This is a genomic window from Terrabacter carboxydivorans (assembly GCF_039532035.1).
Classification (GTDB): domain Bacteria; phylum Actinomycetota; class Actinomycetes; order Actinomycetales; family Dermatophilaceae; genus Terrabacter; species Terrabacter carboxydivorans.
Map to the genome: position 1 here is coordinate 129,675 of NZ_BAAARE010000007.1, position 110,594 is coordinate 240,268.

At 72.7% G+C, this 110,594-nt stretch carries 94 protein-coding genes; 47 read left to right on the plus strand and 47 right to left on the minus strand.

The annotated features are described in order from the left end of the window. Positions 1–74 precede the first annotated feature (74 nt). Positions 75–422 (plus strand): DUF4385 family protein, encoded by a 348-nt coding sequence (locus ABD297_RS09275; protein WP_344254719.1) that lies wholly within the window; start codon positions 75–77, stop codon positions 420–422. 4 nt (positions 423–426) lie between these two features. Here the strand turns inward: ABD297_RS09275 and ABD297_RS09280 are convergent, their stop codons facing one another. Beyond that, complete coding sequence (locus tag ABD297_RS09280; RefSeq protein WP_344254606.1) at positions 427–1,659, minus strand: PucR family transcriptional regulator; 1,233 nt, start codon at positions 1,657–1,659, stop codon at positions 427–429. 86 nt (positions 1,660–1,745) lie between these two features. On the opposite strand from ABD297_RS09280, the gene ABD297_RS09285 reads away from it, so the two are divergent. From ABD297_RS09285 to ABD297_RS09300, 4 genes are all read left to right on the plus strand, one after another. Then, entirely contained in the window at positions 1,746–2,894 is a 1,149-nt protein-coding gene (locus ABD297_RS09285; protein WP_344254607.1) for a ferredoxin reductase, read from the plus strand. Positions 2,895–2,959: 65 nt separating this feature from the next. Continuing rightward, positions 2,960–4,123 carry a fatty acid desaturase family protein gene (locus ABD297_RS09290; protein WP_344254609.1) on the plus strand — a complete coding sequence of 388 codons (1,164 nt, stop codon included), beginning with the start codon at positions 2,960–2,962 and terminating at the stop codon, positions 4,121–4,123. A 313-nt stretch (positions 4,124–4,436) separates the two neighbouring features. Then, positions 4,437–5,303 carry a phosphatase PAP2 family protein gene (locus tag ABD297_RS09295; RefSeq protein WP_344254610.1) on the plus strand — a complete coding sequence of 289 codons (867 nt, stop codon included), beginning with the start codon at positions 4,437–4,439 and terminating at the stop codon, positions 5,301–5,303. A 10-nt stretch (positions 5,304–5,313) separates the two neighbouring features. Beyond that, on the plus strand, positions 5,314–6,999 hold the full coding sequence (locus ABD297_RS09300) for an NAD(P)/FAD-dependent oxidoreductase (RefSeq protein WP_344254611.1): 1,686 nt from the start codon (positions 5,314–5,316) through the stop codon (positions 6,997–6,999). Positions 7,000–7,209: 210 nt separating this feature from the next. Here ABD297_RS09300 and ABD297_RS09305 read toward each other — a convergent pair whose 3' ends face one another. The 5 genes from ABD297_RS09305 to ABD297_RS09325 all read right to left on the minus strand — a co-directional run bounded on the left by ABD297_RS09305 (position 7,210) and on the right by ABD297_RS09325 (position 10,323). Continuing rightward, complete coding sequence (locus ABD297_RS09305) at positions 7,210–7,497, minus strand: hypothetical protein (RefSeq protein ID WP_344254613.1); 288 nt, start codon at positions 7,495–7,497, stop codon at positions 7,210–7,212. A 133-nt stretch (positions 7,498–7,630) separates the two neighbouring features. After that, positions 7,631–8,254: an FMN-binding negative transcriptional regulator gene (locus tag ABD297_RS09310; RefSeq protein ID WP_344254614.1), complete on the minus strand. Its 624-nt coding sequence runs from the start codon at positions 8,252–8,254 to the stop codon at positions 7,631–7,633. Between the two features lie 269 nt (positions 8,255–8,523). Beyond that, the gene (locus ABD297_RS09315) at positions 8,524–8,793 is read right to left on the minus strand and encodes a hypothetical protein (protein WP_344254615.1); all 270 of its coding nucleotides are present in this window, start codon (positions 8,791–8,793) and stop codon (positions 8,524–8,526) included. Further along, entirely contained in the window at positions 8,790–9,659 is an 870-nt protein-coding gene (locus tag ABD297_RS09320) for a DUF4097 family beta strand repeat-containing protein (protein ID WP_344254617.1), read from the minus strand. Before ABD297_RS09320 ends, ABD297_RS09315 begins: the two co-directional genes overlap by 4 nt. 103 nt (positions 9,660–9,762) lie before the next feature. Beyond that, positions 9,763–10,323, minus strand: a complete 561-nt coding sequence (locus ABD297_RS09325) for a toxin-antitoxin system HicB family antitoxin (RefSeq protein WP_344254618.1) — start codon at positions 10,321–10,323, stop codon at positions 9,763–9,765. A 105-nt stretch (positions 10,324–10,428) separates the two neighbouring features. Here ABD297_RS09325 and ABD297_RS09330 point away from each other — a divergent pair, with 105 nt between their 5' ends. Beyond that, the gene (locus tag ABD297_RS09330) at positions 10,429–11,745 is read left to right on the plus strand and encodes an MBL fold metallo-hydrolase (protein ID WP_344254619.1); all 1,317 of its coding nucleotides are present in this window, start codon (positions 10,429–10,431) and stop codon (positions 11,743–11,745) included. 131 nt (positions 11,746–11,876) lie between these two features. Next, on the plus strand, positions 11,877–12,974 hold the full coding sequence (locus ABD297_RS09335; RefSeq protein ID WP_344254620.1) for an MBL fold metallo-hydrolase: 1,098 nt from the start codon (positions 11,877–11,879) through the stop codon (positions 12,972–12,974). Between the two features lie 27 nt (positions 12,975–13,001). Here ABD297_RS09335 and ABD297_RS09340 read toward each other — a convergent pair whose 3' ends face one another. From ABD297_RS09340 to ABD297_RS09355, 4 genes are all read right to left on the minus strand, one after another. Further along, positions 13,002–13,562: a GtrA family protein gene (locus ABD297_RS09340; protein WP_344254621.1), complete on the minus strand. Its 561-nt coding sequence runs from the start codon at positions 13,560–13,562 to the stop codon at positions 13,002–13,004. Between the two features lie 14 nt (positions 13,563–13,576). After that, positions 13,577–15,637, minus strand: a complete 2,061-nt coding sequence (locus tag ABD297_RS09345; protein WP_344254623.1) for a glycosyltransferase family 39 protein — start codon at positions 15,635–15,637, stop codon at positions 13,577–13,579. Positions 15,638–16,019: 382 nt separating this feature from the next. After that, on the minus strand, positions 16,020–17,786 hold the full coding sequence (locus tag ABD297_RS09350; protein WP_344254624.1) for a sensor histidine kinase: 1,767 nt from the start codon (positions 17,784–17,786) through the stop codon (positions 16,020–16,022). Then, positions 17,764–18,501 carry a response regulator transcription factor gene (locus tag ABD297_RS09355; protein ID WP_344254625.1) on the minus strand — a complete coding sequence of 246 codons (738 nt, stop codon included), beginning with the start codon at positions 18,499–18,501 and terminating at the stop codon, positions 17,764–17,766. Before ABD297_RS09355 ends, ABD297_RS09350 begins: the two co-directional genes overlap by 23 nt. 149 nt (positions 18,502–18,650) lie before the next feature. Here ABD297_RS09355 and ABD297_RS09360 point away from each other — a divergent pair, with 149 nt between their 5' ends. Together ABD297_RS09360 and ABD297_RS09365 are read left to right on the plus strand one after the other, a co-directional pair. After that, positions 18,651–19,349, plus strand: coding sequence for a hypothetical protein (locus ABD297_RS09360; RefSeq protein WP_344254626.1), 699 nt, complete (start codon positions 18,651–18,653; stop codon positions 19,347–19,349). A gap of 45 nt (positions 19,350–19,394) precedes the next feature. Beyond that, the gene (locus ABD297_RS09365; protein WP_344254628.1) at positions 19,395–19,694 is read left to right on the plus strand and encodes a hypothetical protein; all 300 of its coding nucleotides are present in this window, start codon (positions 19,395–19,397) and stop codon (positions 19,692–19,694) included. Between the two features lie 18 nt (positions 19,695–19,712). On the opposite strand, the gene ABD297_RS09370 is transcribed toward ABD297_RS09365, so the two are convergent. Further along, on the minus strand, positions 19,713–23,066 hold the full coding sequence (locus ABD297_RS09370; protein ID WP_344254629.1) for a response regulator: 3,354 nt from the start codon (positions 23,064–23,066) through the stop codon (positions 19,713–19,715). A gap of 204 nt (positions 23,067–23,270) precedes the next feature. Here ABD297_RS09370 and ABD297_RS09375 point away from each other — a divergent pair, with 204 nt between their 5' ends. From ABD297_RS09375 to ABD297_RS09385, 3 genes are all read left to right on the plus strand, one after another. Next, complete coding sequence (locus tag ABD297_RS09375) at positions 23,271–24,020, plus strand: VIT1/CCC1 transporter family protein (protein WP_344254630.1); 750 nt, start codon at positions 23,271–23,273, stop codon at positions 24,018–24,020. Between the two features lie 78 nt (positions 24,021–24,098). Further along, complete coding sequence (locus tag ABD297_RS09380) at positions 24,099–24,620, plus strand: pyridoxamine 5'-phosphate oxidase family protein (RefSeq protein WP_344254632.1); 522 nt, start codon at positions 24,099–24,101, stop codon at positions 24,618–24,620. A 237-nt stretch (positions 24,621–24,857) separates the two neighbouring features. Next, on the plus strand, positions 24,858–27,101 hold the full coding sequence (locus tag ABD297_RS09385) for a DEAD/DEAH box helicase (RefSeq protein WP_344254633.1): 2,244 nt from the start codon (positions 24,858–24,860) through the stop codon (positions 27,099–27,101). Between the two features lie 94 nt (positions 27,102–27,195). Here ABD297_RS09385 and ABD297_RS09390 read toward each other — a convergent pair whose 3' ends face one another. The 5 genes from ABD297_RS09390 to acsA form a co-directional block, all read right to left on the minus strand. Continuing rightward, positions 27,196–27,513, minus strand: coding sequence for an acyl carrier protein (locus ABD297_RS09390; RefSeq protein ID WP_344254634.1), 318 nt, complete (start codon positions 27,511–27,513; stop codon positions 27,196–27,198). 5 nt (positions 27,514–27,518) lie between these two features. Further along, entirely contained in the window at positions 27,519–28,868 is a 1,350-nt protein-coding gene (locus ABD297_RS09395) for a dihydrolipoamide acetyltransferase family protein (protein WP_344254635.1), read from the minus strand. Next, on the minus strand, positions 28,861–29,841 hold the full coding sequence (locus ABD297_RS09400) for an alpha-ketoacid dehydrogenase subunit beta (protein ID WP_425581154.1): 981 nt from the start codon (positions 29,839–29,841) through the stop codon (positions 28,861–28,863). Before ABD297_RS09400 ends, ABD297_RS09395 begins: the two co-directional genes overlap by 8 nt. A 104-nt stretch (positions 29,842–29,945) precedes the next feature. Beyond that, a complete protein-coding gene (pdhA, locus tag ABD297_RS09405; RefSeq protein ID WP_344254638.1) occupies positions 29,946–30,959 on the minus strand; it encodes a pyruvate dehydrogenase (acetyl-transferring) E1 component subunit alpha in 1,014 nt (337 codons plus the stop codon). After that, complete coding sequence (acsA, locus tag ABD297_RS09410) at positions 30,956–32,791, minus strand: acetate--CoA ligase (RefSeq protein ID WP_344254639.1); 1,836 nt, start codon at positions 32,789–32,791, stop codon at positions 30,956–30,958. The genes pdhA and acsA overlap by 4 nt, the downstream gene beginning before the upstream one ends. Before the next feature lie 126 nt (positions 32,792–32,917). Here acsA and ABD297_RS09415 point away from each other — a divergent pair, with 126 nt between their 5' ends. Beyond that, complete coding sequence (locus ABD297_RS09415) at positions 32,918–33,385, plus strand: Hsp20/alpha crystallin family protein (protein ID WP_344254641.1); 468 nt, start codon at positions 32,918–32,920, stop codon at positions 33,383–33,385. Between the two features lie 26 nt (positions 33,386–33,411). Beyond that, entirely contained in the window at positions 33,412–34,452 is a 1,041-nt protein-coding gene (locus ABD297_RS09420; protein WP_344254720.1) for a zinc-dependent alcohol dehydrogenase family protein, read from the plus strand. 24 nt (positions 34,453–34,476) lie between these two features. On the opposite strand, the gene ABD297_RS09425 is transcribed toward ABD297_RS09420, so the two are convergent. Together ABD297_RS09425 and ABD297_RS09430 are read right to left on the minus strand one after the other, a co-directional pair. Next, complete coding sequence (locus ABD297_RS09425) at positions 34,477–34,977, minus strand: GNAT family N-acetyltransferase (protein WP_344254642.1); 501 nt, start codon at positions 34,975–34,977, stop codon at positions 34,477–34,479. Positions 34,978–34,987: 10 nt separating this feature from the next. Then, entirely contained in the window at positions 34,988–37,030 is a 2,043-nt protein-coding gene (locus ABD297_RS09430; protein WP_344254643.1) for an NAD(+) synthase, read from the minus strand. A 126-nt stretch (positions 37,031–37,156) separates the two neighbouring features. Here ABD297_RS09430 and ABD297_RS09435 point away from each other — a divergent pair, with 126 nt between their 5' ends. Further along, entirely contained in the window at positions 37,157–37,585 is a 429-nt protein-coding gene (locus tag ABD297_RS09435; protein WP_344254644.1) for a pyridoxamine 5'-phosphate oxidase family protein, read from the plus strand. Between the two features lie 124 nt (positions 37,586–37,709). On the opposite strand, the gene ABD297_RS09440 is transcribed toward ABD297_RS09435, so the two are convergent. Both ABD297_RS09440 and ABD297_RS09445 read right to left on the minus strand, forming a co-directional pair. After that, positions 37,710–38,903: a glycine C-acetyltransferase gene (locus ABD297_RS09440; RefSeq protein WP_344254645.1), complete on the minus strand. Its 1,194-nt coding sequence runs from the start codon at positions 38,901–38,903 to the stop codon at positions 37,710–37,712. 93 nt (positions 38,904–38,996) lie between these two features. After that, a complete protein-coding gene (locus tag ABD297_RS09445) occupies positions 38,997–39,896 on the minus strand; it encodes an alpha/beta fold hydrolase (RefSeq protein WP_344254646.1) in 900 nt (299 codons plus the stop codon). Between the two features lie 61 nt (positions 39,897–39,957). Between ABD297_RS09445 and ABD297_RS09450 the strand changes: the two genes are divergently transcribed. The 3 genes from ABD297_RS09450 (at position 39,958) to ABD297_RS09460 (ending at position 44,650) form a co-directional block, all read left to right on the plus strand. Beyond that, a complete protein-coding gene (locus tag ABD297_RS09450) occupies positions 39,958–40,386 on the plus strand; it encodes a TIGR03668 family PPOX class F420-dependent oxidoreductase (RefSeq protein ID WP_344254647.1) in 429 nt (142 codons plus the stop codon). Between the two features lie 91 nt (positions 40,387–40,477). Then, on the plus strand, positions 40,478–41,305 hold the full coding sequence (locus ABD297_RS09455) for a caspase family protein (RefSeq protein WP_344254649.1): 828 nt from the start codon (positions 40,478–40,480) through the stop codon (positions 41,303–41,305). A gap of 3 nt (positions 41,306–41,308) precedes the next feature. Further along, positions 41,309–44,650 (plus strand): CHAT domain-containing protein, encoded by a 3,342-nt coding sequence (locus ABD297_RS09460; protein WP_344254650.1) that lies wholly within the window; start codon positions 41,309–41,311, stop codon positions 44,648–44,650. Here the strand turns inward: ABD297_RS09460 and ABD297_RS09465 are convergent. Next, positions 44,640–45,215 carry a dihydrofolate reductase family protein gene (locus ABD297_RS09465; RefSeq protein WP_344254651.1) on the minus strand — a complete coding sequence of 192 codons (576 nt, stop codon included), beginning with the start codon at positions 45,213–45,215 and terminating at the stop codon, positions 44,640–44,642. The genes ABD297_RS09460 and ABD297_RS09465 overlap by 11 nt on opposite strands. A gap of 144 nt (positions 45,216–45,359) precedes the next feature. On the opposite strand from ABD297_RS09465, the gene ABD297_RS09470 reads away from it, so the two are divergent. Next, entirely contained in the window at positions 45,360–45,740 is a 381-nt protein-coding gene (locus ABD297_RS09470) for a hypothetical protein (protein ID WP_344254652.1), read from the plus strand. Between the two features lie 80 nt (positions 45,741–45,820). On the opposite strand, the gene ABD297_RS09475 is transcribed toward ABD297_RS09470, so the two are convergent. Both ABD297_RS09475 and tdh read right to left on the minus strand, forming a co-directional pair. Next, positions 45,821–46,486, minus strand: coding sequence for an alpha/beta fold hydrolase (locus ABD297_RS09475; protein WP_344254653.1), 666 nt, complete (start codon positions 46,484–46,486; stop codon positions 45,821–45,823). Between the two features lie 11 nt (positions 46,487–46,497). Beyond that, complete coding sequence (gene tdh, locus ABD297_RS09480) at positions 46,498–47,535, minus strand: L-threonine 3-dehydrogenase (protein ID WP_344254655.1); 1,038 nt, start codon at positions 47,533–47,535, stop codon at positions 46,498–46,500. Between the two features lie 32 nt (positions 47,536–47,567). Here tdh and ABD297_RS09485 point away from each other — a divergent pair, with 32 nt between their 5' ends. The 3 genes from ABD297_RS09485 to ABD297_RS09495 all read left to right on the plus strand — a co-directional run bounded on the left by ABD297_RS09485 (position 47,568) and on the right by ABD297_RS09495 (position 50,942). After that, positions 47,568–48,152: a Fur family transcriptional regulator gene (locus ABD297_RS09485; RefSeq protein WP_344254656.1), complete on the plus strand. Its 585-nt coding sequence runs from the start codon at positions 47,568–47,570 to the stop codon at positions 48,150–48,152. Positions 48,153–48,246: 94 nt separating this feature from the next. Further along, entirely contained in the window at positions 48,247–49,236 is a 990-nt protein-coding gene (locus tag ABD297_RS09490; protein ID WP_344254657.1) for an ABC transporter ATP-binding protein, read from the plus strand. Continuing rightward, positions 49,233–50,942, plus strand: coding sequence for an ABC transporter permease (locus ABD297_RS09495; RefSeq protein ID WP_344254658.1), 1,710 nt, complete (start codon positions 49,233–49,235; stop codon positions 50,940–50,942). The genes ABD297_RS09490 and ABD297_RS09495 overlap by 4 nt, the downstream gene beginning before the upstream one ends. Here the strand turns inward: ABD297_RS09495 and ABD297_RS09500 are convergent. The 4 genes from ABD297_RS09500 to ABD297_RS09515 are packed head-to-tail and all read right to left on the minus strand — an operon-like array spanning position 50,915 to position 56,290. After that, complete coding sequence (locus ABD297_RS09500) at positions 50,915–53,107, minus strand: alpha-galactosidase (protein WP_344254659.1); 2,193 nt, start codon at positions 53,105–53,107, stop codon at positions 50,915–50,917. The two genes, ABD297_RS09495 and ABD297_RS09500, sit on opposite strands and share 28 nt — an antisense overlap. 1 nt (position 53,108) lies before the next feature. Beyond that, positions 53,109–54,026: a carbohydrate ABC transporter permease gene (locus ABD297_RS09505; protein ID WP_344254660.1), complete on the minus strand. Its 918-nt coding sequence runs from the start codon at positions 54,024–54,026 to the stop codon at positions 53,109–53,111. A gap of 1 nt (position 54,027) precedes the next feature. Further along, the gene (locus tag ABD297_RS09510; RefSeq protein ID WP_344254661.1) at positions 54,028–54,921 is read right to left on the minus strand and encodes a carbohydrate ABC transporter permease; all 894 of its coding nucleotides are present in this window, start codon (positions 54,919–54,921) and stop codon (positions 54,028–54,030) included. A 16-nt stretch (positions 54,922–54,937) separates the two neighbouring features. Then, positions 54,938–56,290: an ABC transporter substrate-binding protein gene (locus tag ABD297_RS09515; RefSeq protein ID WP_344254662.1), complete on the minus strand. Its 1,353-nt coding sequence runs from the start codon at positions 56,288–56,290 to the stop codon at positions 54,938–54,940. A gap of 385 nt (positions 56,291–56,675) precedes the next feature. Here ABD297_RS09515 and ABD297_RS09520 point away from each other — a divergent pair, with 385 nt between their 5' ends. From ABD297_RS09520 to ABD297_RS09550, 7 genes are all read left to right on the plus strand, one after another. Next, complete coding sequence (locus ABD297_RS09520) at positions 56,676–58,673, plus strand: beta-galactosidase (RefSeq protein WP_344254663.1); 1,998 nt, start codon at positions 56,676–56,678, stop codon at positions 58,671–58,673. Positions 58,674–58,675: 2 nt separating this feature from the next. Continuing rightward, the gene (locus tag ABD297_RS09525) at positions 58,676–59,452 is read left to right on the plus strand and encodes a DeoR/GlpR family DNA-binding transcription regulator (protein ID WP_344254665.1); all 777 of its coding nucleotides are present in this window, start codon (positions 58,676–58,678) and stop codon (positions 59,450–59,452) included. Then, positions 59,452–60,579: a galactose-1-phosphate uridylyltransferase gene (gene galT, locus ABD297_RS09530; RefSeq protein ID WP_344254666.1), complete on the plus strand. Its 1,128-nt coding sequence runs from the start codon at positions 59,452–59,454 to the stop codon at positions 60,577–60,579. The genes ABD297_RS09525 and galT overlap by 1 nt, the downstream gene beginning before the upstream one ends. After that, positions 60,576–61,760: a galactokinase gene (galK, locus tag ABD297_RS09535; protein ID WP_344254667.1), complete on the plus strand. Its 1,185-nt coding sequence runs from the start codon at positions 60,576–60,578 to the stop codon at positions 61,758–61,760. The genes galT and galK overlap by 4 nt, the downstream gene beginning before the upstream one ends. Before the next feature lie 395 nt (positions 61,761–62,155). After that, positions 62,156–63,625, plus strand: coding sequence for an MFS transporter (locus ABD297_RS09540; protein ID WP_344254668.1), 1,470 nt, complete (start codon positions 62,156–62,158; stop codon positions 63,623–63,625). Further along, positions 63,622–65,082: a pyridoxal phosphate-dependent decarboxylase family protein gene (locus tag ABD297_RS09545; RefSeq protein ID WP_344254669.1), complete on the plus strand. Its 1,461-nt coding sequence runs from the start codon at positions 63,622–63,624 to the stop codon at positions 65,080–65,082. The genes ABD297_RS09540 and ABD297_RS09545 overlap by 4 nt, the downstream gene beginning before the upstream one ends. A gap of 184 nt (positions 65,083–65,266) precedes the next feature. Further along, positions 65,267–65,815: a hypothetical protein gene (locus tag ABD297_RS09550; RefSeq protein ID WP_344254670.1), complete on the plus strand. Its 549-nt coding sequence runs from the start codon at positions 65,267–65,269 to the stop codon at positions 65,813–65,815. A gap of 77 nt (positions 65,816–65,892) precedes the next feature. On the opposite strand, the gene ABD297_RS09555 is transcribed toward ABD297_RS09550, so the two are convergent. The 3 genes from ABD297_RS09555 to ABD297_RS09565 form a co-directional block, all read right to left on the minus strand. Further along, positions 65,893–66,513: a superoxide dismutase gene (locus tag ABD297_RS09555; protein WP_141822755.1), complete on the minus strand. Its 621-nt coding sequence runs from the start codon at positions 66,511–66,513 to the stop codon at positions 65,893–65,895. Between the two features lie 154 nt (positions 66,514–66,667). Next, the gene (locus tag ABD297_RS09560; protein WP_344254671.1) at positions 66,668–67,144 is read right to left on the minus strand and encodes a heme-degrading domain-containing protein; all 477 of its coding nucleotides are present in this window, start codon (positions 67,142–67,144) and stop codon (positions 66,668–66,670) included. Positions 67,145–67,186: 42 nt separating this feature from the next. After that, on the minus strand, positions 67,187–70,657 hold the full coding sequence (locus ABD297_RS09565; RefSeq protein WP_344254672.1) for a DEAD/DEAH box helicase: 3,471 nt from the start codon (positions 70,655–70,657) through the stop codon (positions 67,187–67,189). A gap of 90 nt (positions 70,658–70,747) precedes the next feature. Between ABD297_RS09565 and ABD297_RS09570 the strand changes: the two genes are divergently transcribed. The 4 genes from ABD297_RS09570 to ABD297_RS09585 all read left to right on the plus strand — a co-directional run bounded on the left by ABD297_RS09570 (position 70,748) and on the right by ABD297_RS09585 (position 73,584). Further along, positions 70,748–71,221, plus strand: a complete 474-nt coding sequence (locus ABD297_RS09570; protein ID WP_344254673.1) for an acyl-CoA thioesterase — start codon at positions 70,748–70,750, stop codon at positions 71,219–71,221. Continuing rightward, positions 71,218–71,721 (plus strand): TY-Chap domain-containing protein, encoded by a 504-nt coding sequence (locus ABD297_RS09575; protein WP_344254675.1) that lies wholly within the window; start codon positions 71,218–71,220, stop codon positions 71,719–71,721. Before ABD297_RS09570 ends, ABD297_RS09575 begins: the two co-directional genes overlap by 4 nt. Before the next feature lie 117 nt (positions 71,722–71,838). After that, positions 71,839–72,249: a hypothetical protein gene (locus ABD297_RS09580; protein ID WP_344254676.1), complete on the plus strand. Its 411-nt coding sequence runs from the start codon at positions 71,839–71,841 to the stop codon at positions 72,247–72,249. Between the two features lie 6 nt (positions 72,250–72,255). Next, a complete protein-coding gene (locus ABD297_RS09585) occupies positions 72,256–73,584 on the plus strand; it encodes a cation:proton antiporter (protein WP_344254678.1) in 1,329 nt (442 codons plus the stop codon). Positions 73,585–73,596: 12 nt separating this feature from the next. Here the strand turns inward: ABD297_RS09585 and ABD297_RS09590 are convergent, their stop codons facing one another. Beyond that, a complete protein-coding gene (locus ABD297_RS09590) occupies positions 73,597–77,118 on the minus strand; it encodes an ATP-binding cassette domain-containing protein (RefSeq protein ID WP_425581153.1) in 3,522 nt (1,173 codons plus the stop codon). Positions 77,119–77,241: 123 nt separating this feature from the next. Here ABD297_RS09590 and ABD297_RS09595 point away from each other — a divergent pair, with 123 nt between their 5' ends. Beyond that, positions 77,242–77,775, plus strand: coding sequence for a GNAT family N-acetyltransferase (locus ABD297_RS09595; protein WP_344254679.1), 534 nt, complete (start codon positions 77,242–77,244; stop codon positions 77,773–77,775). Between the two features lie 33 nt (positions 77,776–77,808). Here ABD297_RS09595 and ABD297_RS09600 read toward each other — a convergent pair whose 3' ends face one another. From ABD297_RS09600 to ABD297_RS09610, 3 genes are read right to left on the minus strand one after another with little or no spacing between them, the layout of a single operon-like run. Continuing rightward, positions 77,809–78,639, minus strand: a complete 831-nt coding sequence (locus tag ABD297_RS09600) for an SDR family NAD(P)-dependent oxidoreductase (RefSeq protein ID WP_344254680.1) — start codon at positions 78,637–78,639, stop codon at positions 77,809–77,811. Between the two features lie 10 nt (positions 78,640–78,649). Then, positions 78,650–79,621, minus strand: coding sequence for an NADPH:quinone oxidoreductase family protein (locus tag ABD297_RS09605; protein ID WP_344254681.1), 972 nt, complete (start codon positions 79,619–79,621; stop codon positions 78,650–78,652). Positions 79,622–79,635: 14 nt separating this feature from the next. Then, the gene (locus ABD297_RS09610) at positions 79,636–81,921 is read right to left on the minus strand and encodes an exo-beta-d-1,3/1,6-glucosidase (RefSeq protein WP_344254682.1); all 2,286 of its coding nucleotides are present in this window, start codon (positions 81,919–81,921) and stop codon (positions 79,636–79,638) included. A gap of 31 nt (positions 81,922–81,952) precedes the next feature. Between ABD297_RS09610 and ABD297_RS09615 the strand changes: the two genes are divergently transcribed. After that, positions 81,953–83,218, plus strand: coding sequence for a DUF4921 family protein (locus ABD297_RS09615; protein ID WP_344254683.1), 1,266 nt, complete (start codon positions 81,953–81,955; stop codon positions 83,216–83,218). Positions 83,219–83,249: 31 nt separating this feature from the next. On the opposite strand, the gene ABD297_RS09620 is transcribed toward ABD297_RS09615, so the two are convergent. The 3 genes from ABD297_RS09620 to ABD297_RS09630 all read right to left on the minus strand — a co-directional run bounded on the left by ABD297_RS09620 (position 83,250) and on the right by ABD297_RS09630 (position 85,709). Further along, the gene (locus ABD297_RS09620) at positions 83,250–83,591 is read right to left on the minus strand and encodes a DUF3072 domain-containing protein (protein WP_344254685.1); all 342 of its coding nucleotides are present in this window, start codon (positions 83,589–83,591) and stop codon (positions 83,250–83,252) included. A gap of 52 nt (positions 83,592–83,643) precedes the next feature. Beyond that, positions 83,644–84,147 (minus strand): sigma factor, encoded by a 504-nt coding sequence (locus tag ABD297_RS09625; RefSeq protein ID WP_344254686.1) that lies wholly within the window; start codon positions 84,145–84,147, stop codon positions 83,644–83,646. A 116-nt stretch (positions 84,148–84,263) separates the two neighbouring features. Further along, positions 84,264–85,709 carry a flavin-containing monooxygenase gene (locus ABD297_RS09630; protein WP_344254688.1) on the minus strand — a complete coding sequence of 482 codons (1,446 nt, stop codon included), beginning with the start codon at positions 85,707–85,709 and terminating at the stop codon, positions 84,264–84,266. Between the two features lie 88 nt (positions 85,710–85,797). Here ABD297_RS09630 and ABD297_RS09635 point away from each other — a divergent pair, with 88 nt between their 5' ends. Then, positions 85,798–87,819, plus strand: coding sequence for an oxidoreductase (locus ABD297_RS09635; RefSeq protein WP_344254690.1), 2,022 nt, complete (start codon positions 85,798–85,800; stop codon positions 87,817–87,819). Here ABD297_RS09635 and ABD297_RS09640 read toward each other — a convergent pair. From ABD297_RS09640 to ABD297_RS09650, 3 genes are read right to left on the minus strand one after another with little or no spacing between them, the layout of a single operon-like run. Then, positions 87,816–89,096 (minus strand): glycosyltransferase, encoded by a 1,281-nt coding sequence (locus ABD297_RS09640; protein ID WP_344254691.1) that lies wholly within the window; start codon positions 89,094–89,096, stop codon positions 87,816–87,818. The two genes, ABD297_RS09635 and ABD297_RS09640, sit on opposite strands and share 4 nt — an antisense overlap. Before the next feature lies 1 nt (position 89,097). After that, positions 89,098–90,132 (minus strand): LLM class flavin-dependent oxidoreductase, encoded by a 1,035-nt coding sequence (locus ABD297_RS09645; RefSeq protein ID WP_344254692.1) that lies wholly within the window; start codon positions 90,130–90,132, stop codon positions 89,098–89,100. After that, positions 90,129–90,671: a 2'-5' RNA ligase family protein gene (locus ABD297_RS09650; protein ID WP_344254693.1), complete on the minus strand. Its 543-nt coding sequence runs from the start codon at positions 90,669–90,671 to the stop codon at positions 90,129–90,131. Before ABD297_RS09650 ends, ABD297_RS09645 begins: the two co-directional genes overlap by 4 nt. Positions 90,672–90,973: 302 nt before the next feature. Here ABD297_RS09650 and ABD297_RS09655 point away from each other — a divergent pair, with 302 nt between their 5' ends. From ABD297_RS09655 to ABD297_RS09670, 4 genes are all read left to right on the plus strand, one after another. Further along, complete coding sequence (locus ABD297_RS09655) at positions 90,974–92,833, plus strand: ABC transporter ATP-binding protein (RefSeq protein ID WP_344254694.1); 1,860 nt, start codon at positions 90,974–90,976, stop codon at positions 92,831–92,833. Positions 92,834–92,961: 128 nt separating this feature from the next. Next, positions 92,962–93,480 (plus strand): PH domain-containing protein, encoded by a 519-nt coding sequence (locus tag ABD297_RS09660; protein ID WP_344254695.1) that lies wholly within the window; start codon positions 92,962–92,964, stop codon positions 93,478–93,480. After that, the gene (locus ABD297_RS09665) at positions 93,477–94,958 is read left to right on the plus strand and encodes a PH domain-containing protein (RefSeq protein WP_344254696.1); all 1,482 of its coding nucleotides are present in this window, start codon (positions 93,477–93,479) and stop codon (positions 94,956–94,958) included. The genes ABD297_RS09660 and ABD297_RS09665 overlap by 4 nt, the downstream gene beginning before the upstream one ends. Positions 94,959–95,077: 119 nt before the next feature. Then, complete coding sequence (locus ABD297_RS09670; protein WP_344254697.1) at positions 95,078–95,521, plus strand: hypothetical protein; 444 nt, start codon at positions 95,078–95,080, stop codon at positions 95,519–95,521. A gap of 31 nt (positions 95,522–95,552) precedes the next feature. On the opposite strand, the gene ABD297_RS09675 is transcribed toward ABD297_RS09670, so the two are convergent. Next, positions 95,553–96,134: a hypothetical protein gene (locus tag ABD297_RS09675; protein WP_344254698.1), complete on the minus strand. Its 582-nt coding sequence runs from the start codon at positions 96,132–96,134 to the stop codon at positions 95,553–95,555. 293 nt (positions 96,135–96,427) lie between these two features. Between ABD297_RS09675 and ABD297_RS09680 the strand changes: the two genes are divergently transcribed. After that, the gene (locus ABD297_RS09680) at positions 96,428–97,210 is read left to right on the plus strand and encodes a hypothetical protein (protein WP_344254699.1); all 783 of its coding nucleotides are present in this window, start codon (positions 96,428–96,430) and stop codon (positions 97,208–97,210) included. Positions 97,211–97,291: 81 nt separating this feature from the next. Here the strand turns inward: ABD297_RS09680 and ABD297_RS09685 are convergent, their stop codons facing one another. Further along, positions 97,292–99,115 (minus strand): BCCT family transporter, encoded by a 1,824-nt coding sequence (locus tag ABD297_RS09685; protein ID WP_344254700.1) that lies wholly within the window; start codon positions 99,113–99,115, stop codon positions 97,292–97,294. 268 nt (positions 99,116–99,383) lie between these two features. After that, entirely contained in the window at positions 99,384–100,787 is a 1,404-nt protein-coding gene (locus ABD297_RS09690) for a cation:dicarboxylate symporter family transporter (RefSeq protein WP_344254701.1), read from the minus strand. Positions 100,788–100,930: 143 nt separating this feature from the next. On the opposite strand from ABD297_RS09690, the gene ABD297_RS09695 reads away from it, so the two are divergent. Then, on the plus strand, positions 100,931–102,550 hold the full coding sequence (locus ABD297_RS09695) for a sensor histidine kinase (protein WP_344254703.1): 1,620 nt from the start codon (positions 100,931–100,933) through the stop codon (positions 102,548–102,550). Further along, positions 102,543–103,241, plus strand: a complete 699-nt coding sequence (locus ABD297_RS09700) for a response regulator (RefSeq protein ID WP_344254704.1) — start codon at positions 102,543–102,545, stop codon at positions 103,239–103,241. Before ABD297_RS09695 ends, ABD297_RS09700 begins: the two co-directional genes overlap by 8 nt. Before the next feature lie 4 nt (positions 103,242–103,245). On the opposite strand, the gene ABD297_RS09705 is transcribed toward ABD297_RS09700, so the two are convergent. Next, positions 103,246–103,842, minus strand: coding sequence for a TIGR03086 family metal-binding protein (locus ABD297_RS09705; protein ID WP_344254705.1), 597 nt, complete (start codon positions 103,840–103,842; stop codon positions 103,246–103,248). 51 nt (positions 103,843–103,893) lie between these two features. Between ABD297_RS09705 and ABD297_RS09710 the strand changes: the two genes are divergently transcribed. After that, positions 103,894–104,736 (plus strand): helix-turn-helix domain-containing protein, encoded by an 843-nt coding sequence (locus ABD297_RS09710; RefSeq protein WP_344254707.1) that lies wholly within the window; start codon positions 103,894–103,896, stop codon positions 104,734–104,736. Between the two features lie 184 nt (positions 104,737–104,920). Further along, the gene (locus ABD297_RS09715; RefSeq protein ID WP_344254708.1) at positions 104,921–106,036 is read left to right on the plus strand and encodes an alpha/beta hydrolase; all 1,116 of its coding nucleotides are present in this window, start codon (positions 104,921–104,923) and stop codon (positions 106,034–106,036) included. A 15-nt stretch (positions 106,037–106,051) separates the two neighbouring features. On the opposite strand, the gene ABD297_RS09720 is transcribed toward ABD297_RS09715, so the two are convergent. Genes ABD297_RS09720 through ABD297_RS09730 form a run of 3 tightly spaced genes read right to left on the minus strand, consistent with a single transcriptional unit; the run spans position 106,052 to position 108,871 of the window. Next, a complete protein-coding gene (locus ABD297_RS09720; protein WP_344254709.1) occupies positions 106,052–107,515 on the minus strand; it encodes a carboxyl transferase domain-containing protein in 1,464 nt (487 codons plus the stop codon). Then, the gene (locus ABD297_RS09725) at positions 107,515–108,738 is read right to left on the minus strand and encodes a CaiB/BaiF CoA transferase family protein (RefSeq protein ID WP_344254710.1); all 1,224 of its coding nucleotides are present in this window, start codon (positions 108,736–108,738) and stop codon (positions 107,515–107,517) included. The genes ABD297_RS09720 and ABD297_RS09725 overlap by 1 nt, the downstream gene beginning before the upstream one ends. Before the next feature lie 4 nt (positions 108,739–108,742). Then, positions 108,743–108,871, minus strand: a complete 129-nt coding sequence (locus tag ABD297_RS09730; RefSeq protein ID WP_344254711.1) for a hypothetical protein — start codon at positions 108,869–108,871, stop codon at positions 108,743–108,745. Positions 108,872–108,960: 89 nt separating this feature from the next. Between ABD297_RS09730 and ABD297_RS09735 the strand changes: the two genes are divergently transcribed. Together ABD297_RS09735 and ABD297_RS09740 are read left to right on the plus strand one after the other, a co-directional pair. Next, positions 108,961–109,659 (plus strand): FadR/GntR family transcriptional regulator, encoded by a 699-nt coding sequence (locus ABD297_RS09735; RefSeq protein ID WP_344254712.1) that lies wholly within the window; start codon positions 108,961–108,963, stop codon positions 109,657–109,659. Next, positions 109,656–110,429 carry a sulfite exporter TauE/SafE family protein gene (locus tag ABD297_RS09740; RefSeq protein WP_344254713.1) on the plus strand — a complete coding sequence of 258 codons (774 nt, stop codon included), beginning with the start codon at positions 109,656–109,658 and terminating at the stop codon, positions 110,427–110,429. Before ABD297_RS09735 ends, ABD297_RS09740 begins: the two co-directional genes overlap by 4 nt. Positions 110,430–110,594 lie beyond the last annotated feature (165 nt).

Here is a 110,594-nt window from a genome sequence, read left to right on the forward strand (position 1 = left end):
CGCCAACTCAGCCCGGGCCGGGATCGGCGGGCCCAGGAACGTCAGACCGCCACGCCAACTCAGCCCGGGCCGGGATCGGCGGGCCCAGGAACGTCAGACCGCCACGCCAACTCAGCCCGGGCCGGGATCGGCGTGCCCAGGAACGTCAGACCGCCACGCCAACTCAGCCCGGGCGGGCTTGGCGGAAGTACACGCGCTCGCGCCGCTACGCCAACCGCGCGGGCGGCCGGAAGTACGACGGCCCGGTCCCGGAGGACCAGCGTGGGCACAGCGGGTCGCACGGGCGGCGCGAGCTGCCCCGCGGCCCGGAGGACCCCGACAAGGCCGAGTCCGCGCGGATCTTCAAGGAGGCGTGGGACGCGGTCGAGCAGGTCGCGGCCTACACCGACTGGCGGTCCGAGCACCGGTCCGCGCACGGCTGACCCGCTACCCCGGCGGGGACGTGGCCGACAGGGCGATCACGAGCTCGCGGACCACGGCCGGGTCGGCGAGCCGGTCGCCGTAGAGCTCGCGCACCTGGCCCATCCGGTAGCGCACCGTCTGGGCGTGCACGTGCAGCTCGGCGGCGACCGCGTCGCGTCGACCCTGGTGCAGCAGCCACGCCAGGAGGGTCTCGGCGAGCCGGTCCTGCGTGGCCGGCGGCAGGTCGGCGAGGGGCGCGAGCACCCGGTCGCGGAGGTCGGCGAGCGCCTCGGCGTCGGCCGTGAGCACGAGGTCGGCCAGGTGTCGCTCCGAGTCCACCGGCGCGCCGGTGCGAGACGGGCGAGCGAGGGTCGCGGTGCGAGCGGCGCGGTCGTAGGACGAGCGGGCCAGGGCCCATGGCCGGGCCGGCCCCACGACGGCGTGCCGGCCGGTGAGCACGCGCAGCAGGTGCACCCGTCCGGGACCGTCGGCGTCGGGGACGAGCAGGAGCGTCAGCGGGTGGTCGGGGTCCGCGTCGGCGATCCCCTCGAGGTCCTCGCCGACCATCAGCGTGTCGGCGCCCAGCGACGCCAGCGCGCGACGCGCCTCGGCCGCGGGCAGCAGCACGGCGGTGAGCGAGGCCGGCGGCGACCACTCGGCCCGCGCCGCGGCCGCCGTCAGCACGTCGGTGCCCGCGCCGGCGAGCAGCTGCTGGCCCAGCCGCTCGCGGTAGCGCTCGCGCACCCGCCCGCTCGTCGTCAGCTCGTCGGTGTGCCCGGCCACGCTGGCCGCCGAGAGCTCGTCGATGTAGGCGAAGAGCAGCTCGGCGAACTTCGCCATCGTCGTCGCGGGCAGGCCGGCGTCGGCCGCGGCCCGGGCCAGCTCGCGCCACGACACCCGGGCACCGACGCGGTAGGCCGCGAGCAGGCTGTCCATGGACCGGCCCCCTCGCGCCTCGCCGCGACCCAGGGCGTAGGCACCCTCGCGGGTCGGGCCGAGCGGCGTGCTCGGGTCGACGTCGCGGCCCCCGCCCGCGAGCTTGAGGAAGCCGGCGATGGCCATCTGGACGGCGCGCTGGATCGTGGCGCCCGCCGTGCCGCCGAGGGCACCGCGGTACTCGGGGACCTCGTCGACGACGGCGGCCACCGTCGTCGTGGCGATGGCGGCCAGCCGCTCACGCAGGGCGCGCAGCACCGCGTCGTCGAGCTGCAGGTCGGCGGCGCCGAGCGCCGTGGCGCTCGCAGTGTCCTTGGCCATCGACTGTTCCCTCCGAACAAGAGTTCCCCCGCACTTCACGCCGTGCGGTCAGGATCTTACCCTTGACCCTCAGTCATGCTGGAGACATGAGCCTGACCGGACTCTCGAAGATCTCGAGCCCCTCGCCCCGAGCACCCCGCCCCACCCTGCGCGGACGCCTGCTCCAGCTCGCCGAGCGCGCGACCTCCCCGCTGCTGCCCGCCGACTACCTCGACCTCTTCGACCCGCTGCGGCCCGGCGCCGACCTGCGCGGGCGCATCGTCGAGGTCCACCCCGAGACCGCCGACGCGGCCACCCTCGTCATCCGCCCCGGCGCCGACTGGGCCGGGCACGTGCCCGGGCAGTACGTCCGCATCGGCGTCGACGTCGACGGCGTGCGCCAGTGGCGGGCCTACTCCCTGACCCACGGCCCGCGCGCCGACGGCAACATCTCGATCACCGTCAAGGCCGTGCCCGACGGGCTCGTCAGCACCCACCTCGTGCGCGAGTCGCGGCCGGGCACCCTCGTGCACCTCGAGCAGGCCCAGGGCGAGTTCGTGCTGCCGACCGACGGGGGCAAGTTCCTCTTCGTCACCGCGGGGTCCGGCGTCACGCCCGTCATCGGGATGCTGCGCAACCTCTTCCCCGTCGCGGACTCGGGCGTCGTGCGCCTGCCCCGCGCGGCGGCATACGACATCGTGGTCGTGCACGTCGCGCCCAGCGAGCCTCACTCGATCTTCATCGACAACCTCCGCGCGCTCGACGGCGCGGGACTCATCCGGCTCGTCGCGCGCTACGACGACGAGCACGGGGTGCTCGACGTCGCCGACCTCGAGACGCTCGTGCCCGACCTGCACGACCGGCAGACCCTCGCCTGCGGTCCCGGCGGGCTGCTCGACGCCCTCCAGACCCACCACGACGCCCGCGGGCTCTCGCTGCTCACCGAGCAGTTCCGCGCCAGCACGCTCGTCGTCGGCGAGGGCGGCACCGTGGACTTCACCGGCTCGGGCACCACCGTCGAGGCCGACGGCGCGACCCCCATCCTCGACGCCGCCGAGGCAGCCGGCGTGCTCATGCCGTCCGGGTGCCGCATGGGCATCTGCTTCGGCTGTGTCCTGCCCCTGCGCGAGGGCGCCGTCCGCGACCTGCGCACCGGCGAGGTGACCACCGCGACGCCCGGCGAGACCGAGGGCCGGGGCGTCCCCGTCCAGACCTGCATCTCCGCCGCCGCCGGCGCCTGCGTCATCGACCACTGAGCGCCCGGCCGCACCACCCCCACCCGACCCACAGACCCACCCGACCCCGGACCAGAGGAGTCACCATGACCGTCCTGCAGAAGAAGGCCCACAACCCCATCGGGCACCTCAGCCCCGAGGACATCGAGCAGATCGGCGTCGAGCTCGACGCGATCCGCCAGTCCGTCATCGACACCCGCGGCGCCGACGACGCGGCCTACATCCGCAAGGTCATCGCGACCCAGCGCAAGCTCGAGCTCGGCTCTCGCGCAGTGCTGCTCGTCTCCATGTTCCCGCCGGCCTGGGTCGTCGGGACGGCCGGCCTCGCCGTCGCCAAGATCATCGAGAACATGGAGATCGGCCACAACGTCATGCACGGCCAGTGGGACTGGATGCGTGACCCGAAGATCCACTCGACGACGTGGGAGTGGGACAACGCCAGCCCGTCGGAGCAGTGGAAGCACTCGCACAACGAGCTGCACCACACGTACACGAACGTCATCGGCAAGGACAACGACCTCGGCTACGGCATCATGCGCGTCGACGAGGACCAGCGCTGGGTGCCGCTCTACGCCGCGCAGCCGCTGTGGAACTTCGTCAACGCCTGCTTCTTCGAGTACGGCATCGCCGCCTACGACCTCGAGCTCGGCAAGAACCTCGCCACCAAGGAGCGCCGCCAGGACCCCGACTTCCGCGCGCGGGCCAAGGTGACGCTGAAGAAGATCCGCAACCAGATGACGAAGGACTACGTCATCCACCCGCTGCTGTCGGGCCCGTCCTTCCTCAGCACGCTCGGCGCCAATGCCACGGCCAACCTCATCCGCAACCTCTGGACCCACTCGGTCATCATGTGCGGCCACTTCCCCGAGGGCGTCGAGACCTTCGAGCGCCGCTCGATCGTCGGCGAGACGCGCGGCGAGTGGTACCTCCGCCAGATGCTCGGCTCGGCCAACATCAGCGGCAGCAAGGCCATGCATTTCATGACCGGCAACCTCAGCTTCCAGATCGAGCACCACCTCTTCCCCGACCTGCCGAGCAACCGCTACCAGCAGATCGCGCCGCAGGTGCAGGACCTCTTCCGCCGCTACGGCCTGACCTACACGACGGGCTCGCTGCCCCGCCAGGTCGCCTCGGCCTGGAAGAAGGTCTTCCGCCTGTCGCTGCCCAACGGTGCGCTCCGTCGCGGTCGGGGTGCCACGGTCACCGACCTTCCGGCCGGCGCGCCGGCTCGCGAGCACGCCGCGGCCTGAGGCTCGTCACCCTCCCCGGAAAGTTCCTCGCTCGACGCGGCAGAAACCGTGTCATGAAACGAGCGCCCGTTCGTCTACAGGTTGAAAGGGACGCCCTCGGGCGTCCTGGCAACAGCCCGGGTGTTCGTGGAGGGGCGCCCAGGGTTGGCCCGTCGGGGACGGGCAGCACCGAACAGAGCCCCCGCTCGCCCACCTGAGCGGGGGCTCTGTGCTGCCCCCTCGGCCGCCCGATCGCGTATGCCGTGTGGCGGCGGCCCGAGCGTGTTCGCCGGGTCGCGCCGTCGCTGCGGGTCACTGCGGGTAAGGATGGGTCATGCCAGACTCCACGCGCTCGCGCACACCGGACGACACGATCGGCGCCCGGGACCTCACGACCTGGCACACCCGGTTCGGACGGTGGCTCGTCGGGCTTTTCGCCGGCGTGGCCCGCGCCTTCCGGCCGGCCGCGCGCCGGGTCGTCTCGTGGTCGTCGGCGCACCTGGCCTTCGTCGTCTTCGCCGTGGTGGCCCTCGTCGTCATGGCCGCCCTCGTCGAGGGAGTCGAGACCGTCTACGAGGGGGTCGTCGGGCGCGACGGGCTGACCGTCGTCGACCAGCCCGTCCTCGACGCCGCGATCACGCTGCGCTCCCCCGGCCTCGACGCGGCGGTGACGGCGTTCACCGACGTCGGCGGACCGGTCGGCATGCCCATCCTCGCGCTCGTGGCGGTCGCGCTCATCACGTGGCGCCGGCGACGCTGGACGCCCATCGTCCTGACCCTCATCGCCGCCGCTGGGTCGCTCGCGATGACGATCGTCGGCAAGGGTTTCGTCGACCGGGCGAGGCCGCCGGCCTCCTTGGCCGTGCCGCCGCTCGAGGTGTCCGCGTCGTTCCCCAGCGGCCACACGCTCAACGCGACGGTGCTCACCACCGTCATCGTCTACCTCGTCCTCATCGAGACCACCGCCGCCTGGCAGCGCACCCTGGCGATCACGGTCGGTGCGGTCTTCGTCCTCGCCATGGGCCTGTCCCGCGTCTTCCTCGGCCACCACTGGCTCACCGACGTCCTCGCCGGCTGGCTCATCGGGCTCGCCTGGGCGCTGGCCGTCATCACCGCGCACCGCCTGTGGCTCACCCTGCGCGAACGACCGGCGGTCGCGGACTCGCCTGACGGCATACCCCAGGAGGGCGCAGCCTCCTAGGATCGATCGGGTGAAGCCGGCGATCATCCTCGTGTCCGAGACCCGCTCCGACGAGCTGCTCGACGAGTTCGGGCGCTACGCCCGCGACTACGACCTGCCGACGGCGACGTCGGCCCGCGAGGCCAAGCAGGAGGCGAAGCGCGTCGTCGCCGAGGGCGGCCAGGTCGCGATGTTCGTCACCGAGTCGCGCCTGCCCGACGCGGAGGTCTTCGAGGCCTTCCACTGGTGGCGCGCGACGGTGCCCACGGCCCGTCGGGTCATCGCCGCTCACGTGTCGACGTTCCGCGAGGACGCCGAGAGCCTGCGGGGCGGCATGGCCAAGGGGAAGTACGACGCCTACCTCCTCGCGCCGCGCGGTGCTCGCGACGAGGAGTTCCACACGGCCATCTGCGAGCTGCTGTCCGACTGGGGCTCGACCGTCGCCGAGCCCGAGGTCGTCGCCGTCGCGATCGTCTCGCCCGTCGAGGACGCGCTGACGCTGAGCATCCGCGACTACCTCGACCGAATGGGCCTGCCCAACCGCGTCTACCCACCCGACAGCGACAAGGGCCGGCACGTCCTCGAGCTCCTCGCTGCCGAGGGCGCCGAGCCGGAGTTCCCGGTCTTCATGGACCTCAACCAGCGCGTCGGCAGCGCACGGAGCGTGCGCGACGTCGCCTCGGCCATCTACGGACGACCGGCGGACGTCGACATCGACCGGGTCGTGGACGTCGCCATCGTTGGCGCCGGCCCCGCAGGTCTCGCGGCCGCGGTCTACGCCTCGTCCGAGGGCCTCAGCACCGTCGTGCTCGAGGCGGAAGCCGTTGGCGGGCAAGCGGGCACGTCGTCGATGATCCGCAACTACCTCGGCTTCCCGAGGGGCATCAGTGGTATGCGCCTGGCCCAGCGGGCGCGCAACCAGGCGATCCGCTTCGGCACCCAGTTCTTCTCCGGCTGGCCGGTCACCTCCCTCGAGCCGGGCGCGGTGGACGCCGAGGGCAACCGGGAGCCGCACCGGCTGTGCACCGACGGCGGTGACCTGCTCGCCCGTGCCGTCGTCGTGTCGGCCGGCGTCAAGTACCGCCGCCTCGACGCACCCGGGATCGAGAAGCTCGTCGGGCTCGGCGTGCACTACGGCAGCGCCATGACGGCAGCCCGCGAGATGGAGGGCTACGACGTCATCGTCGTCGGCGGCGGCAACTCCGCGGGACAGGCCGCGATCCACCTCGCCCGCTTCGCCCGGTCCGTGACCATCCTCGTGCGGCGCGAGACCCTCGCCGAGACGATGTCGGACTACCTCGTCGGCGAGATCGGCTACAACCCCCGGATCACGGTGCAGGGCTGCTCGGAGGTCGTCGAGGGCGGCGCCGGCGACGACGCCCGGCTCGGCTGGGTCACCGTGCGCAACACGTCGGACGGCACGCAGGAGCGGCGCGAGTGCCGGGGGCTCTTCCTGCTCATCGGTGCGGCGCCGCACTGCGACTGGCTGCCCGACGAGGTCGTCCGCGACGCGCGCGGCTTCGTCCTGACCGGGCGGGACGTCCCGCTCGAGCTCTGGCGCGGGGGGCTGCCGCCCGAGAGCCTCGAGACGACGGTGCCGGGCGTCTTCGCGGCCGGCGACATCCGCGCCGGGTCGATGAAGCGGGTGGCTGCGGCGAGCGGCGAGGGTGCGTCGGTCGTGCCGCTGGTGCACGCCTGGCTCGACCCGTCCCGCTGACGCCACCCGCGTCCGTCACTGCCGACCGTGGCGGGTCACGGCGGTTGCCCCTGGCCTGACGTGGCCTCTCGACCGCGCCGTCAGGGCCGAACGTGGCCTCTCGACGGTCCAGAGGTGGCCGGACGTGGCCTCTCGACCGTGCCCAGGGGACCGGACGTGGCCTCTCGACGGTGCCGCCAGGGCCGGACATGGCCTCTCGACGGTGCCTGGTCAGAGGCGGATGAGCTGTCCGTCGCGGAACGAGTAGCGGTAGGCCGACGTCGTGGCGGCCGGCAGGTTGGCCGGGTGGGCGGCGTGGTTGCGGTGGGGGTGCGGGGCCGGGTCGGGGGCAGTGCGCACCGGCGTCAGGCCGCCGGCGACACCGGCCGCGTGGGCCTGGCCGGCACCGAGTGCGGCCGTGCCGACGAAGGCGACGGCAACAGCGGCACCGGCGGCGCCGAGGCCACGACGCAACGTGGAGCGGAGGGTCGAGGGTCCGGGGCGAGGTGTCGTGTCCATGGCTCCACCGTCGGGTCCGCAACTGTGGGGCATCTGTGCCCAAGGGATGCATCAGGCATGGGTCGCGGGTGGGTCTGGCGCGGGACAGGCACGGGTGGGGCCCTGCGGCAGATGCCTTGCAGGGCGGTGCTGCTCAGCCGCGAAGGGCTTGCTCCATCTCGTCAGCGACGACCTGGGCCATGGGGCCACCCTCGGCACGGAGTCCGGTGATCGCGCCCTCCCGGTCGGCGCCGGACCGGTTCTGGCTCAGCTTGGCCTTGCCCTCGACCGACTCGACGACGACCTCGATGCCGACGATCGCGCGGAGCCGTCCGCGCACGTACTTCGCCGGTGCATCGCTGACGGCCCAGGGCCTCTCTCGTCCGGACTCGTGCCGCTCGGTGAGCTGCGTGACGACGTCGAGCACCCAGTCGGGGTCGTCGTGGACCGTCACGGCACCGCGCAGCTGCACCTCGCTGTAGTTCCACGTCGGCACGACACGTCCGTGCTCGGCCTTGCTCGCGTACCACCCCGGCGAGACGTAGGCGTCGGCACCACCGACGACGACGAGCGCCGGTGACGCGGGCGCGATCCGCGTCCAGTGGTCGTTGGCGCGCGCGAGGTGCCCGACCACCCGGTCACCGTCGACGAGGACCGGCAGCAGCGTCGAGTCGGGGCGGCCGTACGGCCCGACGGTGACGAGGTGGGCAGCCGAGTGAGCGGTGAGGAAGGCCGCGACGTCGGGGTCGTCCATGACGTTGGCCTTGGGCACGTACATGGTCCGATCGTTCCACGCGGCTCGCCCCCGATCGAGCTCCTGGTCAGTGCTGTGTCCGCTTGTCACCGGTGCACCACGGACGAGGCGCCCGGCCCGCGACACGGAGCCACACCGCATACGAACCCCCCACCGCCCCGGATCCCGGTCAGTGCCGCGTCCCGTCGTCACCGGTGAACCACGGACGAGGCGCCCAACCCGCGACACGGAGCCGCATCGTGCACGAAGCCCGCCGACGGGTGTCGACGGGCTCCGTGGGGAGGGGGTGGCGGTCAGGTGTGTCGGTGCGGGGCCCGGCGGGGTGCCGCGGTCCACGGCCGGGGGCTGCCCGCGTGCGGCGCCGTCACGGGGTGGTGCGGCGGGACGACTGCCGGCTCGGCGGCGGGGTCGAGCCGCTCGGCGAGGCTGCGGAGCAGGATGGCCGCGCGGACGTGACGACGGACGCGACTCGCGTGGCGGTGGACGGGCTGCGCGTGGTGCGCCGCGGCGATGCGCTCGACGATGCGCTCGCGGGCCACCGCCTCCTGGAGTGACAGGCTCATGCGAGGCTCACCTGCGCCCGCTTGACGCGGATGTCGCCGCTGCCGGAGTGGACGGTGAGCCGCGCCTGGGCCTCGGAGTCGCCGGGGCCGGAGGTGCCCTCGAGGTCGATGTCGACGTCGCCCGTGACGGTGTTGAGGTCGAGGTAGGCCGCGACGCCGTGGGCGACCGCGATGGTGACGTCGCCGGTGCCGGTGCGGGCCCGCACGTCGCCGCCGTGGACCGCGCCGAGGTCGACGTCGCCCGTCCCGGTGGTCAGCTCGAGGTCGCCGGTCGAGGCACCGATCTGCAGGTCGCCCGAACCGGTCTTGGCCTTGACGGCCGCGTCCGAGCGGCGCAGCGAGATGTCGCCGCTGCCCGAGACGAGGTCGAGGCGTCCGCCGCCGGTGCCGACGGTGATGTCGCCGGACCCCGTCTTGGCGTCGAGGTCGCCGCTCGCGGCCTGGAGGGTGATGTCGCCGGACCCGGACTTGAGCCGGGCCGAGGCCAGCTCGTGGAAGACGAGGTCTCCCGCTCCGGTGCTGGCGCGCACCTCTCCGAGCAGCCCGGCGGCGGTGACGTCGCCGGCGCCGGTCTTGGCGTCGACCGAGCTGCCCGCGGGCAGCTCGACGTCGACGTCGACCGAGCCCTTGCTGCCGAGGGAGAAGAAGCTGTCACGCAGCTTCGGCGCGATGACGGAGACGTCGTTGCCGTGCGCCTCGACCGTGAACTTCTCGGCCATCTCGGCGCCGGACTTGCCGTGCGGGTGGAGGCGGACGGTCGTGGCCGTGCCGGTGCCGACCGTGAGGATCAGGTCGCCGACGAGGAGCTCGGCCTTGAGGTTGATGGGACCCGTCGTGTCGAAGCGGGTCTCGAGGGTGGTGCCCATGGGAAGTCCCCTTTTGCTCGTGGTGCGCTGGGTGGTGGTCGTATGCCGTGTGGCGTGCGTCGTGCAGGTGGTGGGCCATGTGGTGGACCAGGTGCCGGGTGGGTCAGCGGACCCAGCCCTGGACCCGCTTGTTGGAGGAGCGGTTGCGGCCGGGGGCGCCGGGACCGAACTGCGGTCCGGGAGGCATCGGCGGGAAGGGGGGCATCGGGCCCGGACCCGACGAGGTGGCGGCGCGGACCGCGTTGACGATCCACGTGTTGAGCGACTGGCCGCGGCCGGTGGCGAGCTCCTCGGCGCGGACCTTGAGGGCCTCGGGCAGGCGCAGGGTGATCCGGGAGGTCTCGGCACCCTCGTCGTCGGGTGACACCACGGTGGTGTCATCGGTGGTGATGGCCTGGGTGTCGTCGACGAGGGCGGAGGGGCCGCCCCCGACGACGACGAAGACGGGCTCGCGGCCCTGGAGGCGGACCTCGACGGAGGTGCCCTCGAGCTCGTTGGTGATCTCGGCCGCAGCGTGCGAGAGGGCGTCCATCAGGGCGAGACGGGCGGAGGAGTCGAGGGCGAAGCCGATCCGCTCGGCGGCCTGCTCGGTCTCCGGACCCATCGCCCTGGCCGCCTGGGCGAGATCCCGACGCAGTGCGTCGACGTACTCGGTGATGTCCATGCGCATCACTATGACACCATCATGGTGTCACGTCAACACCATGATGACGCAGACTCCGGTGCGGGTACGTTCAGCGCACCCCTCTCCCCTCGTGAAAGGTCCCCGATGCGCAGCCTCGGAACCTCCGACCGCCCCTCCGTGCGGGCCCTCTCGACCGCCATCGAGAAGGTCTCCTCGCGCACCCGCGCGCGCCAGTTCGTGCGGGTGATGAACCGGATGGGCGCCTCGCCCGCGGCGATCCTGCCCTTCGTGCAGGACTCGCCGAACTTCACGAACCGCCGCTTCGAGGGAGAGGAGCCGTCGCTGCGGCCGCGCGTGCGCGCCCAGACGAGCGCCCTCATCGCCGCGATCCGCGTCAGCGGTCGCGGACAGCCCGTCGGCACGGTGCCCGTCGTCACCGCCGAGCCCCCGCAGCAGCCTGGCGAGCTCGCGGTGACCTGGTACGGCCACGCGACGAGCGTCCTCGAGATCGACGGCGCCCGCTTCCTCATCGACCCGGTCTTCAGCGAGCGGGTCTCCCCCATCCGGCACTCCGGACCGAAGCGGATGCACCCGGTGCCCGGGTCCATCGCCGACATCCCGAGCATCGACGCCGTGCTCCTCAGCCACGACCACTACGACCACCTCGACCAGCCGTCGATCGTCCGCCTCGAGGAGACCCACCGGCCGCACTACGTCGTGCCGCTCGGCGTCAACGCTCACCTGCTCGCCTGGGGCGTCCCGGAGTCGCGCATCACCGCGCTCGACTGGCGCGGCGAGACGGAGGTCGCAGGCATCCGCCTGACCTGCACCGAGGCGAGGCACAACTCCGGTCGCGGGCTCGTCGACAGCCAGACCCTGTGGGCCGGCTGGGCCCTGCACGGCCCCCGCCACTCGGCCTACTTCGCCGGCGACTCGGGCACGTCCAAGCGGTTCGCCGCCATCGGTGCCGACCTCGGTCCCTTCGACGTGACCCTCATGCCGGTCGGTGCCTACGACTCGTTCTGGCCCGACATCCACATGGACCCCGAGCAGGCCCTGGCCGCGCACCGTGACGTCAACCGCATCGGCGACGAGGCGCACGCGCTCACCGAGGACGAGGCCGGCATCGCCGACGACTTCATCGAGGGTGACCAGCGCATCGACACCCCCGGCGGCACGCACGAGGAGGGCGAGCGCACCGAGACCACCCGCACGGTCAAGACCGCCGCCCGGCAGTCCCTGCTCGTGCCCATCCACTGGGCGACCTTCAACCTCTCGATGCACTGGTGGGCCGAGCCGGTCCGCCGCATCCGCCGGGCCGCCGTCGAGGCGCGCGTCCCCGTCGCCTTCCCGCAGGTCGGCCAGCGAGTCGACCTCACGACCGGAGACGCGACCGCCGTCGCCGCAGCGCACGCCGAGCCGTGGTGGGAGCAGTGCGCCGCCCCCGAGGACCGCGACTGACGAGCCCGTCCCGCGCCACACGGCATACGACCCCGGGAACTCGGGCGGCCGCCCCGTCGCTGGACGAGAATGACGGCAGCCCGCGCCCGCGTGGCCGCCGAGCCGTGAGGCACGACAGGCAGGAGAAGCCCGTGCAGCTCCCGATCCTCCGCCGGATGGGTGCATCGACCGCGTCCCAGCGACAGCGCGTCGCCGCGTCACCGCACTACCGCGACGGCGAGTTCCGCTCCCACGAGCCCACCCATGTGGTCGCGACGTCCGAGGCCGAGGGCCCGGGCAGCATGCTGGCCACGATGGTGCGCGAGTTCGGTCGCGGCCGACCCAAGGGCGACGTGCCCCTCGTGACGCCCCGGCATCCGCACGAGCCGTCCGACCTCGCCGTCACGTGGTACGGCCACGCGACGAGCGTCGTCGAGCTGGACGGGCGGCGCTTCCTGCTCGACCCGGTCTTCGGCAAGCGCGCCTCGCCGTCCGTCGTCGCCGGACCGAAGCGGCTGCACCCCGTGCCCGGTCGCATCGCCGAGATCCCGCACCTCGACGCCGTCGTCATCAGCCACGACCACTACGACCACCTCGACGAGCCCTCGATCCGCCAGCTCGAGCGCACCCATCAGCCGCACTACGTCGTGCCCATCGGGGTCGACGCGCACCTGCGGTCGTGGGGTGTGCCGACCGGTCGCATCACGAGCCTCGACTGGCGCGAGGAGACCGAGATCGCCGGCATCCGCCTCACCTGCACCGAGGCCCGCCACTTCTCGGGCCGCGGCTTCGTGCGCAACCAGACGCTGTGGGCGGCCTGGTCGCTGCACGGCCCGCGCCACTCGGTCTTCTTCGGCGGCGACTCGGGGCCGACCCACCGCTACGCCGACATCGGCGCCGACCTCGGCCCGTTCGACCTGACGATCATCCCGATCGGCGCCTACAGCGTGCACTGGCCCGACATCCACCTCAACCCCGAGGAGGCCATCGACGCCCACCTCGAGGTCAACAAGGGTGAGACCGACTCGGTGCTGCTGCCCATCCACTGGGCCACCTTCAACCTCGCCACGCACTGGTGGAGCGAGCCCATCCGTTGGGCCCGGCGGGCCGCCGCCGACCGTGGTGTGCGCATGGTCGCGCCCCGTGTCGGCACGCGGATCCAGCTGAGCGACAGCGACATCGACGAGGTGGTCGCCGCCCACCAGGATCCGTGGTGGGAGGCCTGCTCCGCGCCCGACGACCGCGACTGAGTCGTCGGGCGTCCCGACGGACCGCCGTCAACCCTCGCGCTGCTGCCCCTCGAGCACACCCTCGACCACGTATGCCGGGTCGTGGCGGTCCGTGGGTGCGTCCGCCGGGGCGGTGGTGCCGACGGGAGCCGCCGCGACGTCTGTCGGGGTGCGGAAGATCCACCGCTGCATGGCCACGAAGCGGGCCGCCGTCGACAGCACGTTGGCCACCGCCACGACGACCGTCTGGGTGACCGTGCCCGCGTCGGGCGCGACCGCACCGAGCACCGCGAGCGCGACGGTCGTGGCGGCATACGTGATCGCGAAGATGACGAGGGCCTGGCCGTGGTGCGAGACGAGCCGGCGGCGGCCCGAGATCCCGAAGGTCCACGCGCGGTTCAGGGCGGTGTTGAAGAGCGTCGCGAGCACCAGCGCCACCCCGTTGGCGACCTGCGAGGGGGCACCGCCCCGCACCAGGGCCGCGAAGAGGCCGAGGTGCAGGGCGGTCGAGAGCAGTCCCACGCCGGCGAAGCGGATGACCTGCTGGGAGAGACGGAGTCGTCGGGACGACAGGGGCGCACTCGTCGGCGTGGACATCGGCGTGGACATCGGCGTGGCCATCGTCACTGGAGGGGCTGCGTGAGGTCGTAGAACGTCGAGCCGTCGATCGTCACGGCGGTGAAGTTCTCCTGGACCCACGAGCTGATCTCGGACGAGGCGCTGCTGCCGCCGTTCTGGTTGCCGAACCCGCGCCCGCCGGAGGCGAAGTAGTGGATCTGGCCGTTCGCGACGTACTGCTTGAACTGCGCGAGCGTCGGGCTCGGGTCCGAGCCGTTGAAGCCGCCGATGGCCATGACGGGCAGCTGCGTGCCGAGCTGCAGGCCCGCCGCCGTCTGCGAGCCGACCGCCGCCGCCACCCAGGTGAACTTGCCGGCGTTGGCCGAGAGGGCCGACACGACCGCGGTGCTCGGGGTCGAGGCGTCGAGCAGGCCGCCCATGCCGCCGCCGGCTCCTCCGGTCTGCGGGCCACCCTGCCGGGTGGTGCCGTTGGTGCCGGTCTGGCCGGGGGTCTGTGGCGGGGTGCCGCCACCGAAGCCGCCACCCCCGGGGCCCCGGCTCGAGCCGGCGGGGCCGGCCGTCACGATCGACCCGCTGTGACCCTGGGCGGTCGTCGACACGGCATACGCCCCCGGGCCGGCGAGGCCGGCGACGAGTGCCGCCGCGAGGACGAAGGGCACGGCGCGGGCGTGCATCCAGCGGGTCGCCAGGATGAGCAGCGCGGCTGCCATGCCGACCGCGAGGACCGAGACGCGCAGCCAGTCGCCGTAGGCCGTGGTGCGCGACAGGAGGATGAAGCTCCACGTCGCCGCCGCAGCGGTGGCCGCCGCCAGGGCGATGGTCGCGACCGCGCTCGAGCGCCGCTGCCAGGCCTCGACGGCCCCCATGCCGACCAGGGCGGCGATCGCGGGGGCGAGAGCGACGGTGTAGTACTCGTGGAAGATGCCGGCCATGAACGAGAAGACGAGCATCGTCACGACGAGCCAGCCGCCCCAGACGCGGTAGGCCGCGCGGCGCAGGTCGGTGCGCGGGCGACGGCCGCGCAGCCACAGGCCGGCCGCGAGCAGGATGAGGGCGCTCGGGATGAGCCAGGAGATCTGGTCGCCGACGCTCGAGGAGAACATCCGGAACAGGCCGGTCGAGCCCCACATGCCGCCACCGGTGGCGCCCCCACCGCCCCCGCCGACCGAGCCGGTCTCGTTGCCGCTCAGGCGGCCCAGACCGTTGTAGCCGAAGGTCAGCTCGAGGAACGAGTTGGTCTGGCTGCCGCCGATGTAGGGACGGGCCGAGGCCGGCACGAGCTCGACGATCGCGACCCACCAGCCTGCCGACAGCACCATCGTGCCGACGGCCAGGAGCGAGTGGACGATCCGCTTGCGCAGCGTCGTCGGAGCCGCAATGAGGTAGGCGAGGCCGAAGAAGGGCACGACGAGCAGGACCTGCAGGGTCTTGGTGAGGAAGCCGAGGCCGATGAAGACGCCGACGATCATCATCCACTTCGGGGAGGCCTGCTCGATCGCCTTGATCGTGGCCCACGCGCCCAGCGCCATGAGGAGCGTCAGGAGGGCGTCGGGGTTGTTGAAGGTGAACATCAGGGCGGCGACGGGGGTCAGCGCGAGGACCGCGCCCGCGATGAGGCCGGCGACGGCACCGAACTGGCGCCTGACCGTCGCGTAGACGACGCCGACCGTCGCGACGCCCATGAGCGCCTGCGGCAGCAGGATCGCGAACGAGCTGAGCCCGAGGAGGCGCACCGAGAGCGCCATCACCCACAGCGAGGCCGGCGGCTTGTCGACGGTGATCGAGTTGGCGGCGTCGGAGCTGCCGTAGAAGAAGGCCTTCCAGCTGTCGCTGCCGGCCTGGACCGCGGCGGAGTAGAAGGAGTTCGCGTAGCCGCTCGACGTGAGGTTCCACGTGTAGAGCACGAGAGTCAGCAGCAGGAGCCCGAGGAGGGCGGGACGCGCCCAGGACGGGTCGGCGTCACTGCCGCGCCACAGGCGGCGGAGCCGACCCGGACGACCCGCACGGGCACTGGGCGAGAGGGTCTGGGGCCGTGCGTCTGCCGGCCCGGCGGGCGCCGACGCGGTGCCGGTCCCGCCCGTGGTGGTGAGGGTCATCGTGTCCATGCCCCTACCGTCGAGGCTGGGTCTGTGCCGTTCCTATGACATGACTTTGGTGCGCTGATGAGTGGTCACCGGCACGATCGGGGCGCGGCACGTGGGCCGCGACGACACGGCATACGACCCCGCCAACTCCGCCAGGGCCGGGTTCGCGCGCCCGCAGACGACGACGAACCACGCCGACTCCGCCCAGGCCGAGTTCGCGCGCCCGGAGACGGGGACGGAGCCCGCCAACTCCGCCGGGGCTGGATCCGCGGGCCCGCAGACGACAGACCACGCCAACTCCGCCAGGGCCGAGTCCGCGCGCCCACAGACGACCACGGACCACGCCAACTCCGCCGGGGCGGGGTCGGCGCGGTCCGGACTCGCGCACTCGTCTGGAGAAGCGTCAGGGGGCGGCGGGCAGCAGGAGGCTGAAGGTCGTGTCGCCCGGCCGGCTGTCGAGCTCGACCCGGCCGCCGTGGGCCTTGCTGACCGCAGCGACGATCGACAGGCCCAGCCCGGTGCTGCCGCCGGCGCGGACACGGGCGTCATCACCACGGGCGAAGCGCTCGAAGACGTTGGGCTGCAACGACTCCGGCACGCCGGGGCCGTTGTCGTGGACCGCGACCCGGACCCACCGGCCCTCGGGTCGCACCGAGGTCGTGACCCGGGTGCCGTCGGGGGTGTGGGTGCGCGCGTTGGCCAGCAGGTTGGCCACGACCTGGTGCAGGCGAGCCCCGTCGCCGGTCACCTCGACCGGCTCGGGCGGCAGGTCGAGGTCCCACCGGTGACCGGGCGAGGCCGCGTGGGCGTCGCTCACGGCGTTGATGACGAGCATCGACATGTCGACCGGGGCCTCCTCGAGCGGACGCCCGGCGTCGAGCCGCGCGAGCAGGAGCAGGTCCTCGACGAGGGAGCTCATCCGGTTGGCCTCGGACTCGATGCGACCCATCGCGTGGGTGACCGTCTGGGGGACGACCTCCGGCTCGCGCCGCGACAGCTCGGCGTACCCCTTGATCGAGGCGAGCGGCGTGCGCAGCTCGTGCGAGGCGTCCGCGACGAACTGTCGCACGCGCTGCTCGCTCTGGTGCCGCGAGTTGAGGGCCTCGTCGACGTGGTCGAGCATCTCGTTGAAGGCCGCGCCCACCTGGCCGACCTCCGTACGGGTGTCGGTGTCGGCGGGGTCGACGCGCTCGGCCAGGGCGACCCGCCCCGAGGCGAGCGGCGTCTGCGACACCTTGGTGGCCGTGGCGGCGACCCGTCGCAGGGGTTCGAGGTTGCGGCGCACGAGCCAGGTGCCGACGAGGGCGACGAGGATGATGCCGGCGCCGACCGTCGCGATCGCGATGACGATCATGCGCCCGACGATGACGTCCGTCGGCCCGGTCGAGATGCCGGCGACGTAGGTGCCCGTGATCTGGTCGCCGGTCTGGAGGTTGCGGATCTGACGGGTGGCCGCGACCATGCGGTAGCGACCCGTGTCGCCCCCGAGGTCGAGGGTCTTGGGGACCGACCCGAGACCGGCCGCCTTGACGATGGCGATCTGGTTGGCGCTCAGGCTGGTTCGCGCGCCTGCGCGGTAGACGTAGCCGGCGTTGCCGTTCGTCGTGAGGAAGACCTCCATCCGGTCGGCGCCGGGACCGCCGCCCGCACCTCCGTCACCGCCGTCGTCCGGGCCGCCCCGGCTCGGCCGGTTGAGCGAGTCGGACAGCTGCTGGTCGACCTGACCGATGAGGGACTGGTTGAGCGCCGTCACGGAGAAGACGGCGGTCATCATGCTGAGCACCGTGAACAGGGCCAGCATCGAGGCCACGAGCTTGGCGCGCAGCGTCCACGCCGACCAGGGCCGCACCCGCTCGCGCGCGGCGGCCCATCGCTCGCGCAGCGAGTGCTCCGACACTGACCCGCCTGCCTCGCCGGTCTCGCCGGTCTCGTCGCGCTCGCCGGTCGAGGACGTCTGGGAACCAGCCGAGCCCGATCCGCGGGAGGACTCCTGGCCCGGCCCCACGGCATACGTCGTCGGGTCGTCGCTGTCGTCGCTCTCGTTGCTGAAGCCGACACCCTCGGGGAAGAGGTCGGCGGGGCCGGAGCCGTCGTCCTCCGGGAGGTCGGCGGGGTCAGGCAGGTCGGTGTCGTCGACGCGGCCGGTGTCAGACGGCCGGCTTGAGGACATACCCAGCTCCTCGCATCGTGTGGATCATGGGCTCCCGTCCCGCGTCGATCTTCTTGCGCAGGTAGGAGATGTAGAGCTCGACGACGTTGGCCTGGCCGCCGAAGTCGTAGTTCCAGACGCGGTCGAGGATCTGCGCCTTGGACAGCACCCGCTTCGGGTTGCGCATGAGGTAGCGGAGCAGCTCGAACTCCGTTGCGGTCAGGTGGATCTCCTCGCTGCCGCGCATCACCTCGTGGCTGTCCTCGTCGAGGGTGAGGTCACCGACGACGAGCATGGAGTCCGAGGACGACACGGCGACCGTCGTGCGACGCATGAGGGCACGCACGCGGGCGACGACCTCCTCGAGCGAGAACGGCTTGGTCACGTAGTCGTCACCGCCCGCGGTCAGGCCCGACACCCGGTCCTCGACGGCGTCCTTGGCCGTGAGGAAGAGGACGGGCACGTTGCTGTTGTCGGCACGCATGCGCCGCAGCACCTCGAGCCCGTCGAAGTCGGGCAGCATCATGTCGAGCACGACCGCGTCCGGGTCGAACTCGCGAGCGGCGCGCACGGCCTCCATGCCGGTGCCGGCAGCGCGGACCTCCCAGCCCTCGTAGCGCAGCGCCATCCCGAGCAGCTCGGTGAGGTTGGCCTCGTCGTCCACGACGAGCACCCGCACCGGGGAGCCGTCGAGTCGCTGGAGTCGCGCCGCTGCGGGCTTGGTCTTCTCGCTCATGTCATCCAGTGAAACCCGTGGGACTGTGCGATGACCAGTACCTCCCTGTGCGATTCCTGTGGAGGCTCTGTCCCGGGTCGGGCCAAGTCCCAGCCACCCGATGGCTGCGCCACAGCACTCGCACAGGCAGCCGCCGGACCGTGATGGACATGAGCAACGAGTCCACGCCACAGGTTCCGGGCGAGCAGCCCCAGCCGGTGCTCCCGCAGTTCGACCCTCGTCGACCGGCCGCGGCCGACGACACGCAGCAGCTCCCGTCCGCCGCGACGAGCGAGATCCCCGTGACCCCGCCGACCACGCCGTACGCGTATGCCGCGTCGCCGAGCAAGGCGACGCCGCTCGCCGGCCCGGGCGTCCCCCTCTCACCCACCGGCCTGCCGGTCCGTGAGCCGGTGGGCCCAGGCGGCAGCGGGTCCCGGTGGACCGCGAAGAAGACGGCCGTGACCGCCGGACTCGCCCTGCTCCTCACCTCCGCCGGTGCCATCGGCGCCGCCGCGGCCCTGCCGTCCGGTTCGTCCGGGGACGACGGCGGCTTCCGCGGCCCCGGGGGCGGCCGCAACTTCCAGTTCCCCGGGGGCCAGCGTGGTCTCCAGAACCAGCAGGGCCTCCAGAACCAGCAGGGGACCAGTCCCCAGCAGCTGCCCAACCTCCAGAACGGCGCACCCGGTGGCGCCCTGGGCAACCTGGACCCGAACCAGCTGAGCCAGATGGACCCCCAGGACCTCCTTCAGCTCCTGGGACAGGACAGCCAGGGTGGGCAGGGCGGGCAGGGTTCCGACCCGTTCTCCGACGACCAGGGCCAAGGCGACCCGGGCTCGGGCACCACCGGCGGCGCCCGGACGACCTGACCGACCTGAACGGCTGGAGACCCCGGCTGGTGGCGGTTCGTGGTCGTGGGCCTCACCGGGGCGGGCTGCCAGGCGGTCGGCCGGGGCGCGTACCGGGCGGTCCTGGAGCGACTCGACCCGAGCCAGCTCGACCCGCTCGGCAGCCGGCGCCCGACCCGCGCCGACACCACCTTCGACGCGTTCGTCTGCGGCCTCCTGGCCGCGGTCGGGCTCTGGTCGGCCCTCTCCGGCTCGTGGGCGGGGTGCGTGACCGCAGCTGTCGCCGGCGGACTTGCCGTCGTCAGCGTGCGCAGACTCAAGCGGGGAGCCTGCGGCCCCTCCCGTGAGGACCCCGGCCAACGCTGACCGAGCGCGTCGCCCCGGTCAGCGGGCGGACCGGAGACGGGCCGCGTAGTCCTCGAGCGCGCTGACGGCACGGTCGACCGCGTCGCCCAGCTCCGTGACGAGAGCATCGTCCGCAAGCTGGCCCGCCGCCCCGAGTTCCTCGACCCGACGGCACACCTCGGCGAGGTCCACAGCCCCCAAGTTGGCGGCAGTTCCCTTGAGGCTGTGGGCGATCCGGCCCTGCGCCTCTGCATCGCCCGCTGCGTGCGCCTCGCCCAGGTCATCCAGGCGCTGTCGGGCGCCGGCCCCGAAACGGTCGATGAAGCGCAGCAGCATCGACGGGTCGCCGGGGTCGACGTCGAGCAGCTCCTCGAGTCGCGACCGGTCGAGCACGCTCGCGGTGTCGCGCCCGTCACCGACGTCTCGCCCGTCGCCGGCCCCGTCGCCGCCCCTGCCGCGCTGGCCGCCCTCGTCCACATCGGTGTCCACCCCGGTGTCGGCACCGGAAGCTCCGCGCGAAACCGGCACGTCCTCACCGTCGGAGGGGACCGTCGAGGTCCGCGACACCCCCTCCCCACCGGTCCATCGCCGGAGCGTGGACGCGAGGAGCGCGACGTCGATGGGCTTGGTCAGGAAGTCGTCCATGCCGGCCTGAAGGCACCGCTCCCGCTCCCCCGCGATGGCCGAGGCCGTCATGGCGATGACCGGCAGCCGGTGACCGGGCTGCTCGCGGCTGCGGATCGCCCGGGTGGCGGCGTAGCCGTCCATCTGCGGCATCTGGCAGTCCATGAGCACCGCGACGAAGTCGTCGCCGTGCGAGCGGTGCGCCTCGACGCCCTCCACGCCGTTGCCGGCGAGCACCACGGCGTAGCCGAGGCTCTCGAGCACCCCCTGCGCGACGAGCTGGTTGACCTCGTTGTCCTCGACGACGAGGACCGTGCCGAGACGCCCCTCCGTCCCGGACGGCAGCGCCACCGACCCGCCCGACCGCGTGGGATGCCCCGACCCCGCGGACCACGCAGGGTCGTTCGCGAGGGCGCGGCCGGCGACGTCGGCCATGGCGTCGAAGAGCGAGGACGGCATGAGCGGCGCCGTCAGGACGGTGTCCACGCCGGCCTCCTGGGAGCTCGCCGAGTCCGGTGGTGGCACGTGCGCGCACACCAGCACCACGCGTACGCCAGCGAAGCGTTCGTCGGAGCGGATCATGCGCGCGACCTGAAGGCCTGCGGCCCCCGAGGCTGGGTCGTCGAGCACGACGACGTCGACCGGGTGGCCACCTCGGTCGGCACGGTCGAGCTGCGCCAGGCCGTCGGCCCCGGTGGTCGCCGACGACACCCTCATCGACCACGTGCCGAGCTGCTCCTCGACGCGCAGCCGGTGTGCCGTGTCGGCACCGACGACGAGGACGCGCAGGCCCGACACGGCAGCGGCCTGCGACGCCGAACGCCCGACGGTGCGCACGGAGGCCGTCTCGAAGGCCGCGGTGAACCAGAACGTGCTGCCCTGTCCCGGCTCGCTGTCGACGCCGATCTCGCCGCCGAACGCGGTGACGATCTGACGACTGATCGCGAGGCCGAGGCCGGTGCCGCCGTACTCGCGGGTCGTCGAGGAGTCGCCCTGCGAGAACGACTCGAACAGCCGCGAGCGCACCTTCGGTGCGATCCCCGCGCCGGTGTCGGTCACCTCGACGCGGAGCACGGGTCCCTCGGCGCCCATGCGCTCGAGACCGAGGTGCACGACGACACTGCCGGCGTCGGTGAACTTCACGGCGTTCGTCGTGAGGTTGGCGATGACCTGGCCGAAGCGCACGGGGTCGCCCGACACCATGTACGGCACGTCCGCCCCGTGGGTGACCGAGAGCTCGAGCGACTTGGCGCGCGCCCGCTCGGCGAGCAGCGCGACACTGCGCTCGAGCACCGCGGCCGGGTCGAAGTCGACCGACTCGAGCTCGAGGCGACCGGCCTCGATCTTGGACAGGTCGAGGATGTCGTTGACGAGGCCGAGCAGCACCCGGCCGGCCTGGTCGATACCGTCCGAGAGCCGCCGCTGGTAGGCGGTCAGCTCGGTGCGTCCGAGCAGCTCGGCGAGCCCGATGACACCGTTGAGCGGCGTGCGGATCTCGTGGCTCATCGTGGCGAGGAACTCGGACTTGGCGCGCGAGGCCTCCATGGCCGCGTCCCGGGCCTGCGCGAGGTGCTCGGCCGTCCACTCCCGGTCGGCGACCCGCGCGAAGAGCGCGGTGGTCTGCGCGATCGTCACGGCGTCGGAGGCCACCGGCGGGTTGGCGCTGCGCATGTCGAGCACGACGACGCAGGCGACCCGATCCTCGTGGACGACCGGCACCGCCACGATCGTCGAGCCCTCCGGCGAGAGGTCCGCGACGACCGACCGGCTCGCTGCCGCGCGCGTCGCGAACTCCATCCCGGTCGCGAGCGGCAGGCTGCTCACCTCGATGTCCTCACCCGGGCGGATCGGGTCGGCCAGCCGGCCCTCGGCGTCGACCACCGAGCCGAGCACCGGCCGCCACGTCGTGTGCCGGGCCACCTCCCGGAGGATCGTAGGGATGGCCTCGTCGAGCGTCGCCGCCTCGTTGGCGGCCGTCGCCATGGCCGTCACGAGACCGAGCGCCTGCTCGGCGTCCTTCTTCTCGGTGATGTCCTGGGTCGTGCCGCCCATCCGGACCGCCCGCCCCTCGGCGTCGCGCGTGACGAGCCCCCGGCCGCGGATCCACGCGATCTCGCCGTTGCTCTGGACGACCCGGGCGTCGAACTCGAAGGAGTCCTCGGACGCGAGCGCGGCGCCGACGACCCGTGCGACGAGGGCCCGGTCATCGGCGTGGATGCGGGAGAGGAAGCCCTCGTAGGTCGGCGTGAGGTCGCTGCGGTTGAGGCCGTAGATGCGGTAGAGCTCGTCGGACCAGGACACCCGGTCGGCTTCGACGTCCCACTCCCAGCTGCCGATCATGGCGATCGACTGGGCCTCGGCGAGCTGGTCGAGCAGCTTGCGCTGGGCGCTGTGCTCGCTGACCCGGTGCATCCAGCCGCGGTGGACTCCCGCCTCGTCGACGAGCGGGGTGTGCGACACGAGCGCCCAGAAACGGTTGCCGTGGGCGTCGAGCAGGCTGCACTCGAGGTTGTCGCCCGGCTCCCCGCGGGTCGCGAGCTCCTCGAGGTGGTGGCGGAACTGCTCCTTGCCGATGTCGTCGACCGCGTCGAAGACGGAGAAGCCGACCATGTCGTCGGGGTCGCGACCGAGCAGCTCGGCCATCCGCCCGTTCGCGAAGACCGTGACCCCGTCCTCGTCGAAGACCCACAGCCCGTCGGGCGAGGCAGCGACCATCCAGCGGCAGAGGTCGCCCTCCACAGCCCCGTTCTTCCCCCGAACGCCCGACATGTCCCGATCCTTGCGCATCCGGGGCTCCCTGTGCGCGATCCTGGGAGATGTCGAGCAGGAACGCTCAGGTGAGCCTCACCTCGCGTGACAGTCCCGAGGCCGGGTGCGACGATCGAGGCTCAGCACCCGTCGAGCACCAACGAGCCCCGCCGCGCACGATCCAACGCGCAGCGGACGGCGACACCACTGATCGGAGCACCACGCATGTCCGAGGTCCGCGCCTCCGAGGAGCCGACGCCGGTCGACTCGAACCACGACCGCGACGAGCCGCACGACGCCAACGTCGGCAGCCGCCTCAACTGGTTGCGCGCCGGCGTCCTCGGCGCCAACGACGGCATCGTCTCGACCGCCGGTGTCGTCGTCGGTGTCGCCGGTGCCACCGCCGACAAGGCGGCCATCGTGCTCGCCGGCATCGCGGCCCTCTCGGCCGGTGCGATGTCGATGGCGGCCGGTGAGTACGTCTCGGTGAGCACGCAGCGCGACTCGGAGCGGGCCCTCATCGAGCTCGAGACGCGTGAGCTGCGCGAGGACCCCGACGGAGAGCTCGAGGAGCTGACCCAGATCTACGAGGCCAAGGGCATGCGACGTGAGCTCGCCGCCGAGGTGGCCCGCGAGCTGACCGCGCACGACGCGCTCGCCGCGCACGCCGAGGCCGAGCTCGGCATCGACCCCAACGACCTGACGAACCCGTGGCACGCTGCCGGCGCCTCGATGCTGGCCTTCGTCGTCGGGGCGATCCTGCCGATGCTGACCATCACCTTCAGCCCGGCCTCGATCCGCATCATCGTCACCGTCCTCAGCGTCGCCGCCGCGCTGGCCCTGACCGGGTGGGCGAGTGCCCGCCTCGGCCGCAGCCCCGCGACCCGGGCGATCGTGCGCAACGTCGGCGGCGGCCTGCTCGCCATGGGCGTCACGTATGCCATCGGCGCGCTCGTCGGGGTCAACCTGGGCTGAGCGCCCCCCAACGCCCGAGCGGCGCCGGGCGACACGGCATACGACCTCTCCGTATGCCGTGTCGGGCTAGGTTGCAGCATGCCGCTGACGAACCCCTGGCTCGCAGGTCCCACCCCCGAGCTCGACCTGCCCCGAGAGCAGCTCGAGGACCGCATCCTCAACCTGCTCTCGACCCATAACGTGGCGGTCATCGCCACCGTCTGCCGCGACGGCAGCCCGGCCGCGACGCCGGTGCGCTACTCCAGCCTCGGCTTCGAGATCTTCTACACGAGCTGGAACGACTCGGTGAAGTCCCGCAACCTGCGGCGCGACCCGCGGGTGTCCGCCGGCATCGTCGCACCACTCGTCGGGCAGGCGAGCAACCGCGGCGCCCAGCTCTTCGGCACGGCCCGCACGCTCGAGCGGGACGACCCGCTCGCCGACCGGTACTGGGAGGCCATGCGGTGGCAGTCCGACCACGTCGAGCGCGGCCGGTCCCTGCACGAGCCGCCGCGCGACCCGCTGACGGTGCTGACCCCCACCCGCATCCTCTACACCGACCACTGGCTGCCCAGGACGGGCCACCGCCCCCGGCAGACGTGGCGCCCGGCGCCCGCCTGAGCGCGCCACGCCCGCGATCGACGGGCGGTTCGGTCCATGTGCCGCCCGAGGGGCTGTAGAGTCGAGGTGTCCCACCGCCCGTCGTGGCGCACCCGCCGGTCAGGCGCTCGGGACTTCGGACGCGCGATGGCGCGTCCACCGGGACTCGAGCCGAGTCCGCCGCCGACACCGATCCACCCGTGATGGTGTCGTCCGGGGGCCAGCCCGCTCGACGTCCTCCGTGTCATCAGGAGGAACATGGCAACGCGCGTCCGCCGCCGACCGACCGACGGCCAGGGCTCCAACCAGAGCTCGAACCAGGGCTCGAACCAGGGCTCGAACGGGTCCAAGCAGGGCTCCAAGCAGGGCCAGCACAACGGCCAGCGCAAGACGGTCCAGCGCCGCGACGAGCCGGCGCCCCTCATCCCCGTGCTCGCGCGCCGGGTCCGTGAGGTCGAGGCGAGGGTCTCGAGCAAGGGCAAGGCCAGCCCGACGAACCGGACCAAGTTCCTCGTCGTGGCCCTGCTCATGCGCTCAGAGCGCTCCCGGGTCCGCGAGGACACCTCGATCCCGCCGGCCACGCGCGCCGACCTGCTCAAGCGGCTCGACGGCATCGCGACGATCCTCGCCCAGGTGGCGGCCCGCGACACGAGCCTGCTGACGCTCCTGGACGCCGACGCCAAGCCGGGTCCCGCTGCGCAGCAGATGCGCCGCGACTGGCTCCTCGAGTCGGGCGCCGAGCTCGCCGAGGAGGACCTCGTCATCACGGCCCCCGAGCCGCCGCGCCCCGTCGTGCCGCCGCAGATCGCGGCCCGCCAGGTCATGCCGCAGTCGGTCCCGTCACGGGCGCTCGCCAACCCCTTCCTCACCCCGGACCTCACCCGGACCCAGAGCAGCTACCTGCCCGCCCGCCTCGCCGGGTGGGACCTGCTGAGCCCGCTCTACCGCGCCTTCGAGCAGGGCGCCGGCGGCGAGGCCGCCTCGATGGAGCTGCCGCCGACGCCGCAGATCGACCGCTTCTCACCGCCCGGGTCGCAGCTGATGGTCCACCAGTCGCGGTTCCTGCAGAGCGTGCAGGAGGGCCACCGCACCTTCCTGCTCGCCGACGAGCCCGGCCTCGGCAAGACGGCCCAGTCGGTCATGGCCGCGTCCATCGCCGGCGCCTACCCGATGCTCGCCGTCGTGCCCAACGTCGTGAAGATCAACTGGGCCCGCGAGGTCGAGCGCTGGACCCCGCAGCGCCGCGTCACGGTCATCCACGGCGACGGCAACGACGTCGACGCCTTCGCCGACGTCTTCGTCGTCAACTACGAGATCCTCGACCGGCACTTCGGGTGGCTCTCGAGCTTCGGCTTCCGCTCGATGGTCGTCGACGAGGCGCACTTCATCAAGAACCTCGGCTCGCAGCGCTCGCAGCAGGTGCTCGCGCTCGGCGACCGGCTGCGCGCCACGACGCCCGGCGGCAACCCGCTCCTCATCGCCCTCACCGGCACGCCGCTCATCAACGACGTCAAGGACTTCGACGCGATCTGGCGCTTCCTCGGCTGGATCAAGGACGGCAAGCCGACCGCCGAGATCGTGCGTCGCCTCGACGACACCGGCCACACGCCGGCCGACCGCGCCTTCTACCCCGAGGCCCGCCGAGCCGTCGTCGACATGGGCATCGTGCGCCGGCGCAAGGTCGACGTCGCCAAGGACCTGCCCGACAAGCGCATCGCCGACATCACCGTCGAGCTCGACGACGACCTCGGGCGCTCGATCCGCGAGGCGGAGCGGGCCCTCGGACGCCGCCTGGCGCAGCGCTACCGCTCCCTGCTCGCCGCCGGCGACGGGCACGAGGAGGACGACGAGCCCGACACCGAGCTCATGCGCCGGGTCGCCGCCGCGGAGCTGCGCTCGACCTCGGCCGAGAAGGGCACCGACAACGTCTTCTCGCTCGTGCGCCGCATCGGCCAGGCCAAGTCGACGCTCGCGGCGGACTACGCCGTGCAGCTGTCACACTCGGTCGGCAAGGTCGTCTTCTTCGCCAAGCACATCGACGTCATGGACGCGGCGGAGCGGGTGCTCGCCTCGGCGGGCCTGCGCACCGTGTCGGTCCGCGGCGACCAGACCTCCAAGCAGCGGCAGGAGGCCATCGACGCGTTCCAGAAGGACCCCGACGTCGCCGTCGCCGTCTGCTCGTTGACCGCCGCCGGCGTAGGGCTCAACCTGCACGCCGCCTCCAACGTCGTGCTCGCCGAGCTGTCGTGGACGGCGGCCGAGCAGCAGCAGGCCATCGACCGCGTGCACCGCATCGGCCAGGACGAGCCGGTCACCGCGTGGCGCATCCTCGCCTCCGGCACCATCGACTCGAAGATCGCCGAGCTCATCGACGCCAAGCAGGGGCTCGCCGCGCGCGCCCTCGACGGCAGCGACGAGGAGATCACCTCGGGCGACACGCTGCAGATCGACGCCCTCGTCGCCCTGCTGCGCAGCGCCCTCACGGAGCCCGGCGCGAGCTGACCGACTCGGTCGGACCGACTCGAGCTGACCGACTCAAGCTGACCGACTCGAGCTGACCGACGCGAGCTCCCAGTGTCGGCCGGCCCGGGACGCGTCAGCGGTGCGCCGACGCCGACCGCCGCGCCAGGTAGGCGGTGGCGGAGTCGATGGTGCGCAGCTGGTCCGCGTCGTCGTCCTCGATGCGGAAGCCGGCGCGCTTGCCCAGCCGCTCGACCAGCTCGACGAAGTCGAGCGAGTCGAGCTCGAAGCGCTCGCGCAGGTCGGCCGAGCCCGGCACGCCGTCGAGGCTCGCGTCGGGCACGATCTCGCGCAGCACCGTGTCGAGCAGCGTCCTCGCGCCGCCGGCCGAGCCCGTCGCGTCGGTGGTCTCGGTCGTCTCGGGTGTCCTGGGTGTCCTGGGTGTCTCGGGCATCGGGATCAGAGCTCCTCGGGTGTCTGCAGCAGTCGGTCGATGGTCCGGAGCAGCCTCGAGCCCGTGGCCCCGTCGGTCGCCCGGTGGTCGCCGGCGAGGCTGGCCGTGACGAGCGGCCGCACGCCGAGCATCCCGTCGACCGCCCACGGCCGGTCGGCCACGGCGCCGAAGCCGACGAGGGCGACCTGCGGCGGGTAGATCACGCCGAGGACGCTGTCGACGCCCTGGTCACCGAGGTTCGACACCGTGATGCTCGGCTGCACGAGGTCCGAGCCGCGCAGCCGCCCGGCCCGTGCCCGACGCGTCAGCTCGCGGACGCGCGCCATCGTCTCCTCGACGGTCAGCCGGTCGGCCCCGGCGATCGCCGGCACGAGCAGCCCTCCGCCGCGCAGCGACAGGATGAGCCCGAGGTCGACGTCGGTCGCCGGTCGGAAGCCGTCGTCGACCCAGTGGCCGTTGAGCTCGGGCACCGCCCGGACCGCGCGCGCCGTCGCAGCGAGCAGCAGCGCCGCCGGCACGAGCCGCTCGGACATCTCGAGCTCGCGGTTGCGCTCCTTCAGCCAGGCCATGCTGCGGTGCAGGTCGACGGTGAGCGTCAGCTGGTAGTGCGGGATCTCGCGGTTCGACCTCGTCATGAGGGCCGCGATGCTGCGCCGCATGTCGCTCGTCGGGGGCGCCGCGGCGGGCTGCGTCGACGGGGCGACCGGGGCGACGGGGGCGATCGGAGTGACCGGGCTGACCGTGGCGTTCACGGGAGCCGAGGGGGTCGTATGCCGTCCGGCGCGCCGCACGTCGTCCGCGCGGATCACGCCCCCGAGTCCCGAGCCCGTGATGGTGGAGAGGTCGACCCCCTCCTCCTCGGCGACCCGGCGCGCGAGCGGGGACACCCGCAGCCGAGTCGTGGCTCGCGCCCCGTCCGGGTAGGCCGGCGCACCCGGCGATGCAGCACCGGCCCCGACTGGCGCCGGCTCCAGCGGCACCGGCTCCGGCAGCGCCAACTCCCGCAGCACGGGCTCGGGGGCCGTGGGCGACGCCTCCCTCTGTCCCGGCGCCTCCGTCTCCGGCGCTGTCCGCGCGTCCGCCGGCTCCGGCGCCTCGGGCACCGGCGCCGCCGAGGCCGTGCCGTCGCCCAGCCTCGCGAGCGGGGTCCCCACCGGCACCTTCTCGCCCTCCTCGACGAGCAGGTCCTCGACGGTGCCGGTGTCGAAGCACTCGACCTCGACGGTCGACTTCGGCGTCTCCACCACCGCGACGATGTCGCCCCGGTGCACCGGGTCACCGACCTTGACGAGCCACTCGACGAGCTTGCCCGACTCCATGTCCGCGCCGAGCGAGGGCATCCGGAACTCAGCCACGGCGTCCCACCGCCCGTCGCGCCGCCGCCACGATGTCTGTGGCCTGGGGCAGCGCCGCCTCCTCGAGGTGGTGGGGGTAGGGCACGGGAACCTCTGCGCCACAGACCCGCTCGACCGGGGCGTCGAGCTCGTAGAACGCCTGCTCGGCGATGCGTGCCGACACCTCCGCTGCAAGGCTGCCCGTGCGCCACGCCTCGTCGACGACGACCGCCCGGTGCGTCCGCGCGACCGATGCCATGACCGTCGCGTCGTCGAGCGGTCGCAGCACCCGCAGGTCGATCACCTCGGCCGAGATGCCCTCTCCCGCAAGCAGGTCGGCGGCCTCGAGCGCCTTGCCGAGCCCCCCGGCATACGCGATGACCGTGACGTCGGTGCCGCCGCGGCGCACCGCGGCGCTCGAGATGTCGACGACGACCGGATCGGTGGGCAGCGTGCCCGCGAGGTTGTAGAGCGAGCCGTGCTCGAAGAGCACGACGGGGTCGGGGTCGGCGAGGGCGGGCGCGAGCATGCCCCGCGCGTCCTCCACCGTGGCGGGAGCGAGGACGCGGATGCCGGGGATGGACGCGTACCAGCCCTCGAGGCTGTGCGAGTGCTGGGCGGCGAGCTGGCGCCCGGCGCCGGTGGTCATCCGGATGACGAGCGGGACCGACAGCTGGCCACCCGACATGTGGCGCAGGGTCGCTGCGTTGTTGAGGATCTGGTCGAGCGCCAGCAGGCTGAAGTTGACCGTCATGATCTCGACGATGGGACGCAGCCCGCGCAGGGCCGCCCCGATGCCGGCACCGGTGAACGCCGACTCCGACAGCGGTGTGTCGCGCACCCGCCCCTCCCCGAACTGCTCCACCAGGCCGAGGCTGACGGCGAAGGACCCTCCGTAGCGGCCGACGTCCTCGCCCACGAGGAAGACCCGGGGGTCGCTCGAGAGCGCCTCGCGGTGGGCCTCGCGCAGGGCCTCGCGGTAGGTCGTCGTCACCGGCGCCGTCAGCCTCGAGCCCGCGGCAACGGAGACTGCACTCGCCGAGGAGCCCCCGTCGGCGCCCGTGCCGGTGCCCGGGCTCGTCGCCGCGGTGTGCCTGCTCATGACGCCCTCCCCGCCGGCGCGGCGTCCGCAGTGGCCGTCGTGACGAAGCGCGCGAGGTCCTCGACCGGCTCGAGCGGGGCCGCGTCCGCGGCCGCGACGGCCGCCGCGATCTCGGTGTCGACCTCGCGCTCGACCCGCGCCCGCCACTGCTCGAGCTCGTCGGTCGTCATGAGCCGCTCGGCGACGAGCCGGGCCGCCAGCGCCGGGATCGGGTCGAGCTCCTTCCACCGCTCGATCTCCTCCTTGGTGCGGTAGCGGTCGGGGTCGTACATCGAGTGGGCGCGGTAGCGGTAGGTCCGCAGCTCGAGGAAGCACGGCTGCCCGCTGTCGCGCACGTAGGCCAGCGCCCTCTCGGTCGCGTCACGCACGGCGAGGACGTCCATCCCGTCCACGGCCCAGGCGACCATGCCGTAGCCGGCCGCACGCGTCGCGAGGTCCGTCGCGGCGTGCTCCCGACTGAGCGCCGTGCCCATCGCGTAGCGGTTGTTCTCGCAGCAGAAGAGGACCGGCAGGTGCCAGAGGGCGGCGAGGTTGGCGCTCTCGTGGAACTCGCCCTCGGCGAAGGCGCCGTCGCCGAAGAGGCAGACCGTGACGGCCGGGTCGGCGGTCAGGTGGTCGGCCAGGGCGAGCCCGACCGCGACGGGCAGCCCGCCCGCGACGATGGCGTTGCCACCGTAGAAACGGCGGGAGGCGTCGAAGAGGTGCATCGACCCGCCGCGGCCGCCGCTGCAGCCGGTGGAGCGGCCGAACATCTCGGCCATGACCGCGTCCATCGGCACGCCGCGCGCGAGGGCGTGACCGTGCTCGCGGTAGGTGGACACGACGGCGTCGGCCTCGGACAGGGCGCCGACGACGCCGACCGCGACGGCCTCCTCGCCGATGCACAGGTGCAGGAAGCCGCGGATCCTCGTCGCGCTGTAGAGCTCGGCGCACTTCTCCTCGAAGCGGCGGATGCGGACCATCTCGCGCAGCAACCCCCGGAACAGCTCGAGGAACAGCTCCTCGGTCATGACTCCCCCTCCCCGCCCTGCGCACTCGGGCGCTCGACGGTCGACAGGTCGCCCTCGGGCAGCCCGAGCTCACGGGCCCGCAGCAGCCGCCGCATGACCTTGCCGCTGCGGGTGTGCGGCAGCGCCTGGTCGAAGGCGATCTCGCGCGGCGCGACCGAGCCGAGCCGGTGCCGCCCGAACGCCACGAGCTCCCGGGCGAGCGCGGGGCTCGGCTCGTGGCCGACCTTGAGGGTCACGAACGCCTTGACGATCTCGCCGGCGAGCGGGTCCGGCTTGCCGATGACTCCGACCTCGGCGACAGCCGGGTGCTCCATGAGGGCGCTCTCGACCTCGAACGGACCGATGAGGTGGCCGGCGGACTTGATGACGTCGTCGGCGCGTCCGATGAACCACACGTAGCCGTCGGCGTCGATGCGGGCGAGGTCGCCGCTGAGGTACCACCCGTCGGCGAACGCCTTCGCGTAGCGCTCGGGGTCGTCCACGTAGGCGCGGAACATCGACGGCCAGCCGGGCCGCAGGGCCAGCTCACCGACCTCGTCGGGGCCGAGCACCCGGACCCGACCGCCCTCGACCGCGGCCCGGCCGTCAGGTCCCTGGGCGAGCACGGCGGCCACCACCCCGGGGACGGGACGCCCCATCGAGCCCGGGCGCACCGGCATACCCGGGAAGTTGCTCACCATGATGGCACCGGTCTCGGTCTGCCACCACGTGTCGTGGACGGGCAGCCCGAAGGCGTCGACGCCCCAGACGACGGCCTCCGGGTTGAGCGGCTCGCCGACGCTGACGACGTGGCGCAGCGCGGGGAAGGTGTGCTCGCGGGCGAGCCCGACGCCGGCCCGCATGAGCATCCGCAGCGCGGTGGGCGCGGTGTAGAAGACGGTGACCCGCTCGTCCTGCAGGATGCGGTACCACCGGCGCGCGTCGAAGTCGGCGGAGTCCGTGACGATGGTGACGCCGCAGCTGAGCGGGCCGAGGATGCCGTAGGACGTGCCCGTGACCCAGCCCGGGTCGGCCGTGCACCAGTAGACGTCGCCGGGTCGCAGGTCGAGCGCGAACTCGGCCGTCACGTGGTGGGCGAGGATCGCCTCGTGCACGTGGACGGCGCCCTTCGGCTTGCCCGTCGTGCCGCTCGTGAAGTGCAGCAGGGCGGGGTCGTCCGCGCGGGTGAGTGCCACGGTGAACGTCGAGGGGTCGTATGCCGTCGCGCCCGCTCCCAGCGCCACGGACCACGGAGTCGTGCCCGCGGGAGCTTCCGCGTCACCGACGTCGGTGAGGAGGACGTGCCTCAGGTCGGGCAGGGCGTCGCGGTGCGGCTCGCACTTGCGCACGTAGGACTGGGTGTCGGTCACGAGGACGCGGATGTGGCCGAGGCGCAGCCGCTCCACGACCGGCTCGGGCCCGAAGGCGGGGAAGAGCGGGCAGTAGACGGCCCCGGCCTTGAGGGTGCCGAGGACGGTCAGGTAGAGCTCCGGCGATCGCGGCAGGAGCGTGCAGACCCCGTCGCCCGGCCCGACCCCGAGCCGTCGCAGCGCCGTGGCGGCGACGTCGCTCTGCTCGCGCAGCTGGGCGTAGGTCAGCTCCGTCGTGGGCGCGACGCGGGACAGGAAGCGGATCGCGACGGTGTCGGCGAGCGGCCCCTCGGCGTGCCGGTCGACGGCCTCGTGCGCCATGTTGAGGTGTCCCTCGTCGTCGCCCCGCAGCCAGTCGCGCGCGGCCTCCCACGTGAAGGAGCGCCGCCGCGCCTCGTAGTCCCCGACGAGGGGGGCGAGAGCCGGGACGTGCTCGATCGGACGCCGCTGCGCGCCGCCGCGCTGCACTGCCAAGTCGGCCATGAGACCACCGTCCCGCGTGGTCCGGGAGGCAGGTAGGGACCAACGGCCCTGTTCAGCGGGACCGTCGGCGACGTGCACTGGGAGTGGCGTCGCCGATGCCGTGCGGCGCGTTGACGAGGAGGACAGATGAGCATCAACAGCGGGTCGAAGGCCCCCGAGCGTCGCGCCGTCCAGGCGCGGCCCGACCAGTTCTCGTGGGGAGAGCTCGGACCGTGGGCCGGCCGGATGCAGGACCTCATGGAGCAGATGTGGTCACCGGCGATGGGCGCCAGCGACTTCGCGCCCGGCGGCGAGCTGCGCGAGACCGACGACGCCTTCACGCTAGAGCTCGACGTGCCGGGCGTGGACAAGAAGGACATCGAGATCGACTTCTCCGGACGTCGCCTCAGCGTCCGGGGCACGAAGACGACCGAGAAGGAGGGCCAGGGCACGCTGCGCCACACGACCCGCACCTCCGGCAGCTTCACGTACGAGGCGGTGCTCCCCGTGGCCGTGGACGAGAAGGCCGTGACGGCCTCGCTCGCCGACGGCGTGCTGATGGTGACGATGCCCAAGGCCACCGAGGCCAAGACGACGCACGTCGAGATCAGCTGACCGCCATGGCCTCCAACGGATCCGTCATGCAGGCGCTCGTCTACCACGGCCCGGGCCGGAAGGCCTGGGAGCAGGTGGCCAAGCCCATGATCGAGGACGACACCGACGCGATCGTCAAGGTCGACACGGTCACCATCTGCGGCACCGACCTGCACATCCTCAAGGGCGACGTCGCAGCTGTGACCGACGGCCGGATCCTCGGCCACGAGGCGGTCGGGACGGTCGAGCAGGTCGGACCGGGCGTCAAGAACGTCAAGCCGGGAGACCGGGTGCTCGTCTCGTGCATCACCGCCTGCGGTGCGTGCCGCTACTGCCGCGAGGGCAGCTACGGCCAGTGCATCGGCGGCGGCGGCTGGATCCTCGGACACAAGATCGACGGCACGCAGGCCGAGTTCGTCCGCGTCCCCTTCGCGGACACCTCGACGTATGCCGTGCCCGAAGGAGTGACTGACGAGGAAGTACTCATGCTCGCCGACATCGGGCCCACGGGCTACGAGGTCGGTGTGCTGAACGGCCGGGTCCGTCCCGGTGACGTCGTAGCGGTGGTGGGCGCCGGCCCGGTCGGGCTCTCCGCCATCATGGGTGCCGAGCTCTTCAGTCCGGCGCACGTCGTGGCCATCGACCTGGCCGATGCCCGACTCGAGGCGGCCAAGCAGTTCGGGGCCGACATCACGGTGAACCCCTCGCGCGAGGACGCCGTCGCGATCGTCCGGGACCTGACCCAGGGTCTCGGCGCCGACGTCGCCATCGAGGCCGTGGGGGTCGCACCGACGTTCGAGCAGTGCACGGCCCTGGTCCGCCCGGGTGGCACTGTCGCCAACGTGGGGGTCCACGGCGGCCCGGCCACCCTGCACCTGGAGGAGCTCTGGATCAAGAACGTCACGATCACGACGGGGCTCGTCGACACCTACTCGACCCCGACGTTGCTGCGGCTGCTGGCCGCCCACCACATCGACCTGGCGCGGTTCGTCACGCACCGCTTCCCGATGGATGAGTTCATGGGCGCCTACGACACGTTCGCCCGTGCGGCGGACACCGGCGCCCTCAAGGTCGTGCTCACGAGCTGAGCTCAGCTCGGAGCCGGTCGGCCGTCAGAGGTCGACGTGCATGATGCGCAGGCCCACGCGCTCCCCGCTCGGGAGCTCGTGGGCCCGCGGCACGGTGCCCACGACGGTGAAGCCGAGGCTCTCGTAGAGCCTGACCGCGCCGGTGTTGGTGGCGACCACGGCGTTGAACTGCATTGCGGCATAACCGGACTCGCGCGCCCAGTCGAGCGAGTCGACGACGAGCGCCCGGCCGGCACCGAGTCCCCGAGCGTCGGCGGCGACCATATAGCTGGCCGTCGCGACGTGCGCACCGGGGCCCGGCCGGTTGCGTCCCATCTTCGCGGTGCCGACGACCCGGTCGCCGTCGACGGCGACGGCCACCCGGCCCCCGGGACCGTTCTCGAGCCAGATGCCGCGGGCCTCCTGCTCGGTCAGGTCGGTGGGGAAGGGGAAGGTGTCGCCGGCGCGGACGACCTCCTCGATGACCGGCCACACGTGGGGCCAGTCGGACTCGTCGTAGTCACGGACGGTGACCTTGCCTGCCACTCGGACCGCCTTACTTCTCAGGGACGTTCGCGTCGAGCTCACTGAGCCACGCGACGGAGGTCGCGTCCGACGGCATACGCCAGTCGCCGCGTGGCGAGAGCGAGCCCCCGGCGACGACCTTGGGACCGTTGGGCAGCGCGGAGCGCTTGAACTGGTTGGCGAAGTAGCGCTTGACGAACACCTCGAGCCAGTGCCGGATCGTCGCCAGGTCGTAGGCCGTGCGCTCGGCCTCGGGGTAGCCCGCCGGCCACTCCCCCGCCTCGCTGTCGCGCCACGCGTTCCACGCGAGGTAGGCGATCTTGGAGGGCCGGTAGCCGCGGCGCAGCACGTGGAAGAGCGTGAAGTCCTGCAGGGGGTAGGGCCCGATGACGGCCTGGGTGCTCTGCGGCTTCTCCCCCTCCTTGGCGGGCACGAGCTCGGGGCTGATCTCGGTGTCGAGGATCGAGGTGAGCGTCCCGGCCACCTCCTCGTCGAACTGGCGGGAGGAGACGACCCAGCGGATCAGGTGCTGCATCAAGGTCTTCGGGACGCCGCTGTTGATGCCGTAGTGGCTCATCTGGTCGCCGACGCCGTAGGTGCACCACCCGAGCGCGAGCTCGGAGAGGTCGCCGGTGCCGAGCACGATGCCGCCGCGCTGGTTGGCGATGCGGAAGAGGTAGTCGTAGCGCAGGCCGGCCTGGACGTTCTCGAAGGTCACGTCGTAGACCTCCTCGCCGCGGCCGAACGGGTGCCCCATCGCCTCGAGCATCTGGGTCGCCGCGGGGCGGATGTCGAGCTCCTCCCACGTGACCTCGAGGCTCTCCATGAGGGCGATCGCGTTGGTCTTCGTGTGGTCGCTCGTGGCGAAGCCGGGCATCGTGAAGGCGAGGATGTCGCTGCGGGGGCGGTCGAGCCGGTCCATGGCCTTGGCAGCGACGATGAGCGCGTGCGTCGAGTCGAGGCCGCCGCTGACGCCGATGACGACCTTCGGCTGGCCGATGGCGCGCAGCCGCTGCTCGAGGCCGGACACCTGGATGTTGTAGGCCTCGTAGCAGTCGAGGGCGAGCCGGTCCTCGTCGTCCGGGACGAAGGGGAAGCGGTCGACCTTGCGGAGCAGGCCGAGGTCGCCGGTCGGCGGGTCGAGCTCGATCTCGACGGTGCGGAAGCCGTCGACCCGGGCCGCGAGCGTGCGGCGGTTGTCGTCGAAGGTGCCCTGGCGCTGGCGCTCTTGGCGCAGCAGGTCGAGGTCGACGTCGGCGACCGACGCGCGCGGGCCCTCGGGGAAGCGCTCGCTCTGCTCGAGCAGGGCGCCGTTCTCGTAGACCATCGTCGTGCCGTCCCACGAGAGGTCGGTCGAGCTCTCGCCCTCCCCGGCCGCGGCATACAGGTAGGCCGCGAGGCAGCGCGCCGAGGCGCTGCGCGCGAGCAGGTGTCGGTCCTCGGCGCGCGAGACGGTGATGGGCGAGCCGGAGATGTTGGCCAGGACCGTGGCCCCGGCGAGGGCTGCCTCGTGGCTCGGCGGAACCGGCACCCACATGTCCTCGCAGACCTCGACGTGCAGCACGAAGCCCGGCACGTCGGTCGCCCGGAAGAGCAGGTCCGGACCGAAGGGCACGCGGTCGCCGGCGACGTCGATGGTCTGGCCACGCTGGTCGTCGCCCGGCGCGAAGTGGCGCCGCTCGTAGAACTCCCGGTAGGTGGGCAGGTAGGACTTCGGCGCGACACCGATGATGCGACCGGCGTGGATGACGACCGCGCAGTTGTAGAGCCGGGAGCCCTTCTCGAGCGGCGCGCCCACGACGACGACGGGACGCAGGTCGGCGGTGGCCTCGGCGATGCGGGCCAGGGCGTCGTCGACGGCGTCGAGCAGCGTGTCCTGGAGGAAGAGGTCGTCGATGGCGTAGCCCGAGAGGCACAGCTCCGGGAAGATCGCGAGCCCCACGCCGTCGTCGTCGAGGTCACGCAGCTGTGCGATGACGGAGTCGGCGTTGCGCTCGGGGTCGACCGCGACGATCGGCACCGTGCACGCGGCGACGCGCGCGAAGCCCTGGGCCCAGGAGCTGTAGAAGTCCATGGGCACAGTCAATCGCACGGTTTCGTGTGACCGGGGACTCGTCACTCGCCCGGTGCGTCGGACGGAGTTCTTACTACCATGGGTAGTAGCCAGGCAGTCGCCATACGGCACACCAAGGAGGTCGCCATGTCAGACCACGACCCGGTCCACGTCCTTCACCCGGAGGAGTCCTGGGGCTTCCTCCGTGCGCACGAGTTCGGCCGGCTCGCCTTCCACCTCGTGGGCGAGGTGCACATCACGCCCATCAACTACGCCGTCGACGGCGACCGCCTCGTCTTCATGACGGCCGAGGGCAGCAAGCTCTTCGGCGTCACGGCCAACACCGACGTCGCCTTCGAGGTCGACGAGATCGTCGGCGAGCGCGCCACGAGCGTCATCTGCCGAGGCCGGGCCCGCACGCTCGAGGGGCAGGCGGCCTACGTCGTCGAGCGCCTGCCCGTCCGGCCCTGGGTCGACACCCCGAAGTCGATCGTCGTCGCCATCGAGGTCGACGAGATCTCGGGCCGCAGGTTCGACCTGACGCGGCCCTGGCTGCGCGACCTGCCCACGGGCTGACCCGGCGCACCGGTCGGTGAGCGGTCCGTCCGCTCGTCAGCGAACGGTCTCTTCGTCAGCGTCCTGCCACTGACGAAGAGACCCGGTGCGCACGAGGAGCCGGGACGAGGACCAGAGCCGCAGGTCAGCCGACGGCGGCCCGGGCCGCCACGAAGGCGTCGACGCACGCGCGCACGTCGGACTCGGAGTGCGCCGCCGACAGCTGCACGCGGATGCGGGCCTTGCCGCGCGGCACGACGGGGAAGCTGAAGGCGATGACGTAGACGCCGTTGCCGAGCATGTGGTCGGCGATCTGCGCGGCCTGACGGGCGCCGTCCTCGCCGGGGAACATCACCGGGCGGATCGGGTGCGTGCCCGGGAGCAGCTCGAAGCCGGCCTCGGTCATGAGCGAGTGGAAGAGCGCCGTGTTGGCCTTGAGCGTCTCGCGCTTCTCGGCCGAGCCCTCGACGAGCTCGAGAGCGGCCATCGAGCCGGCGACGACCGACGGCGCGACCGAGTTGCTGAAGAGGTAGGGGCGCGAGCGCTGGCGCAGCAGGTCGACGACCTCCTGGTGGCTCGAGACGTAGCCGCCGGAGGCGCCGCCGAGGGCCTTGCCGAGCGTGCCCGTGAGGATGTCGACGCGGTCCATGACGCCGAACAGCTCGGGCGTGCCCCGGCCGCCGTCACCGACGAAGCCCACCGCGTGCGAGTCGTCGACGAAGACGAGGGCGCCGAACTCGTCTGCGAGGTCGCAGATCTCGTCCAGCGGCGCGTACGAGCCGTCCATCGAGAAGACGCCGTCGGTGACGACGACCTTGCGCTTGGCCCCGGCTGCGACGGCGGCCTCGAGCTGCGCCCGCAGGTCGGTCATGTCGGCGTTCTTGTAGCGGTAGCGCATCGCCTTGGACAGGCGCACGCCGTCGATGATCGAGGCGTGGTTGAGCTCGTCGCTGATGATGGCGTCCTCGGCGCCGAAGAGCACCTCGAAGACGCCGCCGTTGGCGTCGAAGCACGACGAGTAGAGGATCGTCGCCTCGGTGCCGAGGAACTCGCTGATCTTGTGCTCGAGCGAGGTGTGCAACGTCTGGGTGCCGCAGATGAAGCGCACCGACGCCATGCCGAAGCCCCACTCGTCGAGCGCCTTCTTCGACGCCTCGACGACGACCGGGTCGTTGGCGAGACCGAGGTAGTTGTTGGCGCAGAAGTTGAGCGCCTCGGCCTTGAGCGTCGTGACGTGGGCCGACTGCGGCGACGTCAGCTCGCGCTCGTTCTTGTAGAGGCCGGCGTCCTTGATCTCCTGCAGGGTGGCGGCGATCTCGTCCTTGACTGAGCCGTACATCGGTGTCCTTCGTGTGGTCGCGTGGGTCGCGTGGGTCGTGCCCGTGGGCGCGGAGCGGATGCGCCACCCAGCGTATGCCGTGTGGCGCGGACCTCAGCGGCCCGCCAGCAAGAGCAGGTCGTCGAGGATGTCACCCATCCGCATGAGCAGCGAGACGTGGCCCTCGCCCTCGACGAGGTGGGCCCGTGCGCCCGCGACGTGGGCGGCGAGCCACTGGGCGTGGGCGAAGGGCACCATGAGGTCCTCGGTGCCCTGCCACACGGCGGTGGGCACGGTGACCGCTGCGAGGTCGAAGCCCCACGGACGGGTGTGGGTGAGGTCGTCGTCGCGCCAGCCGACGATGCCCTGGGCGCCGGCGTGACGTGATGCGGAGGCGAGGTACTCGCCGAGCTCTCCGGTCATCGCCGCCCGGTCGACCGGTGGCAGCAGGCCGCTCAGCTCGCCAACGATCTCGTCGGCGGTGGCGCGCAGGACGGGGGTGCCGTACTCCTCGAGGAAGGCGGTCAGCGCCTCGGGACCCGCGGCCGTCGCGGCATACTCGGCGACGTTCTCGGGCCCCATGCCGGCGGTGAGGTCGAGACCCTCGGCGTCGGGCGGGGCGATGCCGACTCCCGACGTCGCCGCGAGGCAGCGCCCGGGCAGCAGGGCCGCGCAGGCGAGGGCGCGGGGACCGCCGCCGGACCAGCCGAGGGTCACGAACGTGTCGTGGCCGAGCGCGTCGAGCACCAGTGCGGTGTCGGCGGCGTCGTCGGCGACCGTGGCCGTGGTCGCGGCGTCGGCCCTGGGTGTCGAGCGGCCGTAGCCGGGCCGCGAGCAGGTGATGGTGCGCAGCCCGCGCTCGGTGGCGGGCCGCTCGAGGATGCCGAAGGGGACTGCCGCCTGTGGCGTGCCGTGGTGGAAGACGAGCGGCAGCCCGTCGCTGGGTCCGGTGACGAGGACCTCGAGGTCGCGGCCGTCGGGGGTGTGGACGAGGTGTGTCTCGTGGGTCGCCATGCCTCATGCAACCACGCCGGGCAGGCACACCGAAGCCGGGCTCGGGCCTAGGCTCGGGCAGGTGGACGAGGACCTGCGGGCGAATCTGCGGGCGCGGTTCGCGGCAGCGCGGGTCGCGCGGCTCGCGACGGTGCGCCCCGACGGCCGGCCCCACCTCGTCCCGGTCGTCTTCGCCGTCAGCGGCGACCTCGTGTGGAGCGCCGTCGACGACAAGCCCAAGTCGACGCGTGCCCTCCAGCGGCTCGCCAATGTCGAGGCCAACCCGTCGGTCGCCCTGCTCGTCGACCACTACGACGACGACTGGACGCAGCTGTGGTGGGTGCGGGCCGAGGGCCCGGCCGACGTGCTCGAGCTGGGAGCGGCCGGGACCGCCGAGGCCCTGGACTCGCTGGCCCAAAAGTACCCGCAGTACGCAGCGCGGCGACCCGCTGGTCCCCTCGTCCGGGTGAGCGTCACCCGCTGGTCGGGTTGGAGCCACGACCACTCCTGACGAACCCGCTGTATCACCGGGCCGGGAGGAGAACACTGGTGCGCAGGGGCCGAGGCGCCTGCCGCACGGCCACGGGTCGAAGGAGCTCGCCATGTCCAAGCGTGCACTGCTCATCGGGGTCAACCAGTACGCGATCCCGGGGGCCGACCTCCGGGGCTGCGTCAACGACGTGCAGAACGTCGCGGGCGCCCTCAAGGACGTCTACGGCTTCACCGACGCGGACATCACGATGCTCGTCGACGACGGTGCGACGAAGGCGGCGATGACGCAGGCCATGACCGACCTCGTGGGCTCGGCGCGACCGGGCGACGTGCTCTACCTGCACTACTCGGGCCACGGCTCCAACGTCCCCGACACGAACGGCGACGAGACGACCGACCACCGCGACGAGATCCTCTGCCCGCACGACCTCGACTGGAACGACCCGCTCACCGACGACTGGCTCCGGACGACCTTCGACCGTCTCGACCCGGGCGCCACGCTGACCGTCGTCATGGACTGCTGCCACTCGGGCAGCAACACCCGCGAGCCCCGTCGCCCGGACGCGCCCCCGCCCGAGGTGCTCTCGCGCTTCCTGCCGAACCCGGACGACGAGGCGGGAGGAGGCGAGTTCACCGGCACTCCGAACCGGTCGCGACGGCGGCAACGGCAGCAGGACGTGCACGTCGTCGACATCACCGAGACCCTCCTCAGCGGCTGCCGCGACGACCAGACCTCGGCCGACGCCGACATCGCCGGCACCTACAACGGCGCCCTGACCTACTACCTCGTCCGCGCGATGCGCGAGGCCCCGCAGGCGACCTACCGGGAGCTGCACGCACGCACCCTCGCCGGCCTGACGGGCAACTACGACCAGGTGCCGCAGCTCGAGGGCCGCGCCCCCCGCCTCGACCAGGTCTTCCTCTCCGGGACGGCCTGAGCCGTGTCGACCCTCGTGGGTGACGGCTCCCCGACGCAGCCCGAGCCGTATGCCGTCCCGCCCGTCGCCGGAAACACGGGCCTTCCCGAGTCGGCGTCCCCCGAGCAGGACGCGCCCGAGCAGGTGCCACTCGAGCAGGTGCTGCCCGAGCAGGCGCTTCCCGAGCCACCCGTCGCCGAGGACACGGAGCGGCAGTCCGCACCAGAGCCCGTCGCTGCACCGGCGATCACACCTCCTCCCCCAGCCGCACCGACGGCGCGAGGAGCCGAGCCGGCTCCCACCGGTGCACCTCCAGCCCCACCCGCGGCGGCTGCCCCAGCTTTGCCGGCAGCGGCGCCCGCAGCGGCTGCGGCCGCGGCCCAGACCGGCGACGCCGGCGCGGGCACGGACCCGGACGCCGATCCGTCGCGCCCCCTGACGCGGGTCCGCATCTCGCACGGCGACCTGCGGTTCGCCCGCCACCACGTCGTCGTCGGTCACTATCCCGGCAGCACGCTCGTCGGCGGCGAGGGCGCCCTCGACGAGCTGCTCGACGGTCGGCTGTCCCGGGCCGCGATGCTCGGCATCTACCCCGGGCCCATCGAGACCTGCCAGATCTTCACCGACCCCGAGGAGTGGACCCGGCCGCCCGGGGCGATCGTCGCCGGCCTCGGCCCGATCGGCGGCCTGAGCGCCGCGACGCTGGCCCGGGCCATCGCGCACGCCGCCCTGACGGCCGCCCTCGGCCACCTCACGGGAGGCGCCTCCGCGGCGAGCACCGAGGTGCTCCAGCTCAGCCTCTCGAGCCTCCTCATCGGCACGGGCCAGGGCGGGCTGTCGGTCCGCGACAGCGTGCAGGCCCTGCTCACCGGCGTGCAGCGGGCCAACGACCGGCTCGCCGACACCGAGCTCGCGGTGCACATCGCCGAGGTCGAGGTCATCGAGCTGTGGCAGGACCGGGCCCTGCAGGCCGTCGAGGCCCTCGGCTCCTCGCTGACGAGCGGCGAGCTCGCCGACTCCTTCACCGCCGACCTCCGGCTCGCGGAGCGTCCGGGGCGTCAGCGCCGGCTGCTCTTCTCCGAGCCCTCCGGCTGGTGGCAGCAGGTGCGGGTGCGCAGCGAGCCCGACGGGAGCCTCACCTTCGAGGCCTCGACGCGTCGGGCCGGCACCCCGACCCGCACGGTGCCGACCCAGCGTGCCCTCGTCGACCGCCTCGTCGAGTCCCTCGTGGACTCACCGTCGCCGGACCCGTCGGCTGCCCGGACGCTGTTCGAGCTGCTCTTCCCCAACGACCTCAAGGCCCAGGCCCCCGACACCGACAACCTCGTGCTCCTCGTCGACCGCGGCTCGGCGCACTACCCGTGGGAGCTGCTCGACGACCAGGGCACGCAGGAGGACCGCGAGCCGCTCGGGGTGCGCCGGGGCCTGGTGCGCCAGCTCGAGGGCTCATCGATGCGCAGCCACGTACTCTCCGCGACAAGCAGCCGCGCGCTCGTCGTCGGCGACACCGCGAGCGGGCTCAGCGCCCTTCCCGCCGCGCAGCGCGAGGCTCGCAACGTCGCAGATGCCTTGCGTGCGAGCGGCTTCGAGGCCGAGCCCCTCATCGCCGAGAGCGGCACCAAGGTCGTCCAGGCGCTCTTCGCGACGTCCTACCGGGTCGTCCACCTCGCCGGTCACGGCGTCTACGAGTGGCCCCTCGGCGACGGCACGGACGCCACGGTGACCGGCATGGTGCTCGGCAACGGGATGTACCTCACGGCCGGCGAGGTGGGCCAGATGCGGCAGGTCCCCGAGCTCGTCGTCGTCAACTGCTGCCACCTCGGCACCATGGGCTCGCTGGGCCTGCTGCCCCCGACCACGCCGAACGCCTCGACGCCTCCCGGCGGTCAGGGCGCCCTCGGCGCACCGGGCGGCTTCGGCGCCCCGGGACCGGCCGTGCCCGGGGTCGCGGCGCCGCGCAGCGGCAACTACCACCGGCTCGCGGCGAGCTTCGCGACCGAGCTCATCGACATCGGTGTGCGGGCCGTCGTGGCCTGCGGCTGGGCCGTCGACGACGGCGCGGCCTCGACCTTCGCCACGACCCTCTACGACCGGATGCTGTCGGGCCTGACCTTCGGCGAGGCGCTCAGCGCGGCCCGCTGGCAGACGTGGAACGACTTCCCGGCGGTCAACACGTGGGGTGCCTACCAGTGCTACGGCGACCCGGACTACCGCCTCGCGCCGGACGCCGCCGTGCACCGCGCCACCACCGCCCAGCGGGCCCCGGCGAGCGCCGAGCAGGCACGCGTCGAGATCGAGAACCTCAGCCAGTCCGTCGACGTCAGCCGCAACACGCGCTTCGGGCTCGACCGCCTGCGCGAGCTCTACGAGGCGCTGACCCCGGAGGACCGGGAAGACGACGCGCTCCAGGTGCTCATCGCCCGGACCTACAACAAGTTCGGCGACTTCACCCACGCCACGCAGTACTTCGAGCAGACCCTCGAGCGGGGCGGCACCGCCCTGACGGTGCGCGACTTCGAGGTCTGGATCGACCAGGTGGTCCGGGCCGCGGCGACGAACGACGACGCCGTCGACGACGCGGTCGCCACCATCGAGTCGGCCATCGACCGGCTCCGGGCGCTGCTCGACAACCCCGCCTCCCTCGTCCTCGGCGCCCACGCGCCCGAGCGGGCCGCGTTCCTCCCGGGTGACGCGAACGCGGCCCCGGTCGCCGTCGGGATCGACCGGCTGTGGCGGGTCGCGAGCGCCTACAAGCGGCTCGCCCTCGTGACGTGCCCCGAGCGCCCGGGCGCCCCGCACTCGGCCGACTGGTCGCGCACCCACGCCGCGCTGGCGAACACCTCGGACTGGTACGCCGCGGCCCGCACCGCCTCCGGAGCCACCGACCGGCGCCGGCACGGCGCGCTGGCCAACTGGCTCGCGGCCGAGCTCGCCCTGCGGTGGCGGCCGGCCCCGGGCCGGGAGCCGCTCGACCGGTCCCAGGCCCGGGAGCTCATCGACGACGCCCTCAAGGCCGCCCGCGAGGAGGCCTACCTCTCGCCGACCTTCTGGACGGTCGCGGTCTACGGCGACCTGCTGGTGCTCGACGCGCTGTGGAGCCCGCGGGCCTCGACCGACGAGGCGCAGCACGCCCTCGACGTCTATCGCCGCGCCAGCGAGCTCGGCAGCGAGGAGCAGCTGCGCCAGGTGCGCGACCAGGTCGACTTCCTGCTCGTCATGGCCGGCACCGAGGCGCGCCGGCGCGTCGACTTCCTGCGCACCCTCCACGACGGGCTCGCCGCCCTCGACGCCTCTCCCGCCGGCGGGTCCGGCGATGCGGGCGACCCTGCCGACGCAGGGGGCCCGGGAGGCACGGTCACCTCCTGACGGCATACCTCGCGTAGGTCGTGCCGCCCGCGAAACGGCGCTCGTCGAGCAGGTCGAGGTCGAGGCGTATGCCGTCCGGCAGGCTCCGCGTGCCGCCACCGACGGCGACGGGCACCGTCAGCAGGCGCAGCTCGTCGACGATGCCGGCCCGGAGGGCCTCGGCGGCGAGGGTGGGCCCGCCGATGCTCACGTCGCGCTCGGCCGACGCGACGAAGCGAGCCACCGCGGCAGGGTCGAAGTCGCGCTCGAGGCGGGTGCGCGCGCTCGTGACCTCGGTCAGCGTGCGGGAGTGGACGACCTTGTCGGCGGCCTGCCAGAGGCGGGCGTAGTCCTGCGCGATGTGGTCGTCGGGATCGTCGGCGTCGGTCGGCTCCGTCGGGGCGGACTCCCAGTAGACCATCACCTCGTAGAGGCGCCGGCCGCAGAGGTAGGTGCCCACGTCGCGCTCGAGATCGTTGACGAAGGCGTGCACCTCGGCGTCCGGAGCGGCCCAGTCGAAGCGGCCCTCGGCGTCGGCGACGTAGCCGTCGAGGGAGGCGATCGTGGTGTAGACGAGGCGGGACATGTGTCGACTCTGTCACTCCCGCGTGCTCGGAACGCCTCTTTCGAGTGGGGGATCGGTGCCGACGCCCTCTAGAGTTGTCGGCGCTCGCGTCCGGCCACCGCCGGGACGCGCCCCCTCCATCCCCCACCCTCAGGGAACGCTCTCGTGCTCCGACGTCTGACCCTCGCCTGCGCCACGGCCGCCCTCGCCCTCCCCCTCGCCGCCTGCGGTGGCAGCTCCCCTGCCTCCTCGCCCGAGGCCGCCGCGCACCCGAGCTGGGCGCTCGTGGCCGAGACCGTCTGCCCGTCCAGCGGCGACCCGCAGGGGTCGCTGGCCGAGCACAAGGTCACGTGCACCGGCGGCGACGGCAAGCCGCTCGAGGCCGCCTTCTACGACCAGGCCGTCCAGCTCGACCGCCGGGTCAGCACCTTCGAGTGCAAGACCGGCGTCAAGTCCGTGGCCGGCAAGGACTGGATGGTCCCGGCCGTCAAGGACGAGAAGGTCGTCGCCAAGCTGCTCGACGCCGGCGGCATCAACCTCTGCTGACCCGCCCTACCTCCCGGTTCGATGTATCTGCGCGGCCCAGGGGCCGCGCGGATACATCGAACCGCGGGTCGGTCAGGGGTTCAGGAAGCGTCGAGGAAGGCGTGCGTGAGGTCGGCGAGCTCGCGCGCCGACTCGGTGTTGACGAGCGGTCCCGCGCCGTCGATCACCTGGACCCGCGCGCCGGACAGCTGCTGCGAGAGCTCCTGCGCCGCAGCGACGCCCGCCTTGTCCTTCGACCCGGCGACGACGAGCGCGGGGGCCGTGACCGAGCGCAGCGACTCGGTGCCGTCGAAGCCCTTGAGGGCGTCGAGGACGGCCAGCATCCGCGGCCGCGAGACGCCGGCGTCGACGAGCTTGCTCTCCGGCACGAGCCGCATCGCGAGCCGCTGCATCCGCAGCGCCCCCTTCGACGGCCGCACGAGCGCGCCGGCCAGCACGAGCCGCCCGACGAGCTCGGGCCGCTCGACGGCGAGGCGCAGGGCGACGCTCGCACCCACTGACACCCCGACGAAGTCGGCCTGCCGCACACCCTGCAGCTCGAGCTCGTCGGCGACGCCCGAGGCCGCAGCCGCGAGGTCGAAGCCTACGGGGTCCTTGGGCTTGAGGCCCTTCATCCACGGAGCCGTCATCGGACGGCCCGCGCCGTAGGCCGAGACGAAGTCCTGCCACGCGATCGGCGACTGGCCGAGGCCGTGGAGGAGGACGAGCGGGCGGGGACGGTCCTGCGGGTCGGGAGCGGACGGCATACGAAAGCCCTTCAGCTCCAGTCGAGGACGACCTTGCCGCACTGGCCGGACCGCGCGGTCTCGAAGGCCTCCTCCCACTGCTCGGCCGGGAAGCGGTGCGTGATGACCTGCGCGACGGCGGAGCGGAAGCGCTCGGACGTGGCGATCATCTGCGACATGGCGTACCAGGTGTCGTACATCTCGCGGCCGTAGATGCCCTTGAGCGTGATCATGTGGGTGATGACCTTGCCCCAGTCGAGCTCGTAGGACTGGTGCGGCAGGCCGAGCAGCGCGATGCGGCCGCCGTGGTTCATGTTGGTGATCATGTCGGTGACTGCGGGCGCGGCGCCCGACATCTCGAGGCCGATGTCGAAGCCCTCCTTCATGCCGAGGTGGGCCTGGGCGTCGGCGAGGCTCTCGCGCGTCACGTTGATCGTCAGGTCGGCACCCGCGTGCTCCGCGAGCGCCAGGCGGTAGTCGCTCGCGTCGGTGACGACGACGTAGCGGGCGCCCGCGTGCCGCGCGATCGCCGCGGCCATGACGCCGATGGGGCCCGCGCCGGTGATGACGACGTCCTCGCCGACCATCGGCCACTGGAGCGCGGTGTGGGTCGCGTTGCCGAGCGGGTCGAAGACGGCACCGAGGTCGGGGTCGAGGTCGGCGGGCTGGACCCACGCGTTGCTCGCCGGGATGACGACGTAGTCGGCGAAGGCGCCGTCGCGGTTGACGCCGACCCCCTGGGTGCGGATGCAGAGGTGGCGCCGGCCGGCGCGGCAGTTGCGGCAGCGGCCGCAGACGATGTGGCCCTCGCCCGAGGCGCGGTCGCCGATGGCGACGCCGGTCACATCCTCGCCGACCTCGACGACCTCGCCGTAGAACTCGTGACCGATGACGAGCGGCGGCGTGACGGTGGACGCCGCCCAGTCGTCCCAGCCCGCGAGGTGCAGGTCGGTGCCGCAGAGGCCCGCCCGCATGACGCGGATCTTGACGTCCGCGGGCCCGCACTCGGGCTCGGGTCGGTCGACGAGGGACAGTCCGGGGCCGGCGGTCAGCTTGGTGAGTGCGCGCACGGGGAGAGTCTGCCACTGCCGATAATGGGTGAGTGTCCACCTCACCCCAGAGCGCGTCGTCCCCGAGTGCCGACGACAGCGTGCGCGTGGCCGAGGCCGTGTCCCGGCTGCGGTCCGCGGGTGAGCGGGTCACCCCGGCGAGGTATGCCGTCCTGCGCGTCGTCGACGCCGCCGACCTCGCCGACGAGCACCTCACGGCCGAGCAGATCGGTGCGCGGGTGGCCCACGTCGAGCCCTCGGTGCACCGGGCCACGGTCTACCGGACCCTCACCTCGCTCGTCGCGACCGGCGTGCTCTCGCACGTGCACCTCGGCGGCTCCTCGACCGTCTACCACCTGACCGAGCCGGCCCCGAGCCATGACCCGAGCCACGGTCCCGAGGACGCGCTCGCGACTCGAGAGGTCCGTGCGGGCCACGACGGCCACCGGGCCCGGCCCGCCCACCACGCGCACGTGCAGTGCCACGTCTGCGGGCGGGTCCTCGACGTGGCCCCGGGCCTCTTCGACGACGTCGCGGCCCGGCTGCACGAAGACCTCGGTTTCGTCCTCGACACAGGCCACGCCGGCCTGCTCGGCACCTGCCGTGACTGCGCGCGCGGAGGCATCGCTCACACCTGAGCGCCGGGCCGCTCGGCACGGAGTTGACTGGAGGTGAGGCGCGCTCGCGCCGAGCGGCGCGCCACGCGGTCGACGGGATCGGGAGGCGAGGACCATGGCCGCCATCGAGGTGCGCGGGCTGCGCAAGGTCTACGGAGAGGTCGCCGCGGTCGACGGCATCGACCTGACGGTGGAGCACGGCGAGGTCGTCGCGCTGCTCGGCCCCAACGGCGCCGGCAAGACGACGACGGTCGAGGTCCTCGAGGGCTACCGGGCCCGCGACGGCGGCACCGTGACGGTGCTCGGCCACGACCCGGGCTCGGGTGGCCGGGCCTTCCGCGAGCACATCGGGGTCGTGCTCCAGGACGCCGGCTTCGAGGACAGCTTCACGCCGCGCGAGCTGCTGCGGCTGCACGCCGGCTACTACCCCCACCCACGCCCCGTCGCCGAGGTCATCTCCCTCACCGGCCTCGAGGAGAAGGCGGACGCCCGGGTGCGCACGCTGTCCGGCGGCCAGCGGCGGCGCCTGGACCTCGCGCTCGGCATCGTCGGCGACCCCGACGTGCTCTTCCTCGACGAGCCGACGACGGGCTTCGACCCGTCGGCCCGCCGCCACGCGTGGGAGCTCGTCGAGAGCCTGCGCGACCTCGGCGCGACGATCCTGCTGACGACGCACTACCTCGACGAGGCGGAGCACCTCGCCGACCGGGTCGTCGTCATCGACCACGGGCGCATCGTGGCCCAGGGCACGCCGGACGAGCTGGCGGCGGCCGCCGGTGTCGCCACGGTCATCTCCTTCCGCCTCCCTGCCGGGCTCGCGCCGGACGACCTGCCGGTCTTCGGGCTCGGGCGTCGCGTGGCGGGGAGCGTCGTCGAGGTGCGCTCGGAGTCCCCGACCGCCGACGTCGCCGAGCTCGCCGGCTGGGCGCTGGGGCGCGGGGAGGAGCTCGAGGCCCTGACCCTGCGGCGGCCGAGCCTCGAGGACGTCTACCTCGACCTCGTCGGCGAGGCCGGTGTGAAGGGCGGCGGGGACTACGACTACGAGGGCGCGCGCGACGTCGATGCCCCCGTCGCGCCTCCTGCCCGAGAGAGGGCGGCGTCATGACCGCGATCGCCGGCAGGCCCGCGTCCGGGAGCCACCCGTGGGGCGCGGAGGCCGCCGTGCTCGGCCGCCAGGTGCGGCACGAGCTCGTGGCCCTGGCCCGCACGCCGGTCACCCTCATCCTCAGCATCGGGCTGCCGCTGCTCTTCTTCGTGCTGCTGTCGGCGCTCATCGGCAACGAGGTCATCGACCCCACCCAGGGCGTGCGTCTCGTGCAGTTCCTCGCGCCGGGCATGGCCTCGTTCGGGGTCGTCATGGCGACCTTCTCGTTCCTCGCCGTGGGGCTCGCCGAGGCCCGGGCGGCCGGCGTCGTCAAGCGCCAGTCGGGCACACCGGTGCCGCGGTGGGTCCTCGTCGGGGGTCGCGTCGGTGCCGCCCTCGTGCTCGGGCTCGTCTCGACGGCCCTCGTCCTCGTCACGGGCGTCGCCCTCTACGGTCTCGTCGTGCGCAGCCGCTCGGTGGTGGCGGTGCTCGTCACCCTGCTGCTCGCGTCGGCGACCTTCAGCGCCCTCGGCCTCGCGCTGGCGATGGCCCTGCCGACGATGCAGCTGACGCTGGCGGTGAGCAACGGGGTCGTCATCCCGCTCGCCTTCGTCAGCGACATGTTCATGGTCGGCGCGCAGATGCCGCCGGTCATGTCGACGATCGGCTGGCTCTTCCCGCTCAAGCACCTGACCGCCCTCTTCGCCGACGCGCTCAACCCCTATCTCACCGGCAGCGGCTTCCAGGCCGACCACCTGGCTGTCATCGCGATCTGGGGGCTGCTCGGTGCCGTCGTGGCCACGGCCCTGCTGCGCCGTGACGAGGACCGCGCCCGCGCCCCCGTTCGGCGTGCAGGGGTCGCCCGGGCCGCCGGGGGCGCCGCGACCCGTCGGCACGCCGCCGACGCCGTCCCGCGCCGCAACGGCTCGCCGTCCGTCGTCGCCCTGCTCGTGGACCAGCTGCGGCACGCGCAGTCGGTGCTGTGGCGCGACGCGTCCGCGGTGTTCTTCGCGGTGGCCTTCCCGGTCGTGCTCGTGGCGATCATCCCGTCGGTCAACGGCGGCGGGGACCGGCCCATGGCGGGCGGCCTGACGCTCGGCGTCTTCTACGCCGGCACCATGGCGGTCTACGGTGCCGCGGTCACGGCGTACGTCAACCTGCCGCAGGGGGTGGCCGAGGACCGTGAGCGCGGGGTGCTCAAGCGCACCGGGGGCGCACCGCTGCCGGCCGCGGTGCTCGTCGCCGGACGGGTCGCCGGGGCGGTCGGTGTCGCGCTCGTCACCGGCGCGGCCATCGCCGTGCTCACCGCTGTCGCCTACCGTCCGGCTCGACCGGCGGGGCTGGCAGCCGCCGTCGTCACGCTGTTGGTCGCCACCGTCTGCTTCGCCGTGCTCGGGATGGCCGTCATGACGTTCGTCCGGTCGGCGCAGGCCGTCATCGGCGTCACGCTGGGCACGCTCCTGCCCCTCGCCTTCGTCTCCGACATCTTCGTCGTCGGCGCCCAGTTCCCGACCGTGCTCGAGTGGGTCTCGTGGCTCTTCCCGCTGCGGCACGCGTCAGCCGCCATGAGCGAGGCCCTGGGACCGACGGTCACGGGCACGGGCCTGGCCTTCGGGCACCTCGGTGCCCTGCTGGCCTGGACCGTCGTGGCAGCGGTCGTGCTGGCGCGCCGGTTCCGCTGGGAGGCAAGGGAGTCCGGTCACACCGCCCGGACGTCGAGCAGGTAGCCCTGGGCCGGTCCGACGACCGGGACGGGCAGGCCCACACCGGTCAGCACCGAGCCGGGGACGACGAGACCGTCGTCGGCCAGCGCGAGGTCCCACCAGGGCGGACCCTGGTGCTGCACGACGGCGGGCAGCCCTGCCTCGGCACGGACGCGGACGGCATACGACCGGCTGGGGTCGAGCCCGGGGAGCGGCAGCGAGCCGGTCACCGCGTCACGTCCCGTCACGAGCCGGGCGATCGTGTATGCCGCATGGCTGCGGTCCGCGTCGACCGTGCCCGTCACGAGCACGGTGCCGTCGGGGCTCTCGGAGCGCACGAGGTCACCGGTGTGCAGCAGCGGCCGCAGCTCGCGCGCGAGCGACGTCCACGCCGTGAGGGCCTCGAGCTCCTCCTCGGAGCAGCCCGTGATGTCCCACTCGAGGCCGGGGTGGCCCTGGAGCGCCATGAGCATGCGGAAGCCGAGGTCGACGGTGCGGTGCGTCGTGTGCGCCGTCGCGGGACCGATGTGCGTGCCCATCAGCTCGGCCGGCACGAGCAGGCTCGTCCAGCGCTGGATGCTCGCCCGCTCGAGCGCGTCGTTGCAGTCGCTCGTCCAGATGCGGTCGGTGTGGTCGAGCACCTCGAGGTCGACGCGCGCGCCGCCGCTGCTGCACGACTCGATCTCGAGCTCGGGGTGCCGGGCGCGGAGCTCGTCGAGCAGGCGGTAGTAGGCGAGGGTGTGCGCGTGGACCGCCGGGGCGTCGACGCGTCGGTCACCGGGGCCACCCACGGTGTGCACGGCCTCGAGGAGGTCCCGGTTGTGGTCCCACTTGATGTAGTCGATGCCGAGGTCGGCGACGAGCCCGCTGATCTGCTCGAGCAGCTGGGCGTGGGCGGCGTCGTTGGTCAGGTCGACCAGCTGCTGCCAGCGCCACTCGCGTGGCGCGCCCTCGGCCGGGCCGAGCACCCAGTCCGGGTGCTCGCGCACGAGGTCGCTGTCCTCGTTGACCATCTCCGGCTCGAACCACAGCCCGAACTGCAGGCCGAGGCCCTTCACGTGGTCGACGAGCGGGTGCATGCCCTGCGGCCAGACGTCGGACGAGACGACCCAGTCACCGAGACCGGCACGGTCGTGCCGACGCCCGCCGAACCAGCCGTCGTCGAGGACAAAACGCTCGACGCCGATGCGGGCAGCCTTGTCGGCCAACGCCTTCAGCTGGTCGAGGTCGGTGTCGAAGTAGACGGCCTCCCACGTGTTGAGCACGACGGGACGCGGTCGCGAGGGGTGCCCGGCGCGGGCCCGGAGGCTGCGGTGGAGGCGGCGTGAGAGGCCGTCGAGACCCTCGGTCGAGTGGACGAAGACGACCGTCGGGGCGGCATACGACTGCCCGGGCGCGAGACGGACCTCGCCCGGCGCGAGCAGCTCGCCGCCACCGATGACGGCGTGGTGGCGGCCCGCACCCTCGGGCAGGGCCTCGACGAGGTGCTCGTGGTTGCCGCTCCAGGCGGTGTGCACGGCCCAGACCTCGCCCGTGCGCCAGTCGAACCCACGGGTGCCGGCCATCATGAGCAGCGTCGCGTCGTGGCCGGTGCGGCCGCGACGGCTCGCGCGCAGGTGCGTGCCGTGATCCAGGCGGCTGCGCTGCGGGGAGCGCTCGCGGCACCAGCGACCGGTGAGGTCGAGCACCTCGTCGGCGCGCAGCGGCAGCGGCAGAATCGCCCGCAGCGCGGCGACGTCGAGCGGGGCGGGATCCTCGCCGGTGTTGGTGACCGACGCGTCGACGCGGAGCACGCCGTGCTCGTCGAGCGCGTGCCGCAGCTCGAGGCGTATGCCGTCCGGCGAGGTCGCGCGCGTCACGAGGGCTGACCCCTCGGCCACGCAGGACACCTCGTGCCAGCGGACCGCGCCGGCGCCACCGGCCCGGTGGCCGGACCAGCCCGGCGTGCCCGACCAGCCGTCGGCCTCCCCCGGCAGGACCGTGAGTGGCCAGGGCTCGTCGAGGGAGCTCGGCGGCCGGGGCGCCGTCGTGACCGCGGCCAGGGCGGCATACGTGCTCGCCCCGCCCTCGAGCACGGGACCCCAGTGGAGCACCTCGGGCAAACCCGAGCCGCCGGGGCGCGGCTCGAGCACGAGCGCGGTCCCGGCGGACTCGAGGTGGACGATGGACTGGTCGTTCAGGTCGGTCACGTCATCCCTTGGTCGCGCCGAGCGTCAGGCCCGCCACGAAGTGTCGTTGGAGCACGAAGAAGATCACCAGGGTGGGGATCGCGATGATCATCGACCCTGCCGCAACGAGGTTGTTGTCGGTGAAGAACTGTCCCCGGAGGTTGTTGAGCGAGCTCGTCACCGGGTACTTGTCGCCCTGCTGGAGCAGGACCGTGGCCCAGAAGAACTCGTTGTAGATCCACGTCGTCTGCAGCACCGCCAGCGCGGCCAGGGCCGGACGGCAGAGCGGCAGGGTGATCTGGAAGAACTGCCGCGTCACGCTCGCGCCGTCGATGACGGCCGACTCGTAGAGCTCCTTGGGCAGCGCCTTCATGTAGTTGCTCAGCACGAAGGCGCAGAAGCCCGTCTGGAAGGCGACGTTGACGAGGATGAGGCCCTGGAAGCTGTTGAGCAGCGTCCCGGACTCGCTGAACCAGAACGGCACCTCGATGGCGCGGAACATCCGGTAGACCGGGATGAGCAGCGCCTGCGGGGGCAGCAGGTTCGCCGCCATGAAGAAGCCGAGGAGCGCGAGGTTGATCTTCCACGAGAAGCGCGCGACGACGAAGGCGACGCAGGCCGAGAGGAAGAGCGTCAGCAGCACGGCCGGGACAGTGATGATGAAGGAGTTCCAGAAGTGCAGGCCGAAGTCTCCCTGCGCCCAGGCGTTCTTGTAGTTGTCGAGCGTGAACCCGCCCCACGAGATGTAGCCGTTCTTGGCGGTGTACGCGTAGTCGCGGAACGAGTTCACGAGCGCGAGCAGCAGCGGGAAGAGCCAGATCAGCGAGACGAGCGTCAGCACGACGGGCAGGAACCAGCGGCGCCCGGACTGCGGGCCGCCCTCGCGGGGCTTGAGCAGCGCCTGCGTCCCGTCCTTGACCGGGTCGGCAGTGAGGGACATGTCAGTCCTCCTTCATGGCGATGCGCAGGTAGATGAAGACGAGCACGCTGGAGATGGCGAGCATGATCGTCGCGAGCGCCGAGCCGAAGCCGATGCGGCTCGCCTCCCCGACGACGTTCTGGGTGACGAGGGTCGAGATGAGCTCGAGCCCGTTGCGGCCCTTGTTGATGACCCACACGAGGTCGAAGGCGCGCAGCGACTCGATGAAGGTGACGACGAGGACGATGATGTTGATCGGTCGCATCACCGGGAAGACGACCCGGAAGAACGTCGTCGTCTCGCTCGCACCGTCGATCTTGGCCGCCTCGCGCAGCGAGGGGTCGACGCCCTTGAGGCCGGCCAGGTAGAGCAGCATGATGTAGCCGGAGTGGCGCCAGGTCGCCGCGACGAGGGCCGCCCACAGGTTGACGCTCGGGTCGCCGTACCAGTCGGTCGTGCCACCCGTGATCGCGTTGAGCAGGCCCTGGTCGCGCGAGTAGATCAGCTGCCAGATGAAGCCGATGAGCGCCAGGGACAGCACCACCGGGAGATAGATGCTCGTCTGGTAGAAGCGCGTGCCCGCCACGCCGCGGTCGACGAGGATCGCGAAGAGCATGCCGAGCGGCGTCGCGATGAAGAACATCACCGCCAGCCAGATGAGGTTGTGCTGGATCGCCGGCCAGAACGGCGGATAGATCGTCGCGATGTCCCGGTAGTTCTGCAGCCCGACCGACTTGATGTCGGAGAGCGGCCCGATCCCGTCCCAGTTGGTGAAGGAGAGCAGGACCGAGCCGATCGCCGGAATCCAGACGAGCCAGAGGACCAAGAGGGTCGGCACGACGACCATGAGCCCGACGACGATCTTGTCGCGTCCGGAGAGCTGGTCGATGCCTCTGTACCTGCGCTTGCTCGCCATGATGACTCGCCTCTCGTCAGGAACCGAAGATGCTCTTCTTCTGGGCCTGGATGCTGGTGCACAGGCCGTCGATGTCCTTCGGGTTCTTGATGAAGCTCTGGATCGCGGGGATCATCACGGTCGACGCGAAGTCGGGACGCGTGTCGCGGTCCATGAACTGGGTGATGGACTTGGCGGACTTGACGAACTCGGCGGACTTCTTCTGCAGGGCCGTGTAGCCGCTCGTGTCGGCCTTGTCGTTCGTCGCGATGACGCTCGGGTCGGCCTTGAGCGCGAGGAGCTGGGCCTCGGGCTGCGAGATGTACTCGAGCAGCTTCTTGGCGGCGCCCTCGTTCTTGGGACGGGCGCTCATCATGTAGCCGTCGATCGGTGCCTCGACGGCGTCGGTGCCGATCGTCGAGTCGATCTCCGGGAAGCCGAAGAAGTCGAGGTCGTCCTGCTCGGCGCCCTTGGTGAACTGCTGGGCGAGGAACGAGCCGAGGACGTACATGCCGGACTTCTTCTGCTGGAGCGACTGCGCCGCCTCCTGCCACGTGCGACCGAGGGAGTCGGACTGGTGCAGGGGGAGGATGCCGGCCCAGGTGTCGAAGACCTTCTTGACCTTGGGGCTGGTCCAGTCCTCCTTGCCGGCCATCAGGCTGACGTGGAAGTCGTAGCCGTTGACGCGCAGGTTGATCTGGTCGAACGTGCCCATGGCGGGCCAGCCGTCCTTGTCGCCGAAGGCGATCGGGTCGAGGCCGTCCTTCTTCATCTGGGCGCCGAGGGCGTTGAGGTCGTCGAGGGTCTTGGGGACCTGGTAGCCCTTGTCCTTGAAGACGCTCTTGCGGTAGAAGACCGCCCAGGGGTAGTTCGTCATGGGCACGAAGTACTGCTTGCCGTCGGCGCCGGTCGACGCCTTCTTCAGCGCGTCGCTCATGCCGGTGATGTTCTTCCACACGTCGGAGATGTCCCCGGCGAGGCCCTTCTCGGCGAAGAACTGCATGCGGTAGCCGGCGAACCACGTGAAGACGTCGTCGGGCGAGCCCTGCAGGTAGTTGTTGATGTTCTCCTGGAAGGAGTTGTGGTCGACGGTGTTGATCTTGACCGTCGTGCCCGAGTTCGCCTTGGCGAAGGCGTCCATCACCGACTGGACGGCGGCCTTCGGCACGGCGTCCGACTGGTTGGAGCCGACGGTGACGGTGCCGGAGACGGCGCCGGTCGGGACGCCGGAGCTGCTCGTGCTGCCCGAGCTGCAGGCGGCGAGGCCGCCGGCTCCGAGCAGCGCGCCGACGCCGAGGGCGCCGCGCAGCAGGGTCCGGCGGTCGACGCCGCGGACGGAGGGGGGAACCATGCGGGCCAGGTACTCGGCCTCGTTCGAGGGGCGGGTCATTGCGGTCTCCTTTGACGCTGTGCCGGGTTCGTTGTCGGGCGAAGGAGACAGAGTCGAACATCCGTCACCAGAAACCTCCAACAACAAACAGAGGATGTCGGCGGACAGAGGCCCTGTCAAGGGATTCGTCGAGACCCGTGTGGGTCCGCGACCGAACCGAGACCAACCGGTGGGACCAGCCTTCGGATTTACACCGTTGTAAACGAGATTCGTGCGCAAACAGGACGCTCGCGAGCCCCCAGGAGCAGCTACGCCCCGGCCGGGTCACCCCCTGACCGACCCGTGGGACGCCGCGACGGGCCGTCACACCCACCCTCGCGAGAGCCGTGACGAATGTGTTTGAAAATGTTGACATCGAGCGGAGCGAGGCGACACCCTGTGTCCCATGCGCTCATGGCCGACGAAGACCCTGGCACTCGGTGGCGACTACAACCCGGAGCAGTGGCCACGCCCTGTCTGGGACGAGGACGTCGAGCTGATGCAGCGCGCCAACATCTCGTTCGTCAGCCTCGGCATCTTCTCGTGGAGCTGGCTCGAGCCGGCCAAGGGCGAGTACGAGTTCGAGTGGCTCGACACGATCCTCGACAAGCTCCACGCGGGCGGCATCGCCGTCGACCTCGCGACCGCGACCGCGACGCCGCCGCCGTGGCTCTCGGCCGCGCACCCCGAGATCCTGCCCGTCGACGTCGACGGGCACACGCTCTGGCCGGGCAGCCGCCAGACGTGGTGCCCCACCTCCCCCGTCTTCCGCGAGTACGCCGTGGCCCTGACGCGGCAGCTCGCCACGCGCTACCACGAGCACCCGGCCCTGGCGATGTGGCACGTCTCCAACGAGTACGCCTGCCACAACCTGCCCTGCTACTGCGACGAGTGCGCGCGTCACTTCCGCACCTGGCTGCAGCGCCGCTACTCCGGCCTCGACGTCCTCAACGACGCGTGGGGCACGGCCTTCTGGAGCCAGCGCTACACCGACTGGGAGCAGATCCTGCCGCCGCGCCGGTCGACGACCTTCAACAACCCGACGCACGTGCTCGACTACAAGCGCTTCAGCTCCGACGCGCTGCTCGAGCACATGCGTGCCGAACGCGCCGTCCTCGACGAGCTCTCCCCCGGCGTCCCCGTGACGACGAACTTCATGACGCTCGACCACTTCCGCCACCTCGACTACACGCAATGGACGCCCACTGTCGACGTCGTCAGCACCGACCACTACATCGTCGACTCCCTCCAGCACCCGCGCGCCGAGCTCGCCTACAGCGGTGACCTGACCCGCGGCCTCGCGGGCGGGGCGCCGTGGATGCTGATGGAGCACTCGACGAGCGCCGTCAACTGGCAGCCGACCAACCACGCCAAGGACTTCGGGCAGACCATCCGCGACGCGCTCGCGCACGTGGCCCGCGGCGCCGACACCATCGGCTGGTTCCAGTGGCGCCAGTCCCGTGCCGGCTCGGAGAAGTTCCACAGCGCCGTCGTGCCGCACGCCGGGGCCGACAGCGCGCGCTTCCGCGAGGTCGAGGAGCTCGGCCGCATCGCCGGCCGTCTCGGCGAGCTCGTCGGCAGCCGGGTCGAGTCGCGCGTCGCGATCCTCCATGACTACCAGGCGATCTGGGCCGCCGAGGGCCCGTGCATGCCGAGCTCCGAGCTCGATGCGCTGACGGCCGCGCAGGCGATCCACCGGGCGCTACACGACCGCGGGGTCACGGCCGACGTCGTGCACCCCTCGGCCGACCTCACGGCATACGCCCTCGTCGTCGTGCCGCAGCTCTACCTCGTCACCGACGAGCACGCCGCCCGCATCGCGGCCGCGGCCGCGGCGGGCGCCGAGGTGCTCGTCACCTACTTTTCGGGCATCAGCGACGAGAACGACCACGTCCGGCTCGGCGGCTACCCGGGCGCGTTCCGCGACCTGCTCGGCGTCCGCGTCGAGGAGTTCTTCCCCCTCGGCCCGGGCGGCACCGTCGCCCTGTCCGACGGCGGGGGCACCTGGTGGAGCGAGGACGTGACCGCGCTTCCCGGCACCGACGTGCTGCGGACGTATGCCGCCGGCCCCCTCGCCGGTCGCCCTGCCGTCACGCGCCGCGCTGGCGAGGGAGACGCCGGATCCGCTTGGTACGTCAGCACGCTCCCGGACGACGCGACCCTGGCCACGCTGCTCGACGACGTGCTGGCCGCTGCCGGTGTCGAGCCGGCCGTGGCCGACCTCCCCCGGGGTGTCGAGACGACCCGACGCAGCGACGGCACGACGTCCTGGCTGTTCCTGCTCAACCACACCGATGCGGAGCACACGGTCGACGCGACTGGGTACGACCTCGTGGCGGACGCCCCTGTCGACGGCCAGGTCCGCCTCGCCCCCGGTGGCGTGGCCGTGCTCAGGGAGGACTGACGATGCTCGCCAGCCAGCGCCGCTCCGTCATCCTCGAGCTCGTCGAGGAGTCGGGCGCGGTCAAGGTCTCCGACCTCGTGGAGCGGCTCGGCGTGTCCGACATGACGATCCGGCGCGACATCGAGCGGCTGTCGAGCGACGGGCTGCTCGAGCGCGTGCACGGCGGCGCACTCGCGCTCGGGGACACCCGCAGCAGCGAGGAGCCGGGCTTCTCGGCGAAGTCGCTGCTGCAGCGGGCCCAGAAGCAGGCCATCGCGCGGGCGGCCGCGCAGCGCGTCGAGGTCGGCAGCGCCATCGGCATCTCGGCCGGCACGACGACCTACGAGCTGGCCCGGGCCGTCAAGGACATCCCGAAGCTGACGGTCGTCACCAACTCGGTCCCCGTCGCGCAGCTGCTCCACGAGTCGGGCGCGCCGGGCCAGACGGTCGTGCTGACCGGTGGCGTGCGCACCCCGTCCGACGCGCTCGTCGGACCCGTCGCCGTCTCGGCGCTGCGCTCGCTCCACGTCGACCTGCTCTTCCTCGGCGCCCACGGCGTCGACGACCGCACCGGCCTGACCACACCCAACCTCGTCGAGTCCGAGACCAACCGGGCCCTCGTCGGGTCGGCGCGGCACGTGTGCCTGCTCGCCGACTCGTCCAAGTGGGGCACCGTCGGGCTCAGCACCTTCGCCGACCTCGGCGACGTCGACCTGTTCGTCACCGACGACGCCTTCCCGGAGCGCGCCCGCGCCGCCGTGCGTGAGGCCGTCGGCTCCCTCGAGATCGCGGAGGCATGATGTCCACGCCCAGCCGGACCAGCATCCGCTTCACGTCGAGGAGCCTCGCCGACGGACGCGAGATCATCTACGTCGACGAGCCCGGGACACCCGAGCGCACGGCCGAGGACCCCCGCCCGGTCGAGCCGCGGGTCCAGTCGGGCGAGCTGCGCCACGACGCGCTCGTCGACGACTGGGTGGCCGTCGCCGCCCACCGCCAGCATCGCACCTTCATGCCGCCCAAGGACGAGTGCCCGCTCTGCCCGGCCGGGCACGGCTCCGTCCCGTCCGAGATCCCCGAGAGCGACTACCAGGTCGTCGTCTTCGAGAACCGCTTCCCGTCGTATGCGGTCACCTCCGTCGGCGCCGACGTCCCCGACCCCACGGGGATCTTCGGCACCCGTCCGGCCATCGGCCGCTGCGAGGTCGTCTGCTTCACGAGCGACCACGAGTCCTCCTTCAAGGACCTGCCGGTCGAGCGGGTGCGCACCGTCATCGACACGTGGGCCCAGCGCACCGAGGCGCTCGGGGCGATCCCGGGTGTCGAGCACGTCTTCGCCTTCGAGAACCGCGGCAAGGAGATCGGCGTCACCCTGCCGCACCCGCACGGCCAGATCTACGCCTACCCCTACGTGCCCGACCGGACCAAGGCCCTGCTCGAGGCGGCCCGCCGCCACCACGAACGCACCGGCCGGCTGCTCGGTGCCGACATCCTCGCCGCCGAGCGGGCCGACGGCTCCAGGGTCGTCGTCTCGGGGACGCACTGGACGGCATACGTCCCCTTCGCCGCGCGCTGGCCGGTCGAGGTGCACCTCGCCCCGCACCGCGACGTTCCCGACCTCGTCGCCCTGGACGACGACGAGCGCGACGAGCTGGCCGTGATCTACCGCGACCTGCTCGGCCGGCTCGACCGCTACCACGTCGCCGAGGACGGCTCTCCGGTGAGGCTGCCCTACATCGCCGCCTGGCAGCAGGCCCCGGCCCGCGTCGGGCGCGACGTGTCGCGGCTGCACCTGCAGCTGATGTCGGTGCTGCGCGGACCCGGGCGCCTGAAGTTCCTCGCCGGCTCCGAGTCCGGCGTCGGCGGGTGGGTCAACGACGTCGCCCCCGAGAAGGCCGCCGCCCGCCTGCGGGAGGTCGCCCCGTGAGCGAGCGCACCCCGGACGAGGTGGTCGCCGCGGTGTCGTCCGCCTTCGAGCAGGCCTTCGGCGCGGCTCCTGCGGGCGTCTGGTCGGCGCCCGGCCGCGTCAACCTCATCGGCGAGCACACCGACTACAACGGCGGCCTCTGCCTGCCGATCGCCCTGCCGCACCGCACGTATGCCGCCGTGTCCCGACGCGACGACGACGTCCTGCGCATGGCGTCGGCCCAGCAGGACGGCGTCGTCGAGGTCGCCCTCGACGACATCTCGCCCGAGCAGCCCGGCGGCTGGGGCTCCTACGTCGCGGGCGTGCTGTGGGCGCTGCGGCGCGACGGCCTGCCAGTGCGTGGCCTCGACGTGCTCGTCGACTCGACGGTGCCGCTCGGCGCGGGGCTGTCGAGCTCGGCGGCGCTGGAGTGCGCCGTCGCCGCGGCCGCGAGCGACCTCTTCGGCCTCGACCTGCTCGGCACCGCCGAGGGGCGGGCCCGGCTCGCAGCGCGCTGCGTCGAGGCCGAGAACGTCATCGCCGGGGCGCCGACCGGCGGCATGGACCAGTCCGCCTCGCTGCTCTGTGACGAGGCTGCCGCGCTGCTGCTCGACTGCCGCTCGGGCGAGACCCGCCAGGTGCCCTTCGACCTCGACGCCGCCGGCTACGTCCTGCTCGTCACCGACACCAGGGCCGAGCACGCGCTCGTCGACGGGCAGTACGCCGCCCGCCGCGACGCCTGCGAGGCCGCGGCACACGACCTCGGGGTCGACACGCTGCGGGAGATCGACCCGTCCGGGCTCGACGCCGCGCTGGAGCGGCTGGGCTCCGACGAGGTGCGCCGGCGGGTGCGCCACGTCGTCACGGAGATCGAGCGGGTGACGCAGGCGGTCGCCGCGCTGGAGGCCGGTGACCTCGACGAGGTCGGCCGGCTCTTCGACGCCTCCCACGCCTCGCTGCGCGACGACTACGAGGTCTCGTGCGACGAGCTCGACGTCGCGACGGCGACCGCACGGTCGCAGGGGGCTCTCGGCGCCCGCATGACCGGCGGCGGGTTCGGCGGCTCGTGCATCGCCATCGTGCGCGCGTCGGAGGCCGACGCCGTGGCCGACGCGATCGCGGCGGCCTTCGCCGGGGCCGGCTTCACGGCGCCGGCGTCCTTCACCGTCACCGCCTCGGGCCCCGCCCACCGGGACGCCTGACGTCCGGAAGTGGGCACTCGACGACACGCCCGTCGAGTGCCCACTTCCCGACGCGCCACGACTGCTCCCACGCCGGACGACTGCTCTCCCGGTGACCGAGTGACACGGCATACCGGAGCAGTCGACCGGGGGCTGGGCACTCGGGCGCGGACGGAGCAGTCGACCGCGGAAAGGGCAGTCGGACGCCGACGTGGCAGCCGGACGACTGCTCTCCCGCTGACCGACTGACACGGCATACCGCGGCAGTCGACCGGGGGCCGGGCACTCGGACGCAGGCCGAGCAGTCGACCGCGGAAAGGGCAGCCGGACGCCGACGTGGCCGGGGGCGAGGGGCACGCGGCCCCGGTCCACGTCGAAGCGGCCGCGCGGGCTCGCGCACTCACTAGGGTGCGGGCATGACCTCGGCGACGACGCCGGCCCCGAGCCCACACTCGAGCCCGCCCCTGCCCGCCTCGGTGCGCCGCGGCTACGGCCTGGGCTCCGTGGCGACGGGGTCGTTCGGCACCGTGCCAGGACTGCTCCTGCTCCCCTACCTGACCGACCGGCTCGGGGTGCCGGCTGCGGCGGCCGGCGTCATCGTCTTCGCCCCCAAGGCGTGGGACGTCGTGCTCAACCCGGTCGCAGGCCGCATCAGCGACCGGTCGACCCACCCCGACGGACGGCGCCGGCCGTTCCTCATCCGCGCCGGGCTGCTCCTCGCCGCGGCCTTCGCGCTGCTCTTCCTCGGCCCGACCTCGCCGCAGTGGCTCGCCGCGGGTTGGGTCGCTGTCGCCTACCTCGCCTGCGCCACGGCCTACAGCTTCTTCCAGGTGCCCTACGTCGCCATGCCGGCCGAGATCACCGACGACTACGACGAGCGCACCCGGCTCATGACGTGGCGCGTCGCGATCCTCGCCCTGGCGATCCTCGTCAGCGGCGGAGCCTCACCGGCCATCCGCGACGCGCTCGGGCCCGACTGGGGCTACCGCGCCGTCGGCTTCTTCGTCGCTGCCCTCATCGCGCTCGGCGCCTGGGCCGCGTGGAGGGGCACGCGCTCGGCCCGCGTGGTCACCGGTGTCGCGACGAGCGCGACCTTCGGCGACCAGCTGCGGATCATCCGCTCCGACAGGCCCTTTCGGCTCCTGCTGACAACCTTCGTGCTGCAGGCCCTGGCGACGGGCGCCATGCTCGCCGGTGTCGACTACGTCGCACGGTGGATCATCGGGACGCCGCTCTCGGCGACGCTGCTCTTCGTCTGCTTCGTCGCGCCGGCCCTCGTCGTGACCCCGCTGTGGCAGCGCTTCGGCACGGCCAGGGACAAGAAGACGGGCTACGTCATCGCCTCCGTGCTGCTCGGCGGCGGGGCGCTCGCCCTCGTGCTGCTGCGCTCGCTCCCCGAGGCGGCCGTCTACGCATGCGTCGCCGTCGTCGGCATCGGCTACGCCGGGGCGCAGATGTTCCCGCTCGCGATGCTCGCCGACGTGGCGAGCCGCACCGCCGAGGCCCGCACCCGCGTCGGGCTCTACACCGGCGTCTGGACCGCGGGCGAGACGCTGGGCCTCGCCCTCGGACCGGCCGCGTATGCCGGGGTGCTGGCTCTCGGCGGTTACGAGTCCTCGGGCGCCGGCTGGGTCGCGGTCCAGGGCGATCGCACCCTGACCGCCATCGCGCTCGGCTTCTCGCTCGTACCGGCCGTCCTCGTCGCCGTCTCGCTGCTGGCCCTGCGCACCTTCACCCTCGCCCCACCCTCCGCCGGGTCGATGTATCTGCGCGGCCCAGGGGCCGCGCGGATACATCGACCCGAGGGTGGCAGCAGCAGCGGAAGCAGGACCAGAAGCAGCACCGGCACCACCGACGACGAGATCGATGACGAGGACGAGCGATGACGACGATGGACCACGACGAGATCCGCTCTGCCCTGACGGCGATGCGCACCCGCGACCTGCCGACCCACGGCGGCCGCACCCTCGCCTACGTCTACGACTCGGGCCTGGCGTCCGCCGACGCCATCGGGCGCGAAGCCCTGGCGGCGTTCGCCTCGACCAACGGCCTCGACCCGACCGCCTTCCCGTCGCTGCTCCAGATGGAGAACGCCCTCGTCGGCATCGCCGGCCGGCTCGTCGACGCCCCCGAGGGTTTCGCCGGCGTCGTCACCTCCGGCGGCACCGAGTCGATCCTGCTCGCGGTGCTCGCGGCCAGGGACGCACGCCCCGACATCGCGACTCCGCGCATGGTCCTGCCGACGACCGCCCACGCCGCCTTCCACAAGGCCGCGCACTGGCTGCAGGTCGAGCCGGTCCTCGTCGACGTCGACCCCGTGACCAAGCGGGCCGACCCCGGCGCGATGGCTGCCGCGATCGACGACCGGACCGTGCTCGTCGTCGCCTCGGCCCCCTCCTACGCCCACGGCGTCATCGACCCCGTGGAGCCGATCGCCGCGGCCGCTGCGGCTGCCGGGGTGCGCTGCCACGTCGACGCCTGCATCGGCGGCTGGGTGCTGCCGCACCTGCGCGCGTCCGAGCCGGACCTGCCCGCCTGGACGTTCGCCGTGGACGGTGTCACGAGCCTGTCGCTCGACCTGCACAAGTACGCCTACACGCCCAAGGGCGTCTCGGTGCTGCTGCACGCCTCGGCCGACCTGCGACGCACCCACCTCTTCGCCTCGGCCCGCTGGCCGGGCTACACGATGCTCAACACCACTGCGCAGTCGACGAAGTCGGGCGGTCCGGTGGCAGCCGCCTGGGCGGTCGTGCACCACATCGGCGCCGACCGCTACGCCTCGCTCGCGAGGGACGCGCGCACGGCGACGCTCGACCTCGCGGCCGCGGTGGACGGCATACCTGGGCTGTCGGTGGCGGCGCACCCCGACTCCACCCTGCTCTCGCTCGTCACCGACGACACGTGCGACGTCTTCACCATCAGCGACGAGATGTTCGACCGGGGCTGGTTCGTGCAGCCGCAGATGCGCTTCCGCGACCTGCCCGCCACGCTGCACCTGACCTTCAGCGCCGCGACGGCCGCGTCGTCCGAGCTCATCGCCTCGGACCTGGCCGAAGCCACTGCGGCGGCGCAGTCGTCCGGGCCGGCCAGGCCGGCACCCGAGCTCGTCGCGATGGCGGCGGCGATCGACCCGGCCAGCCTCGACGAGGCGACGTTCACGGCCCTGCTCGGCGCGGCCGGACTGGCCGGTGGTGACGGCCGGCTCGAGCTGCCCCAGCGGATGGCGCCGGTCAACGCGCTGCTCGACGCGCTGCCACCCGAGCTGCGCGAGGCGCTGCTGCTCGGGGTCATCGACCGGCTCGCCCGACCGGCACCACCGGCCCCACCGGCGCCGTCCCACTGACCGACCCCGAGCGACCGCTCCGACCGACTGCCCCCGCGCCCGACGACTGCTCTCCCGGTGACCGACTGCCACGGCATACCAAAGCAATCGCACGGTCGCAGAGCACTCAGTCCCAGAGAACTCGGTCGCAGAGCGGTCGGTCGCACGCCGCCCACCGGCCCCACGCGTGATCTAGCATCCGGCCATGACGCGCACACAGGGGATCGCAGGACGGATGGTCGGAACCGCCGTGGCAGCAGGTCTGCTCGCGGGCTGCACGGCCGGCGCGACCACGGCCCCGCCCGACGGCCCGGGCCCCACGCCGTCGACCGCCGCCGCCACACCCGGGGATCCGGCGACCACGCTCGCCTGCGACGCGGCCCCCAAGGCGCTCGTCGACCGGGCCGCGGCGTCGATCGCCGCCCACCCGGGCACGATCACAGCGTCGACCTACGTCTTCGCCGCGACGACGGCGACCGGTGACTGGTACGTCCTCGGCGTCGACCGCACCTACGTGCACGACGACGGCACCCCCGCGTCGGGACCGGAGGGCGACCACTCCCGGTCGCTCGCCCTCACCAACCTGGCCCCGAAGACGGGCGAGAACGTGGCGATGATCCCGCTGAGCGTTGCCGTGTCGGACAAGACGCCGGTCAGCTGGGAGCTCGTCTCGTGGACCGGCGACACCCTTGCCGCCGGACGCCGGGCCGCGGACCGCGCCATGGCGTGCCTCGACGCGCAGCGCCAGGCCTGACCGGCGTCACCGGCCTCGCCACGGCATGGCGAAGGGCGGGCACCGTGTGGTGCCCGCCCTCGTCGTGTCGGTGTCGCTCAGGCCGGGAGGATGAGTCCCTTGGTGGCCTTGGCGCGCTCGAGGCGAGCGGCGACGTCCTCCCAGTTGACGACGTTCCACCAGGCCTTGACGTAGTCGGCCTTGACGTTCTCGTACTGCAGGTAGAAGGCGTGCTCCCACATGTCGAGCTGGAGCAGCGGGATCTGACCGACGGGGATGTTGCCCTGCTGGTCGAACAGCTGCATGATGTGCGGTCGCTCGGCGATGGTGTCCCAGGCGAGGATCGACCAGCCGGAGCCCTGGATCGCGTTGGCGTTGGCGTTGAAGTGCGCCTGGAACTTCTCGAAGCCGCCGAAGTACTCGGTGATCGCAGCGGCGACCTCACCCTCGGGCTGGCCACCACCGTCGGGGCTCATGTTCTTCCAGAAGACGGAGTGGTTCGTGTGTCCGCCGAGGTGGAAGGCGAGGTTCTTCTCCACACCGTTGAGGGCGGCGTAGTCGCCCGACTCGCGCAGCTCCTCCAGCTTCGTGACGGCGGCGTTGGCGCCGTCGACGTAGGCCTTGTGGTGCTTGCTGTGGTGCAGCTCCATGATGCGAGCGCTGATGTGGGGCTCGAGGGCGGCGTAGTCGTAGTCGAGCTCGGGAAGCGTGTAAGCCACTTGTCGTTCCTTTCTGGAGACCATCCGGCTCCGTCCACTCTATGCCGCGCCGTCGGGGCGCAGACAGGGGTGTCCGTGAGCAGGGCTGTGGGTCACGTACCCACTTCGGCCAGCCTCCGACTTCAACCTCGGTTGAGGTCAAATCGCCTCGGGCTCAGGCGTCGTGGCGGCCGAGGTAGGTCGCGAGCGTTTCGACGACGAGGCGGTGGTCCTCGCGCTGGGGCAGACCGGAGACGGCGATCGTGCCGATGCAGCCGACGTCGCGGACGATGACGGGGAACGCGCCGCCGTGCGCGGCGTAGCGGGACGGGTCGAGGCGCGAGCTGTCCTCGAAGGTCTTGCCGCCGGCACGGAACTCCTCACCGACGTAGAGCGAGGAGTGGCCGTAGCGGTCGACGACGGCGCTCTTGCGCTCGAGCCAGCCGTCGTTGTCGGCGGAGGCGCCCGGCAGGGCGGCGTGGAAGAGCCGCTGGCCGTTGCGACGGATCGAGATCGCCACGGGCAGCCCTGCGGCGCTTGCCGCGTCGCGCAGTGCGACACCCACCGCCCAGGCCGTGTCGTCGTCGAAGCGGTCGAAGACGAGGGTGGACTCCTGGGCGGCGAGGTCGTCGAGCGTGGGGTTCTGGGTCACCGCCCGATTGTCCACCTCAGCGCGCCGGACGCGCCACGCCTGTCACGCGAAGCCGAGCAGGTCGCGCACGTCGTCGGCCGTGATGGCCCCCGAGAGCGAGCCGCCCTCGTCGACGACCCGCTGGAAGAGGTCGCGCTTGCGCTCCTGGAGCTTGACGACCTTCTCCTCGATGGTGCCGGCCGAGACGAGGCGGTAGACGGTGACCGGACGGTTCTGCCCGATGCGGTGCGCGCGGTCGATGGCCTGCGCCTCGGCGGCGGGGTTCCACCACGGGTCGAGGACGTAGACGTAGTCGGCCTCGGTCAGCGTCAGCCCGAACCCGCCGGCCTTGAGGCTGATGAGGAAGGCCACCGCGTCGCCCTCGCGGAAGCCGCGGACGACGGACTGCCGGTCGGTGGTCGACCCGTCGAGGTATGCCGTGTGGAGCCCCGCGCGCGTCAGCGCGGCCTCGACGATGCGCAGGAAGCCGGTGAACTGGCTGAAGACGAGGGCCCGGTGGCCCTCGGCGGCGAGCTCGCGCAGCTGGTCGACGAGGAAGTCGATCTTGGCGGCCGTCGCCTTGCCACCGTGGACCTCGTCGACGAGCACCGGGTCGAGGGCGAGCTGGCGCAGCCGGGTCAGCGACGCGAGGATCGCGACGCGGTTGGCCTCGGGGTCGTCGAGCAGGCCGAGGACGCGCTGCCGCTCGCGCTGGAGGTGCTGGTCGTAGATGTGGCGGTGGACCGGGTGCGGGTCGAGCGCCATGACCTGGATCTGCTTGGGCGGCAGGTCGACCGCCACCTGCTCCTTGGTGCGGCGCAGCATCAGTGGCCGGATGCGCCGACGCAGCAGGTCGAGCAGCTCGGGCCGCTCGCCCGACTCGATGGGCTTGCGGTAGTTCTTCGTGAAGACGTCGGGACGCGGATAGAGCCCGGGCGCCGTCAGCGAGAGCAGCGACCACAGGTCCATGAGGGAGTTCTCGAGCGGGGTGCCGGTGACCGCGACGGTGAAGGGCGCCCCGAGCCGTCGGACCGCGACGTGCGTCTTGGCCTGGCGGTTCTTGACGAACTGGGCCTCGTCGAGGACGACGCCACCCCAGCGCACGGCGTGGAAGGCGGCGTCGTCGAGGCGCAGCACGGCATACGAGGTGATGACGACCTCGGCGTCCGCCACGGTCTCGGCGAGCGGCACGCCACGCTTGCGCTCGGTCGAGGTGACGGCGACCGCGCGCAGGTGCGGGGCGAAGGTCTCGAGCTCGCCCATCCACGTGCCGACGACGCTCGTCGGCGCGACGACGAGGACCGGCCCGCGGGCGTCGGGGCCGCGGTCACCGAGCTCGCCCAGGTCGTGCGCGCGCACGAGGGCCGCGATGACCTGGAGCGTCTTGCCGAGGCCCATGTCGTCGGCGAGGATGCCGCCGATGCGGGCGTCCCACAGGCGGGCGAGCCAGCGGTAGCCGTCGAGCTGGTAGGGCCGCAGCGTCGCCCGCAGGTCGGGCGGCACGTCGGCGAGCGGGCCGGACTCGAGCGAGCCGAGCGCCTCGACGTTGGCGGCCCACCGGGCGCTCTGCTCGTCGACGACACCGAGGGCCACGAGCTCGTCCCAGAGGTCGGCGTGGTGGGCGCTGAGGCGCAGGCCGCCGGTCTCGGGGTCGGCGATGTCGCGGGCCTCCTCGATCAGGGCGCGCAGCCGGTGCAGCTCGGGACGGTCGAGCCGGAAGAAGGCGCCGGAGTCGAGCAGCATGATGTCGTCGCCGCGGGCCAGCGCGCCGAAGAGCGGCTCGAACGGCACCTCCTCGCCGTCGACCTCGACGGAGACCCGCAGGTCGAACCAGTCGCCGGGCTCGGTGTTGCGGCGCTCGGCCTGCGCTCCGGCCCCGCCGGTCGCACCCGCTGCAGCAGCCGTCGCGTCGCTCGCGCCGAGGTGGACGACGGGGGCGGACGTCACCTCCTCGTAGGCCGGGAGGTCCTCGTCGACCTCGAGCGTGACGTGCTCGTCTGCCTCGAGCAGGGGCAGGGTGTCGACGACGAACCGCGCGGCGGCGAGACCGGTGAGCACGACCCGCGGCACGAGGTAGGCGTGGCCTCCGAGGTCGGCGCGCAGCGCCCCGGGCACCGAGCGCAGGGACGTGGCGGCCTGGACCGCGGCGGACTCGGCGTCGCGGTCACGGCCGCCGACCGTGCCGAACCGCGCGGTCGTGAAGGGGCGCGGCGTGCCGTCGTAGGCGTGGCCGAGGTCGAGCCGCAGCTCGCCGGGGACGTCGCTGACAACCCTGACGTGGACCGTGACGACCTCCGGCTCGGCCTCGGCGGGCAGCTCCGGCGCGGGCAGCGGGACCTCGGACCTGACCCGCAGCCGCTGCCGCAGCCCCGGGACGACCGAGCGCAGGAAGCGGCCACGCTCGTCAGCCGGGACGCGGAGCCCGGCGAGCGCCGAGGCGAGCGCCTCGGGGCTGAGGTCGAGCTCCTGGTCGAGGGGGACGAAGGTCAGCGAGCCGTCGTCGCCCTCGAACGCCACGGCGTGCACGGGGTCACCGAGGTAGAGGCGCTCGCCGGCGGCCTGCTCCGGCAGGCCCTCGATCTCGACGTCGAGGTCGAGGTCGCCGCTGCCGTCGGCGGCCCGCTTGACGAGCAGCACGAGGGAGGCCGCTTCGTCGGCGACGTGGACGGGTCCGGTGACACCCTCGCCCGGCAGCACCTCGATGCCGGCGAGGCGGGCCTCGCGCAGCAGCGGCCAGACGTCGGGGCTCGCGTCGAGCGAGAGCGGTGGCGTGGCGGAGAAGTACGTCGTGCCGCCCGACCCGTGCCGGGCGACGTCGTGCAGGCGTCCCATGATGCGCTCGTGCTCGGGCAGGAAGCGGATGCCCGGTCGCCACTGCGGCAGGGCGTCGTGCCACGACAGGGTGCGGTGCCACGTGCCGGCGCGCGTCCAGCGGGTCGGGCGCAGACCGTAGCTGAGCTCGGGCACGCCGCGGCGGCCGCGCGGGTCGCGGTAGACGGTGTCGACGAAGAGCCCCGCCGGCATGAGGTCGCCGCGAGGCTCGGGACGCTCGGCGACGGGCGCGGCCTCGACGGCCCGGGGCCGGACGTGGCCGAAGACGTCGGCCCAGTGCGGTGGCACGACGAGGGGCGCCGACTCGACCACGGCCTGCGCCTCGGCCCCCTCCCCGCCCTCCGCGCCCTCAGCGGGACGCGGCTCGACGACCCTCCCCTGGGCGACGTCGCGCGCGGTGAGCATCAGCGCGACGACGTGCTTGCAGTCGGCGGCGACCGGGCAGCTGCACCGGCCGCTCCACAGGTGCGAGCGTCCCTTCGGGTGCGGTCGCGCCTCGATGATCGTCTGGTAGGTCTCGCTGCCGCTGCCCTCGATCGTGCCGAGCAGCATCATCCCGTCGGGGCGCGTGGCGAGCGAGCGCACCCGGCGCTCGGCGGCATACGACCTCCCGCGGTCGAACGTGCGGGTGCCGACCTGCTGGGTGATGTCAGGGTCGGTGACGTCAGCCACCCACGTCGCCCGACCCACGCTCCATGCCACCCGAGAACTCTACGTTCGGCCACCGACAGCACCGCCCGTCGTCCACAGCGTCCCGCGTCACGGCATACCTCGTCGGGCAGGATGGGGCGCATGCCGAGCACGCCCGACCCCCGCGAGCTGACGCTCGCCGACTTCCCGGTCCACCGCCCCGTGACGACGCGGTGGTCCGACAACGACATGTACGGCCACCTCAACAACGCCGTCTACTACGAGCTGTTCGACTCGGCGATCAACGGCTGGCAGGCCGAGCACGTGACGATCGACCCGATGACCGACGCGACGCAGGGGGTCGTCGCGGAGTCCTCGTGCGCGTTCTACGCGGAGGTCGCCTTCCCCGCTCCCCTCGTCGTCGGCATCCGCGTCGCGCGCCTCGGCAACAGCAGCGTCACCTACCAGCTCGGCCTCTTCGTCGACCCCGAGCGCGCCGCCGTGCCCGACCCCGCCATCAAGGCGCTCGGCCACTGGGTGCACGTCGAGATCGACGCCGCGACCCGCCGGTCGACGCCGATCCCCGACCACCTGCGCGCCCTCATGGAGACGGCGGTGGTGGAGGCGGACACATGACCGACGCGCTCGACGAGACCTGGGAGGGGTGGACGGCGCGCATCGGCGCCGACCTCGACGCCCTGGCCGGGGACGACTGGATGACCTTCACCGTCCACGTGTCCTCGCAGGCCTCGCAGGCCTCGCAGGCCTCGGGCGCGTATGCCGGCACGCGGGCTCCGCGGGGCCGGCGCCGGTCGGGCGGGTGGCCGGGTGGCCGGTCGGGTCGCCCGGCGAGCGTGCCCGACGTCTTCGTCCAGGCGCGCCGGCTCGAGGGTGTGATCGCCGTGGAGTGCATCGGCGACACGGAGTTCGAGGGCCTGACCGACCTCACCCGAGACCAGCAGTCGGCCCTCGCCGGGCTGGGCTGGGAGCGGGAGGGGCGGGAGCCGGAGTTCAGCCGCACCTTCACCGACGGCGCGGCGGCGGCCGGTCTCGTGCACGCGAGCCTCACCGGGGTGCTGGGCGCCGGCACTCCGGCCGACGTCGACATCCGGCGCGCTCCCCGGCCCCCGGCCTGACCGAGCGTCCACGACGGACGGTGGAGCGCGCCGGTGCACGGGCTCGGCCGGTTCGCAGGTGGGCCGAGGCTGCACGGCGTACAGTGCCGCCACGCGACGCCGCCAAGGAGGATGCCGATGCCCAAGCGTTCCCACGACGGGACCCGCGCGGTCGCCTGGCTCGACGGGCCCGAGGAGCACGACTTCCCCGCCGCGAGCTCCTACCTCTCGCTCGTCGCCGGGGCGGCGGACATCGAGGCAGCCGAGGCCGCCTTCCGCTCGGCCACCTCGACGAAGTTCAAGGCCAAGGACATCCTGCGCGCGGCTCGCCTGGAGGTGCTCCCCGAGACCAACCCGCACGTTGCCTCCGACCTGGCCAAGGTGCGGGCGGGGCACGCCCTGTCGCCGGTGCTGCTCGTGCGCGGCGACCTGCGCACGGGTCGCCCGGCCCAGATCGCCGACGGCTACCACCGGGTGTGCGCCAGCTACCTCACTGACGAGAACACCGACATCCCGGTCCGCATCATCGACGTCCCCGAATCGCGCTGAGCCACCATGGGATTCGCCACGCTGGCCCTGATCAGCCTCGTCGCGATCCTCGGGCCGGTCCTGTCGCTCTCGCGGTGGCTGCACCTGCCCGTGGTCATCGGCGAGCTGCTCGTCGGCATCGTGCTCGGGCAGACCGGCCTGCGTCTGCTGCACCCGAGCGACCCGACGCTGGGCTTCCTCGGTGAGGTTGGCTTCGCCCTCGTCATGTTCGTCGCGGGCACCCATGTGCCGGTGCGCGACCCGGCCCTGCGCGCCGGCCTCCCCCGCGGCCTGACGAGGGCGGTCGCCGTGGGCCTGCTGTCGGTGCCGGCGGGGTGGGCCCTGGCCCACGTCTTCGGCACGGGTCACGCGGCGCTGTATGCCGTGCTGCTCGCGTCGTCGTCGGCGAGCCTCGTGCTCCCGGTGCTCGACGGCACTCCGGTGAGCGGGTCGATGATGGTGCAGCTATTGCCGCAGCTGGCCGTCGCCGACGCCGCCTGCATCGTGGCGCTCCCCCTCGCCATCGACCCGGTGCACGCCGGACGGGCCGTGGTCGGGGCGCTCGCGGTCATCGCCTGCGCCGGGCTGCTCTGGCTCCTGCTGCGGTGGTTCGTCGGGTCGGGGCGGGAGCGGCGGGTGCGGGAGGTGTCGCACGAGCGCAGCCTCGCCGTCGAGCTGCGGGCCTCGCTCGCGATCCTCTTCGGTCTCGCGGCGGTGGCCTCGGCCATGCACGTGTCGGTCATGCTGGCCGGCTTCGCCGCCGGCATCGCGCTCTCGGCGGTGGGCGAGCCGCGCCGCGTCGCCAAGCAGCTCTTCGCCGTGACCGAGGGCTTCTTCGCGCCGATCTTCTTCGTGTGGCTCGGCGCCTCGCTCGACCTGCGCGAGCTCGCCCAGCACCCGAGCGCCATCGTGCTGGGTCTCAGCCTCGGTGTCGTGGCGCTCCTCGTGCACGGCCTCATGGTGGTCACCGGCCAGCCGTGGCCTGCCGCCCTCATCACCGCGGCCCAGCTCGGGGTCCCGGTCGCGGCGGCGACCCTCGGCAGCACGCTCGGCCTGCTGAGCCCCGGGGAGGCGCCGGCGCTGCTCCTGGGTGCGCTCATCACGATCGCGGCGACGGCCGCCCTGTCCGGACGGGTCAAGACGCTGGCGGCGGCCGATGCTCCTACCGACACGTCTCCCACGACCGCGCCCACGTCCCCGCTCTCACCCCCGCCCGCGACACGGCCAACGACACCGTCCTCGTCGGCGCCCTCGACACCGCCCACGAAGGAGTCGACGGCAGGCCGATCGGGTCGGTCGGCACCGCCGGACCCGTCGGCGCCCGACCCGACCGCGTCCACTTCGAGCTCGGGCTGAGCCCCACCGGGATCAGCCGGCGAGGTGGGCCCACCGCTGGGAGAGCTCACGCCACGGCGCCGTGTCGACGACGCGGCCCCGGTCGAGGACGACCACACGGTCGGCCTGCGCGAGGGCGGCCGCCTTGCTCGTCGCCCCGATGACGGTGGCCCCTCCGGAGCGCAAGGCCGCCCAGAGCTCGATCTCGGTGGCGGCGTCGAGGGCCGAGGACACGTCGTCGGCCAGCAGCAGGTCGGCCTCGCAGGCCAGGGCCCGGGCGAGGGCCAGACGCTGGACCTGGCCGCCCGACAGGCGAACCCCGCGGTGACCGACGAGCGCCTCGGGGCCGCCGGCCTCGGTGACGTCGCGCTCCATGCGTGCCGTGGCGAGCGCCGGCTCGACGCGCCGGTCGGGGTGATCGAGGGCGATGTTGCCGATGAAGCTCCCGGAGAGCACCCGTGGCACCTGGGCGATGTGCGAGACCCTCCCGGGCCGCAGCTCGACCTCGGCGTCGGTCAGGGTGCGCCCGTTCCAGAGCACCTCACCGGTGTGGGAGGTGAGCCCGGCCAGCGACGAGAGCAGGCTGGACTTGCCCGAGCCGACCTGGCCGAGCAGGAGCACCAGCTCGCCCGCGTGCACGGTGAGGTCGACGTCCTGGACGCCGATCGTGCCGTCGTCGTGGACGGCGGTCAGTCCGCGCAGGTGCAGCGAGCGGAGCTGCTCGCGCGGTCCGGGCTCCGGGTCGTCGGCGGTGCCGTGCACGAGGTCCATGCCCGGGGGCAGGTCCATGAGGTCCCCGCCGCCTGCGAGCTCGCTCGTGGCGTTCATCCAGGCCCGCACGCCGGGGGCCTCGGTCACGACCGAGCCCGCGACGCGGCCGAACCAGTCGAAGCCGCTGACGGCGTTGGCGACGAGCAGCGTGATGGCGAGCGGCCACGTGCCGTGGAGGAAGCCCGCCCAGGCGGCGACGACGCCGCCCTGGACCATGACGACGGGCACGCCGTCGAGCAGGGCCTGGACCCGGTGCTCGCGCACCGCGGCGTCGACGCGTCCTCCGTCGACCTCGTGCAGGTGCCGGTGCACCTGTGGGGTGGCAGCGGCGAGCTTGACGGTGCGGATGGACTCGAGGGCCGAGACGAGCGAGCGGCCGAAGTCGGCGCGGGCCGTCGAGGCGGCGGCTGCCGAGCGGCCGGCGACGGGCCGCCCGAGCGTCGATGCCAGCGCCGAGGTGACCATGACGACGAGCAGGACGGCGCCGGCCAGCCAGGTGCCGGCGATGAGGGCGGTCAGCGAGGCGACGACGAGCCCGTTGGTGAAGTCGACCCAGCGGTCGGTGTAGCGGGCCAGGCGGTCGGCGTCCATCGTGCGGGCGACGACCTCGCCCGGTGGGGTGCGCACGAGCCGCCGCTGCGCGGTCTGGCCTGCGAGCACCGCGGCGCGGACCCGCAGCCGGACCTCGACCCACCAGTGCGGGTAGGAGCGGAAGGCCTGCGAGAGCAGCAGCGGACCGACGAGGAGCGAGGCGACGAGTGCCGCGGTGATCCAGCCGGGGTTCTCACCGCCCTGGAGACGGGTGACGACCAGCCCCCAGGTCCAGCCGGTGAGGGCGCCGAACGCGCCGGTCAGCGAGGCCGCGAGGAAGAGCGAGGCCCCGAGCAGGCCCCAGTGGGGCTGGATGCTCACGGCGTGCAGCACCTGACGGGCCAGGCTCGGGGTCGGGGCCAGCACCGGGAGCGGCGGCGGGGTGGTGCTGCGTCGCACCGAGCCGATCGCCGCGTCGTCGTGGTGGTGCTCCTCGACGGCGACCTCGTGGGCGGCGGCCTCGAGCAGGCGGCGGAAGGGGCCGTCGGTGGCGGCCAGCCGGTCGCGAGGCCCGTGCTGGACGACGCGACCCGACTCGAGGACGGCCACCTGCTCGGCGCGCTCGGTCGTCGACAGGCGGTGGGCGACGAGGATGCCGGTGCGTCCGGAGATGAGTCGATCCGCGGCCCGGACCACGCGGGCCTCGGTGACCGGGTCCATGCGTGCCGTCGCCTCGTCGAGCACGACGACGCGGACGTCGCGCACGAGCAGCCGGGCGAAGGCCACCAGCTGCTCCTCGCCGGCCGAGAGGGTCGTGCCTCCCGGGCCGAGCATCGTGTCGAGGCCGTCGGGCAGCCCGGCCACCCAGTCGGTCAGGCCGAGCTCCGCGACGGCTGCCTCGACCCTGGCACGGGGCGCGTCGCCGAAGAGCGTCATGTTCTCGGCGAGCGTGCCGGCCAGGACCTCGGTGCGCTGGGTCACGACGCCGACCGCGGCCCGGAGCTGCTGGAGGTCGAGGTCGCGCACGTCGGTGCCGCCCAGCAGCACCGTGCCCTCGGGCGGCTCGACCCCCCGCGACAGCAGCGACGCGAGCGTCGACTTGCCCGAGCCCGTGCGGCCGACGAGCGCGCACGTGTGCCCGGCCGGGACGAGCAGGTCGACGTCGCGGAGAGCGAACGTGCCTGTGCCGTAGCTGAACTCGAGGCCCCGGAACTCGACGTCGAGCGGCCCGTCGGGCAGGGGAAGTCCGCCGGTGGGCTCCGCCGGGGAGGCGAGCATGGCTCGCAGTCGCAGGACCGCGCCGAAGCCCTCCTGGAGGTCGGGCAGGTGCCGCGCGAGCATGTCGACGCCGCCGACGAACATCGTCGTCACGAGGAAGAGGGTGACCAGGCGCGCGGTGGACATGTCGTCGGCGAGCACGAGGGCGGTGCCGACGACGGCGACCGCGGCCAGGGCTCCGTGCAGGAGGCCACCGCTGCGGCGGGTGATGCGGACCTCGACCTCGAGCACCCGGTCCAGAGCCGCGTGGACGCGGGCGGCCATGCGGGCGTTGCGGCGCAGCACGTGCGCCTGCCCCAGGGCGGTGCGCAGGTCGTCACGGGCGGCGACGCCCTCCTCGGTCGATGCGGCGTGGTCGGTCCAGGCGGCCTCCTCCACGACCTTGCGCTCGGCGACCTGCGGCAGCAGCCGCCGCACGACCCAGTAGGTCGCGAGACCGGTGAGCGGGAAGAGCACGGCGGCGGGCCACCACGCGAGGCTCGCGACCACCCAGAGCGGACCCGAGGCGAGGAAGGTGCGCACGGCCTGCCACACGCCCCACCGCATCAGCTGGCCGACCTCCCAGGTGTCGTCGTCGATGCGGTCGAGCACCTCCCCCACCGCCTGCTCGGACAGCTCGGAGAGGGGTTGGGCCATGGCGGCGTCGAGCAGGTCGGCGCGCAGCCGGCCCTCGGCGCGGTCGCAGACCGTCGCCCACATCGTCTTGGCCACGGTGTCGATGACGGCGCCGCCGACGACGCACACCGCGAGCAGGACGACGAGGGTCGACGTGGCGTGCTCGGCGAGCCGACCGGCGACCATCGAGCCGAGCGATGCGGCGACGGCCCCGACGAGGGACATCGAGAAGCACACGACGGTGAGCGGGCGACGGACCCGGCGCCAGTCGACGGGGACCCGACCTTGCGGCAGACCCCCATCGCGGGGAGACCCCTCCGGCGTCGTTCCCCTTGCGTCGTCGATCCCCACCCTGGTCACCGTCACAATCATTGAACGCTACCGACCACCACCGACAGCGCGCCTCCCGTTTTCCGACGGCTCGGCCGGCCACCGCGCTCCCCGGCTGGAGCCGGGCGGCTGGCGCGTTAGGGTCCCGTCGGTATGGAGCTCAGCCTGCCTCTGACCGACGGTCGCATCACCGTGCGCCCTGCCGCCCTCACCGACGCGCCCGCCTTCCACGGCTACAAGCGCCGTCCCGAGTGCCAGGCCTACGTCAGCCGCACCGTCGACACCCTCGAGCAGGCCCAGGAGCTGGTCTCGGACCGCATCGGCGAGCCGGACTCCCTGCTCTGCGCCGTGCTGCTCGACGACCGGGTGGTCGGCGACATCGGCGGTCGCCGCTACCGGCCGGAGTCGCTGGGGCCGGAGCCGACGGACTGGGACTTCTACCTCGGCTTCACGGTGGACCCGGACTCGTGGAACCGCGGCGTCGCGTCGGCGGCCGTCTCGCTGCTCGTGCCGGCGCTGCACGAGGCAGGTGTGCGGCGCATCGTCGCCAAGGTCTTCGCCGACAACGCCGCGTCGCTCCGCGTGCTGACGAGGTGCGGCTTCCGGCTCGAGGCGACCGAGCGCGCCGCGGTCCTGGGCAGGGACGGCCGGTGGCTCGACGACTGCACCCTGGCCCACCTCGCCTAGGGCCCCTCACCTCGCGACGGCCGCCACCACGGCTCAGCGGCCGGCGGCGACCCGCCTGGCCGCGCGCTTCATCACGGCCGTGTAGGCGGGCCGGGCGAACCGCTTGGCGCGCCAGGCGATCTGGCCGTCACGGTCGGTGAGGATGACGTCGCGGCGGGCGTCGATGCCGCGCACGACGATGTCGGCCACCTGCTCGGCCGAGCGCTTGGAGCCGCTCACCATCTTCTTGCCGGCGGTCTCCATCTCGGTGTCGGCGCCCTGGAACGACGAGCCGAGGTTGGTGCGGAAGAAGGACGGGCAGACGACCGACACGTCGATGCCGTGCGGCGCCAGCTCGTGCGAGAGAGTCTCGCTCAGGGCGACGACGCCGGCCTTGACGGTGTTGTAGGCGGCCATGCCGGGTGCGTGGACGAGCCCGGCGAGCGACGCGGTGTTGACGATGTGGCCGCTGCGCTGCTCCTTGAGGAGCGGCGTGAACGTGCGGCACCCGCGCACGACGCCGAGCAGGTTGATGTCGACGATCCAGTGCCACTCGTCCATCGTGGCGACGTCGATGCGTCCTCCTGCCGCGACGCCCGCGTTGTTGACGAGCAGGTCGAGGCCGCCCCACGTCTCGCGCACGTGGGCGAGAGCGGCGGCCCAGGCGTCGTCGCTGCGCACGTCGAGGGGGAGGTATGCCGCAGCCTCGGGGAGTGCGTCGGGCCGGTCGGTCTGCACGTCGGTCGCCAGCACGTGGTCGCCCCGTGCGACCAGGGCCCGCACGAGCGCGAGCCCGAGCCCTGAGGCGCCGCCCGTGACGAGGACCCGGCGAGGGGACGTCGGGGCGGAGGAGCGAGCGGAGGCGCGGAGCGGCAGGGACGGCATACGCCCCAACCTACTGGCGGACCGTGAGGGTGACCTTGCCCTGGGCTCGACGTTCGTCGATCTCGGCGAGGGCACCGGCGACGTCGTCGAGCGGGTGCCGACCGCCGATCGGCGGGGCGAGCTGGCCGGACTCGAGGAGCGGGAGGATCGCGTCCCACTGGGTGCGCAGGTAGCTCGGGTCGGGCATCCAGAAGGCGCCCCAGCCGACGCCGACGACGCTGATGTTGTTGAGGAGCAGCCGGTTGACCTTGACCTCGGGGATCTGCCCGGCGGTGAAGCCGATGACGAGCAGGCGACCCTCGGGGGCGAGGCTGCGGAGGCTGTCGGTGAAGCGGTCGCCACCGACGGGGTCGACCACGACGTCGACGCCGCGGCCGTCGGTGAGCTCCTTTGCGGCCGTGAGGAACCCGTCGGCCAGCACGACGTGGTGGGCTCCGGCGGCGCGGGCCGTCTCGATCTTGTCCTCGGACGAGACGACGGCGATGACGCGGGCATCCATGGCCCGCGCGAGCTGGATGGCTGCGGTGCCGATGCCGCCGGCGGCGCCGTGCACGAGCACGACCTCGCCGCGCTCGAGCCGGCCGCGCTGGGTGAGCGCGAAGTGGACGGTGAGGTAGTTCATGGGCAGCGCCGCGCCCACGGCGAACGACACGGCGTCGGGCAGCGGGAAGACCATCGCCTCGGGGACCGCCACCGTCTCGGCGAAGGCGCCGAGCACGGGGAAGGCGGCGACGCGGTCGCCCGCGGTGAACGTGCTGCCCTCGGCCGCCTCGCGCACGACGCCCGCGCACTCGGCGCCCGGGACGAAGGGCAGCTCGGGGCGCATCTGGTAGAGCCCGCGGCTCATGAGCACGTCGGGGAAGCTGACGCCCGCCTCGTGGACGTCGACGAGGACGTGCCCCCGCTCGAGGGTCGGCTCGGGGACCTCCCCGACGGTGACGGAGGAGGGTCCGCCGAGGCTCGTGACGCGCGCTGCTCTCATGCCTCCGACCCTAGTCAGGCCGCGCCGTCCGGCGTGATGGTGAAGGTCACACCCAGCAGGTCGGTGTCCCGCGAGCTCGGCCCGACGCGCAGCTCGAACTCACCGGGCTCCACGACGCGGTGACCGCCCGCGTCGACGATCGAGCACGCCGCCGCGGGCACCTCGACCCGCGCCCGCAGCGACCCGCCCGCCGGCACCGTCACCCGCTGGAACGCCTTGAGCTCCTTGGCCGCCCACGTGACGCTCGTGACGACGTCGGTGACGTAGGCCTGCACCACCTCGTATGCCGTCCGCGCACCGGTGTTGGTCAGCGTGACCTCCGCGACCAGGACGTCCTCGGGCGAGAGCTCGGCCGCCTCGAGGGTCAGGTCGGACCACTCGACGGTCGTGTAGCTCAGGCCCTCGCCGAAGACGAACTGCGGCTCCTGGGTCAGGTCGGCGTAGCGGTGGCCGTGCTGGCCGCGGACCTGGTTGTAGTAGGTCGGCTGCTGGCCGACGTGCCGCGGGACGGAGACCGGCAGTCGTCCGGCAGGCTCGATGTGGCCCAGGACGAGCTCGGCGATCGCGCGACCACCGCGCATGCCGGGGCTGAACGCCTCGACGATCGCGGCCGCCCGGAGCGCACTGGGCGGCAGGACGTTGGGCTTGGAGTGGAGCAGCACGACGACGACGGGCGTGCCGGTGCCGTCGAGCTCGTCGACGAGGGCGTCGAGCAGGGCCACCTGACCACCCTGCAGGTCGAGCGTCGCGGTCGAGCAGCCTTCTCCCGTCAGGGCGATCGTGTCGCCGAGCACGACGACGGCGAGGTCGGCCGCTCGCGCCGTGGCGACGGCCTCGGCGAGCTGGTCCGGGTCGACGGGCGCCGGCGCCGAGACCGGCGGACGCGGCTGGCCGTCGGGGAAGAGCGGGCCCTCGGGGTCGGGCACGAGCGTCTCGATCTCGGCCCCGCGAACGTGCGTCACGGCCCACGCCGCGGGCACGACGGCACGGAAGCCGTCGAGGACCGTCTCGACCGTCTCGCGCGGGTGGCCGTCGGGCATCCAGTCGACCTGGCCGGAGGCACCGGCCCAGTCGCCGAGGTTGGCCTGCGGGTCGTCGGCGTTGGGGCCGAGGACGGCCACGGTGCGCGGGGCGTCGCCCACGGCATACGGCAGCGAGCCGTCGTTGGTGAGCAGGACGAGGGAGCGGCGCGCGACCTCCAGGTTGAGGGCGGCGTGGTCCGGGGAGCCGATGACGAGCCGCTGGCGCTCGACGTCCGGCGGGCGCGGGTGCTCGAAGAGGCCGAGCTCGAGCTTGACCCGCAGCACGCGGCGCGCCGCCTCGTCGACCTGTCGCTCTTCGAGCAGGCCGCGGGCGACCGCCTCCTGGGCGGCCTCGAAGAAGGCAGGCGTCGTCATGACGAGGTCGTTGCCGGCGCGCACCGCGACGGCTGCGGCCTCGACGTCGTCGGCGCAGACCTTCTGCTCCCAGACCATCCGGCCGACGTTGTCCCAGTCGGTGACGAGGGTGCCGGTGAAGCCCCACTCCCCCTTGAGCACCTCGTCGAGCAGCCAGCCGTTGGCGGTGACGGGGACGCCGTCGATGGCCTGGTAGCCGAGCATGAAGGTGCGGCAGCCCTCCTGGACCGCTCGCTCGAACGGCGGCAGGAACCACGACGTCAGCTTGCGGCGGCTGAGGTCGGCCTCGCTCGCGTCGCGACCGCCCTGCGTCTCGGAGTAGCCCGCGAAGTGCTTCGCGCACGCGAGAACCGCTGTGGGGTCGGTCAGTCCGTCACCCTGGTAGCCGCGGACCATGGCCGCGCCCAGCTCGCCGATGAGGTGCGGGTCCTCGCCGAACGTCTCGCCGACACGGCCCCAGCGCAGGTCGCGGGTGATGCAGAGCACCGGCGAGAACGTCCAGTGCACACCGGTGGCCGAGACCTCGACCGCGGTGACCCGCGCCGCCTGCTCGACGAGCTCGGCGTCCCAGGAGCAGGCCATGCCGAGCTGGGTCGGGAAGATCGTCGCGCCGGGCCAGAACGAGTGGCCGTGGATGCAGTCGTCGGCCGTGAGCAGGGGGATGCCGAGCCGGGTCTGCGCGGCGAGCGCCATGGCGCGCGGCAGGTCCTCGGGCGAGGCGTGCAGGATCGAGCCGGCGAGCCTGCCGTGGACGATGTCGGTGAGGTCGCCCCGCGCGTCGAGCTGGAGCATCTGGCCCACCTTCTCGGGGAGCGTCATCCGCCCGATCAGGTCGTCGAGCCGCTCCTCGACTGTGAGCGAAGGATCACGGAACGGCAGGTCGGTCGGGGCGTCGGCAGGCACGCTCCGACGCTAGTCGACCTACGCTGGAGAGGTGATCGAGCCCCTGACGCGCCTGCCCGACGGGACCATCAAGCAGGTCAACCCCATCACCGGCACCAAGGTGTGGACGCTCCCGGGCCGGGCGGCACGCCCCCTGGGGCAGCTGAGCCGGCACCCGCTGCCCATCGACCCCGACGACCACGACCGGCACTGTGCGTTCTGCTGGGCGCGCATGCGGGAGACGACCCCCGAGATCGCCCGGCTCGTCCACGACCCCGACGGCTGGCACGACGTGCGGGGGCTGCTAGCCGAGGACCTCGACCACAGCACGCCGCAGTTCCGGCTCATCCCCAACCTCTTCGAGATCCTCAGCTACGACTACTGGCACCTCGCGCACGGCTGGGAGCCGACGGCGCAGTCGCGAGCCCGCCGGACGGCATACCTCGCCACCCCCGGTGGCCGCGAGCACGTCACGGCCCTCGCGCGGATCCGGATGCGGGCGCGCGGCACGGCGGGGGCCGATGCCGAGCCGCTCGCCGAGGAGGACCTCGAGCGCGAGGCCGTCGGGCTCTTCGCCGGCAACCACCAGGTCGTCATCTCCCGGCGCCACTACGTCGACGACGCCACGGACGACTCCCAGCTCGCCGGCTCGGGAACCCTGACACCCGAGGAGCACTGGCGCTACACGGAGCTCACGATCCGCGCGATGCGCGACCTCTACCGCGACAACGAGTGCGCGCGCTACGTCTCGGTCTTCCAGAACTGGCTGGCCCCCGCGGGCGCGTCGTTCGACCACCTGCACAAGCAGGTCGTCGCCATCGACGAGCTCGGTGCCCAGAAGGAGCGCGAGGTCGAGCGCCTCCGCGCCGAGCCCGACATGTTCACCCGGTGGGGCGCGGAGTATGCCGCGTCGCAGGGTCTCGTCGTCGCGCGCACCGAGCACGCGGTCGCGTTCGCCGGCGTCGGGCACCGCTATCCCGCGCTGGTCGTGCACGTCATCGACGGCGAGGGGTGCCCGTGGGAGCTGCACGAGGAACAGGTGCGCGACTTCTCCGACCTCGTCCACGCCTGCCACGCCGCGACCGGGGTGCACGTCCCCTCGAACGAGGAGTGGCACCACCGGCCCCCGGGCGTCGACGTCCCGATGCCGCTGCGGGCCGTGCTCAAGTGGCGCATCTCGACCCTTGCCGGCTTCGAGGGCGGCACGAAGATCTACGTCAACACCATCGACCCGTGGGCCGTGCAGCAACGGGCTGTCACGCAGCTGCGGATGCTCGCGGCCGACGGGTTGGTCTCGGACCGCGTCCAGATCGCCTGACCGAGGTCAGGCGATCTCGGCTCGGCGCCGCTCAGAGCTCGCTGCCGTGGCCCTCGGTGCGGCCGACGTTGCCGTCCGCGCCGATGGGCCCGCTGCCGGCATCGGCACGACCGGTGCTGTCGGCACCGCGGCCCGTCGACTGCTGCAGACGGTCGATGTGCTCCGAGGCCTGGGCCTTGGTGAGGTCGCCCGGCAGGGTCTCGCCGGCCTCGAGGGCCAGCGTCTCGAGGTAGCTGCGCTGGGCTCCGGTCATCGGCTCGTCGCCGGTGACCCAGTCCTCGGGGTCCTTGACGGCGGAGTCGCCGCCGGCATCCGCCGCCGCGCCGGTGGCACCGATGACGTCGTCGTTCGAAGGTGTGTTCGATTCGCTCATGCCGGGTCCGTACCCGCTCGGAGCGTGCCGGACACGCAACGCTGGACAGCCGTCAGGCGACGGCCCGACCCGGCTGGAGCGCGAGGAGTCCCGCACGCAGACGTTGGTGGACCACGTCGACCGAGATGCCGAGGGCGACGGCGACGTCCGTCACGGCATACCCCTCGTAGTAGCTGAGCGCGAGCGCCGGGTCGCACGGCCTGCCTGCGCCCGCGGTGACCGTCGTGGACCCGGGCAGCGAGCCGCGGGTCGTGCGGACGTGGGCCACCGCCTTGCGGTGGGCGACCGCGAGCAGCCAGTTCAGGGCTCCACCGCCTCGCCGGAAGCGGGAGGCCGTGCGCCAGACCTCGACGAAGACCTCGGCGCTGACCTGCTCGGACCGCTCGGCGTCGCCGACCACCTGGTGCACGAGCCCGTGGACCCGGGAGGCCGACAGGTCATAGAGCCTGCCGAAGGCCTCCTCGTCACCCTGGCCGACCCGCCCGAGCACCGCGCCGATGGCGCCGTCGAGAGACCGGCCCGAGGACCCGCTCGAACCCTGACCGCCATCCGTCATGAGAACTGTCCGTCCACCTCACGCCGTCCGGGCTCTGCGCACCCCGACGGCGCAGCTCCCTGACGGACGATTCCCGTCGTCGGTATCCGTACCCGATCCGGGCGTCCGGACGGTCGTCAGCGAGCGAAGGACATCGCCTCGGTGACGTCGCCGCGCAGCATGTCGCGCCGGTCGAGGAGGTAGTTCTGGCGCATCAGCCACGGCGCCCCGTCGCCCTGCTGCGGCAGCTCGCCGTCGGCGCGTCGCACGTAGCCCGACGCGAGCGGCAGCAGCGGCCGGCCCTCCATGCCCTCGGGGGCGCGGGGCGTGGCCACGCGCCACGCGTGCTGCTGCATGTGGTCGAGCAGCCGGCACACATAGCGGCTCGCGAGGTCGGCGCGCAGGGTCCACGAGGCGTTGACGTAGCCGACGCACACCGCGAGGTTGGGCACGCCGTCGAACATGACGCCGCGGTAGACGGTGAGGTCGCCGGTGGGACGGGCCTGCCCGTCGACGGTGATGGCGACGCCGCCGGCGATCTTGATGCGCAGTCCGGTCGCGGTGACGACGACGTCGGCCTCGAGCTCACGTCCCGAGTGGAGGCGTATGCCGTGTGGCACGAACGTCTCGATCGTGTCGGTGACGACGTGGGCGCGTCCACTGCGGACGGCCTCGAAGAGGTCGCCGTCGGGGACGACGCAGAGGCGCTGGTCCCACGGGTCGTAGGTGGGGGTGAAGTGGTCGGCGACGAGGTCGGTCGAGCCGAGCGACTTGGCGGCCCCCTTGGCGAGCAGCGACCGCATGACGGCGGGGCGGCGGCGGCTGAGCTCGTAGACGCCCATCGTGCCGAGCACGTTCTTGTAGCGGGCCGCGGTGCCGGCGGCGCGTCCCGGCAGCACCTTCTGCAGGACGTCGCGGACCCGGTCCTGCCGGGGCAGGGAGGCGATCCACGTCGGCGTGCGCTGGAGCATCGTCACGTCGGCCCCGGCGTCGGCGAGCGACGGCACGAGCGTGACGGCCGTCGCGCCGGAGCCGATGACGACGACGTTGCGGCCTCGGACGTCGAGGTCGTCGGGCCAGAACTGCGGGTGGACGACCTGGCCCTCGAAGGCCTCGAGGCCCGGCAGCTGCGGGTCGTGGGGCCGCTCGTAGTCGTAGTAGCCGCTGCAGAGGTAGAGGAAGCCGCAGGTCAGCTGCTCGCGCACCCCACCGCGCTCGACCGTGACCGTCCAGCGCGCCTCGCCGCTCGACCAGTCGGCGCCGACGACCTTGTGGCCGAGGCGGATCCGCTCGGTGATGCCGTGCTTGTCGGCCGTCCGGCGCAGGTAGTCGAGGATCTTCGGCCCGTCGGCGATGGCGTCGGTGTCGGTCCACGGCTCGAACGGGAAGCCGAGCGTCATCATGTCCGAGTCCGAGCGGACCCCGGGGTAGCGGAAGAGGTCCCACGTGCCGCCGAGGGAGTCCCGGGCCTCGAGGATCGCCCAGGTGCGCGACGGGCTCGTCGTCGACAGGCGGTAGCCGGCGTCGATGCCGGACAGGCCGGCTCCGACGACGAGGACGTCCAGGTGCTCGAGATCGCTCACCTCGCCATTCTCACCCAGCTCGGCGGGGACTGTGACGCAGGCCGCGTGTCCGGCTACCGAGCGGTAACCAGCGGCTACCCTCGGGCGGGTGACGACGGCATACCCCCACCTGCTCGAACCGCTCGACCTCGGCTTCACGACGCTGCGCAACCGCGTCGTCATGGGCTCGATGCACACCGGCCTCGAGGACCGCGCCAAGGACTTCGACCGGCTCGCGGCCTACTACGCCGAGCGGGCCCGCGGCGGGGTCGGCCTCATCGTCACGGGCGGCTTCGCGCCCAACCTCGCCGGCGCCCTCTACCCCGGCGGCTCGGTGCTCGTGACGCAGCGCCAGGCCCGTCGCCACCGGGTCATCACCAACGCCGTGCACCGAGAGGGCGGCAAGATCGCCCTGCAGGTCCTGCACGCGGGCCGCTACGCCTACCACCCGCTCGCCGTCTCGGCGTCGGCCCTCAAGTCCCCGATCTCGCGCTTCACCCCGCGGGCGCTCAGCGCGCGCGGCATCCGGAGCACTGTCGCGGCCTACGCCCGCTGCGCGCGGCTCGCGCGCGAGGCCGGCTACGACGGCGTCGAGATCATGGGCTCCGAGGGCTACCTCATCAACCAGTTCCTTGCGCCGCGCACCAACCACCGCACCGACGACTGGGGCGGCTCGCCCGAGAACCGTCGTCGTCTGGCCGTCGACGTCGTCCGTGCGGTCCGCGAGGCGGCCGGCCCCGACTTCGTCGTGGTCTACCGCCTGTCGATGCTCGACCTCGTTCCCGAGGGCCAGTCGTGGGACGAGGTCGTCGCCCTGGCCCGCGAGGTCGAGGCCGCGGGCGCGACGATCATCAACACCGGCATCGGCTGGCACGAGGCGCGCGTCCCGACGATCGTGACGTCGGTGCCCCGCGGCGCCTTCACGCGCGTCACCGCGAAGCTGCGCCCCGAGGTCGGCATCCCCGTCGTGACGAGCAACCGCATCTCGATGCCGGACCTCGCCGAGCAGGTCATCGCCGACGGCAGCGCCCACCTCGTCTCGATGGCCCGGCCGTTCCTCGCCGACCCCGACTGGGTGGCCAAGGCCGCGGGCGACCGCGCCGACGAGATCAACACGTGCATCGCCTGCAACCAGGCCTGCCTCGACCACACCTTCGCCAAGCAGACGGCGACCTGCCTCGTGAACCCCCGCGCCGTCCGCGAGACGACGCTCGTGCTCGCCCCGACCCGCCGGTCCAAGCACGTGGCCGTCGTCGGGGCCGGGCCGGCCGGGCTCGCGACCGCCGTCGCCCTGGGTGAGCGCGGCCACCGGGTCGAGCTCTTCGAGGCAGGCGACGACCTGGGCGGCCAGTTCGCGCTCGCCATGCGCATCCCCGGCAAGGAGGAGTTCGCCGAGACGATCCGCTACTTCCGCCGCCGCCTCGAGCTCGGTGGCGTCAAGGTCCACCTCGGCCGTCGCGCGACCGTCGAGGACCTCGCGGACTTCGACGAGGTCGTCGTCGCCACGGGGGTCGAGCCGCGCGTGCCCGACGTGCCCGGCATCGACCACCCGAAGGTCGTGACGTATGCCGCCGCCATCCGCGGGGAGGCATCGCTCGGCCGGCGCGTGGCCGTCATGGGCGCCGGCGGCATCGGGGTCGACGTCTCGGAGCTGCTGACGCACGTCGAGTCGCCGATGACCGTCGAGCAGTGGATGGCCGAGTGGGGTGTCGGCGAGCCGGACGCGTCGCGCGGCGGGCTCGTCGAGCCGCAGCCGTCGCCGTCTCCGCGCGAGGTGCACCTGCTCCAGCGCAAGGCGACGCCGATCGGGAAGGGCCTCGGCAAGACGACCGGCTGGGTGCACCGGGCGGCATTGAAGGCCAAGGGAGTCCACCACCACGTCGGCGTGAACTACGAGCGCGTGGACGACGCTGGGCTGCACATCAGCCACGGCGAGGAGCACTCGGACCCTCAGGTGCTGGACGTCGACACGATCATCGTCTGCACGGGCCAGGAGTCGGTCAACACCCTGGGTCCGGAGCTCGCCGCGGCAGGCGTCAGGGTGCACGTCATCGGGGGCGCCGACGTGGCGGCCGAGCTCGACGCCAAGCGCGCCATCCGCCAGGGCACCGAGCTCGCCGCGACGATCTAGGCCCAGCGCGTCAGGTAGGCGTCCACGAGACGAGCTGCGTCACCGGCGCCGTCCTCGGCCCGAACGCGCTCACCGAGGGCGTATGCCGTCTCGCGGGCTCCCGGGGACAGCGCGACCTCGAGCGCCCGCTGGAGCCGCGCCGCGGTCAGGTCCTTGCGGGCGATCGGCGGCGGCGCGACCCCGAGGTCGGCCATGCGGCGGCCCCAGTAGGGCTGGTCGGCGGCGTGCGGCACGACGACCTGCGGCACCCCGGCGCGGACGGCGGCGGCCGTGGTCCCGGCCCCACCGTGGTGGACGACGACCGCGCAACGGGGGAAGAGCGACTCGTGCGGTGCCGACCCGATGCCGAGCAGGCCGGGAGCCCGATCGACGCGGAGTCCGGCGAGCCCCTCGCTCACGACGCCGCGCACGCCGAGACGGGCGAGCGCCGAGGCGACTTCGCGGGAGACGCCGGCCGGGTCGGGGGTCGGCATCGAGCCGAAGCCGACGAAGACGGGCGCGTCCCCGGCGGCGAGGAACTCCTCGAGCACCGGGTCCAGGGCCGCGCCGGCGTCGTCGCGCACCCAGTAGCCGGTCTGCCGCAGCGCCGGCGGCCAGTCTGCGGCGTGCGGCACGACGCTCGGGCTGGCCGCGAGCAGCGTCGGGGTGCGCTCCGCCGCAGCCGTGTAGTGGCGGAAACGACGTCGTGGCAGTCCCTTTCGCGCCCGCACCAGGTCTCCGGCCGGCCGGAACAGGTCGAGCGCGACACGCCCCGCCAGGCTGCTCCAGGCCCGGTTGACCACCGTGGTGGCGCGCGGGCGGAGGGCCAGCGCCACCGAGTCACCGTGCGCGCTCGGCCACACCGGCGCGAACACCGCGTAGACGTGCGGCTTGGTGGGCGGCCCATTGCCAGCGGCGCGTCCAGGGGCCAGCAGCGCGTCGACGACGTCGAAGGTCAACGCCCCGGAGACGACCGCGTCGGCCGTCGCGACCAGGCGCGAGACGTCTGCCGCCAACGCATCGGCCGTCCCGGCCATGACCTGCCGCATGAGCCGGGCCTCGCGCACCTGCGTGCGGGCGGACCCCCGGAGCGAGTCGCGTCCGAGCCCCTCCCGCAGCGGCGCCTCGAGGTCGAACGACAGGGGCTCGAAGTCGACTCCGCTGCCCGCCACGACGTGACCGAGGTCGGCGGGCGCGGCGAGCGACACGGTATACCCCACCCGTCCCAGTCGCTGCCCGAGTGCGACGAGCGGTTGCACGTCGCCGCGGGAGCCCATGCCCAGCAGCAGGATCCGCACGTCAGTCGTCGCCGAGCTGCGCGCGCACGCGCGGCACGACCTCCTCGGCATAGAGGCGGATGCACTCCATCCGCTGGTCGTGCGGCAGGGTGCCGAAGGAGTACTTCAGCTGGAAGCGCGAGAGCCCGAGCACCTGCACCGTGTCGACGATCCTGGCCGCGACGGTGTCCGGCGACCCGCAGTAGACCGCTCCCCCGGGCCCGAGCTGCTGGAGCGCCTGCTCCTTGCCCATGGGCGCCCAGCGCCGCTCGCGGCCGAGCTTGTTCATGTAGGGCAGGAAGTGCGGCATGAACTCCTCGCGGGCCTGCTCGTCGGTGGCGGCGACGTAGCCGGGCGAGTGCACGCCGACGGGGAGCTCCGGCTTGCCCATCTCGGACAGCGCCCGGCGGTAGAGGTCGGCGAGCGGGGCGAACTGGCGGGCCGACCCTCCGATGATGGCGATGATGACCGGGAAGCCGTAGTGCGCGGCCCGCACGACCGACTGCGGGGTGCCGCCGACGCCGACCCAGACCGGCAGGTGGCCGGACTCCGTCGCCGGCATGATGCGCTCGACCTGCACCGGCGGCCGGATCGAGCCCTCCCAGCGGAACGGCTCCTCCGCGACGACCGCGGCGAGCAGGTCGAGCTTCTCCTCGAAGAGCGACTCGTAGTCCCCGAGGTCGAGACCGAAGAGCGGGAACGACTCGATGAACGACCCTCTGCCCACGGTGATCTCGGCCCGACCACCACTGATGGCGTCGACCGTCGAGAAGCGCTGGAAGACGCGGATGGGGTCGTCGCTGCTGAGGACCGTCACGGACGTGCCGAGGCGGATGTGCTCCGTGCGCCCGGCCAGGCCGGCCAGCAGCACGTCCGGCGCGCTCACCGCGTAGTCGTCGCGGTGGTGCTCGCCGATGCCGAAGAAGTCGAGGCCGAGCCGGTCGGCGAGCTCGCCCTCGGCCAGCACCTCGCGGATCACCGTCGCCGGGTGGAGGGGGACGCCGTCGGGACCGTTGGCGATGTCGCCGAAGGTGTCGAGGCCGAGTTCGAGGCTCATGCCCCCATCGTAGGTAGGCCGCCGACCGACCACGCGCGACCCGCGTCCGGGTCCCAGCGCCGCACCGACTCGACCGCCCCGTCGAGCGAGCGCGCACGGCCGAGGACGGCGAGCGCCTCACTCACCTGGCGCGACCCGAGGCCGCGGGCGATGGTGACGTGCGGGACCCAGCGTCCGGGGCGCACCTGCTCGGGCACGTCCGGCGCGCCCACCATCGCCGTGGCGACCGTCGCCTGGAGGTTGAGCAGCTCGGCGGACGGGACGAGAAGCCGGGCCAGGACGTAGCGGCGCGAGCCCATGACGACGAGCGGACCGAGCCGCACCGGCACGGGCGCCATCGGCGCCAGGGCACGCACGAGGCGGGCCTCGACGAAGTCCGGGACCGCGCCGGCGACCGAGAGGGTCACGTGGGGGGCGTTGGTCGCTCCCTGGTGCTTGGCCTGGCTGGGCAGGCCGGCGTCGGCGAGCGCCGTCCACTCGCGGCGGACCTGAGCGTCGATGTCGGCGTCGAGGAGCCCCTCGACCGAGTGCAGCGGCATCCTCAGGTGGGCGGGCGTCGGGCGCGACTCGCGTCACGAGTCCGACCGGGTCGGGGCCGGCGGTGGGGTGGGGTCATCAGAGTGAGCACCGTTGCGGCCCAAGCGCCGTCGCGTCCGCCGGGAGCGTCGGCGAGGTCCTCGCCGACGACAGGCCGGACCGCGTCGACCTCGTGCGGCTCCTGGGGCCCCGGGAGCGTGGCGTCCTCCATCGTCGCAGCATATGTCGTTCCAGACCGGACGCCCCTCGGCCAGCGGTAGCCTCGACGTAGTTGCTTGGGGGAGCACTGCGGTTGGGGGACCACATGAGCGAGTTCGGCAACCCGTTGCCCGGGGGCGTCGGCGGCGACAAACCGAAGAAGATCGACCCGTTGGACCGGGCACAGCTCGCCGAGTCCCCCGTGTCGTTGGGACGCGTGGCAAGCCTCTTCCGACCCCACGTCCGCACGGTCGTGGTCGTCGTCGCGCTCATCGTGGCCACGTCGGTCATCTCGATGGCCCACCCCTTCCTGCTCCGCGCCGTCATCGACGACGCGCTGCCGCACCAGGACGTGCGGCTCCTGCTGCTGGCCGTCGGCGGGATGCTCGCCGTGACCGTCGTCAGCCAGCTGCTCGGGGTCGTGCAGACGTGGCTGACCACGACGGTCGGGCAGCGGGTCATGCACGGCCTGCGCACCGACGTCTTCCGGCACCTGCAGCGACAGTCCATCGCCTTCTTCACCCGCACGCGCAGCGGCGAGGTCCAGTCACGGCTGACCCACGACATCGCCGGCATGCAGACGGTCATCACCACCTCCGCCACCGGGGTGGCCAGCAACCTGACGACGGTCGTGGCCACGGCGATCGCCATGGTCGCCCTCAGCCCCCGACTCTCGCTGCTCTCGCTGCTCGTCATCCCGCCCGCCGTCCTGATGACCCGCAAGGTCGCCCTCGTCCGGCGGGAGATCACGAGCCAGCGCCAGCGTCGGCTCGCCGACCTCCACAGCCAGGTCGAGGAGGGCCTCACCGTCAGCGGCGCCACCCTCATCAAGACCCTCGGGGCGGCGGAGGCCGCGGCCGAGCGTTTCGCCGCGACCTCCACCGACCTCATCGACCTCGAGCTGCGCTCACAGCTCGCGGGTCGGTGGCGGATGGCGACGATGCAGATCATGTTCGCCGCGATCCCGGCGCTCATCTACCTCGCAGCAGGGCTGCCCGCGACCTCCGGCGGCATGACCATCGGCACCCTCATCGCCTTCACGACGCTCCAGACCGCCATCTTCCGGCCGCTCATGGGCCTGCTCGACATCGGTGCGCAGTGGGTGACCTCGATGGCGCTCTTCAGCCGGATCTTCGGCTACCTCGACCTGCCCGTCGACGTCGCGCCGCCCGCGAATCCCGTTCCCGTGGAGCACGACCGGCTGCGCGGCGAGGTGCGTCTCGACGGCGTCAGCTTCAGCCACGACCCCGCCGCATCGGAGAGGACGTATGCCGTCGACGACGTGTCGCTCCGCATCCCCGCGGGCACGACGCTGGCCGTCGTGGGCGAGACCGGCTCGGGCAAGTCGACGCTGGGCGGCCTGCTCGCCCGGCTGCACGACCCCCAGTCCGGTCGCATCACCATCGACGGGATGGACCTGCGCCACCTCGCCCCGGCCGACCTGGCCCGGATCGTGGGCGTCGTCTCCCAGGACACCTACCTCGTGCACGCCTCGATCCGGGACAACCTCCTGCTCGCTGCTCCGGGCGCCGGCGAGGACGAGCTGTGGGAGGCCCTCGCCGCCGCGCAGGTCGCACCCCTCGTCGCGAGCCTCCCGGACGGCATCGACACCGTCGTCGGCGCCCGTGGGCACCGGTTCTCCGGCGGGGAGAAGCAGCGTCTCGCGATCGCCCGCACCCTGTTGCGCAACCCGAGGGTCCTCGTCCTCGACGAGGCGACGAGCGCGCTCGACAACGAGACCGAGCGGGACCTGCAGGGCGCCATCGACCGGCTCATGGCGGGACGCACCACCCTGACCATCGCGCACCGGCTCTCGACCGTGCGCGACGCCGAGCAGATCGCCGTGCTCTACCACGGCCGCGTCGTCGAGCTCGGCCGTCACGACGAGCTGATGGAGCGGGACGGGCGCTACGCGCGGCTCGTCAGGGCCCGCGAGAGCGCGGAGCGGCAGGCGGTCGCGGCCTGACACCACAGCCCGGACCGACCCAGAAGACCGGACCACAGCGCGACGCAGACCCGACCACGGCCGGGACCCCAGCCCGGGCGCGGCAGGTCCGCTGACGGCATACGACCCCCGTGTGGCACGGTGGGGCCGTGGAACCAGCCGACGCGCCCGTCGACCAGCAGCCCGTGCTCCGCGAGCCGGCGCACCGCGTCTCACGCCGCGCCCTGCTGATGTGGACGCTGCAGGCCGTCGTCGTCATCGCGCTGCTCCTCGCCGCGCAGGTGGTGTGGTGGCTCGTCGACGACGCGCCCTCACGCACCCCGCACTGGGTCGTCGGCGCGGTCTGGCTCGTCGCCGGCGTCACCTACGCCGTCGCGATGCCCCAGTGGCGCTACCGCGTGCACCGGTGGGAGGCGACGCCCCGCGCCATCTACACGCAGAGCGGCTGGCTGTGGCAGGAGCGCCGCATCGCGCCGCTCAGCCGCGTCCAGACCGTCGACCTCGAGCGGGGCCCGTTGGCCCAGCTGCTCGGCCTCGCGTCGGTGACGATCACCACCGCCTCTGCGGCCGGTCCCGTGACGATCCACGGCCTCGACCTGCCCGTGGCCCGTGACCTCGTCGAGGCCCTGACGGCAGCCGCCGTCACCGAGGCGGGCGACGCGACGTGACGGACGGCTGGCGCCGCCTCGACGCGCGGATGCTGCTCGTCCACCCGCTCGAGACGCTGGTCCGCTTCCTCCCCGCGCTGCTCGCCATCGTCGTCTTCCGGGCCGGGTCCGACGACAGCGACCGCTGGGAGCTGTATGCCGTGCCCCTCCTCGTCGCCTTCGGGGTGCTGCGGTGGGTGACGACGCGCTACCGGATCGCCGACGGCCAGATCGAACTGCGGCGAGGCCTGTTCACCAAGCAGACCACCACGGCGCGCCTCGACAAGGTGCGCACCATCGACCTCACGGCACAGCTGCACCACCGCGTCCTCGGCCTGGCCAAGGTCGAGATCTCCACTGCCGGAGGGCAGCACGACCGTCTCGTGCTCGACTCGCTGAGCGTCGACGCCGGCCGGCGGCTGCGCGCCGAGCTGCTCCACCGCGTCGACCCGGCCGTCACCGGCCTGCCGGCCCCGACGGGCAGCCCCCTCGGGGTCGACGCGGTGCCGGACGACGCCCCGCCGCCCGTCGACGACGAGGTGCTGCTGCGTCTCGACCCCACGTGGGTGCGCTACGCCCCGCTGACGGTGACCGGACTCGCGAGCGCCGCGGCCATCGTCGGTTTCGTCTCGCAGGGCGTCTCCCGGTTCTCCCAGGAGCGGTCGGTCTTCCGCGACGGCGCCTCGCTGGTGTCGCGGCTGTCGTGGTGGGTCGACGTGCTGCTCCTGCTCGGCGTCGTTTCGCTGCTCGCGGTGGGTGCCTACGTCCTCACCTTCTGGGGCTTCCGCCTGACCCGCAACCGGCTCGGCACGCTCCACACCCGCCGCGGCCTGCTGACGAGCCGCGAGACGAGCATCGATGCCACGCGCGTGCGCGGCATCCGCCTCGACGAGCCCCTCGGCCTGCGGCTCGCCGGGGCGCGCCGGCTCAAGGTCGTCACCTCGGGACTGCTGCGTGAGCAGGGCGGCTCCGACTGGCTGTGCCCGCCGGCGCCGGCCGACGTCGTCACCCCGCTCGCACTGCGCATCCGGCCCGACGAGGCCGCGGTCTCCGGCCCGCTCACGCCGCACGGTCCCGCAGCCCGGCGTCGCCGGCTGACCCGGGCCGTCGTGCCGGCCGTCCTCGTGTCGGCCGCCCTCGTGGCCGCGCGCCTGCTGTGGGACTGGAACGGGTCGCTGCTCGTGGCCGTGCCGCTCCTGCTCGTCGGTGCGGTCGCGCTCGGCCGGGACCGCTACCGGGCCCTCGGCCACACGGTGACGCCGGACCACCTCGTGTCGCGCCACGGCTCCCTCGACCGCCAACGGGTCGTGCTCGACCGCGACGGCATCATCGGCTGGAAGGTCGAGCAGTCGTTCTTCCAGCGCCGCGTCGGTGTCGCGACCCTTGTTGCCACGACCGCCGCCGGCCAGCGGCACTACGACGTCGTCGACGTCCCGGTCGAGATGGCGTATGCCGTGCTGGCCCAGATCGACCCGGACCTGCTCGCCGAGTTCGCCTGAGTCGCGGGCACTCTCGGAGGCACCAGGTCGTGGGGCCCCGCCGTCACACGCTCCCGCCTTCGGCTGCCGACCGAGGCCGGTCACCGCCGCACGGGACTCGCGCTGTGCCAGACTCGCTCATGGCCATCACCGCGACGGGAACGGAATCCCGCGCCCCTCGGAGACGGTGGCGGGGGCCGCGGTGGTCGTTCGTCGTCCTGGTGTGCTGCCTCCTGCTCGCGGGCGCGCTGGTTTCCCGAGGTACTGAGCTCGTCTCCCGGCATGCCAGCCCGTATGCGGCCCTGGACGCCTACACGGCAGCGGTCACGGCGGGCGACCGCAGCTCGTTGGACGCCGTCATCGCGGACGGCGCCCGGCGTCAGGCTCTGGTCGATCGCCACGCCGAGCAGCCGATGACTCCTACGACCGTGTCGATGCAGATGATGGAGTCGGCGGCCTGGTGGACGATCGAGATCAGGTACGAGCTCCCGGGCCAGCAGTCATATCTCGAGCACCTCCTGGTCCACCCGCGGGACGATTCCCTAGACCGGCCGATCGACTACGTGGTCGAGCCGGCGCCCTGACCCGACGTCCGCTCCGCCGAGTGGTTCCGACTCATCGCGTCGGCGGTGGGCCGGCTGCTTCGACGGGGGCCGCCTCGTAGCGGCACCCGACGTCGACTCGCGTGATGTCCCGGTAGCGCCATCTGGACACAGTGTCCTCCCACGTGGCCTCAGGGCTGATCTCGTCGAGCACCGCCGAGCGGTCGGTCCGTTCGACGGGCACGCCGATGAAGCAGACGTCGGGATCGTCGGTCTCGACGAACAGCGACACGGTCGGCGACTGGGCCGCCAGACCGTGGATCAGGACTCGGGTGTCATCCAGTGGCGACATGGGGTTCAGCGTGGGCGGGGGCCAGTGGCCGCGCTGGGTGAGAAGCCTGGTGGCACCGTCGCGCTGGGGGTGCCTCTGAACGCGCTCGACCTGTCGCGTGCGGATGGCGATGTGGCCGTCGATCGTGAAGTCGTCGGCGAGACTGGCCAGCAGCGTCCATTTCGCGCCGGACGCGATGACGAACCCCTCGAGGACATCAGCGCCCGGGATGCTGCGCGTGATGCGAACCGCCTCCGATGCACCGAGGGCGCGCTGGAGCCGAGCAGTCAGCCGGTCCGAGGTGTCGCTCCTGGATCCAGTCACGCCGGTCAGTCTCGAGGCGGGCGCCTCGTCTCGCAACGAGGTTTCGATCCTCGCCGCCTGCGCCGCACCACGACAACCTGCCAGAGGATCGCGGCCCTGGCGCTGTCCTGCGGACGTGGCCGTTGCCGGCTGTTCCCGCCGCCCGCTGCCGAGGACACTGGGTGGAGGCGGACGTCACGTTCGTCAGCTCTTGGGATCGAGCAGGAGGCGCCGTGGCCAGCACGGCGAACCGCGAACACGAGGCGTGTCCGACGCGGCAGCAGTCGGGCACCGCACGGTCAGGCGCCGGAAGGGTGCTGGTCGCCGCAGTGCTCGTCATGGGCCTCGCCGCCTGCGACGCGCCGACGGGCGGTGGGCCGGTCGCCACCGGTCCCACACCGGGTCGAGGGGCAACGGCAGCCACCGGTGTCGAGCTGACCCCCGCCCCGGGCGCCGTCCCCCGCAGCTACCGCATCCCCGAGTCGCCGCACGTCGTGGACCGGGACGGCTACGCCTTCCGGACCCTGTATGCCGTGCGCCCCGGAGCGACGTACCGCCTGCACATGCCCGGCAACCTCTACCCCGACGCCCCGCGCTCCCGCCTGACCGTGGAGCTCACGCTCGTCGGCGACAGCTGGTGGCTCTTCGAGCAGGGGGTGGTGACCCAGCAGCCGTCCTTCGCCCAGGAGGACGCCGGCATCCGTGTCATGGAGCTGGACGTCATCCCGTACGGCCCGTGCCAGACGCAGGCTCGGCCGCCCGCAGAGCCCGGACCGGCTCCAGCCGACCTCGCCCGCTCGATCCTCTCGAGGTACCCGTTCACCGTCATCGAGCCGGTTGCCCCGGTCACCCGGTTCGGCGGGTCCGGGGTCCACCTGATGATGCGCCTGCATGACCCGAACGCCGCCCTGTGCGACAACAACGGGTTGATGACCTACCGGCCGATGGCGGCCCAGCACCAGCTCGTCGAGCTGTGGATCGTCGTCGTGCAGGGCGAGAGGGTCGTCGTGGAGCGGTCCTGGTTCCCGGACACCAGCCCCCGGGTCCTGGCTGACCAGCAGCGCACCCTGGACTCGCTCCGCCTCGTGCACCTCTGACGGCCACGGGGAGACGACCGAGCGCCGCACCATCCGGTCAGGACGGTGCGGCGCTCGACGTGACTGCGCGCGGGGCTCGGGTCAGAGGCGCATCGACGCGCCGACCTTCCCGGTCTGCTGGTCGACCTCACCGGCGAGGCCGTCGTCGGCCACGACGTCCTTGCCCTCGACGTCCCTGCCCTCGACCGCCTCGGTCTGGACCATCTCGCCGACGCCCTCACCGGGCGCGGTCTCCTCGAACGTCAGGGCGAAGTCGTCGCCGTGCTCGCTGACGCCCGCGACGACGGCGTGCTCGACGGCCGCGACGGCATACTGCCTGCGCACCACCTGCGGGTCGTGCGAGAGGTCCTTCACGAGCGCGACGGCCAGCCCGACCATGATGACGAGGAAGGGCAGCGCGGCCACGATCGTGACGTTCTGCAGGCCCGACAGGGCATCCTCTCCGCCGATGAGGAGCATGATCGCGGCGACCGCGCCCGTCGCGGCGCCCCAGAAGATCACCGTCTTCTTCGACGGCTCCAGCGTGCCCTTCTCCGACAGGGTGCCCATGACGATGGAGGCGGCGTCGGCCCCGGACACGAAGAAGATCGCGACGAGGAGCATCACGACGACCGCGGTCACCGTCGGCCAGGGCAGGTTGCCCAGCATCGCGAAGAGCGAGCCCTCCGGCGTCGACTGACCGGCGATGTCCTTGCCGCTCTGCTGCTGCGAGATGCCGGCACCACCGAAGATGGCGAACCAGATGAGCGAGACCACCGACGGCACGAGCAGGACGCCCGAGACGAACTGGCGGATCGTGCGGCCGCGCGAGATGCGGGCGATGAACATGCCGACGAACGGCGTCCAGCTGACCCACCAGGCCCAGTAGAAGATCGTCCAGCCGGCGAGCCAGTCCTTCATGCCGTTGCCGCCCGCGGCGTCGGTGCGCGCCGACATCATCGCGAGGTCCTTGAAGTAGGACCCGATCGTGGTCGGGACGAGGTTGAGGATGAAGACCGTCGGGCCGACGACGAAGACGAACAACGCCAGGGCGAGCGCGAGCACCATGTTGATGTTCGACAGCCACTGGATGCCCTTCTCGATGCCGGAAACGGCCGAGAGGATGAAGCAGACGGTGAGCACCACGATGATCGCGATGAGGACGGCGTTGCCGACCTTGCCGATGCCGGCGACGATCTGCAGTCCGGAGCCGATCTGCAGGGCGCCGAGGCCGAGCGAGGTCGCCGAGCCGAAGAGCGTCGCGAAGATCGCGAAGATGTCGATGACGCGACCGGCCGGTCCGTTGGCGCGCTTCTCACCGAAGAGCGGCGCGAAGGCCGAGCTGATGAGCAGCGAGCGTCCCTTGCGGAAGACGCCGTAGGCGACGGCGAGGCCGACGACGGCGTAGATCGCCCACGGGTGCAGCGACCAGTGGAACATCGTCGTCGCCATCGCGGTCTGCACCGCGGCGGGGTTGCCCGCGGCGCCCGTGCCGGGCGGCGGCTTCACGAGGTGGGTCAGCGGCTCGGTGACGCCGTAGAACATCAGACCGATGCCCATGCCGGCGGAGAACATCATCGCCACCCACGACGACGTGCGGAACTCGGGAGCCTCGCCGTCACCCCCGAGCGGGATGTTGCCGTACTTGCTCGCCGCCAGCCAGATGACGAAGACGACGAAGCCCGAGGCGACGAGCGAGAAGAGCCAGCCGGTGTTGTGGACGACGAAGTCCAGGCCGGCCGAGGCGCTGCTGCTCAGGCTCTGGGTGTCGAGCGCCCCCCACAGGACGAAGGCGATGGCGACGCCGGCCGCGACGCCGAAGACGACCTTGTCGACCCGGGAGGGGGCGGCCTCCTCATGGTTCACGGGTGGCGGCTCGAGCGCCGGGTGCAGCGCGTCGTCGGGACTCTTGGTCAGCTCACTCATACGTCATGACGGCACCCGGCGAAGGTGCCGTCTGTCTCCTCACGGTTACGTGTCACAGATGTCTCGTTGAACACTCCACTCTGTCGGGGTGCGACGTCGAGCGCAAAGCGAGCAGGCCCGTGGGACGAGCGATCCGGCATACGACATCGCGGATCTGTCTGTGCGCCAATGGTTCCCAGATCGGCGAACTGATCGGGGTGACATGGGCCACGACACGGCGAAGGGCCACGAACCGGTGCGGTTCGTGGCCCTTCGGCGATGAGGCGGGTCAGCGCGGAGCGCCCACGAGCTCGGGCTCGCGGCCCGTCGCGTCGACGTCCTGCGCTCGGTCGGTGGCGACCTCGTCGTGGTCGACCATGCTCGCCTCGTCGAAGCGGTCCTGGCCGGACAGGACGCGGGCTGCCTTCTCCTTGTCGATCTCGCCGACCCACGTGCCGATGAGGACCGTGGCGATCGCGTTGCCGGCGAAGTTCGTCAGCGCGCGGGCCTCGCTCATGAGGCGGTCGATGCCGACGATGAAGCCGACGCCGGGCACGAGGTCGGGGCGGTGCGACTGGAGGCCACCGGCGAGGGTGGCGAGGCCCGCGCCGCTGACGCCGGCGGCGCCCTTGCTCGCGATGATCATGAAGACGAGCAGGCCGATCTGCTGGCCGATGCTGAACGGCTTGTCCATGGCCTCTGCGATGAAGAGGCTCGCCATCGTCAGGTAGATCGCGGTGCCGTCGAGGTTGAACGAGTAGCCGGTCGGCACCGTGATGCCGACGACCGGGCGGGAGACGCCGAGGTGCTCCATCTTGGCGATGAGCCGCGGCAGGGCCGACTCGGACGAGGACGTCGAGAGGATGAGGAGGAACTCGCGGCCGAGGTAGCGGAAGAGCGAGAAGACGTTCATCCCGGTGACGACCTTGAGGATGCTGCCGAGGAAGCCGAAGACGAAGATCGCGCACGTGACGTAGAAGGCGAGCATGAGCAGGCCCAGGCTCTTGAGCGAGCCGATGCCCGTGGCGCCGACGAGGGCGGCCATGGCGCCGAACGCGCCGATCGGGGCCACCCACATGACCATCGCCATGAGGCGGAAGACGAGACGCTCGAGGTGCTTGATGCCGACGAGGATCGGCTCACCGGCCTTGCCCATCTTCTGCAGGGCGAAGCCGACGAGCAGGGCGATGAGCAGGGCCTGGAGCACCGATCCGGACGTCAGCGCGGAGACCAGCGTGTCGGGGATGAGGCCGAGCACGAAGTCGACGGCACCCTCGGACTTCTCGGCGATCTGCGCCTGGCCGGACTTGGCGACGGCGTCGGTGAGGTTGAGGCCGGCGCCCGGCTTGACGATGTTGCCGACGACGAGGCCGATGCCCAGCGCGACGGTCGACATGGTGATGAAGTAGCCGAGGGCGAGGCCGCCGACCTTGCCGACCTGGGCGGCGCGACGCACCGAGCCGATGCCGAGCACGATGGTGCAGAAGATGATCGGCGTGATCATCATCTTGATGAGGTTGACGAAGCCGGTCCCGAGGGGCTTGAGGCTCTTGCCGACCTCGGGGAAGGCCCAGCCGACGAGGATGCCGGCCACCATCGCCACGATGACGGCGATGTAGAGGAAATGGGTGCGGTCGCGCTTCGGAGTCGTGCCCGGGTGGGCGTCGACGGCGCTGTCGGCGGTGGAACTCACGGTGACCTCCGTTGGCTGGGTCCGCGTGACGGCACGGGACCGGTGAATGTGACGAGGCTGCCGCGGCCAGTGACTAGGGTCACCTTTGTGTTCATTGAGTTCTCGCGGCCGGACGTATGCCGTTGAGCTCGATCCCGTCCTCCGTGACCCGCGTGCTCGGCGCGCCGGGGCGATGGAGCGTCGCCGCGCAGACCTTCGCCCTGCAGGTGCTCATCGCGGTCCTCGTGGTCGCCGCCGGGCTCGTCGGCGCGTACGGGCAGGCGCAGCGGGCCGGCGACCAGGAGGCGATCGCCCGCGCCCTGGCCGTGGCCGAGACGATCGCGGCGACGCCGGCGGTCATCAGCGCCGTGCAGGGCCCGGACCCCTCCGCGGCGCTCCAGCCCTACGCCGAGCGGGTGCGGGTGGAGACCCGCACCGACTTCGTCGTCGTCATGAGCCGCGACGCGATCCGCTACACCCACCCCGACCCGACGCAGATCGGCAAGAAGTTCATCGGCCACACCGAGGACGCGCTCGCCGGGGGCGTCGTCGAGGAGGACTACACCGGCACGCTGGGGCCCTCCTCACGCGTCGTCGTGCCGGTCACCGACGCGGGCAAGGTCGTCGCCCTCGTCTCCGTCGGCATCCGCAAGTCCGCCGTCGGCGAGCGGGTGCGCGCCCAGCTGCCCGGCCTGCTCCTCGCCGGACTCGTGGCCGCCCTCCTGTCGGGCCTCGGGACCGCCCTGGTCTCGCGACGCATCCGCCGGCAGACGCACGGTCTCGGCGAGCAGCAGCTGCGCGAGATGTACGAGTACTACGACGCCGTGCTGCATGCCGTCACCGAGGGCCTCGTCATCACCGACCTCGACGGGCGTCTCCGGCTCGCCAACGACGAGGCGACGAGGCTGCTGGCGCTGCCGGCCGATGCCGTCGGGCGACCCGTGGCCGACCTCGGGCTCGGTCCCGCGCTGACGGCGGCGCTCACCGACGACGCGTCGCACGAGGACGAGCTGCACGTGACGTCGGCCCGCGTGCTCGTGCTCAACCGCGGCCCGGCACGCTGGCAGGGTCGCCTGCTCGGGCACGTCGCCACGCTGCGCGACCGCACCGACCTGGAAGCCCTCACGGGTGAGCTCGACTCGGCGCGCGGCCTCACGGAGGCCCTCCGGTCGCAGGCCCACGAGTCGGCCAACAGGCTGCACACGATCGTCAGCCTCATCGAGCTCGGCCACACCGACCGGGCCCTCGACTTTGCCACCGACGAGCTCCAGGTCTCGCAGCTGCTCACCGACCGCGTCGTCGGCTCGGTCGACGAACCGGCCCTGACCGCAGTGCTGCTCGGCAAGGCCGCCGAGGCCCACGAGCGCGGCATCGCCTTCGGGATCGAGCCGGGATCGCACTGGCCGCGCGGGGTCGCGCCCATGCGTGACGTCGTGACCATCGTCGGCAACCTCATCGACAACGCCCTCGACGCCGTGACGGGTGGCCCGGGGACCCCGGGGTCGGCCCGACCCGACCGCCAGGTGCGCTTCGCCTCGCGGGTAGAGGGGGCGTATGCCGTCCTGGAGGTCAGCGACGACGGTCCGGGGCTGCCTCCGGGCGGGGTCGAGGACGCCTTCCGGCGCGGGTGGTCGACCAAGGAGCAGGGCAGTGCCGGACGACGCGGTATCGGCCTCGCCCTCGTCGCTCAGACCGTCGAGCGGCTCGGCGGCACCCTCGAGGTGTCTGGGCCTCCCGGGGCCACGTTCACCGTGCGGCTGCCCGCCGGAGGCGACGATGCCTGAGGCGCAGGGCAACCGGCCGTTGCGCGTCCTCGTCGTCGAGGACGAGCCGATCGCGGCCGAGGCTCACACGGCATACGTCGGCCGCGTCGACGGCTTCGAGGTGGTGGCGACGGTCGGGACCTCCCAGGCCGCCTTGAAGACGTTGCAGGACAAGGAGATCGACGTCGTCCTGCTCGACATGAACCTGCCCGACAGGCACGGTCTCGACGTCGTCCGCGCCATGCGGGCCGCCGGCCACCGCGCCGACGTCATCGCCGTGACGTCGGCGCGCGACCTCGACGTCGTTCGCGCGGCGGTGTCGCTCGGGGTGGTGCAGTACCTGCTCAAGCCCTTCGTCTTCGCCACCCTCCGCGAGCGGCTGCTCGCCTATCGCGCCTACCGCGAGCAGGTGACGACCGGCGCCGAGGTCGGCACGCAGGCCGAGGTCGACGAGGTCTTCGCCGGCGCACGGGTCGCGGCCGAGGCCCGGCTGCCCAAGGGGATGGGTGAGGAGCTGCTCGCGAAGGTCTCCCGGCTGCTGCGCGAGTCGACCGACGGTCGCTCGGCGAGCGAGCTCGGCGAGGCCCTCGGGGTCAGTCGCGTGACGGCGCGGCGCTACGCCGAGTACCTCTGCGAGACGAGGGTGGCCGTGCGCCGGTCGAGGTATGCCGGAGCGGGACGTCCCGAGGTCGAGTACCTCTGGGCGCGTTGACGGCTCAGGCGTTCGCCGGGGTCCGTCGACCGAGGCGCGCGAGCATGCGCTCCTGGCGTTCGGCGTCGTCGGCGACGGGCACGGCAGGCCCGCACACACCGTCGTCGTAGAGGTGCTCGCCGAAGCCGTCGGCCGAGCGCTCGACCATGTCGAGCTCGTCGTCGGTGAGGCGCTCGTCGAGTCCGGCCGCCGCTGCGAGGTCCCACCGGTGCACGACGAGGTCGAAGCCGTGGAACGCGACGATCGACTGTCCGACCGTGGTGCGGCCGAAGACGCCGTCGTACTCGTGGCCCGTGACGGAGGGGTCGGCCAGCAGCTCGCGCATCCGCTCGTCGTGGGCGTGCCAGGCGGCTCGGGGGTCCGTGGCGTGACCGGCCGGGTCGTCGATGTCGAGGGGGTGGGCGGTCGTGGCGTCGAACCCGCGCTGGGCGAGGAACTGGCGCTGGCTCGTGACGACGTGGGCCAGCACGTCGCGGGCGTTCCAGCCCTCGCACGGGCTCGGGCGGTCCCAGCCGTCGTCGGGCACACGGTCCACGACGGCGGAGAAGGGGTCGGCGCGTCGGGTGTAGGCGCCGAGGATGTCGGTGGTGGTCGATGTCATGCCGTCACGCTAGGGACCCGCGCGTCGGTGGGTCTTGATACTTTCCGACACGTGACGACCTCTCCCGGGGCGGGGCGCACGGCGGCCCGCGACGACATCGAGCGCGCCCACCTCGTCGACCCCACGGACCGGACGTGGTCGATCGCCCGCGCCTCGGTCGCGCCCGACCTCCTCGACGTCGCCCGCCGCTTCTGGATCCCGGTCTGGGACGTGCCCGAGGGGCGCGACTCGGTGCAGCGCGTGCTGCAGTACCCCGTCTGCCTCATCGTCGTCTCCGACAGCTATGCGCGCTTCTACGGAGTCGTCTCCGGCCTGTCGCACACGCAGCTGACCGGGCGCGGCTGGGCGGTCGGCGTCATGCTCCAGCCCGCGGCCGGCCACCTGGTGACGCGCGAGCCCGTGCGGGCGATGACCGACCGCTTCGTCGACCTCACGGCCGTGCCCACCCTCGACGGGGCCGGAATCGCTCGGGCCCTGCGGTCGGTCATGGGGGCCGCCCCGACCGACCCGGACGCCCAGGCGATGGCCCGCGAGCTCGTCGAGGACGCGCTGCGGTCCCTGCTCCCCGTCGACGAGGAGGGACTGCTCGTCAATGCGATCGTCGAGGACGTCGAGTCCTCCCCCGAGCTGCTCCGGGTCGACGAGCTCTGCTCCCGATTCGACATCAGCGAGCGCACCCTGCAACGCCTGCTGCACAAGCGGATCGGGCTCGGGCCCAAGTGGCTCATCCGCCGTCGGCGCCTCCAGGAGGCCGCGGACCGGCTGCGCGACTCCGACGCCGAGCTGGCCGGCATCGCCATGGACCTCGGCTACGCGGACCAGGCCCACTTCACGCGCGACTTCCGGTTGGCGACGGGGATGACGCCCGGCGAGTTCGCCTCGCGCTTCCGCTGACCGGCGCCTGCGCCGGGCTCGTGGGGCGCACTCCACAGCAGGGACCCTAGGGACTCCCAGCCAGGTCCGAGGTTGCGTGCAGCCAGGCTCCAGTGCGGGCACAGTCGCTCGTCAACGTCCCCTGCTTCGCTGTGGGCAACGGCCTCCGACAGGCGGCGGCCCGGCAGATCCGGAGTTGGTTGACATGGGCCTGACGGACTCGGCGCTCCCGGTCGTCGTCGCGGTGCTGGCACTGGCCGTCTTCGTGCTCGTCGCCATCGGGTGGCCGCACCCGCGCCGCCGCGGCCTGCGGATCACCGTCCGCGCCCTCCAGGCCCTCCTGCTCAACGCCCTGGTCCTCGTCCTGGCCGGGGTGCTGATGAACGACCAGTACCTCTTCTACGTCTCGTGGGCCGACCTGCTCTCCTCGGGTCCGGAGCAGGCCGGCCACGCCGTCACCGCCGGCGACGCCGGGGCCGGCGGCAAGGTCCACCTCGCCAGCGGTCTCAAGGGTGCCTCCGCCGGCGCCCTGCCGGCGCTGCCCAGCCCGGGGCAGCGCGAGCAGACCTACACCGTGACCGGCGCCGGGTCCGGCCTCACCGGCCAGGTCATCGTGCTGCTGCCCAAGGGCTACGACCCCACCAAGGCCAAGACCTACCCCGTCATCGAGTCGCTCTCCGGCTACCCGGGCACGCCGCGGTCGAACTTCCACGGCTTCGCCCTCGACACGACCTTCCAGGACCTCGTCGACCGGCACACGATCCGCGCACCCATCATCGTGATGCCGCAGATCAACACCCCGAACTCCCTCGACACCGAGTGCGTCAACGCCCCCGGCAAGACCGGGCTGCAGACCGAGACGTGGCTGGCCAAGGACGTGCCCGACTGGGCGGCCAAGCACTTCCGCGTCGCGCTCCAGCGCTCGTCGTGGGCGGCGATGGGCTTCTCCTACGGCGGCTGGTGCGCGACCATGCTCGCGATGCACCACCCCAACACCTTCGGCGCCGCCATGTCCCTCATGGGCTACTTCCGCCCGGAGTTCGGCCCGGCCTACGACCCGCTCACCAAGGGTGTCGGCAGCTACGACCTGGCACACCTCGCGCGCAACACGCCCCCGCCCGTCTCCCTCTGGCTCATGGCGAGCAAGGACGACCCCACCGCCTACCCCCAGATGGTCTCGTTCCTCAAGAGCGTGCGCTCGCCCATGGCCGTGACGTCGGTCGTGCTGCGCACGGGAGGGCACCGCGTCGACACGATCCCGCCCGTGCTCCCAGGGATGCTGAGCTGGCTGCGGTCGGCGCTGCCCGGCTTCATGCCCTGAGGCCGACGGCGGCCCTCACCGGCTCGCGAGCACGCGGGCCGGTGAGGAGTGTCCCTGCGTCTGCCGTCGCAGCGCCGCCGCGCACTCCGCGACGACGGCCACGGCCAGGGCGGACGGCGTGTCGTCGGCCGGCTCGGGCACGATGCGGCTGACGATGCCCTGCGCGGCCAGGTCGGACACCCCGACCTGCTGGAGCTCGGCCATCTCCGCGGCGTGCGAGACGTCGCCGTGGACGATGACGCTCGCCCCTTCCGGCGGCAGCGGCGAGAGCCACGCGTGCTCGGCCGCGATGACCTCGCGAGCGGGCAGGAGCGCGAGCGCCCCACCGCCACAACCCTGCCCGAGCACGACGGAAACCGTCGGCACGGTCATCGTGGTCAGCGTCGCGATGCACCGTGCGATCTCTCCGGCGATCGCCCCCTCCTCGGCGTGCGCCGACAGCTCGGCGCCGGGGGTGTCGATGACGGTGACGAGCGGCATACCGAGCTCCTCGGCGAGGCGCATCGCCCGGCGGGCCTCGCGAAGCGCACCGGGACCCATCGGGGAGGACGGGGACTGGCGAGCCCGGTCCTGCCCGACGAGGACGCACGGCTGCCCGTCCAGACGGGTCAGGGCGACGAGCATCGTGGAGTCGCGCTCCCCCTCGTCGGTGCCGTTGAGGCGCAGCGTGCCGGTGGCGCCGTGGCGCAGCAGCTCGCGCACCCCCGCACGGCCGGGGGCGCGGGTGGCCTCGATCGACTCCCACGTCGAGAGGTGCCCGCTCGGCTCGCCGTCACGGCTCTCGAACCTCGGCACCGTCGGGCCGTCGACGAGGACGCCCAGCGCGCGGTCGACGAGCATCGGCAGGTCCTCGGCCGCGACCACCGCGTCGAGCACGCCCTTGGCCGCGAGGTTCTCGGCCGTCTGCACCCCGGCCGGGAACGGCTCGCCGTTGAGCGCCTCGTAGACCTTGGGCCCGAGGAAGCCGACGAGTGCGCCGGGCTCGGCCACGGTCACGTGCCCGAGCGACCCCCACGACGCATAGACCCCGCCGGTCGTCGGGTGGCGCAGGTGCACGAGGTAGGGCAGGCGGGCGGCCCGGTGGGCCATGAGCGCCCGGGAGATCTCGACCATGTGGATGAAGGCGGGCGTCCCCTCCTGCATGCGGGTGCCGCCCGACGCCGTCGAGGCGAGCACCGGCAGACCCTCCGCGGTCGCCCGCCGGACCGCGGCGGTGATGCGCTCGGCGGCCGCCCGGCCGATGGAGCCGGCGAGGAAGCGGAACTCGTTGACGACGACGGCCACCGGACGGCCACGCACGAGCCCACGGCCCGTGAGCACCGACTCGTCCGTGCCCGCCCTGGCCGCCGCGGCCTCGAGCTGGAGCCGGTAGGCCTCGGGCTGCCCGCTGATGTCGATCGGCTCGTCCCACGACTCGAACGAGCCGGCGTCGAGGACGAGGTCGAGCAGCTCGTGGGCCGTCCACGGTCGGCGCGCCATCACTCCTCCTTGAGCCAGGCGCGGATCGCGGCGCCGTCCTCGTCGAGGGTCGGTGGGGCGTCGTGGTCGCGCCGGGTCACCTCGTCGCCGTCGCCGTCGAAGAAGCGCAGCGGTGGCCCGGGCAGCGTCAGCGGGCCGAGGGTGGGGTGCTCGACCTCGACGAGCAGCCCCTGGCTCGCGGTCTGGTCCCACGCGTACACCTCGTCGAGCGTGCGCACCTTGCCCGCGGGCACGCCGACCTCGGCCAGCCGCGCGAGCAGCGGCTCGGCGTCCCACTCGGCGAAGGCCGCCTCGACGACCTCGATGACGCGACCCCGGTTGGCCACGCGCTCGGCGTTGGTCGCCATGCCGTCGGCCGTGGGGTCGAGACCGAACGCCGCGCACAGCCGCTGCCACAGCCCCTCGCTGCCCACCGCGATCTGCACGGAGCCGTCGCGGCAGTGGAAGAGCCCGTAGGGCACGATCGACGGGTGGTGGTTGCCCGCCGAGCGGCCGACCTCGCCCGCGACGGTCCACCGCGTGCCCTGGAAGGCGTGGACGCCGACGACCGCGGCGAGCAGGGAGGTGCGCACCACCGTCCCGACGCCGGTGCGGTGGCGCTCGTTGAGGGCCGCGACGACGCCGTAGGCGCCGTACATCCCCGAGAGCAGGTCGGCGATCGGCACGCCCACCCGCTGCGGGTCCTCCGGCCCCGAGCCGGTCAGCGACATGAGGCCGGCCTCGCCCTGCGCGATCTGGTCGTAGCCGGGGCGACCGCCCTCGGGCCCGTCGTGGCCGAAGCCGGTGATCGACAGCACGACGAGGCGCGGGTTGCGGGCCATGAGCGACTCGATGCCGAGGCCGAGCCGCTCGAGCACGCCGGTGCGGAAGTTCTCGACGAGCACGTCGGCCCGGTCGACGAGCGCGAGCAGCACGTCGCGGTCCGCCTCGTCCTTGAGGTCGAGGGTGATCGACTCCTTGTTGCGGTTGGCCGACAGGAAGTAGGTGGACTCCCGCTGTCCCTCCTCGCCGACGAAGGGCGGGCCCCAGCCACGGGTGTCGTCCCCGCGGCCGGGCGCCTCCACCTTGATGACGCGGGCGCCCTGGTCGGCGAGCATCATCGTCGCGTGCGGGCCCGCGAGCGCGCGGGACAGGTCGACGACGAGGACGTCGCAGAGGGGTCCGGCCGACCGGGCGGGCGGCGCCGCCTGAGCGAACTGGGCGGGCTGAGGGGTCGAGGTCATTCGGTCACCATCCGGGGAGGATCAGGGCGGCCCACACGAGCAACGGGCCGGCGATGACCACGATGACGCTGTAGGTGAGGATCTGCTTGTAGTACACCGGCTCGCTGATCGTGTCGGGCCGGTTCGCCGGCACGCACGCCTGCTCTCGCTGTCGTCACGATGCCGACTGGCTCAGTGGCCTAGCCAATAGGTCAATGGTCCGACTGTCAATAATATGTCCCCATGTCAGCATCGGGGCTGCCCCGCCTCACGAGGACCCGGCTCTACGAGCAGGTCGCCGAGCAGATCACCGCGTGGATCAGGTCCAACGGCCTCGCGCCGGGCGACCGGCTGCCCCCCGAGCGCGAGCTCGCCCAGCGCCTCGGCGTCAGCCGGGCGACCCTGAGCCAGGCGCTCGTCGCACTCGAGGTCATCGGTGTCGTCAACGTGCGGCACGGCGACGGCACCGTGCTCGCCGAGGCCCCCGGGCCGCGCCGCATCGTCGAGGCGATCCGCGCCCACGCGCACCGGCTGCCCGAGATCATCGACACCCGCGACGCCCTCGAGACGAAGATCGCCGCCCTGGCCGCCGAGCGCCGGACGGCCGACGACCTCGCCCGCATCGACGAGGCCATCGCCGAGATGGCCCGCGACGTCGAGGCCGGCGGACGGGGCTTCGAGGGCGACGAGCGCTTCCACGGGGCCGTCACCGCGGCCGCCCACTCGCTCCTGCTCGCCCGGCTCATGGACGAGATCCGCGACCTCATCCGCGAGACACGCATCGAGTCGCTCTCGCAGCCCGGCCGGCCCACCGACTCGCTCGCCGGCCACCGGGCCATCGCCGACGCGATCCGCTCGGGCGACCCCGAGGCCGCGGCCGACGCCATGCACGCCCACGTCGTCATGGTCAGCGACGTGGCCGTGCTGAGAGACGGGACGTGACGCCGGTCGACACGCTTCCCGAGATGCTGGCCGTGCTCGGCGCGGGTCTCGCGGCGGGTGTCCTCACCTCGACGGTGGGGGTCGCCTCGCTGGTCAGCTTCCCGATCCTGCTCGCCGTCGGGCTGCCGCCGGTCGTGGCCAACGCGTCCAACACCGTCGGGCTCGTGCCGGCGGGGATCAGCGGGTCCTGCGGCTACCGGGCCGAGCTGCGCGAGCACCCGCGGGTCGCGTGGACCGTCGTCATGACCTGCGCGGTCGGCGCCGTCGGTGGGGCTGCGCTGCTGCTGGCCCTGCCCTCGAGCGTCTTCGGGGCCGTCGTGCCGTGGCTCATCCTCTTCACCTGCCTGCTGGTCGGCGTGCAGCCGTGGGTCGCCCGCTGGCTGCGCTCCCGCGTCGGTGAGGAGGTCGGCCCGCGCACCCGCATGGGTCCGGTGACGACGTTCTTCGCGCTCCTCACCGGGGTCTACGGCGGCTACTTCGGCGCCGGGTCGGGCGTCATGATGGTCGCCGTCCTCGGGCTCGGTCTCGACATCGACCTGCGCATCGTCAACGCCCTCAAGACGCTGGCGATCTTCGTCGGCAACGTCGTCGCCGGGCTCGTCTTCGTGACGGTCGCCGACCTCGACTGGCGCGCCATCGCCCTGCTCGCGGCCGGGTCGGTCGTCGGCGGCTACGTCGGCGCGCGCGTCGGGCGGCGGCTGCCGCCGACGCTCTTCCGGGTGCTCGTCGTCGTCGCCGGCGTCGTGGCCGCGGTCCTGCTGCTCCGCTGACCGCCCGGTCGAGGTGATCGCGGCACCCTCGTCGGGGGTGTCTTTTGAAGGGACATCCCTGTCAGTCCTGTGAAGGGACATCCCTGACACTCGCCGGGTCTCGGTCCATGGTGGGCTGCATGGCTGGCAGGGAGATCTCGATGGAAGTTCGCTTGGCTACGGCTG

Excerpts from the sequence above, each read along its gene's own strand:
- ABD297_RS09280 (WP_344254606.1), bottom strand. The coding sequence starts at position 1,659 with ATGGCCAAGGACACTGCGAGCGCCACGGCGCTCGGCGCCGCCGACCTG.
- ABD297_RS09285 (WP_344254607.1), top strand. The coding sequence starts at position 1,746 with ATGAGCCTGACCGGACTCTCGAAGATCTCGAGCCCCTCGCCCCGAGCA.
- ABD297_RS09290 (WP_344254609.1), top strand. The coding sequence starts at position 2,960 with ATGACCGTCCTGCAGAAGAAGGCCCACAACCCCATCGGGCACCTCAGC.
- ABD297_RS09295 (WP_344254610.1), top strand. The coding sequence starts at position 4,437 with ATGCCAGACTCCACGCGCTCGCGCACACCGGACGACACGATCGGCGCC.
- ABD297_RS09305 (WP_344254613.1), bottom strand. The coding sequence starts at position 7,497 with ATGGACACGACACCTCGCCCCGGACCCTCGACCCTCCGCTCCACGTTG.
- ABD297_RS09310 (WP_344254614.1), bottom strand. The coding sequence starts at position 8,254 with ATGTACGTGCCCAAGGCCAACGTCATGGACGACCCCGACGTCGCGGCC.
- ABD297_RS09315 (WP_344254615.1), bottom strand. The coding sequence starts at position 8,793 with ATGAGCCTGTCACTCCAGGAGGCGGTGGCCCGCGAGCGCATCGTCGAG.
- ABD297_RS09320 (WP_344254617.1), bottom strand. The coding sequence starts at position 9,659 with ATGGGCACCACCCTCGAGACCCGCTTCGACACGACGGGTCCCATCAAC.
- ABD297_RS09325 (WP_344254618.1), bottom strand. The coding sequence starts at position 10,323 with ATGGACATCACCGAGTACGTCGACGCACTGCGTCGGGATCTCGCCCAG.
- ABD297_RS09330 (WP_344254619.1), top strand. The coding sequence starts at position 10,429 with ATGCGCAGCCTCGGAACCTCCGACCGCCCCTCCGTGCGGGCCCTCTCG.
- ABD297_RS09340 (WP_344254621.1), bottom strand. The coding sequence starts at position 13,562 with ATGTCCACGCCGATGTCCACGCCGACGAGTGCGCCCCTGTCGTCCCGA.
- ABD297_RS09345 (WP_344254623.1), bottom strand. The coding sequence starts at position 15,637 with ATGGACACGATGACCCTCACCACCACGGGCGGGACCGGCACCGCGTCG.
- ABD297_RS09350 (WP_344254624.1), bottom strand. The coding sequence starts at position 17,786 with ATGTCCTCAAGCCGGCCGTCTGACACCGGCCGCGTCGACGACACCGAC.
- ABD297_RS09355 (WP_344254625.1), bottom strand. The coding sequence starts at position 18,501 with ATGAGCGAGAAGACCAAGCCCGCAGCGGCGCGACTCCAGCGACTCGAC.
- ABD297_RS09360 (WP_344254626.1), top strand. The coding sequence starts at position 18,651 with ATGAGCAACGAGTCCACGCCACAGGTTCCGGGCGAGCAGCCCCAGCCG.
- ABD297_RS09370 (WP_344254629.1), bottom strand. The coding sequence starts at position 23,066 with ATGTCGGGCGTTCGGGGGAAGAACGGGGCTGTGGAGGGCGACCTCTGC.
- ABD297_RS09375 (WP_344254630.1), top strand. The coding sequence starts at position 23,271 with ATGTCCGAGGTCCGCGCCTCCGAGGAGCCGACGCCGGTCGACTCGAAC.
- ABD297_RS09380 (WP_344254632.1), top strand. The coding sequence starts at position 24,099 with ATGCCGCTGACGAACCCCTGGCTCGCAGGTCCCACCCCCGAGCTCGAC.
- ABD297_RS09385 (WP_344254633.1), top strand. The coding sequence starts at position 24,858 with ATGGCAACGCGCGTCCGCCGCCGACCGACCGACGGCCAGGGCTCCAAC.
- ABD297_RS09390 (WP_344254634.1), bottom strand. The coding sequence starts at position 27,513 with ATGCCCGAGACACCCAGGACACCCAGGACACCCGAGACGACCGAGACC.
- pdhA (WP_344254638.1), bottom strand. The coding sequence starts at position 30,959 with ATGACCGAGGAGCTGTTCCTCGAGCTGTTCCGGGGGTTGCTGCGCGAG.
- acsA (WP_344254639.1), bottom strand. The coding sequence starts at position 32,791 with ATGGCCGACTTGGCAGTGCAGCGCGGCGGCGCGCAGCGGCGTCCGATC.
- ABD297_RS09415 (WP_344254641.1), top strand. The coding sequence starts at position 32,918 with ATGAGCATCAACAGCGGGTCGAAGGCCCCCGAGCGTCGCGCCGTCCAG.
- ABD297_RS09420 (WP_344254720.1), top strand. The coding sequence starts at position 33,412 with ATGCAGGCGCTCGTCTACCACGGCCCGGGCCGGAAGGCCTGGGAGCAG.
- ABD297_RS09430 (WP_344254643.1), bottom strand. The coding sequence starts at position 37,030 with ATGGACTTCTACAGCTCCTGGGCCCAGGGCTTCGCGCGCGTCGCCGCG.
- ABD297_RS09435 (WP_344254644.1), top strand. The coding sequence starts at position 37,157 with ATGTCAGACCACGACCCGGTCCACGTCCTTCACCCGGAGGAGTCCTGG.
- ABD297_RS09440 (WP_344254645.1), bottom strand. The coding sequence starts at position 38,903 with ATGTACGGCTCAGTCAAGGACGAGATCGCCGCCACCCTGCAGGAGATC.
- ABD297_RS09445 (WP_344254646.1), bottom strand. The coding sequence starts at position 39,896 with ATGGCGACCCACGAGACACACCTCGTCCACACCCCCGACGGCCGCGAC.
- ABD297_RS09455 (WP_344254649.1), top strand. The coding sequence starts at position 40,478 with ATGTCCAAGCGTGCACTGCTCATCGGGGTCAACCAGTACGCGATCCCG.
- ABD297_RS09465 (WP_344254651.1), bottom strand. The coding sequence starts at position 45,215 with ATGTCCCGCCTCGTCTACACCACGATCGCCTCCCTCGACGGCTACGTC.
- ABD297_RS09475 (WP_344254653.1), bottom strand. The coding sequence starts at position 46,486 with ATGCCGTCCGCTCCCGACCCGCAGGACCGTCCCCGCCCGCTCGTCCTC.
- ABD297_RS09490 (WP_344254657.1), top strand. The coding sequence starts at position 48,247 with ATGGCCGCCATCGAGGTGCGCGGGCTGCGCAAGGTCTACGGAGAGGTC.
- ABD297_RS09495 (WP_344254658.1), top strand. The coding sequence starts at position 49,233 with ATGACCGCGATCGCCGGCAGGCCCGCGTCCGGGAGCCACCCGTGGGGC.
- ABD297_RS09505 (WP_344254660.1), bottom strand. The coding sequence starts at position 54,026 with ATGTCCCTCACTGCCGACCCGGTCAAGGACGGGACGCAGGCGCTGCTC.
- ABD297_RS09510 (WP_344254661.1), bottom strand. The coding sequence starts at position 54,921 with ATGGCGAGCAAGCGCAGGTACAGAGGCATCGACCAGCTCTCCGGACGC.
- ABD297_RS09515 (WP_344254662.1), bottom strand. The coding sequence starts at position 56,290 with ATGACCCGCCCCTCGAACGAGGCCGAGTACCTGGCCCGCATGGTTCCC.
- ABD297_RS09520 (WP_344254663.1), top strand. The coding sequence starts at position 56,676 with ATGCGCTCATGGCCGACGAAGACCCTGGCACTCGGTGGCGACTACAAC.
- ABD297_RS09525 (WP_344254665.1), top strand. The coding sequence starts at position 58,676 with ATGCTCGCCAGCCAGCGCCGCTCCGTCATCCTCGAGCTCGTCGAGGAG.
- galT (WP_344254666.1), top strand. The coding sequence starts at position 59,452 with ATGTCCACGCCCAGCCGGACCAGCATCCGCTTCACGTCGAGGAGCCTC.
- ABD297_RS09540 (WP_344254668.1), top strand. The coding sequence starts at position 62,156 with ATGACCTCGGCGACGACGCCGGCCCCGAGCCCACACTCGAGCCCGCCC.
- ABD297_RS09545 (WP_344254669.1), top strand. The coding sequence starts at position 63,622 with ATGACGACGATGGACCACGACGAGATCCGCTCTGCCCTGACGGCGATG.
- ABD297_RS09550 (WP_344254670.1), top strand. The coding sequence starts at position 65,267 with ATGACGCGCACACAGGGGATCGCAGGACGGATGGTCGGAACCGCCGTG.
- ABD297_RS09570 (WP_344254673.1), top strand. The coding sequence starts at position 70,748 with ATGCCGAGCACGCCCGACCCCCGCGAGCTGACGCTCGCCGACTTCCCG.
- ABD297_RS09575 (WP_344254675.1), top strand. The coding sequence starts at position 71,218 with ATGACCGACGCGCTCGACGAGACCTGGGAGGGGTGGACGGCGCGCATC.
- ABD297_RS09580 (WP_344254676.1), top strand. The coding sequence starts at position 71,839 with ATGCCCAAGCGTTCCCACGACGGGACCCGCGCGGTCGCCTGGCTCGAC.
- ABD297_RS09585 (WP_344254678.1), top strand. The coding sequence starts at position 72,256 with ATGGGATTCGCCACGCTGGCCCTGATCAGCCTCGTCGCGATCCTCGGG.
- ABD297_RS09595 (WP_344254679.1), top strand. The coding sequence starts at position 77,242 with ATGGAGCTCAGCCTGCCTCTGACCGACGGTCGCATCACCGTGCGCCCT.
- ABD297_RS09600 (WP_344254680.1), bottom strand. The coding sequence starts at position 78,639 with ATGCCGTCCCTGCCGCTCCGCGCCTCCGCTCGCTCCTCCGCCCCGACG.
- ABD297_RS09605 (WP_344254681.1), bottom strand. The coding sequence starts at position 79,621 with ATGAGAGCAGCGCGCGTCACGAGCCTCGGCGGACCCTCCTCCGTCACC.
- ABD297_RS09620 (WP_344254685.1), bottom strand. The coding sequence starts at position 83,591 with ATGAGCGAATCGAACACACCTTCGAACGACGACGTCATCGGTGCCACC.
- ABD297_RS09625 (WP_344254686.1), bottom strand. The coding sequence starts at position 84,147 with ATGACGGATGGCGGTCAGGGTTCGAGCGGGTCCTCGGGCCGGTCTCTC.
- ABD297_RS09645 (WP_344254692.1), bottom strand. The coding sequence starts at position 90,132 with ATGAGCCTCGAACTCGGCCTCGACACCTTCGGCGACATCGCCAACGGT.
- ABD297_RS09650 (WP_344254693.1), bottom strand. The coding sequence starts at position 90,671 with ATGCCGCTGCACTCGGTCGAGGGGCTCCTCGACGCCGACATCGACGCT.
- ABD297_RS09655 (WP_344254694.1), top strand. The coding sequence starts at position 90,974 with ATGAGCGAGTTCGGCAACCCGTTGCCCGGGGGCGTCGGCGGCGACAAA.
- ABD297_RS09670 (WP_344254697.1), top strand. The coding sequence starts at position 95,078 with ATGGCCATCACCGCGACGGGAACGGAATCCCGCGCCCCTCGGAGACGG.
- ABD297_RS09685 (WP_344254700.1), bottom strand. The coding sequence starts at position 99,115 with ATGAGTGAGCTGACCAAGAGTCCCGACGACGCGCTGCACCCGGCGCTC.
- ABD297_RS09700 (WP_344254704.1), top strand. The coding sequence starts at position 102,543 with ATGCCTGAGGCGCAGGGCAACCGGCCGTTGCGCGTCCTCGTCGTCGAG.
- ABD297_RS09705 (WP_344254705.1), bottom strand. The coding sequence starts at position 103,842 with ATGACATCGACCACCACCGACATCCTCGGCGCCTACACCCGACGCGCC.
- ABD297_RS09715 (WP_344254708.1), top strand. The coding sequence starts at position 104,921 with ATGGGCCTGACGGACTCGGCGCTCCCGGTCGTCGTCGCGGTGCTGGCA.
- ABD297_RS09720 (WP_344254709.1), bottom strand. The coding sequence starts at position 107,515 with ATGGCGCGCCGACCGTGGACGGCCCACGAGCTGCTCGACCTCGTCCTC.
- ABD297_RS09725 (WP_344254710.1), bottom strand. The coding sequence starts at position 108,738 with ATGACCTCGACCCCTCAGCCCGCCCAGTTCGCTCAGGCGGCGCCGCCC.
- ABD297_RS09735 (WP_344254712.1), top strand. The coding sequence starts at position 108,961 with ATGTCAGCATCGGGGCTGCCCCGCCTCACGAGGACCCGGCTCTACGAG.